Genomic DNA, 96,912 nt, shown 5'->3' with positions numbered 1-96,912 from the left:
CCCCCCCCCCCCCCCCCCCCCCCCCCCCCCCCCCCCCCCCCCCCCGCCCCCCCCCGCCCCCCCCCCGCCCCCGGGCCCCCCCCGGCGGTAGCGGGGGATGCCCGGTGGGTTCAGTGGCTACGGTCGGACCTCCGGCGGCGCAGGGCGAACACGGTGCCGCCCGCGGCCACGAGGAACAGGCCGACGCCGGCGCCGAATTCCACGGGATCCATGCCGGCCACACTGCCGCCCAGGCCGCCGCGCACACCGAGGGCGGAAGACGGGGTCGCAGCGGCGGCCGCGCCCGTGGCGGTTCGGGTGGAGCTTGTGGTCGGCGTGGTCGTGCCACCGGCGATCGTCAGATCGGCCGAGCCGGTCTCCCCGTTGCAGGTGAAGGAGACGGAGTAGACGGCGCCGCGCCGGGCGTCGCGGTCCACGGTGACCCGTACGGTCTGGCCCCGCGCGATGCTCACGGTGTCGAAGACCCCGGAGGAGGCGGTGGCGTAGGCGGCGTTGCACCGGCTGACCGCGAGGACCGTCTGCCCCCCGGGGGCGACGGTCGAAGGTGTGAGGGTGAAGCCGAACGAGGTGATGGTGGGCTGGGCCTCGGCCGCGGTCGCGGAGGGCACGGCGAGGGCGCCGAGCGCGAGTACGGCGCCCGTGGCGCCGGCGCTCAGCAGGGCGGTGGCGGAGGTACGTATCGCACCCATGGTTGTTCTCCGGATCCCCGAGGAGCAGCCGCGGAACGGTTTCCGCACGTGGGGGGTCGTGCGCCTCGATGTCCGACACGCTAGGTCCGGGTGCGGGGGCCCGCGATCAGGAACGGGCGAATGGGGCATGGCTCTGGGCCGAACCGGGGACGGGAGGCCCGTCCCCGGTTTGCGGGCGCCTGATCCGGAAGAGGCACCCCCTCCCTAGCCCCCGAGGTCCAGGTGGGGGAACTGGGCGAGGAACGGTTCGGCGGTGGCGGAGATGCCCCGCCCGAACGGTGCGTCGAAGTCCCAGATCAGGAACAGCAGGAACGCGATGAGGGCGCTGAACAGACCGGCCAGCAGCATCTCCCGGAACGACCGCCGGATCTGCAGGGTGAAGATCAGTCCCACGGTCACCAGGGCGCCGACGATCAGCCCGAACCACACCACCCCCGGCATGGTGGCCCCGGCACTCGCGCCGCGCGCACTGCGGGCGTCGTCGGCGACCGCGACCTGGTCGACCAGCGGCTGGTACGCCTGCCCCTCGTGGTCGGTCTGCGGCTCGTAGTCGGTGACGTCCCGGCGGATACGTTCCAGCAGCTCCCCGCCGTGCTCGGTCAGCTCGCCGTGGTCGGCCATCCGCTTCCACTCCGTGTCCACCACGTGGGTCACGTACGCGTCGACATCGGACCGGATCTTCTTGCGCACCTCGGCCGGGTAGACCTCGGAGCGCACGCTGATCTCGTGCAGGGCCTGCGCCTCCTGGCGCACGTATTCCTGGGCGGCCCCGCGGCCCTCCCAGACTCCGGCGATCGCGAGGCCCAGCACGATCGCGTAGATCACCCCGATCATCATCGTCATGTACTCGATGACGTCGGGGGTCTCGTTCGGATCGTCGTCGTCGCCGATCCTGCGGTGGTTGAAGAAGGCGATGGACAGCACCACGGCGCAAGCCGCGGCCATCGCGATGGACAGGACGAGCCATTCCGACAAGATGACTCCCAATCGGTTACTGGTGGGGCGGAAGAAGCGCTAGCGGGGGCGCAGCGCGACGATCGCGAGCACCGCGGGAGCGGCGGTCATCAGCGTGAATGTCACCGGCGAGATGTGGTGCTCGGCGGGTTTGCGGGCCGCGGCGTGATACGCGGGGCGGGCCACCGGTTTCCGCGGTGCGGGTTTCACCTCTGGGGCGGGTGGGGTCGGTGGTGCGGGTGGTGGCGGTGCGGGAGCCCTGACCACGCGGGCCGGCGGTGGTGCCGGCTTCGGCGGGGGCGGTTCGGGGAGGGCCGGCTTCGGCACGGGCTTCGGTACCGGCTTGGGCGGTGGCGGTGGTGGAGGCGTGGGTTTCGGGGGCGGTGTGGGCTTGGCCGGCGGCGGCGGCGGCGGAGGTGGCGTCGGCGGGGGCGGCGGTGTTGGCGGCGGCGGCTTCGGCGGGCACGGCGGAGGGGGCGGCGGCGGCGGGCAGTGGGGGTGGCCGTGATGACCCCCGCCATGGCCGCCGCCACGGCGTTTCCCGTGGTCGGAGCCCTGGTCGTCACCGTGATGTCCGCCACGCGGGCCGCGTCCGCGGTTGCTGCCGCCGGCCACCGCGGCGACCACGGTGGCGGCCGGGCCGTCGCCGGAGTCGGTCGTTGCGTAGGCGCGGCTATCAGCCACGGCCGGCGTGGCGGACAAGGCCGCCCACAGCAGGACCGGGACTGCCAGCAGGCGCCTGGCACAGGCTCTGTTCACCCCGGGAGCATGGGCCCGCGCGCGCCCGGGCACGCGAGGCTCGGCCCCGGTTCGCCTGAACGGGTGGACTGCCGACCGGAAGGGTTTGAGCCACTCTTGGGTCGGCGGCGTAGAGTGTCCGATCGCCCACCGATCAATTCCCATAAGGGACTTGTCGGTATCGCTCATTCCTCCGCGCGGTGTGGCGGCGCCTTTGGTGTGTGACGAAGAACGGATCGCCAATTTCCGCTTTTGCTCGCCCTGTTGGGAAATGATCAGTACATTCGGCTCGGACAGGAGTCCGACCTCGGACGGACGACCGCAGGACCAACGCTTGGAGACCCCGATGGAGCGCCCCGCCTGGGCCCCGCCAGGCATCGACATATCGGTGCCGAGCGTGTCCCGCATCTATGATTACTACCTGGGCGGGTCCCACAATTTCGAGGTCGACCGCCAGACGGCTCGCCGCGCCATGGAATTCATGCCGGGACTGCCCAAGATCATGCAGGCCAACCGGGCATTCATGCGCCGCGCCGTGCGGCACGCCGTCGCCGAGGGCGTCACGCAGTTCCTCGACATCGGCTCCGGCATCCCCACCTTCGGCAACGTCCACGAGATCGCCCAGGCAGCCAGCCCGCAGGCCCGCGTCGTCTACGTCGACCACGACCCGGTGGCCGTGGCGCACAGCCGCGCCGTCCTCACGGGGGACGACCACACCGGCATCGTCGCCGCCGACCTGCGCAAGCCCAAGGAGATCCTGGCCGCCCCCGAGGTGGGCCGGCTGCTCGACCTCGGCCGGCCGGTCGCCCTGCTGCTCGTTGCCGTCCTGCACTTCCTGGAGGACTCGGACGACCCGTACGCCGCGGTCGCCGAGCTGCGCGACGCGCTGGCGCCCGGCAGCCTGCTGATCCTCACGCACGCCTCGTACGAGGGGATCCCGCTCACCCAGGAGGTGGCGGGGGGCACCGTGGGCGTCTACCGGGAGATCCGCAACCCCCTCGTCATGCGCACCGGGGAACAGATCAGCGGCTTCTTCGAGGGGTTCGAGATGCTGGAGCCCGGCCTCGTGTCCATGCCCGACTGGCGGCCGGACCGGGCAGACCGTCCGGAGAACGCGCAGGACGCGGAGGACGCAGAGACGCCGGAGGACCCCTACGCCTTCTCGGGCTTCGGCGGCGTGGGACGCAAGGCGTGAGACTTCAGGCACAGACGGCGGGCGCGCCCAGCGCCCCGGCGGCGCCCGTCGCAGCGCCGGCCACCGCGCCCGCGGCGGCCCCGCACGGCGGCATCGAGGACCGGATCGCCCGCTTCGCGACGATCTGGGGACGGGCGATCTTCCCCGTCACGGCCACCTCGCTGACCCGCACCGAGTTCGAAAGGCACCTTCTGCCCCTCACCCGGACGCTCACCGATGCCCTGCGGGCCCGGCCCTTCGACGCCTCGGTCGCCCAGCAGGTGGGGGCGGAACTCGTCGCCGTGCACTGCACCGACCCCGAGGCCCTGGCCGGCACCCTCGGCGTGATCGAGTCGTACCTGGTGCTCTACTGCGGCCCGGACGGACCCGAGGGCTCCGGCGTGGGGGGCACCGAGGAGTACCGGTCCCGCTGCGCCCGGCTCCAGCACGGCATCGCGGCGGGATACGCCCGGGCCCTGCGCGAGCGCACCCTCAGGGAGCAGGAGGCCATCGCGCGCTCCGCTCTCACCGCCCGCACCGACGCACAGCAGGCCCTGCACGCGAGCGAGGAGCGCTTCCGGGCGGTCTTCGAGGGCGCGGCCGTCGGCATCGGCATCGCCGACCTCGACGGGAACGTCCTGGAGGTCAACGACACCCTGCTGCAGATGTTCGGCGGCCTGGAAGGGCACGTCCGCAGCCGCAACGTCAGCGAGTGGGGCCACCCCGACGACACACCGCACGTCTGGCGGATGTACGGCGAGCTGGTGCGCGGCGAGCGCGAGAGCTACCGCGTGGAGAAGCCGTACTACCGGCACGACGGCACCGTCCTGTGGACCAACCTGACGGTGTCGCTGCTGCGCGACGCCTCCGGCAAGCCGCAGTACCAGCTGGCGCTGATGGAGGACACCACCGAACGCCGGCTGCTGAACCTGCGCCTGCGCTACGAGGCCACCCACGACGCCCTGACCGGCCTGCCCAACCGGACGCTGTTCTTCGAACGGCTGGAGAAGGCCCTCAGCGGAGCCGGCGGCGACCGCTACGGCCTGTGCTACCTGGACCTCGACGGCTTCAAGGCGGTCAACGACAGCCTCGGCCACTCTGCGGGGGACCGGCTGCTGGTGGAAGTCGCCGACCGGCTGCAGAGCTGCGCGACCGGACCCGGCGAGGTCGTCGCCCGGCTCGGTGGTGACGAGTTCGTCGCCCTGACCACGGGCGCCGACACCGAGCAGAAGGTGACCGACCTCGCGGTCCGCATCCTGACCGCCCTGTCCACGCCGATCCGGCTCGAGGGCCGGGAACTGACGGTCCGGGGCAGCATCGGCATCGTCGAGGGCCGAGCCAAGGAGCGCACCGCGGCGGAGGTGCTGCGCAGCGCCGACATCACGATGTACCGGGCCAAGGCGGCCGGCGGCAACCGCTTCGAATTCGCCGACGCCGAGGCCGACGCCCGCGCGATCACCCGCCACGGCCTGACCAACGCCCTGCCGGCGGCACTGGAACGCGGCGAGTTCTTCATCGAGTACCAGCCGCTGGTCCACATGCGTGACGGCAGCGTGCACGGGGCCGAGGCGCTGGTGCGCTGGTCGCACCCGCAGTACGGGGTCCTGGGCCCGGACCGCTTCATCCCACTCGCCGAACGGACCGGGCTGATCGTGCCGCTCGGCCGCTGGGTCCTGGAGGAGGCCGTCCGCCAGGCCCGCATCTGGCAGCGTCAGCACGGAGGCTCGGCCCTGCGGATCAACGTCAACCTCTCGCCGACCCAGCTGCACCACCCCGGCCTGGTCGCCGACACCGTGGCGGTGCTGGAGAAGTCCGGCCTCGCCCCGGGAGCCCTCTGCCTGGAGGTCACCGAATCGGCCCTGATAGGGGCCGACGACGAACTCCTGGAGCCGCTGCGCCGGCTCGCCGCCCTCGGTGTGGACATCGCGCTCGACGACTTCGGCACCGGCTACTCGAACCTGGCCAACCTGCGGCGGCTGCCGGTCAGCGTCCTGAAGCTCGACCGCTCCTTCACCCAGGGGATGCAGCAGCAGCCCGCCAACCCGGTCGACGTCAAGATCGTGGAGGGGATCGTCGCCCTGGCCCACAGCCTCGAACTCGCCGTCACCGTCGAGGGCGTGGAGACCGGAGTCCAGGCCGCCCAGCTGCGCGCCCTCGGCTGCGACACCGCACAGGGCTGGTACTACGCGCGGCCGGGCGCCCCCGACCGCATCCACACCCTCTCCCTCTCGGACGCGGTGCCCACACCTTCCTGACCGCTGCCCCGTCCGGAGGCGGGAGACCGGAGCCGGGCCCGAGGCGGCCCGGCCTGCCTCAGGCGCGCTCCATGCCGACCTCCGTCCCCTGGCCGGGGGTCCGGACGGCCGCCCGGACCCGCTCGTACCGCTCCGCCGTGTCGGCCAGCACCTCGGCGGCCACAGGCAGTCGCTCCTGCTGGTACCGGTCGAGCACCTCCTCCCCGGCGGGCCCGGTGAGGGCGGCGGCCAGCGTCCGGCCTAGGGCGGCCGCGTCCTGGATCCCGGTGTTCATGCCCAGCCCGCCTGCTATGGGCTGCACGTGCGCGGCGTCTCCGGCGAGGAAGACCCGGCCCTCCCGTATCCGCGTGGCCATGCGGACGTTGACCCGCCAGGCCGAGATCCAGGTGGGATCGGTGAGCCGGATCCCCGGCACCCGGGCATGGCGGTCGAAGAGCCGCTGGAAGCTCTCCAGCGAGGGTGGCAGCGGCTCGCCCTGCTCGTCCCGCTCGGGCGAGGCCTGCAGCTGGAAGGAGTCCGTCCCCGGCATCGGGCAGAGCAGTATTCCGCTGCCCTCCGAGGTGAACCACTGGTGCCACACGTCCCGGCTGAGCCCGGGGGCGCCGACATCCCCGAGGACCATCGCGGGCTCCTCCTCACCACTGCCCTCGAAGGGGATGCCGAGCAGTTTGCGGGTGGTGCTGCGCCCGCCGTCGCACCCGGCGAGATAACGCGCCCCGATCACGGTGCCGTCCGCCAGCTCCGCCCGTACCCCGGCCTCGTTCTGGGTGATCGCGGCGAGCTCCGCTCCGTACTCGACCCGCACACCCAGCTCTGCGAGCCGGTCGCGCAGGGCCTCCTCGATCTGCCACTGCCCGATCAGCAGCCCTGCTGCGGTGGGGGTGTCGTTGATGTGTTCCCCGTCGAAGTACTTGCGCAGGACGACGCTCCCACTGCCGGTGGCGGCCAGGGTTTCGAGCACCCCGAGCTCCTGGAAGATCTCGAGGCTGCCCGGCAGCAGTCCCTTGCCCCGGGATTCGCGGTGCGGCTCCGTGCGCCGGTCGATGACCCGCACGGCGATTCCGCGCTGAGCGAGGTCGCAGGCGAGCGTCAGTCCGGTGGGGCCGGAGCCGGCGATCAGTACATCGGTCATCGGATGTCCTCTCTTCGTCGTTGCCTCAAGGAAAGCGGCTCCCCACCAAAAAAGCAACCCGGTTACAAAAATAACCCGGTCACGAATCCGTGCTACGCTCTGCGGTATGGAGAACACGACGGGACTGCGCGAGAACAAGAAGCTCCGTACGCGCCACCGGCTGGCGGCCACGGCGCTCGAGCTCTTTCTGGAACGGGGCTTCGACGCCGTATCGGTGGCTGACGTCGCCGCCGCGGCCGAGGTCTCCAAGCCCACCCTCTTCCGGTACTTCCCGAGCAAGGAGGACCTGCTGCTCGACCGGTTCGCCGACCATCAGGACGAGGCGGCGCGCATCGTGCGCGAGCGGCCCGCCGGCCGCACGCCGGTGGGCGCGGTGCACGAGCACTTCCTGGCGGCCCTGGCCGAGCGGGACCCCATCACCGGGCTGTGCGACCACCCGAACGTGAAAGCCTTCGCGAGGCTGCTCTACAGCACCGCCAGCCTGCAGACCCGGCTGGGCCACTACACCGACCGCGAGGTGGAGCTGCTCGCCGCCGTCTTCGAGGCGGAGGCGGTCACCCCGCTCGCCGCCCGCCTGGCGGCGATACATCTGGTGGCGGTCCGCCACGAGTTGGGCCGGGAGAACTGGCGCCGGATCGACTCCGGCCAGAGCGCCGACGAGGCCTACGAGGCCGCGGTGGCCGATGCCGACCAGGCCTTCGCGATGGTGGCCGACGGACTGGACAGGGCCCTGCCCGCGGCCCCGCCCGCGGGCAGGGCCCCGACCCCGGTCGCACCCTCCGCATGACCGCCGCTGCGCACGCGGTGCGGGCGGCCCCGCCGCTGCCCCGTCAGCCGATCAGTATCCGCTTCAGCTCGCGGGCCGCGCGCGGGGGAGCCACGTCGGTGCGGTGCGCCAGGGCGATCGTGCGGCGCAGCGGGGATCCCGCCAGCGGGGTCACCCGCAGGCCCGGGCCGGCGCGGTCCACCACCATCGCCGGGACCACCGCGATACCGAGCCCCGCCCGGACGAAGCCCAGGACCGCGTCCATCTCTCCGCCCTCCACGGTGAAGGCCGGCTCGAAGCCCTCCGCGCGGCAGGCCGCCACCGTGAGCTCGCGCAGGTCATAGCCGTGCCGGAACATCGCCATCGGCTCGTCCCGCAGCCCCGCGATGGTCAGCTCGCCGTCCCCGCCGGGCGCCGGGCGCTCGGCGGACGAGACCACCACGAGGTCTTCCGTCAGCAGTTCCACCGTGGTCAGGGCCGGGGCCGACGGCGGCAGCGGCAGCGCGATCAGCGCGAGGTCCAGGGCGCCGCGCGCGAGCTCCCGTACGAGGTCGAGCGATCCGCTCTCCTCGATCAGCAGCTCGATCCCCGGATGCGCGTCGTGGAAGGCCCGCAGTACATCCGGCAGCAGGCCCGTGCAGATGCTGGGCGTGGCACCCAGCCGGACGCGCCCGCGGCGCAGCTGCGCCAGTTCCTGCACCTCGAGCCGCGCGGTGTCCGCGTCCGCCAGGATCCGCCGGGCCAGCGGCAGCAGCGTCTCACCCGCGTCGGTGAGCGTGATGTTGCCCCGCGCCCGGCTGAACAGCTCGGCCCCGAGCTCCCGTTCGAGCGCCTTGATCTGCTGGGAAAGCGAGGGCTGGGCCACGTGCACCCGCTCCGCGGCCCGGGTGAAATGCCGGGTCTCGGCGACGGCCACGAAGTACAGGAGCTGCTGGAACTGCATCCGCCCAGGTTAACGCCCTCGATAGCCATTCTCTATCGATATCAGCTCCATCATGTCTTGGACCTTTCGGGACCTTCGTCCTTACCGTCGAGGACATGGCTCTGGCAACGCGGACGGATCGACGGCCGTCCACCACACGAACGATCTGGGACTCCTCCGTCGGTAAGAAGTCCGTGATGGCGGTATCCGGCCTGATCATGCTCGGCTACCTGGTCGTGCACATGCTCGGAAACCTCAAGATCTTCTTCGGGGCGGACGAGTTCAACGGCTACGCCCACTGGCTGCGCACCCTCGGCTCGCCCTTCCTGCACCACGAGTGGGCCCTGTGGATCGTCCGCGTGGGGCTGCTCGCCGCGGTCGTCGCCCACGCCGTGTCCGCGTACCAGCTCAGCCGCCGCGACATCAAGGCCCGCCCGGTGAAGTACGCCCACAAGCGCCGCCGCGCGAGCTACGCCACCCGCACCATGCGCTGGGGCGGGGTCATCCTCGGCCTGTTCATCGTCTGGCACCTGCTCGACCTCACCACGCTCACCGTCAACGAGCGCGCCTGGGCCGGCCACCCGTACGAGAACGTCCTGTCCACCTTCTCCACCTGGTACGGGAACACCGTCTACATCGTGGCGATGGCCGCCCTCGGCCTGCACGTCCGGCACGGCTTCTGGAGCGCGGCGCAGACCCTCGGCGCGGGCAACGCCCGCCGCGAGCGGACGCTGAAGTTCCTGGCCAACGGCCTGGCCCTCGTCCTCTTCACCGGCTTCGTGTCCGTCCCCCTAGCCGTCATGACCGGAGTGGTGAACTGACCATGAGCGCACACCAGCACGACCGCGGGCAGCACGACCGCGAGCAGCCCGCCCACAAGCAGCACCCCGGCTACGCCGGCTACACCACCGGCGATCCCGTCGCCGACACCAAGGCCCCCGAAGGACCGATCGCGGACCGCTGGGACCGCCGCCGCTTCGAGGCGAAGCTCGTCAACCCGGCCAACCGCCGCAAGCACACCGTCATCGTCGTCGGCACCGGCCTGGCGGGCGGGGCGGCCGGCGCGACACTCGCCGAACAGGGCTATCACGTCGTCCAGTTCTGCTTCTCCGACTCCCCGCGCCGGGCCCACTCCATCGCCGCCCAGGGCGGCATCAACGCCGCCAAGAACTACCGCAACGACGGCGACTCGGTGCACCGCCTCTTCTACGACACCGTCAAGGGCGGCGACTTCCGCGCCCGCGAGTCCAACGTCCACCGCCTCGCCCAGATCTCCGTCGAGATCATCGACCAGTGCGTGGCCCAGGGCGTCCCCTTCGCCCGCGAGTACGGCGGCCTCCTCGACACCCGCTCCTTCGGCGGCGTCCAGGTGTCCCGCACCTTCTACGCCCGCGGCCAGACGGGCCAGCAGCTCCTCCTCGGCGCCTACCAGGCACTCTCCCGGCAGATCGCCGCGGGCAACGTCGAGATGCACGCCCGCACCGAGATGCTCGACCTGATCGTCGTCGACGGAGTGGCCCGGGGCATCGTCGCGCGCGACCTGATCACCGGCGAGATCTCCACCCACTACGCCGACGCCGTGGTGCTGGCGAGCGGCGGCTACGGCAACGTCTTCTACCTCTCCACCAACGCCATGAACTCCAACGCGACCGCCGTCTGGCGGGCGCACCGGCGCGGAGCGTACTTCGCCAACCCCTGCTTCACCCAGATCCACCCCACCTGCATCCCGCGCACCGGCGACCACCAGTCCAAGCTCACCCTGATGAGCGAGTCCCTGCGCAACGACGGCCGCATCTGGGTCCCCAAGGCCAAGGGCGACACCCGCGCCGCGGCCGACATCCCCGAGGCGGAGCGCGATTACTACCTGGAGCGGATCTACCCCTCCTTCGGCAACCTCGTGCCCCGCGACATCGCCTCCCGCGCCGCGAAGAACGTCTGCGACGAGGGCCGCGGCGTCGGACCCGGCGGCCAGGGCGTCTACCTCGACTTCGCCGACGCCATCCGCCGCATGGGCCGGGACAAGGTCGCCGAGAAGTACGGCAACCTCTTCGACATGTACGAGCGGATCACCGCGGAGAACCCGTATGAGGTCCCCATGCGGATCTACCCCGCCGTGCACTACACGATGGGCGGCCTGTGGGTCGACTACGACCTCCAGACCACCGTCCCCGGCCTCTTCGCCATCGGCGAGGCCAACTTCTCCGACCACGGCGCCAACCGCCTCGGCGCCTCCGCCCTCATGCAGGGCCTCGCCGACGGCTACTTCGTGCTCCCCTCCACGATCAACGACTACCTGGCCCGCCACCCGCACCGGAACGCCGTCGACGACACCCACCCCGAGGCCGTGGCGGTCGTGCACGAGACCCGTGAACGCCTCACGCGACTGCTCGCCGTCGACGGCGACCGCACCCCCGACTCCTTCCACCGAGAGATCGGCGAACTCATGTGGGAGTACTGCGGAATGGCCCGCAGCGAGGAAGGGCTGCGCAAGGCGCTCGACCGCATCCCGGAGATCCGCGAGGAGTTCTGGCGCCGCATCAAGGTCCCCGGCCGGGGCGAGGAGTTCAACCAGTCGCTGGAGAAGGCCAACCGCATCGTCGACTACCTCGAACTCGCCGAGCTGATGTGCCTCGACGCGCTCCACCGCGCCGAATCCTGCGGCGGCCACTTCCGCGAGGAGTCCCAGACCCCCGACGGCGAGGCGGCCCGCCAGGACGAGGCCTTCTCCTACGCCGCCGCCTGGGAGTTCACCGCCACCGGCGCCGCCCCCGTCCTGCACAAGGAAGACCTCGTCTTCGAGTACGTCCACCCCACCCAGCGGAGCTACGCATGAAGCTCACCCTGCGCGTCTGGCGCCAGCGCGGCGCCGACGCCCCCGGCCACATGGCCTCGTACGAGGTCGACGGCATCTCGAAGGACATGTCCTTCCTGGAGATGCTCGACACCCTCAACGAGGACCTCATCCTGCGCGGTGAGGACCCGGTCGCCTTCGACCACGACTGCCGCGAGGGGATCTGCGGCGCCTGCAGCCTCGTCATCAACGGCGACGCGCACGGCCCGGAACGCACCACCACCTGCCAGCTCCACATGCGGTCCTTCGCCGACGGCGACACCATCGACGTCGAGCCCTGGCGGGCCGCCGCCTTCCCCGTGGTCAAGGACCTCGTCGTCGACCGCGGCGCCTTCGACCGGATCATCCAGGCCGGCGGCTACATCACCGCCCCCACCGGAGCCGCCCCCGAGGCGCACGCCACCGCCGTACCCAAGGCCGACGCCGACTTCGCCTTCGAGCACGCCGAGTGCATCGGCTGCGGCGCGTGCGTGGCGGCCTGCCCCAACGGCTCCGCGATGCTCTTCACCTCCGCCAAGGTCAACCACCTGAACGTCCTGCCGCAGGGCTCCCCGGAGCGCGAGACCCGGGTGCTGGACATGGTGGCCCGGATGGACGAGGAGGGCTTCGGCGGCTGCACCCTCACCGGCGAGTGCGCCACGGCCTGCCCGAAGGGCATCCCGCTGCCGTCGATCGCCGCGATGAACAAGGAGTGGCTGCGGGCGGTGCGCAAGGGTCCCCGCTGATCCCGGGTCCACGCCCTGCGCCGCCCGCACCTGCCCCCCGCCCCGCGCCCGCCCCGCCCCTGCGCCGATCGGCTGACCGGCGCGGCCCACACCGCGCCGCGCCCCGGCGGGACGGGGGCCATGGGGGACAGTGACCCCATGCCAGAAGCCCCCGCAGGGTCCGGACCGCGCCGCCGCACCGTACTGGCCGCCGCCCTCGCCCCGCTGGCCGTGGCCGGGTGCTCCGGCGAGGAGGCCCCCCGCACCCCGGCGCCCGGCGCACAGGCCGGGCCCAAGGACGCGTTGATCATGGTCATCCGGCACGCGGAGAAACCGTACGCCGGTGCCGTCGGCTGGGACGTGGAGGGCGAGGAGGATCCCGGCTCGCTGGCCGGCCGCGGCTGGCGCCGGGCCGAGGAGCTCCCGCGGCTCTTCCCGCCGGCCCCCCGTTCCACGCTGCCCCGCCCCGCCGCGGTCTTCGCGGCCGGCGGGAAGGCGGGCGCCCCCGCGCGGTGCAGGCAGACCGTGACGGCGCTGGCCGCCGCGCTGCGCACCCCCGTACGCGCCGAGTTCGCGGTCGGCGCCGAAGCCGCCCTCGCACAGGCCGCGTTGGCCGCGCCCATGCCCGTACTCGTCTGCTGGGAGCACATCGGGATCCCGCGCCTGATCCGGGCCCTCGGCGCCCACCAGGTCCCCGGCACCCCGGCCACCTGGCCCGACCGCCACGACCTCGTCTGGATGTTCACCCGCCGCCAGGGGCAGTGGAGCTTCCGCGAACTGCCGCAGCACCTGCTCCCCGGCGACGCCTGAGCCTCGTCGTCGGGTGCCCGGCAGCCTATGCCTTCCCGGCCGCCTTCCCATCCGCCTTCCCGGCCGCCGCCCCCTCGCGGCCGCCCCCGAGGGCCCGCGCCAGGTACGGAGCGGTACGGCTGCCCGCCGCGGCGGCCACCTGCGACGGAGTGCCCGCGGCGACCACCCGGCCGCCCGCCGTGCCGCCGCCCGGTCCCAGGTCGATGACCCAGTCCGCGCCCGCCACCACGTCCATGTCGTGCTCCACGACCACCACCGAGTGCCCGGCGTCCACCAGCCCGTGCAACTGCCGCAGCAGCACCCGTACATCGGCCGGATGCAGCCCGGTCGTCGGCTCGTCCAGCAGGTACAGCGTGTGGTCCCGGCGCAGCCGCTGCAGCTCCGTCGCCAGCTTGATCCGCTGAGCCTCGCCACCCGAGAGCTCCGTGGCCGGCTGACCCAGCCGCAGGTAGCCCAGCCCGATCTCCTCCAGTGCCCGCAGGCTGTGCGCCGCCGCCGGCACCTCCGCGAAGAATCCGGCCGCCGACTCCACCGTCAGGCCCAGCACCTCCGCGATGTTCAGCCCCGCGTACCGGACCGCCAGGGTCTCGGCGTTGTAGCGCGCCCCCGCGCACGTGGGGCACGGGGCGTACGTACTCGGCAGGAACAGCAGCTCCACCGAGACGAAACCCTCGCCCTGGCAGGTCTCGCACCGGCCGCCCGCCACGTTGAAGGAGAACCGGCCCGCCTTCCAGCCCCGCGCCCGCGCCTGCGGGGCCGCCGCGAACAGCTTGCGCACCACGTCGAACAGCCCGGTGTACGTGGCCAGGTTGGACCGTGGGGTCCGGCCGATCGGCTTCTGGTCCACCTCCACGAGCCGCCGTACGGGGAAGTCCGGGTCCGCGAGCCGCTCGCCGACCTCCCCGGCCAGCACCTGCCCCACGAGCGTGGACTTGCCCGACCCCGACACCCCGGTCACGGCCGTGAACACCCCGAGCGGGAACTCCGCCTCCAAGCCCCTCAGGTTGTGCCGGTCCACCCCGGCCAGGCGCACCGCCCCGGTCGCCCCGCGGACCGGCCGGGGCGCCCCGGCCGGTTCCCGCGCCGCGAACAGGTGCCGGGCCGTCGCCGACTCGGCCACAGCGGCCAGGGCCTGCGGCGGCCCGCTGTGGAGAACCTGCCCGCCGTGCTCCCCGGCCAGCGGCCCCACGTCCACCAGCCAGTCCGCGTGCCGCACCACATCGAGATCGTGTTCCACGACGAAGACCGTGTTCCCGGCCTCCTTCAGCCGGTCCAGTACGCCGAGCAGGGCCTCGGTGTCGGCCGGGTGCAGCCCCGCCGACGGCTCGTCCAGTACGTACACGACGCCGAACAGCCCCGACCGCAGTTGCGTCGCCAGCCGTAGCCGCTGCAGCTCGCCCGCGGACAGGGTCGGTGCGGTCCGGTCCAGACTCAGATAGCCGAGCCCCAGCTCCGTGACGGGCCCGATCCGGGAGCGCAGGTCCTCGGCGAGCACCCGGGCGGCCTCCCCGTCCAGGGACGCGGAGGCCAGTACGGCGTCCAGGTCGGTCAGCGCCAGAGCCGCCAGCTCCGCGATGCTCCGACCGGCGAAGGTGACGGCGAGGGCCTCGGGGCGCAGCCGTCGTCCCTCGCACACCGGACACGGCGAATCGGTGAGGAACTTCTCGGCGCGGGCCCGCAGGGTGGCGCTCTTGCTGTCGGCGAAGGTCCGCATGACGTAGCGGTGGGCGCTCATATAGGTGCCCTGGTAAGGCCGTTGGATCCGCTCGGCGTCCCGCACCGGGTGCACGGTCACCACCGGCTGATCCTCGGTGAACAGGATCCACGCGCGGTCCTTCGCGGGCAGTTCCCGCCACGGCCGGTCCACATCGTGGCCGAGCGCCTCCAGGATGTCCCGCAGGTTCTTGCCCTGCCAGGCCCCCGGCCAGGCGGCGATCGCCCCCTGACGGATCGACAGACCTGGTTCCGGCACCAGGAGTTCCTCGCTGGTGCGGTGGATTCGGCCGAGCCCGTGACAGGAAGGGCAGGCCCCGGCGGCGGTGTTGGGCGAGAAGGAGTCGGAGTCGAGCCGCTCGGCACCCGGCGGATAGGTCCCGGCCCGCGAGTAGAGCATCCGCAGGGAGTTGGACAGCAGGGTCACCGTGCCGACCGAGGAACGCGAGCCGGGGGAGGAGCGCCGCTGCTCCAGCGAGACGGCCGGCGGCAGCCCGGTGACGGAGTCCACCTTCGGCGCGCCGATCTGGTGGATCAGCCGGCGGGCGTACGGGGCCACGGACTCGAAGTACCGACGCTGGGCCTCGGCGTAGAGCGTGCCGAACGCGAGCGAGCTCTTGCCGGACCCGGAGACCCCGGTGAACACGGTCAGCGCGTCGCGCGGGATGTCCACGTCGACGCCGCGCAGATTGTGCTCCCGGGCGCCCCGGACCCGTACGTAGGGGTCGCCGTGGGCCTGAGGTGCAGTGGACTGGTGCATTCGTCCCAGTTTAGGGCCTCGGCGGCGGAGGGCCGGGCCCGGGGGCCCGGCCGGCACGCGATGCCGATCTCCGGCTTTCCCGACGCTCCGTCACGGCATGTCCGCCGAGCCCCGGAGTCCGGCGATCCGGGCCAGCCGCGCGTACGAGTCCAGCAGCGCCGTCCGGTCGTACGTCGAGGTGGTGACCAGCAGTTCGTCCGCGTCGGTCAGGTCGGCGATCTCCGAGAGCAGGTCCGCCACCTGGTCCTGCGTGCCGTGGACGTGGCCGGTGAGGGCGCCCTCGTACAGCTCGCGTTCCTTCGCGGTCATTTCCAGGGCCTCGATCTCCTCGGCCGGGCGCAGCGGGGGGAAGCTGCCCCGGGTGCGGGAGTGCGCGAGGGACCAGGCCTCCGGGACCAGGATGCGGCGGGCTTCCTCCTCGGTGGCGGCGACCGCCACCGTCCCGGAGACCACGACGTACGGTTCCGCGCCCCGGGCGGAGGGCCGGAACTCCTTGCGGTACCCCTGGACGATCCCGCTCACCCGGTCGCGGGCCCGCAGGTCGCCCACCACCAGCGGCAGCCCGGCCCGGGCGGCGATCGCGGCCCCCTCGCCGGTGGCCAGGACGTAGGCCGGGATCCGTAGCCCCTCGGCCGGCCGGGCGTGCACCTCGGGGTGGGCCCGCTGGGTGCCGTCGAGCCAGCCCAGCAGTTCGGTCAGCTGTTCCTCGAAGCGGTCGGCGTCGCCGGTGTCACGGCCCAGCGCCCGCCGGATGCCGTTGGTGAAGCCGACGGAACGGCCGAGCCCCATGTCGATCCGGCCGGGGAACAGCGACTCCAGAACCCCGAACTGCTCGGCGACCACCAGCGGCTGGTGGTTGGGCAGCATGACCCCGCCCGTGCCGACCCGGATCCGGTGCGTCGCTCCGGCGACGGCGGCCGCCAGCACGGTCGGCGCCGAGCCCGCGACGCCGGGCACGCTGTGGTGTTCCGACACCCAGAAGCGGTGGTACCCGAGATCCTCGGCCGCCCGGGCCAGTTCCACGGTGTCGCGCAGGGCCTGCGGGGCCGGGTGGCCCCGGCGGGTGCGCGACCGGTCGAGTATCGAGAGTTTTCGGATCACACAGGAGTCAACACCAGTCGGCCGTGAGGATTCCCCGTACGGCTCTCCTACGCTGGCGGAATGAGCGAGCACACCACTCGGCCGCTGGCCGTCTTCGACCTCGACAACACGCTGGCGGACACCGGTCACCGCCAGCACTTCCTGGAGCGCCGCCCGCGGGACTGGACGGGCTTCTTCGCCGCCGCCCCGGCCGATCCGCCGCTCGCGCGCGGGGTCGCGCTCGCGGTGGAGAACGCGGCCGACTGCGAGGTGGTGTACCTGACCGGGCGCCCGGAGCGGTGCCGGGCGGACACGCTCGACTGGCTCGCGCGGCACGGTCTGCCGGAGGGGCGGCTGTTCATGCGCGGCAACCAGGACCGCAGGCCGGCCCGCACGACCAAGGTGGAGGTCCTGCGGCGGATCTCCCGCGGCCGGGAGGTGCGGATGCTCGTCGACGACGACGAGCTCGTCTGCCAGGCAGCGCGCGCCGCCGGATTCCGGGTGGTGCTCGCCGACTGGGCCGCGGATGCGCCGGAGCTGGAGGCGGCCCAGGAGGTCGACGGCCGGACGTGATCCCGAGGCGGGCCCCGAGGCGGGCCCCGGGGCGGTGCCCGAGGCCCCGGCCCCGGACCGCGGCCCCCGGCCCCGGACCGCGGCCCCCGGCCCCGGCCCGCGGCCCCCGGCCCCGGCCCGCGGCCCCCGGCCCCGGACCCGGACGGGCCTCAGTCCTCGCCGTCGAGGCGGAAGCCGACCTTGAGCCCCACCTGGTAGTGGGCGATCTCCCCGTTCTCGATGTGGCCGCGTACCTGAACCACCTCGAACCAGTCCAGATTCCGCACGGTCTGGCCCGCCCGGGCGATCCCGTTGCGGATGGCCTGATCGATGCCCTCGTGGGAGGTGCCGACGATCTCGGTCACCCGGTACGTGTGATTGGACATGGAGGTCTCCCGACGGTGGGTGGCTCTTGCCTGGTTCCAAGGTGCCCCAGTAAGTCCCGCTCCGCGAACTTTGAGCGAACAATCCCGAGCGAAAGGCCCTTGACCGGCCTATTGGTCTATGCCAATTTCGAGCCATCTGAGATCGAGCCCAGAAGGTGACCCCCTTGAAGATGCGCTTCCTCGCCGTGTGCACCGCCCTCGCGGCCGCTGCCGCCCTCACGGGCTGCAGTCAGTCGGCCGACTCGGCCGGAGGGGCGCAGAAGGTCACGCTCTGGCTGATGAAGGGCAGCGCCTCGGAGGACTTCATCAGCCAGTTCACCGCCGCGTTCGAGAAGGAACACCCCGGCCTCGACCTGGACGTCAGGATCCAGGAGTGGACGGGCATCGGCGACAAGGTCAACGCCGTCCTCGACGGCACGGGCAAGGAGAGCGCCGACGTCATCGAGGTCGGCAACACCCAGGTCGCCAAGTACATCGAGACCGGCGGCCTCGAAGAGCTCACCCTCGAAGGCCTTCGCGAGTGGGGCAGCACGGACTGGCTCAAGGGCCTCGCCGACCCGGGAACCATCAACGGCGCCCAGTACGGAGTCCCCTGGTACGCGGCCAACCGGGTGGTCATCTACCACAAGGACCTCTTCGCGAGCGCCGGGATCAAGACCCCGCCCAAGAACCGCCAGGAGTGGATCCAGGCCACCCAGAAGCTCGACAAGGGCGACCAGCAGGGCATCTACCTCGCGGGCCAGAACTGGTACGTCCTCGCCGGCTTCATCTGGGACGAGGGCGGCGAACTCGCCGTCGAGACCGGCGGCAAGTGGGTCGGCGCCCTCGACGACGACAAGGCGCTGGCCGGCATGGACTTCTACAAGCAGCTCCAGGCCCTCGGCGACGGCCCCGAGGACGCCGACGAGGAGACGCCCCCGCAGTCGCAGGTCTTCGCCCGCGGCGGGGTCGCCCAGATCATCGCGCCGCCCGGCCAGGCCGCCGAGATCGAGGCGGCCAACTCCGCCCTGAAGGGCAAGCTCGGCTTCTTCCCGATCCCCGGCAAGACCTCCGACAAGGCCGGCGCCGTCTTCACCGGCGGCTCCGACCTGATCATCCCGGAGCGGACCAAGCAGCGGAAGGGCGCCGTGGACGTGATCACCGCCCTCGTCAGCGAGAGATGGCAGACCGAACTCGCCCGCACCATGAGCTACGTACCCAACAAGACCACCCTCGCGCACGTCGTCGAGGGCAACGAGGGCGCCGCCAACATGGCCCCCGGCGCCGCCCAGGGCCGGGCCACCCCCACCTCCGCCCGCTGGGCCGAGGTCGAGGCGAAGAACCCGATCAAGCCCTTCATGACGGCCGTGCTCACCGGCCGCGACCCCAAGCAGGCCGCCAGGACCGCCTCCGAGGAGATCGGCAAGGTGCTCAGCTCCGACCGCTGAGCCGGGGCACCGCCGAGTTCAGCGTCCGCACATCCGAGGGCCGCTGAGCGGTCATGTCGAATCCAGCCGGTCACGGAAGAAGTAAAGGAGCCAGGCCACGCACCTGCGGGCCCGGCCCTCCGTGTCCGGATCAGGAGCCGCCATGACCATCGCACCCCTGTCCCCGTCCCCCCTCCCCGCCCCGCCGCTGTCCCCCTCGGCCGCGCCCGCCACCCGCCTCGGCCCCGCCAGGGGCCTGGCCGCGGTGCCCGCCGCGCCTTCCGAAGGACCGCGCTACGCCGTCCGCCTCGCCCGCGACGAGGACGAGGTCCGCGCCGCCCAGCGGTTGCGCCACCAGGTCTTCGCCGGCGAGCTCGGCGCCCGCCTCGACGGGCCCGAGCCCGGCCTCGACACCGACGCCTTCGACGCCTACTGCGACCACCTCCTCGTCATCGACGAGGCGGCCGAACAGGTCGTCGGCACCTACCGGCTGCTTCCCCCGGAGCGCGCGGCCGTCGCCGGCCGCCTCTACTCCGAGGGGGAATTCGACCTCTCGGCCCTCGCCCCCATCCGCCCCGACCTGGTCGAGGTCGGCCGCTCCTGCGTCCACCCCGACCACCGCAACGGCGCCGTCATCGCCCTCATCTGGGCCGGCCTCGCCCACTACATGGACCGCTCCGGGCACAACTGGCTCGCCGGCTGCTGCTCCGTCCCGCTCGCCGACGGCGGGGTCCTGGCCGCCGCCACCCGGGAGACCGCCCTGAAGCGCAGCCTCGCCCCCGAGGAGTACCGAGTCACCCCCCACCTCCCCTGGAGCCCCGAGGGCATCACCTTCCCCGACCGGGTGGAGCTGCCCCCGCTGCTGCGCGGCTACCTCCGCCTCGGCGCCTGGGTGTGCGGCGAACCCGCCCTCGACGCCGAGTTCGGCTGCGCCGACCTCTACGTGCTGCTCTCCCTGCGCCGGACCAACCCGCGCTACCTGAAGCACTTCCGCTCGCTCGTCCCGGGCGCATGAGCGTCTGGCTGCCCACCTCACCCTGCACCCCCGAGGCCTGCGCGGGCCACGAGGGGAGCACGGCGAGCGTCCCGCACGCGGTGCTCAGACTCGCCGCCGCCGTCGCCCTGATCCTGCTGGGGATCCTGGGCGCCCCGCCGGCCCGGCTGCTGCCGGCCGACCCCCGGCACCGGGTGGTACGGGCCTGGTCGGCCGCGCTCCTGCGGGCCTTCGGCATACGGATCACCGTCCACGGCCGCCCGGGCCCGGGCGGCGGCCGGCTCCTGGTCGCCAACCACATCTCCTGGCTGGACATCCCGCTCGTCGCCGCCGCCCTGCCCTGCCGGATGCTGGCCAAGAGCGACATCCGCGCCTGGCCGGTCCTCGGCCGCCTCGCCCGAGGGGCCGGCACCCTGTTCATCGAGCGCGACCGGATCCGCGCCCTGCCCGCCACCATCGGGACGATCACCGGAGCGCTGCTGGCCGGCGACCGGGTCACCGTGTTCCCCGAGGGCTCCACCTGGTGCGGGCGCGCCCAGGGCGCCTTCCGCCGGGCCGCCTTCCAGTCGGCCCTGGACGCGCGGGTCCCCGTACAGCCCCTGCGGCTCACGTACCTGCGGTGCGACGGGAATCCGGCCGGGGCGCCCGCCTTCGTCGGGGACGACCCGCTCACCGCCTCGCTGTGGCGGATCGCCCGGGCCCGCGGGATACGGGCCGAGGTCAGGCTGCTGCCGCGGATCCCGCCGGGCCGGTACGCGCACCGGCGGGACCTCGCGGCGGCAGCTCAGCGGGCCGTCGTCGGAGCCTGGGCCGCCATCCCCGCACCGAACCCGCTACCGGGCATTCCCGCTCAGCCGGCCACGCCGTCGGCGACCGACAGGGACAGCGCGAAGCGGCCCGCGGCGTCCGTCCACCACTGGGTCAACTCCAGCCCGGCGGCCGCCAGTTCCTTGCGTACCCCCTCCTGACGGAACTTCGCGGAGACCTCCGTCAGGATCTCCTCACCCGCCGCGAACGGCACCACCAGATCCAGCGCCCGGATCTTCACCAGCAGGTCCGACCGGGCCCGCAGCCGCATCTCGATCCACTCCTGCTCCTTGTTCCACACCGCCACGTGCGCGAAGTCGGCCGTGTGGAAGTCCGCCCCCAGCTCCCGGTTGACGACCGCCAGCACGTTCTTGTTGAACTCGGCCGTCACCCCCCGGGCGTCGTCGTACGCCGCCACCAGCACGGCCTCGTCCTTCACCAGGTCCGTACCCATCAGCAGCGCGTCTCCGGGCGAGAGCATCGCCCGTACGGACGCCAGGAACACCGCCCGCTCGGGTGGCAGCAGGTTCCCGATCGTGCCGCCCAGGAACACCACCAGCCGGGGCCCGGGGGAGTCCGGCAACCGCAGCGCACGCGTGAAGTCGGCCAGCAGGGCGTGCACCCGCAGCCCCGGATGCTCCGCCAGCAGCGTCTCGGCCGCACCCCGCAGCGCGCTCTCGCTCACGTCCACCGGAACGTAGGTGTCCAGCGCGGGCATCGCCTCGATGAGGTGCCGGGTCTTCTCCGAGGACCCGGAACCCAGCTCCACCAGGGTGCGGGCGCCGCTCTCGGTGGCGATCTCCCGTGCCCGCTCCAGCAGGATCTCCCGCTCGGCGCGCGTCGGGTAGTACTCGGACAACCGGGTGATCTCCTCGAAGAGTTCACTGCCCCGCGCGTCGTAGAACCACTTGGGCGGCAGCGCCTTCGGCGTGTGCGTCAGCCCGTGCAGCACATCCGTACGCAGCGCCGTCTCCGCGGCGTGCTCGTCGAGTGTCCGGGTCAACTGAAAGTCGTTCACGGGGAGTTCTCCTTGAGCGGGGTCAGTTCGACCCGTGTACGGGTGGCGGTCAGCAGGGTCCGGTCGGGCACTTCGCGCCACCGGGTGTCGTCGTCGTACGGCTCGGAGGCCACCACGGTGCGCCGCCGCTCCGCGTCGGCCAGGTACCAGAGCGAATCGCCCCAGGCCGTCGCGGCGATGGTGACGCCGTCCGTGAGCAGCAGGTTCAGCCGGGAGCCCGGCGCTGCCGAAGCCAGTTCCCGGACCGGCTCGGCGAGGGCCGTGCCGAGGTCGTCCCCGGCCCGCAGCCGGTGCAGGACCAGCGCCCAGATCAGCGCCGAGTCCGTGCGCGCGGCCAGCCGGAGCAGTTCCGCGGGCGGCAGCCCGGCAGCGAGCGCGGCGGCGGAGTCCGGCCAGTGCCGCACCGAGCCGTTGTGGCTGAACAGCCACGGCCCGTCCGAGAACGGCGCGGCGGCCGCCTCCCCGTCGGCCCCGGGGTTCGTGGCGTCCCGTACGGCGGCCAGTGCGGCCCCGGTACGGACCACCCGGGCGAGATCGGTGAAGGTCAGGTCGCTCCAGATCGGCCCGGCCCGCCGGTAGCGGGCGGGGACCGGGTCGTCCTGCGCGTACCAGCCGATGCCGAAGCCGTCGGCGTTGACCGTCCCGGACCGCTGGTGGCGCGGCTCCCAGGACTGGCGCACCAGCGAGTGCTCCGGCTCGCTCAGCAGCCTTCCGAGCGTCACCACCGGGCCCACATAGGCAAGATGACGGCACATCAGACGTCCCTCGCGGTCCGGAACCCGGAGAAGATCTGCCGCCGCACCGGAAGGTCCCAGTTGCGGAACGTGCCCCGGCAGGCCACCGGGTCCACCGCGAAGGATCCGCCGCGCAGCACCTTGTGCTCCGGCCCGAAGAACACCTGCGAGTACTCCCGGTACGGGAAGGCGCGGAAGCCCGGGTACGGCAGGAAGTCGGAGGAGGTCCACTCCCACACGTCGCCGATGAGCTGGCGCACCCCGAGGGGGGAGGCCCCGGCCGGGTAGCTGCCCGCGCGCGCCGGGCGCAGGTGCCGCTGGCCGAGGTTGGCATGGGCGGGGGTCGGGTCGGCGTCGCCCCACGGGTAGCGGGTGGAGCGGCCGGTCGCCGGGTCGTGCCGGGCGGCCTTCTCCCACTCCGTCTCGGTGGGCAGCCGCCGCCCCGCCCAGCGGGCGTAGGCATCCGCCTCGTACCAGCTGACGTGCAGCACGGGCTCCTCCTCCGGCACCGGTTCGGTCACCCCGAAGCGGCGGCGCAGCCACTGGCCGGCCTCCTGGTGCCAGAACAGAGGGGCCTCGATGGAGTGCTCGCGGATCTGCTCCCAGCCCGGCGCCGCCCACCAGCGGGGATCGCGGTAGCCGCCGTCCGCGATGAACGCCAGGTACGCGGCGTTGGTCACCGGCAACGTGTCGATCCAGAAGGGCGCGCTGTCCCGGACGTGCGCCGGCCGTTCGTTGTCCAGCGACCACGGCTCCGCGGAGGTGCCCATCGTGAACGGGCCGCCGGGGACGAGGACTTCGGCGGCGAGCGGCGGATCGTAGGGGGCGTCCGGTTCCGGGGCGGTCAGCACGGCGGCGCCCCGTCGGAGCTGATGGGTGATCAGCATGGTCTCGTCGTGCTGCTGCTCGTGCTGGGCGATCATCCCGAAGGCGAAGCCGTCGTCGAGGAGCGTGCTGCCCTCCAGCGGGGTGCTCTCCAGCAGGTCGAAGACCCGGCCGCGCACCTCGGCCGCGTACCGGCGGGCCTCGGCGGGCCCGAGCAGCGGCAGCCTGGGCCGCTCGGCGCGCGGGTGCTCGAAGGCGTCGTAGAGGGGGTTGATCTCCGGACGCATCGACTCGCGCCCGGCGACGCGACGGAGCAGCCAGAGCTCCTCCTGGTTCCCGATGTGCGCCAGGTCCCAGACGAGCGGGGACATCAGCGGGGAGTGCTGGGCGGTCAGGTCCTCGTCGGTCACCGCGTCGGTGAGGCCGGCCGTACGTATGCGCGCCGCGGTGAGGGCGGCGGCCGCCCGCTCCCGCAGGTCGGCGGGGGGCCCGAGAGGTCCCGTGGATTCGATGGGTGCGGTGGTCATCGGCGGACCTCTTTCCCGGTGAGCACCTGTGCGGACTCGTCGTCGGCCGGACATCGGCCGCGCAGTACGTAGCGTTCGGTGAAGTCGCCCACCGCGTCCCGGACATGGGTGCCGGCACCCAGCCGGGGCAATGCCTCGGCTGCGGCCAGGAAACAGGCCTTCGCGGAAGCCCGCAGTTCGGGATCGGCCAGGGCGTGCCGGGCGGCCGACCGCCAGAGCGGATTGCGGGGCGCGGGCCGCGTGCCGTAGGAGTCGGCCAGTGCCTTGGCCACCCGGTACGCGGTCTCGGCGGCCTCCGGATCGTCGAACAGCGCGTGCACGACGGCCACCGGGACCAGCCAGCCGTCGTCGCCGGGCTGCGCGTCGATCATCCGCAGTTCCAGGTGGCCGCGCGGCCGAACCGGTGGGAAGAGGGTGGTCAGGTGGTAGTCCAGGTCCTCGGCGGTGGGCGCCCGCAGCCCGGGGTGCCCGCCCGTGCGCAGCCAGTCGCGGAAGGTCGTACCGCCCGGGGTCCGCCACGGGTCGCCGTCGTGGGACCGTACGCACATCACCTCGGTGTCCAGGGCCTGCCGCACCCACCCGGCCCGGGGATCCGCGTCGAGGGGCGGGGCGAGGGTGCGCCGGGTGTCCAGGTCGCTCCAGATCCCCTGGCGGGAGCAGCGCCATCCGGCGTACGGGCCCTCGTACGCGGGGGAGTTGGCGAAGGCGGCCACCATGACCGCACCCAGCAGGTGCGCCAGCCGCCAGCGGCGGCCGTGGCCGAGGATGCCCGGTTCCTCGTACCCGGCGTCCACGCAGACCTGCACGGAGGCGGAGGCGCACATCATGGCGCGCCCGGCCGGACCGGTGCGGTCGAAGTAGGCCTCCATCGCGTCGTACCGCGGGCTGTTCAGCAGCCGGCGGTACGGGCGGCGGGGGTCGCGGCCGAGGCCGCGCAGGACCATGCCCTGGCTCAGCAGGGCGGCGCGTACGGCGGTGAGGTCGGCCTGCAGGTCGTCCACGCAGCCGGTGAGGGAGGTGGCGGGGGCCGAGCTGAGTTCGAGCTGGCCGCCCGGCTCGACGGTCAGCCGGGAGTGCAGGGGCAGCGCGCGGGCCGCGGCGTGGGCGGCGCGCAGCCGGTCGGGGGGCAGGGGCTCATCGGGGCGCTCGGCGTCCAGGACGAGCCATTCGAGCTCGGCACCTAGGAGGCGGGGCGGGCCCGTCTTGAAGCAGATCCCGTGGAGCAGGTCCTCCGCCTGCGTCTCGCTGATCGAGGGCGGGGAGGTCGGGAAGGTCGCGGAGGGATCGGGCGCCGCATCGGGCGCGGGATCGGGCGCCGGGGCTGGGTCGGGCGCGGGTGGGGGAGCGGATGAGTCCTGGGGCATGACCGGGTCCTCGTCTCCTGTCGTCGGCCGTGACATCACCCGTGCCTACCCCTCCCTGGGGCACAAATTCCTTTGCCGCCGGGAACCGGAGTGCGGAGGATTGCGGCGTGAGCAGCAGATTGCGCGAGATCGCGCGGGAGAACGCGCAGATCCTGGCGGCCGGGGGGTACCGGACGCGGTCGGGACGGCAGGTTCCGCTTGCCGCCGCCCTGGCGGAAGCCAAGGCCGGAACCAGGATATATGGACCAAACCGAGTCATTCCAGATGAAAAGATCGCCTCAGGCGGCGGTACGACGGTCGTCGAGGTCACGGGAGAGAGCAGCACGGTCGCCGCGCGCAGGCTCGCGACCGCCACCCCGACCGACCCGGATCCCGCTCCCGTGGCGGTCCTGAACTTCGCCTCGGCCCGTAATCCCGGGGGCGGTTACGTCCGCGGAGCCAAGGCGCAGGAGGAAGCGCTGTGCCGCGCCTCGGCCCTGTACGAGACGCTGCTCGAAGCCCCGGAGTACTACGAGGTGCACCGCGCGGAGCGCAGCACCTTCTACACCGACCGGGTGATTCACTCGCCCGGGGTGCCCGTGTTCCGCGACGACCGCGGCGGGCTTCTGGAGACCCCGTTCCGGGTCGGATTCCTCACCTCTCCGGCGCCGAACGCGGGCACGATCCGGCGGCAGGAACCGGAGCGGATCGCCGAGATCCCGGGGGCACTGGTGCGGCGCGCGGGGCTCGTACTGGAGGTCGCGGCGGTGCACGGGTACCGGCGGCTGGTGCTGGGCGCCTGGGGCTGCGGGGTGTTCCGGAACGACCCGGAGCAGGTGGCCGAGGCCTTCCGGGGACTGCTGGCGGACCGGTTCGCCGGGGCCTTCGAACGGGTGGTGTTCGGCATCCTCGACCGCGACCCCACCACCCGCGAGGCCTTCGCCCGGGCCTTTCCGGCTCCCTAGAACGGGTTCGCCGCCCCCAGCAGGCCTTCCGGCAGATAGGGCGACGAGACGCGGATCCGCCAGCCGCGGCGGCGGGCGTGGCAGGCCAGGGCCAGGATGTCGAGGTTGACCGCGGCCGCTGCGCCGACCGCCCGGTCGGCCACCGAGTAGTGGTCTCGGTGGGCCTCCAGGGCGTCGGCCAGGGCCAGGTTGAAGCTCTCCTCGTCACCCTCCACCAGCTGGGAGAAGGCCACGGCGGGCGCCGGCGGGAAGCCCCAGTCGCGGGTCCGCCCGACGTCGGCGACGGCCCGGTCGGTGGCGGGCTCCGGATCTTCGCCCCGCAGGTAGTCGTGCAGGGCCTGCCGGTAGGAGGCGTAGGCGGAACGGTCCTCCTGTGGGGTGGGGCCGCTCACGACGAGCGGGGCGAGGTCCGCGCGGTTGCCGGTGATCAGCGCGCGGTTCAGGGCCGCGGCCCACGATCCGGGGTCGAGCGGGCGCTCCCGGTCGGCGGAGCCCCCGGCCGCGGCTCCCGCGCGCGTGGCCTCGTACAGCTCCTGCACCAGAGCGTGGGCGGCCGCCGTGCACCGCGGCAGCTCGGGGCGCTCGACGACCAGGGGGCCCTCGGCCAGCGCTGCGACGGCGTCCGCGCGCCGCTCGCGCCCGTACGCCCCCACGCGCGGCGCAGGGGCCTCGAAACCGGTGACCAGCGCCCGCGGCAGGTAGTCCGAGTCGACGGGCGGCTGCCAGCCTTCGCGGCGGTATCCGAGCGCGGCCAAGGCCAGCGGCAGCAGCGGCAGCAGGGTGCGCGGCTCGGCCCGGGGGTCCTCCAGGTGGGAGTACGGGAGCAGCAGCGCGGCCAGCTCGGCGCCGAACTCCTCCCGGTCCCGGGCGGCCAGCGCACGCAGTGCGCGCAGCGCGCCGGTGGCGGGGTCGGCCGAATCGGCGGCCTCGGCGGCTTCGGGTTCACGGGCTGCGGCCCGGGCTCCGGCCCGCCGGCCGGCGACCCGGGCCAGTGCGGCGTCCAGTGCGGCGAGCTTCTCCTGCGGGGAGGGCGGGAACGTCTGATCCTCGACCCCCAGATCCCCGCTGACGTACGCCAGCAGGCCGTTGATCAGCTCCACCGAAGGGAGGCCCGGCCCGCCGGCCCGCTGCGGGGCCCGGCGGGCGAAGTGGAAGGCCTCGCCGTGTCGTTCGGCCTTGTCGGCGAGGACCGCCACACAGAACGCGTCGATCCAGCGGGCGGCGCTGACCGGCTGCGGGTCGCCCCCCGATCCGGAGTCGTAGTCGCGCCCGTAGTCGACGTAGGTGAGGAAGACGTGGAAGGACACCTTCGGGTAGTAGGCGGCGAACGACACGACGCCGGCGGCCGCTTCGGCCGCGTCGCTCAGGATGGCCTTCGCCTCCGGGCTGTCGAGGTCGCGGGGCACCGCCGAGAGCGCGCCGAGACCGTCGAGGAACCCCAGCGTGATCTGCCACCAGTCGTAGGCGTCGATCAGGCCGGCCCTGGACCTGGAGTACACGTCCGAGATCATCCGGTTCGCGAAGTCCTCGCGCACCGCCGCCAGCGCGGCCTCGCTCACCCGGTGTCGTTCTATTCGCATGCCCGCTACTCCCTGTGTACGCCTACGGGCTCACCCTAAGGGGCTGCCGCGCAGGCGATCTCCGAGCCGGTCTCGGGCGGGGCCGGCCTCCCCGGTGGCGGCCTGCTCGTTCGCGCTCCCCCCGTGGGGGAGGCGGTCGGCCTCCCGGCCGATGTGGTCGGTACGGAACGCGCGGCAGCATCGTCTACACCATGACGACGCGAGCGAGCGAGGGTCACGTGACACGGCGGACCGTGACGGTGACGCCGCCGGGCTGGGCCGACGCGTGGGCCGGTGTCGGCCCGATGGTGGTCATCCTCGCCGGGGTGGCCGGGCTGGTACCGGCCACCTGGTCGTACCACGCGCGGACTTCACCGCGGCGGCCCCGCGCGGGCTACTGCCAGCCGTAGCGCTCCCGCAGACGGTCCACGACCAGGCCGAAGCGGCCGCGGTCGAGCGCGCAGGCCTCGCGCCGCATCCCCGACTCGTGCACCCGCAGCACCCGGTCCACGTCCACCCAGGACTCGCGCCCGGCGCTGTCCCACGGGCCCGTTCCGATCGGCACCCACTCCCGGTCGTGGTCGTGCCGCTTGCTCGACAGCTGTACGGCGAGCAGCGTGCGCCCGCCCGCCTCCCGGGCCACGACCAGCACGGGACGGTCCTTGCCGCGGCCGTCGTTCTCCTCGAAGGGCACCCAGGTCCACACGATCTCGCCGGGGTCGGGATCGCCGTCGGGGTCCGGGGCGTACTCGGTCCGCACGCGGCCGATCGCGCGCGGATCGGCTGCCGTGGTCGCGGTGGCCCCGTCGCGCCCGGGCTGCTCGGTGTGGCCGTTGCTGTGGTGGGAAAGTGCCGTCATCCGGGTGAGGGTACTGGGTGGCGCCGTTCCGGTGGAGGAGGTGGGCGCTCGCGCCCGTGCCACGGGTCAGTCGGTGACCAGGGCCAGGACGAGGCCGTCGTAGCCCTTGCTGCCGACCGTCTGCAGGGCGGTGGCGGTCAACCGCGGGTGCTCGGCGATGAGTTCGGTGAACCGCCGAACGCCCTGGACACGGGGGTCGGAACTGTCCGGGTCCGCCACGGCTCCGTCGCGGACGACGTTGTCGCCGATGATGATGCTGCCGGGGCGGGTGAGTTCGAGGGCCCACCGGAGGTACTCGGGGTTGGACGGCTTGTCGGCGTCGATGAAGACCAGGTCGAACGGCGCGTCGCCGGTGAGCCCGGGCAGCAGGTCCACGGCGCGTCCGCGCCGGATCTCGACGACGTCGTCCAGCCCGGCCCGGGCGATGTTGGCGGCAGCGACGTCCGCGCACCGCTCGTCGACCTCCAGAGTGACCACCCGCCCGCCGGCCGGGAGCGCGCGGGCCAGCCAGATGGTGCTGTAGCCGCCCAGAGTGCCGATCTCCAGGATGCGGCGGGCGCCGTGGATGCGGGCCAGGAGGTTCAGCAGCTTGCCCTGGTTGGGGGCCACTTGGTGGGCGGGCAGGCCGGCGGCCTCGGAATCCGCGGCCGCGGCGGCCAGGGCCTCGTCCTCCTCGACCAGGAGACCGTCGAAGTAGTGGTCAACGGCCGTCCACGTCTGCTGGGCCATGGGTCGCTCTTTCCGTGAAGTGCCGCTTGTTAGTTCCTTGTGGGAACTTACATGAAGGCGAGGGGGTTTCAACGGTGTGTTGAAGTCGGGTTCTCCGGCCCGGCCTCTGTCGGCTCTACCGGCCCGGCCGCAGCGCCGCCCAGTCCTCCACCGCCTCCACCTGCGCGGCCAGCCCCAGCAGCAGTGGTTCCGACTCCGCCGGGCCCAGGAGTTGGGCGCCCATCGGCAGTCCGTCGACCGTGAGGCCCGCCGGGATGTTCACCCCCGGCCAGCCCAGCACGTTCCACGTCCAGGCATACGGGCAGGCGGCGATCATCGCCCGGTCCGTGGCCATGGCCCCGAGTCCCGCCAGGGCGCCGATCCGCAACGGCGGTGTGGCCGTGGTCGGGGTCAGCACCACGTCGAAGCGGTGGAAGATCTCGCCGACCCGCTGCCGCAGGAACGTTTCCGCCCGGCGGGAGACCCGTAGGGCGCGTCCGCCCAGGACGCGGGCGGTCCGTACCGCCTCGTGCGTGCGCGGATCCAGCAGCGCGGGATCCGGCACCCGCGCCACCCAGTCCCGTACGCCACTGGTCGCGCGGGGTACGAAGGTCAGGCCGATCGGGCCGTAGCGGGGGTCCTCCGGGATCACCTCGTGGCCCAGCCCCTCCAGCCGGGCCGCCAGCCGCTCCACCGCGGAACGGACCTCCGGATCCAGGGACTTGGGCGTGGCCGTGAAGGCCATCCCGAAGGAGAGGGCGATCCGCAGCCTGCGGGGCGGGCGGCGGGTCGCCTCGAGCGCCGAGATGTGCGCCGGGCGGTGCAGGTCCTCGGGGTGCGGGCCGCTCGCGGCGTCCAGCAGGAGGGCCGCGTCGGCGACGGTGCGGGCCAGCACGCCGTTGACCGTGAGCCCGTGGAAGGACTCCGGCTCCGGCCAGGTGGAGATGCGCCCGCGCTGGGGTTTCACCCCCACCAGGTGGGTCCAGGCCGCGGGGATCCGGACCGATCCGGCCCCGTCCGAGCCGAGGGCGGCCGGGACCAGTCCCGCGGCCACGGCGGCCGCCGAGCCGCCCGAGGAGCCGCCGGGCGTGTAGGCCCGGTTCCACGGATTGCGGGTCTCGCCGAAGGCTCCGCCCTCGGTGAAGGGCCACTGTCCGAGCTCCGGCGTCTGGGTCTTGCCGACGATCACCGCGCCGGCCGCGCGCAGCCTCCGTACCGCCTCGCTGTCGGCGGTCTTCGGGGCGAAGGCCCCCGCGCAGCCGAAGGCGGTCGGCTCGCCGGTCACGTCCATGTCGTCCTTGACCGCGAGGGGCACGCCCAGCAGCGGCAGCCGCTCGCCCGCGGCCAGCCGCCGGTCCGCGGCGTCCGCCTCCGCGAGCGCGGCGTCGGTGCGTACGCTCCGGAAGGCGTTGAGCTCGGGCTGGGACGCGACGATCCGGCGCAGCGCGTCCTCGGTCAACTGCCGCGCCGACACCGTTCCTTCGGCGAGCGCCGCGACCATGTCCACCAGGCCGGGGACCGTCGAGAGAGCTGTATCCGACTTCATGGGAACCTCGCTACGGTAAGGCCGCTCCGTGCTCCGTGAGCGTGGCGACAACAGGGCTTGTGGGGTTGCGGGGCGAGGAAACGCTCCGTTCCGAGGCCCGGCCCCGGCGTCCCGTCACGAGCCGTTGGGCGCGCAGCGGTCGGTCGCGCTCGGCGACGGGGTCGGCGAGGGGGAAGGCGGCGGTGTGGGAGACGGTGTGGAATGTGTGCTCTGTGCCGGCGTCGGGTCCGGTGTGGGCGAGGTCCCTGTCCGCCGCGCTGGAGGTGGTGACGACGCGGACGAACTCGAGCAGTGAGTCGAGGGAGGTGAACCGCTTGCCCGCCAGCATCTCGTTGAGGCCGGCCTTCGTCAGGCGCGGCCGTGACGAGGCGGCGGCGGCCAGGCTCGCGTAGGTGGGGGAGCCACCGGCGATGTGGAGCAGGTTCAGCTCCTCGGTGAAGCCGGCCGGCGCGGCCTCGAACGCGGCGACCGCGTCGGCGTCCTGCGCGTTCACCCGAGTCCCTCGTCCATGACCGTTCCCCCTCGCCCGTCCGGGAAAGCCACGCTAGAGGGCGGTGACGCCGTACGTACGTGGATCGCGGGGAACGGTTCCGAACGCCTCGCCCCGTTCAATGCCGGGCCGAACACCGGCGGGCGCGGCGGGGATCCGTACGGGTCCGTACGGGTCCATACGGGTCCGTGCGGATCCGTATGGATCACTGGGAAGCAGCCCGGAAAGCCGGTCTCCTGAAGGCGTGGGCCACACCGATCGCGGAAACTCTGGGCGGCCTCACCGTGCTGACCACCGTGTTCGTGTGGCGCCGGCTCCGCCGAGGCCGAGCCCCCCGGCGCGCCGTCGCCGCCCCGGCCCCGACGACCGCGGGCGGCGTCCGCACCTACACCCTGCTCGGCGAACGGGCCGCCGACGGTCAGCCGTCCACCTCCCGCGCAGCCGTCCCGCCGGAACCCTCGTCACATGGCGCGGCCCGGCCGGACCGGAGAGGTTCGAGCTGGCCGACGCGGTGCTCCCGAACGGCACGTACGCGGCGGAGCCGGCCGCCCTGTACCGACACCCGTAACACGGCCTCCGCTTCCACAGCCGCAGGCCGGGCACCACCGCGGTACCGCCCTCCCACTGCGCGGGGCGATACGGCGTTTGGTCACCGCCGGCACCTGGCACACGAACGACCCGGACACCCTGCTCGTCAGCGGCGGAGGAGAAAGAGCTCCCGCCCGCGCGACATCCTGGCGTCCCACGTAGTCAAGAGAGGTATGCGCGGGGACCACGAAACAAGCGAACAGGCGGGGACCGAGTGAAATCAGCACAGGAGGACGAGTATCTGGAGTTCGTGGCCACGAGGGCGAAGGCGCTCTACCGCTCGGCGTACGCACTCGCGGCCGGCGACACGCATCTTGCCGAGGACCTGGTCCAGGAGACCCTCAGCCGGGTGTACGTGCACTGGAACCGGGTGGCACGTGCGGACAGCCCGGCGGCCTACGCCCGGACGGTTCTCGTCCGCACCTTCCTCAGCATGCGGCGTCGGCGCAGCACCGGCGAACGCCCGATCGAGAGGATGCCCGACAGCGCGGAGTCCGGCCCTGACGCCGCGCTGCGGATCACTCTGCTGGACGCACTCGGCCAACTGCCGCCCCGCGACCGGGCGGTGCTGCTGCTGCGCTACTGGGAGGGCCACAGCATCGAGGAGACGGCCCGGATGCTCAGGCTGAGCAGCAGCGCGGTCCGCTCGCAGGGCACCCGGGCACTCGCCAGGCTGCGTGCCCTGCTCGGTGACAGCCTGTCCGATCTGGTTCCGCATTGAGCACCGGTGCACGCAGGTCCATGCCGCCGGAACACCCCCATCAGCGACAGAGAAGTGATGACACCATGCCGTTCGAAGCAGACCTTGCAGATGCCCTGGACCGCACGACGAACTCCCTCGAACCCGATCTCCCCGCGCTCCTGAGCGGAGCCGTCCAGCGAGGCAGGAGCCGCCGGCGTCGGCGCAGCGCCGGCGTCATCGCCGGGGCCGGCGCCTGCGCCGTGATCGCGGGAGCCGCCGCCCTGGTGTTTCCCGGCGCGCTCGCAGGCAGCCGCCCCGCAGGCTCCGACATGGAGACGGTGGCGCTGGCGGTGCCCCGTTCCGCGATCACCGGCGATCAGATGATCCAGGCCCTGGAGCAGACGCTCCCCGGCGGGCGGTTCAGTCAGGTGACCGGACAGAGCAACAACCCCTCGGATCCGCACGGCGGGTACGTCGCCAACGGTGGACTGGTGGTCGACGACGGGCACGGCGCCTCCTTCGTCGGCGTCTCGGCCGTGCGGCTCAAGCTCCCGCTCAAGGACGGTGACGGGCTGAGCTGCGAGCGGACGCCCGCGCGTGCCGCAGGCGACACCTGCACGCTGAGCGAGCTGCCGAGCAGTGCCGCGATCCCCGGCGGGGCTGTGGTGATGTCGGAGCAGGACGCGGCCGAACAACCGGCCCGGGCGGACACCGCCCGCCGCTGGACGGTGACGGTGACCCTGAAGTCGACCGGCGCGCAGCTTCAGCTGGTGCAGTGGAACAGCACCGGCGGCGGCAGTGGCTCCGACACACCGAAGCCGACCCGTGCCGCCCCCCCGCTCTCCGAGCAGCAGGTGGTGGCCGCACTCACCGGTGCCGTCTGGGCGCCGATCCTCGGCGCCGTCGGCTGAGCCGTCGCGACGCCGAAAGGGGTCCTGGCCACCGTCCGGCCCCTGGTCCCCGTCCCCGGGGCCGGACACCACTGGGCTCGACCCTCGTGTCCCGGACTGTCACCGCACGGCTGGATCAACCCCCGCTCGGCATGGCCGAGTCCCTTGCCCGCATTCGCACGGTTCTCGGCTGGCAAGTCCTTGCCATGGCGAGGACTTGCCGTCGGCAGGCCTTCACGTCGGCGTTGCCGGGCCGATAGACCCATGGCATGTCCTCTCCCTCCCAAGTTCCCGCCTTCCGGCGCAGGCGCTGGCAGCTGCTCGCGGCCGCCACCGCGGTGCCGCTGCTGGCGTCCGGGGTCGCGGTCCTGCAAGCGCCCGCCCAAGCCGCTCCGAGCAAGCCCACCGTTCCCGCCAAACCCTCGGCGACCCACAAGGTCACTCTGGTCACCGGCGATGTCGTCACCGTCACCACGATGGCCGACGGCCGGCAGAGCGCCGACGTCCGCCGCCCGCAGAGCGCCGTCGGCGGGGTCAAGGTCCAGCAGATCAAAGGTGACCTGTTCGTCATCCCGGACGAGGCGGTGCCGCTGCTCGGCACCGACAAGCTGGACCGACGGCTGTTCAACGTGACCGACCTGATCGAGATGGGCTACGACGACGCGAAGTCGGCCGCGGTGCCGCTGATCGCGACGTACACCGAGGCGAATTCCCGCTCGGCCGGCCGGCCGACGGCCCCCCGGGGCAGCAAGCTGACCCGCGACCTCAAGGGCATCCGCGGCGCCGCACTCAGTACCGAGAAGCGGCAGGCCCGCACCTTCTGGACCGACGTCGCGCCGCAGGGCAGCGCGACGCTGGGCGCGGGAGTGGCGAAGCTGTGGCTCGACGGTCGCGTGAAGGCCAACCTGAAGGAGAGCGTGCCGCTGATCGGCGCACCCGAGGCCTGGGCGGCCGGGTACACCGGCAAGGGCGCCAAAGTCGCGGTGCTCGACACCGGCATCGACGTCAACCACCCCGACTTCGCCGGCCTGATCGACGGCACGGCCAGCTTCGTCCCGGGGGAGGCCGTCACCGACGTCAACGGGCACGGCACCCACGTGGCCGGCACGATCGTCGGCTCGGGCGCCGCCTCCGGTGGCGCCGGCAAGGGCGTCGCCCCCGGCGCCGACCTGTTCGTCGGCAAGGTGCTCGGCGGCCCGGAGGGCTCCGGCCAGGACTCCTGGGTCATGGCCGGCATGCAGTGGGCCGCCGAGTCCGGTGCGGACGTCGTCAACATGAGCCTCGGCGACTCCTTTGCGACGGACGGCAGCGACCCGATGTCGCAGACGGTCGACGCGCTGTCCGGGCAGTACGGCACGCTGTTCGTCATCGCGGCCGGCAACGCGGGCCCGGAGAGCATCTCCGCCCCGGGTGCGGCCGCCTCGGCGCTGACGGTGGCCGCCACGGACAAGCAGGACCGGCTCGCGTCCTTCTCCAGCACCGGCCCGCTGGCCCACTCCGGCGCCATGAAGCCGGACATCGCGGCGCCCGGCGTGGACATCACCGCGGCCCGCTCGCAGGAGATGAGCGGCGGCGAGGGCCTCTACCGCACCCTCAGCGGCACCTCCATGGCCACTCCACACGTGGCCGGCGCGGCGGCGATCCTGGCCCAGCAGCACCCGGACTGGACGGGCGCCCGGCTCAAGGAACACCTGATGAGCACCGCGAACGGGCTCGGCAACCAGTACTCGCCGTACGAGGTCGGCACCGGCCGTCTCGACGTGGCCGCCGCCCTGCGCACCACGGTCCGCGGCACCGGATCGCTCTTCTTCGGCAACTACACCTGGCCGCACGAGCCGGGCGACGCCGCCGTCACCAAGGACCTGACCTTCACCAACCCCGGCTCTTCCGACGTCAGGCTGAACCTGGCGCTGACCGGCGACGGCGGCCCGTTCCGTCTGGGCGCCACCACGGTGACCGTTCCGGCGGGCGGCGCCGCCGCCGTCCCGGTGACCGGTGACCCGCGAACCGCCCCGGCCGGCCGGGACGTCGCCTACGTGATAGGCACCGATGCGACGACCGGCAAGCCGGTGACCCGCACCTCCGTGGCGCTGCTCAAGGAGGAGGAGCGCTACGACCTGAACATCAAGCTGGTCGGCCGGGACGGCAAGCCCGCCGCCGGCTGGGCCACGATCAACCTGGCCGGCGACCTCTGGCCGTGGTCGGTGTACGTCGACGGCCAGACCACCATGCGCATGGCACCCGGTACGTACACCGTCGCGGCGTACCTCGACGTGGCCGGCGAGCACGCGGACCGGTCGGGCCTGGCCGTGATGGTCGACCCGGAGACCCTGCTCAAGGACCGCTCCGCGGACGTGGTGCTGGACGCCCGCAAGGCGCGTCTGCTGCGGACCGAGGCGCCGCAGCGTACCGAGGACCGCCAGCGCAAGGTCGACTTCAACGTCCACTACAAGGGCCTCGACGCGTTCACGGACTTCCGCAGCGGATACGTGGTGCCGCCGGCGTACGACGACGTCTACGTCTCACCGACGGAGCCGATGACGCAGGGCGAGTTCATGCTGATCACCCGCTGGCGCAAGGGCGAACCGCCGCTCACCCTGAGCGCGCTGGGCGGTCGGCTCCGCTTCGAGGCGCTGGTGCAGGCGGGCAGCGCGCTCGGCACGGCCACGGACAGGCTGGACGTGGTCTACGCGGGCAACGGCGCGTCGGCCGCGTACGCGAAGGTCAGGGCCAAGGGCAAGGCCGTCGTCGTCGAGCGCAGCGACGAGGTCTCGTCGCAGGCGCGCGCCGAGGCAGCGGTCGCGGCCGGTGCGAAGGCACTGATCGTGGTCAACGACGGCGTCGGCGCCCTGATGGAGTACGTCGGCGAGTCGGCCATCCCGGTCGCCACCGTGCACCGCGACGAGGGCAGGACCCTCATCGCCATGGCCAGGGCCGGCACCTTCAAGCTGACCGCGAAGCAGACCGAGTTCACGCCCTTCGTCTACGACCTGACCCGGGACTACCCCGGCCAGGTGCCGGACCGGGCCCTGGTCTACAAGCCGGCCCACGGCGATCTCGCCCGGATCGATGCCCGCTACTACTCGGCCACGGAGGGCGGGGCGGCGGAAGGCTACCGTTCCGACTTCACGCTCAACCCGTCGTTCAACCTCCCCGAGCGCGAGTGGCACCCGGGCACCCGTACCGAATGGGTGACCCCCGGCCAGGTCTGGCGGGAGTTCCACGCCCAGGGCGTCGAGGGTGCCATGCCGTGGGTGATGGTGTCGGGCGACAACACCTACGCCAAGGGCCGCACCACCCGCCTGGACTGGTTCGCTCCGGCGACCCGGCCCGGCCAGGGAGAGTCCTTCGGCGTGTACAACTCCCGCTGGCAGAACCACATGACCTGGAACGTGCAGGCATGGGCCTCCGCCAGCGACACCATGCGGCTGGGCGGCTACCTGCCGTGGGGAGAGACGCCGACCCACCTGCGGGTCTTCCAGGGCGACACGCTGATCCACGACAACCCGCACAGCACGGACATGCAGTGGATCGAGGTGCCGGAGGGCAACCTGCCCTATCGCGCCGTCCTCGACGCGGAACGGCCCGGGGACATCTTCCGGCTCTCGACGCGCACCCACACCGAGTGGACGTTCATGTCCGACACCGTCGACTCCGACTTCTTCGAGCGGTTCTCGGTACTGAACCTGGACTACGCGCTGGAGTCGGACCTGCACGGCGACGTCAAGGCCGACGCGCCCCAGCAGATCAGGCTCAAGCCGGTGTCGATGGGCGGCAGCACGCTGCCGGGCACCGTCAAGTCGGTCAAGCTGGACGTCTCGTACGACGACGGCGCCACCTGGCAGAAGGTGACGCTGGCCAAGGGCGCCGACGGCTACTGGAAGGGTTCGTTCAGGACGGCGAAGAAGCCCGGCGGTTTCCTCTCGGTCCGCGCGGGAGCCGAGACGAACAGCGGCTACAGCGTCAAGAGCGAGATCATCCGGGCGTACGGCCTGCGATGAACCGCACTTCCGGGCCCCGGGCAGGCGACTGCCCGGGGCCCCCCGCCCACCCGCTCCCCGCAGCGACTACACGGAATCCGCCACCATGGCGCATACTCTCCCCGCTGCGGCAAGCGGAACGGAGTCGGTCGCCGATGCTGGATGTCCTGGGCCTCGAACCCGACGACGAGCGCGTCTACCGGGCGCTCCTCGGACGGCCGAACGCCACCGCGACGCTGCTGTCGGACGTGCTCCTCGCATCGCGAGGCGACGTGGACGACGCCCTGTCCCGCCTGGTCGGATGGGGACTGGTGACCAGGTCGGCCGATGAGCGGTTCACGGCCGCGCCGCCGGCCATGGCGCTCGGCTCTCTCATCAGCCAGCGCCGGGACGGGCTGCGCATGGCCGAGCAGGCCCTGGTGACCTTCGCCGAGGAGCACCGGGCGGCGATGACCGGGGACAGCATCCACGACCTGATCGAGGTCGTCACCGGCGTCGACGCCATCCGGCACCGCTTCCTCCAGGTCCAGCACGCGGCCCGCACACAGGTCCGCACCTTCATCACCGCGCCGTTCGTCGCCGTGCCGCCCGACGAGAACACGGCCGAACCCGTGGCCATCGGCCGTGGCGTGCACTTCCGGGCGATACTGGACCGGGCCGCGCTGGCTGAGCCGGGCATCGTCACCGACGCGATCCGTTCCCTGCACAACGGCGTGCAACTGCGCGTCGCCGACCAGCTGCCGATGAAACTGGTACTGGCCGACGCCGACCTCGGCCTCGTCCCGCTCGCGACCACACCGGACGGAGAGCCCGGCGCCGTGCTGCTGCACCGCAGCGGCCTGCTGGACGCGTTGGACGCCCTGTTCGAGACGACATGGCGCACCGCCCACCCGCTCGAACTGTCGGGTACCGGCGCGGAAGCCGAGACCACCGCCGAGCGCAGCCCGGACGGCCCGACCGACCTCGACCGAAGGATCCTCGCGCTCCTTCTGGCCGGCCTGACCGACCAGGCGGTCGCGACACAGCTCGGCCTTTCACCGCGCACGCTGCACCGACGCCTGCGCCACCTCATGGAAGTCGCCGGAGTCCGGACCCGGATGCAGCTCGGCGCCCACGCCGTCCGGCACGGCTGGGTGGAGCCACACTGAACCTTTCTAGAGCCATCCCTCCAGGGAGGCCATGAATCCGTCGAAGTCGTCCCGGTGGATGGTGTGTCCGGCCCCCGGGACCGAACGCACCTCGAAACCACGGCTCTTGAGCAGCTGCGCCCGCTCCTCGGTGATCAGGGCGCTCGGGTCGGCGAGCTGCACGAGCGAGGGGACCACCGGCGCGGGCGGCATCAGGTCGGCGCCGAGCAGCGAGGCGAGGCTCAGCGCGGTCTGCTCGTCCCAGACCGCCAGGGTCTCCAGTTCAATGTCGACGTCCACCTCCTCCCAGCGCGGGCTCATCGCCCGTATCCGCTCCTTGGTTGCCGACTTGAACCGCGCGAACAGCTCGGGACCGAAGCCTGCGGCGGGGGCGGCCAGGTGCCACGCCGGGTCGGAGAACACCGCCCGGGCCGGGCGCAGCCGGTCCACCGCGAGCGACAGGGTCAGGCCGCCGAGGGAGTGGCCGATGGCGAGTTCGGCGCCGACCGGGAGGGTCTCGACCACGTCCTCCGCGTACAGGGCGGGGCTGTACTCGCCGCGGCCGCTGGCGCCGTGGCCCCGCAGGTCGACGGCGATGACGTGGTAGCCGCGGTCGGCGAGGGCGGGGCCGACCCGGCGCCAGGTCCGGTGGTCGGCCATCATGCCGTGGATCAGGAGGGCGACGCGGTCGCCCTCGCCCCAGGTCTGGGTGTGCAGGTGCACGGTGGTGTTGCCTTTCTTGATGGCTCCGACAGCTCTTGGCAGCGAAATTCGGTCGACGGTACGGACCAGGGATGTGCGGTGCGGGTCAGCGCACGCTGCGGATCGGCTTCAGGGCAAGCGCTCCCGCCACGGCCAGCACGGCCGCGACGACGAACAGCGCGGTGTACCCACCGCTGATCGAGACGATCACCGAGGCGATGAACGGCGCGATGATCTGCGGGCCGGCGTTGGCGATGTTGAGTACGCCCATGTCGCGGGCGGCGTCCTCGGCCCTGGGCAGCACCATCGTCACCAGCGCGGTGTCCACCGCCATGTAGCAGCCGAAGGCCAGCCCGTTGACCACGGCGAAGGCCAGCATCGCCGCCCAGCTGGTCGACACCGCCGGGATGACGAGCGCGACGGCCGACAGCAGTGCGGAGGCGCCGGCGAAGAGCTTGCGGCGGTCGAACCGGTCGGAGAGGTATCCGCCGACCAGGGTCGGGTTGAGGGGTGGGTGAGGGGGGAGTGGGAGGGGGAGGTGAGGGATGACGGGGTGCGCGCCGCCCCGTCGCGACGGCGGGGGTGCGTCGGAGCGCGACGGGGCGGCGGCACGACGGGACACGGCGTGGGCACATCGGTCATCGGTCGAAGAGCGATGTGACGCCGTGGTTACACGAGTCAATGACTCGTGTAACCACTGTGTAGCATTCGTTTCCGGCCATCCGCCAGCCCCCGGGCGTAATCGGTCTGGAAAGATGCCACGGCAATGTCTCAGTCATCGAAAGCACCGAAGCCGCCCTCCCCGGCCTCCGGATCGACCACCCCGCCGCCCCCCGTTCCGACGAGCGCCGACGTGGCCCGCCTCGCGGGCGTCTCGCGCGCGACGGTCTCGTACGTGCTGAACAACGCGGAAGCCGTACGCATCAGCGAACCGACCCGCCGCAAGGTCCGCGAGGCCGCCGAGGAACTCGGGTACGTCCCGCACGCCGCCGCCCGCAGCCTGCGCGCCGGACACACCAGGATCGTGCTGCTGCCCACCTCCCACGTACCGATCGGGCCGCTCTACAGCACCTTCCTCAACGAACTCCAGTGGGCGCTGCGCCGCCTCGACTACACCGTGGTGCAGTACGGCAGCCTCGGACTCAGCGGTGACGAGGCCGTACGCGCATGGGCGGAACTGCGTCCGGTCGCCGTGATCTCCCTCGGCGAGATCAACCTTTCCGCGCGCAACGTCGCCACCCTGAAGCGGGCCGGAGCCCGCGCGGTGATCACCATGGGGCCCGTCGGCGTGCCCGGGGCGCACGCGCTCGTCATGGACCAGCAGGAGGTCGGCGTCCGGGCCGCCGCCCATCTCGTCGAGCGCGGGCGCGGGCGGATCGGTGTGGTCGTCCCCGAGGAGGAGGGCCTGGAGCTGTTCTCCGTGCCCCGCCTCGCGGGAGCCCGCTCGGTGGCGGGCGCCGAGGTCTCGGCCCTCCCGATGGCCTACTCCGAGGAGTCGGCCGCGGCCCTCGCGGCCCGCTGGCGCGGGCTCGGGCTGGATGCGGCGTTCGCGTACAACGACGAGTACGCGATGCTGCTGATGCGGGCCCTCCAGGACGAGGGGCTCCGGGTTCCCGAGGACGTCGCCGTCATCGGCGCCGACGACCTGCTCATCGGGCGGCTGCTGCGTCCCCGGCTGAGCACGGTGAGACTGGAGATGCCGACCGGCGCCCATCTGGCCTCGCTGGTGGACCACGCCGTGCGCGAGCCGTCGGAGGTCACCGAGCGGCACGACCTGATGGCGGCCGCCGCCATCCAGCGGGAGTCGACCTGACGGTCTCCGCGCCCGTGCCGGGGCTCGGGCTCCCGTGCCCGGGCCACGCACCCGGGCACACGGGCCGGGCCACGCACCCGGGCACCCGGGGACCGGGCCACGCACCCGGGGTCACATGGGCCGGGTCGGGCCGGTCGGCCCCGGGGAGCCGTTGACAGGCGGTGACGTGCGGACGGAGACTGCGGGCGCGCCCCACCGGGCGTGCCCGGCGGCGTGCCCCGGCGCCCCACACCGGCGCCGACCCTCCACCGACGCGCCACCGCCCGTACGGATCCGCCCAGGAGAGACCCCATGAGCATCCGCACCGTCCGCGACGTCTACGTCGTCGACGCCGTCCGCACCCCGATCGGCAAGTTCGGCGGCGCCCTCGCCGGGGTCCGGCCGGACGACCTGGCCGCGCACGTCGTGCGCGCACTGGTGGACCGTACGCCCGACCTCGATCCGGCCCGTATCGACGACGTCGTCTTCGGTGACGCCAACGGTGCGGGCGAGGACAACCGGGACGTGGCCCGTATGGCGGTGCTGCTGGCGGGCCTGCCGGTGAGCGTCCCGGGGGTCACCGTCAACCGGCTGTGCGGGTCCGGCCTCGAGGCCGTGATCCAGGCCGCCCGGGCCATCGCGCTGGGTGACGCCTCCGTGGCCATCGCGGGCGGGGTCGAGTCGATGAGCCGTGCCCCCTGGGTCGTCCAGAAGCCCGAGCGCGCCTTCCCGGCCGGGCACCAGCAGATGTGGTCCACCACCCTCGGGTGGCGGATGACCAACCCGCGGATGCCCGAGGAGTGGACCGGTTCGCTCGGTGAGGGCGCCGAGCTCGTCGCGGACAAGCACGGCATCACCCGCGAGGCGCAGGACGCCTTCGCCCTGGACAGTCACCGCAAGGCGGCGGCCGCCTGGTCCGCGGGGCTGTACGACAACGAGGTCGTCCCGTACACCGGTGTCGACCTGGTGCGCGACGAGTGCATCCGGGAGGGTTCCACGCCGGAGGCGCTGGCCCGGCTGAAGCCGGCCTTCCGGGCGGACGGCACGGGCACGGTCACGGCCGGCAACGCCTCCCCGCTCAACGACGGCGCCGCGGCCCTGCTGTTGACCGACGAGGAGGGTCTGGCCGCCACCGGCCGGGAGCCGCTCGCCCGGATCAGCGCCTCCGCCGTCACCGGAATCGAACCCCAGCTCTTCGGCCTGGGCCCGGTCGACGCCGTCCAGCGGGCGCTCGCCAAGTCCGGCCGCGGCCTCGCCGATCTGGCCGCCTTCGAGCTCAACGAGGCTTTCGCGGCGCAGGCGCTGGGCTGCCTGGCCGCCTGGCCGGAGCTCGACCCGGCCGTGGTCAACCCGCGCGGCGGTGCCATCGCGATCGGCCACCCGCTCGGCGCCTCGGGCGCCCGGCTGGCCGGCTCGGTCGCGCACCAGCTGGCCGCGGCCGGCTCCGGTACCGGCATGGCGGCCCTGTGCATCGGGGTCGGGCAGGGCATCGCACTCGTGCTGGAACGCTGACCCCGGCGCCCCTGCCGCCTGCGCGTCGATCGTTTCCGGTCACTGCTCGGTGTCAACTGCCCAATAACTGAACAGAAGTGGAGCCTCCGGTCTGGCACGATGGCGCGTGCTGCCGCCCCCCCCCGCCCATCCCCACCCGGAGGCCCCGCGCCATGCCGCTCCTCGACCCGACGCTCTGGCAGGACGGACCCACCCTCACCGGCGGCGCCGCCCCGGTCGTCGAACCCGCCACCGGCCGCACCCTCGCCACCGTCGACCTCGCCGCGCCCGCCGATGTGGCGGAGGCCGCCGTACGGGCCCGCGCGGCGCAGCACGACTGGGCGCGCGCCATCCACCCGGAGCGGGCGGCCGTACTGCGCCGCGCCGGGGACCTGTTCACCGCCCACGCCGACGAGCTGCGGGAATGGCTGGTCCGCGAGTCCGGCTCGATTCCCGGCAAGGCCGACTTCGAGCTGCACGTCGCCGCGCAGGAGTGCTACGAGGCCGCCGCGCTGGCCTCGCGCCCCACCGGGCACGTACTGCCGAGCGAAGCACCCCGGCTGTCCTTCACCCGCCGGGTACCGGCCGGGGTGGTCGGGGTCGTGGCCCCCTTCAACGCCCCGCTGATCCTGGCCATCCGCTCGGTCGCTCCGGCGCTCGCGCTCGGCAACGCGGTGCTGCTCAAGCCGGACCGCCGCACCGCCGTCTGCGGCGGCCTCGCCCTCGCCGCGGTCCTCGCCGCCGCCGGGCTGCCGGGCGGGCTGCTCCAGGTCCTGCCCGGCGGCGCCGGGACGGGCGCCGCGGTGGTCGCCGACCCGCGGGTCCGGACGGTGTCCTTCACCGGATCCACCGCCGCGGGCCGCTCCGTCGGCGAACTGGCGGGCCGTCACCTCAAGCGTGTCCACCTGGAGTTGGGCGGGAACTCCGCGCTCGTCGTGCTCCGCGACGCCGACATCGAGGCCGCCGTCGCCCAGGCCTCCTGGGGCTCCTTCTTCCACCAGGGCCAGATCTGCATGACCGCCGGGCGGCACCTCGTCCACGCCTCGCTCTACGACGAGTACGTCGAGCGGCTCGCCGCGCGCGCCGAGGAACTGGCCGTGGGAGACCCGTACCGCGAACAGGTCCACCTGGGTCCGCTGATCGACCGCTCCCAGCTCGACCGCGTCCACGCCCTCGTGGAGGCGAGCACCACGCAGGGGGCCAAGCTCGTCGCCGGCGGCACGTACCGGGACCTCTTCTACCGGCCGACCGTGCTGGCGGGCGTCGCCGACGACACCCCCGCCTACGCCGAGGAGGTATTCGGCCCGGTCGCACCCGTACGGTCCTTCGCGACGGAGGAGGAAGCGGTGGCGCTGGCCTCGGCGGGCCCCTACGGCCTCTCCCTCGGGATCGTGACCCGGGACGCGGCGCGCGGGCTCGACCTGGCCGAGCGGATCCCGACCGGGATCGCGCACATCAACGACCAGACGGTCAACGACGAGGCCGTCGCCCCCTTCGGCGGAGTCGGCGCCTCCGGCACCGGCGCCCGCTTCGGCGGCGAGGCGAACCTGGACGCCTTCACGGAGCTCCGCTGGACCACGGCCCGCAGCACCCCCGCCGACCACCCCTTCTAAGGTGTCTTGCCGGTCAGGCCGGGCTCGCGTCACCTGGCACGCACGCACGCACGCACGCCGCGCGCTCTCGTCGGTCGGTCGTCAAAGCCCTGCCCGTTTCGGTGTGGAATGCGGAGGGCAGGCCGTTCGTTCAAGGAGCAGACGGCTCAATCAGGAGGTCAGGAAACCGTGGCTACAGTCGAGCTCACCAAGGAAAACTTCGACCAGACGGTCAGCGAGAACCCGTTCGTGCTGATCGACTTCTGGGCGGGCTGGTGCCGGCCGTGCCTGCAGTTCGCCCCCGTGTACGAGCGGGCCTCCGACGCCCACCCCGACCTGGTCTTCGCCAAGGTGGACACCGAGGCGCAGCAGGAGCTGGCCGGGGCCTTCCAGATCACCTCGATCCCCACGCTGATGATCGTCCGGGACCAGGTGGCCATCTTCGCGCAGCCCGGCGCCCTGCCCGAGGCGGCGCTGACGGACCTCATCCAGCAGGCCCGAGCCCTCGACATGGACGAGGTCCGCGCGAAGATCGCCGCGGAGCAGAAGGGCCCCCAGGGCGCCGCTCCGGAGGAACCCGGCACGCCGGAGGCCTGATGATCCGCCGCCGGGCCGGACCGGCGGAGACACTGGTCCGTATGACTGAAGCGGTGGAGTACGACGTAGTGGTCCTCGGCGGGGGCCCGGCCGGCGAGAACATCGTCGACCGGACCCGCGCCGCCGGACTGAGCACGGCGCTCGTCGAGAGCGAACTGGTGGGCGGCGAGTGCTCGTACTGGGCCTGCATTCCGAGCAAGGCGCTGCTGCGCCCCGCCCTGGCGCGGGCCGACGCCCGCCGGGTGCCGGGCCTTGCGGGGGCCGTCCAGGGCCCGCTGGACACGGCGGCGGTGCTGGCGCACCGCGACTACTGGACCGGTGACTGGAACGACCAGGGCCAGATCGACTGGATCGACTCGACCGGCGCCCACGTCTACCGCGGCCACGGCCGGCTCTACGGGGTCCGCAAGGTTGCCGTCACCAGCCCCGAGGGCGAGCACCACATCCTGTCGGCCCGGCACGCGGTGGTCGTCGCCACCGGCACCCGCGCGATGATCCCCGGCCTTCCCGGGATCGCCGGGGCCCGCCCGTGGACCAGCCGCGAGGCGACCTCCGCGAAGGAGGCTCCCGGCCGGCTGCTGATCGTGGGCGGCTCGGTGGTCGCCGTCGAGATGGCCACCGCGTGGCAGGCCCTCGGATCGCAGGTCACCGTCCTCGTACGGGGCCCCGGGCTGCTGCCGCGGATGGAGCCCTTCGCGGGGGAGCTGGTCGCCGACGCACTGCGCGAGGCCGGGGCGGTGGTCCGTACGGGGGTGGATGTCGAGGCGGTCGTACGGGACGGCTCGACCGGGCCCGTGAGCGTGGTCCTGGAGGGCGGCGAGACGCTGGAGGGCGACGAGCTGCTGATGGCGACGGGCCGGGTGCCGAGGACCGAGGACATCGGGCTGGACACCGTGGGCCTGCCGGCCGGGAAGTGGATCGAGGTCGACGAGACCTGCCGGGTGCCGGGGCACGACTGGCTGTACGCCGTCGGCGACGTCAACCACCGAGCGCTCCTCACCCACCAGGGCAAGTACCAGGCCCGGATCGTGGGCGCGGTGATCGCCGCGCGTGCGGCCGGTACCTCGCCGGACACCGAGCCGTGGGGTGCGCACACGCCGACCGCCGACACCCGCGCCCTCCCGCAGGCGGTCTTCACGGATCCGGAGGCCGCCGCGGTCGGCCTGACGCTGGCCGAGGCGGAGCGGGCCGGGCACCGGGTGCGGGCGGTCGACTACGACATGTCGAAGGTCTCGGGCGCCGGGCTGTACGCCGACGGGTACAAGGGCCGGGCCCGCATGGTCGTCGACCTCGACCGCGAGGTCCTCCTCGGGGTCACCTTCGTCGGCCCCGGCGCCGCCGAACTGATCCACGCGGCCACGATCGCGGTCGCGGGGGAGGTCCCGGTCCAGCGGCTGTGGCACGCGGTGCCGGCCTTCCCGACCATCAGCGAGATCTGGCTGCGGCTCCTGGAGACCTATCGGGGCTGAGGGCCGGGCCCCTCGGCCAAGGGCTGTCCCGTAATCCCCGGTGGATCAGCGCACGGCGTCAGATGCGGTGCATCGCAAGGCGGAGGAGCGTCCTCATACTGTGCGTGTTCGGGCGTTCCGGCAACGCAGCGAGGTGCCGTAGCTGTCGTCGTGCGCCCGCCGGGGATTACGGGACAGCCCTTAGGGGCTGAGGCCAGGGCCCTCTCGGCTGGGCCACGGGGGCAGTACGGACGCCGGCCGGACCTGGCGGGCCGTGGCGGGCGCGATCTCGCCGACCCACATCCTCACGGCGACGGCCGCCGACAACGGCCACCGCTACCGGGCGGAGTTCACCAACGACGCCGGGGTGAGCCACACCGTGACCGCCGCGGACACCACGACGGGCGGTGGTGGCGACGGCGGCTCCGCCACGACCGGAAGCACCGGGAGCACCGGAAGCGCCGGCGGTACGGGATCGGCCGGATCGGCCAGATCGGCCGGGAGCACGGCCGGAGGGTCCGACGCCGGCACCCCCGGTACCGTAGGCGGCGGTTCGGCCGGCGCCACGGTCGGCGGTGGTACGCACACCACCCCCACCGGCGGCGCGCTCGCCTCGACCGGAGTCGCCGTGGCCTCCCTCGCGGGGCGTGCCGTCGTGCTCACGGCAGCCGGGTGGGTGCTGCTGCGCCGCGCCCGGCGGCGCAGTGACCCCTGAGCCTCCGTGGCCCGCGTGTTGAATGTGTCCACCACATCTCTCGACCAGAGACGAAGGAGACACCGCACGTGATCGTGATCGCCCACCTCAGCGACGTCCATCTCGACGGTGACCGCCGCGCGGCCGATCGCACCCGCGCCGTCATGGAGTATCTCGACGCCCTGCCCCACGACTTGGACGCCGTACTCGTCAGCGGGGACATAGCCAATTACGCCGCGGAAGCCGAGTACGAGGAGGCCGCCAAGCTGCTGCGCTCGCGCCACCCGCTGGTGGTCTGCCCCGGCAACCACGACGAGCGCGCCGCGTTCCGCCGCGGCCTGCTGGGGGAGGAGTCCCCCTCCACCGAGCCCGTCGACCAGGTGCTGCGCGGCGAGGGCTTCGTCCTCGCCGTGTGCGACTCGTCCGTCCCCGGCGCGCACCACGGCTTCCTGGAGGAATCCACCCTGGGCTGGCTGGACGGCGTACTGACCGGCACCCCGCGGGAAACCCCGGTCCTGGTCGCCTTCCACCACCCGCCGGTCGCGCTGCACACCCCGTACGTGGACGAGATCCGCCAGTTCGGGGAGGAACGGCTCGCAGCCCTCGCCGAGCGCCATCCGCACCTGACCGCGTTCCTGTGCGGGCACGCCCACACCGCCGCGGCCACCACCTTCGCCGGCCGGCCGGTGCTGGTCGCGCCCGGGGTGGTCTCCACCCTCCGGCTGCCGTGGGAGGCGTCGACCGGGTCCTCCGAGCACGTCCACCTCGACGAGCCGCCGGCCGTCGCCTTCCACCTGATCGGTGACGACGGCCGGCTGACGACCCACTACCGGGTGGTCGTCGACCGCCGGTAGGCGCGGCCGTCACGGGTCCGTGTGAGCAGGCCCGAGGTGATCAGGTAGCGGCGCAGGGCGGAGCAGTCCTCGTGCACGGTGCGCAGCGCCTCGTTCACCTCGGGCTCGGAGTACTCCCGTCCCTCCGCGAAGAGGGTCTGCGCGAGATGGGCGAGCAACTGCTCGCGCCGCGCCGCCTTGCGGGGGATCACGGTGAGGCGCCCGCCGGAGAAGAGATCGCTGACGTCCCGGGGGCGGGCGGGCTGCTGTTCGGTGTTCTGTGCCATGGGAGGAAGATTCTCCCGGCACGGCGGTGCGGGCAACGCAATTTCCGCCAGACGCCGGGTGACTGCCTGGGCGGCTTCCGCGCAAAAAGCGCCGGCCGTTCATCCTGCTGATCGGTAGTCGCGCCAGTGCCTCCCCGCGACCGGTTCCTGCCCCCTACGGAGGAGAAACCATCCCGCAGGCCCGGGAGCCTGCGGGACCGGGTCAAGCTGGGATCCGGTGCAGACTCTGCTCCTGGCTGTCGTCGTCAGCTGGGGTCCTGGGCTCCGCCCTGTCGGTGGCGCCGTTGCACCCGGGGCCGGCCGAGCCGCTGTCGGCGGTGGGCGGGACCGCGGGGCCGGGTCCGGAACGGGGTTGCACTTGACTGCCGCCTCGCCCTGAAGGCCGCGCCCGCCCTGCCGGCAGTCGGCCGGGGCTGTCGTGCGTCTGCCCGCCACCGGTCGCCTCACTCGTAGCGGACCCTCCCCATCAGACCCACCCGGCCGACCGCCAGGACCGGCCGGAGTCACCGGGCTCCCGACGAGGGCGGTCTATCCGTGCCGTGCTGGTACACAGGCGTGCCTTGTCCACCACTTCCACCCCCTTGATCCGCCAAGGACCAGGGCATCACGGATGCCGGGTGCGAAAACAGATGGTCCACGGCCGCAGCACTACTGCAACTCAACCGGGGAGCCCGGTCAAGGCCGGTTGGAGCAGCACGCCCTGCAGGGTGACGCCGCCTGTGGTGGCATCACGCCATGAAAGACCCCTTCTCCTCCGCGGAGGTATCGACCCTTTTTGCCCCGGCAGGGTTCGTGGACCGGGACGCCGCGCGCCGCGCGGTCGCCCAGCGCGCCACGGATCGGGCAGATCTCGCACAGCTGCTCGACATGCTAGGGCTGCAGCCCGGCGACGATCCGCCCCTCCCAGGCATGGCCGGCACGCCGGCGGAGTCGGCTGGCCACGGCCGTGGGGCAGCCGACCGCTGAGGGCCGGGCGCGCGCCGTCGAGGCGTACCGGGACTCCCGGCACACCGCGGCCGGGGTCAGACTTTTCAGGGCCCTTACCATCCTGCGGGTAAGGGCCTTCAGCTCTTCCCAGGGTGTTTTGCCGGCCGTCAACCACGGCGCGGGCAGGCTGAACCCTTGGTGTTACAGACGCCCCGAGCCCTCACGCACTCCGGCCGGTGGTCACCGAAGGGCCAGAACTAGCCTGTGTCTGCGCCGGAACACACCGCTCCGGCATGTCGTACGAGACGGGGAACACATGGGCAGCACTGCAGGCGGCCGCCGCGGAGCGAAGTGGGCGGGGGTCGCGGCACTCGCGATCGCGGCCGTCGCCGGCGGGGTCGCACTGATGGCGGCCCCGGCCGAGGAGTACCCCGCCACCGACGGCTGGGTCCGGGAGCCAGAGGCGTCGAAGGCCCCGCCTCGCGCCGCGGGCGACCCCTCGCGCGCTGCGGTCTCAGCGGAACTCGCCGCCGCCGCAGCGGCGGCGGGGCTCACCGCAGGCCCGGTCCACCCCGTGGAGGAGGGCGGGACGGGCGACTGCATCGCGGACTGGACCGGCGACGGCCCCTCCGACGAGGCGCGACTGGCCGCCCTGGAGACCGCCTTGGAGGAACGCGGCTGGCAGGTCATGGCCCGCCGCGGGGGACATGCCCCAGAAATAGCCCTGAGCAGCGGCTCCTGGCGGCTGGAGCTGCACAACGGAGGGCTCCTGAACACCACCACCCTGGTCGCCAGGCGCTCCACGGAGCCCTGCGACAAGGCCTTCCGCCGCGAGGAGGAGACTCGGGGGCCGCGAGGCTGACCCGTGCAGTTCCGGCAGCGTTCGGCCTGTTGTGACGAGCGCCGGGGCGCGGCAGCTGGTGCCTCGGGCGGTCAGAACGTTCGGCAACCTCTCGCCCGACGCCACTCGGAGCAGGAAGCGCCGGTGTGGAGAAGCTGGAGCCGGCAGGTGCGGACGGCGCCGGGCCCCTCGAAGAGGTGTCGGGTGCCGGGTGCTGCCCGGTCACGGCAGCAGCCACCCCCTGGTAGGCCCGTCCGTGAGCGGCCTCGTCAGCATCGACGCCGATAGCGGTACAGCTGCTTGTCGAGCGGGTCTAGGCCCGGTCCGGCGGGTCGCTTCACTTACCCCGCACCCGACAGCGCTGTCACCCGAATGGCGCAACGTGACGCGCCACCCACATGGGTGAAGATCACACTGGCTAGTGCCCCAACCGAGGCAATCCGTGAAAGGGAAACCACATGCGCATTCGACGAATCCTCGCCGCCGTCATCGCCACGGCAGCCCTCGCCGGACTCGGCCTCACAGGCGCCGCCACCGCCGCCACCGCACAGGGTGCCCCGTCCTACGTCACCCCTTCTGAGTGCAAGCAGGGGGGCGGAACGCCCGCGATCAATGAGGAGGGCAACTACTGCAAGGGTGGTACGCGCAACGGCGAGCAGATCGACTAACGCCACAAGGCGCCCCGCAGCCACGCGCCGCGGGGCGCTCCCGCGCGAGCGTAGCCGGGAGGGGCGCCCTTTCATGGGGTGAGGCGGCGGTGGCAGATGAGGCTGCGGCTGCCACGACGCAGGCGGGGAAGTGTTCGGCCTTGCGCTCGTATCGGCGGTGTAGTCGGCGGCAGCCGGCGAGCCAGGACACGGTCCGTCGTACGACCCACCGGTGGCGGCCGAGCCGCCTGGAGGACTCCATGCCGCGGCGGGCGATGCGGTGGCGGATGCCGCGGTTGCGGAGCCACCGGCGCAGGTGGTCGCGCGCCGTAGCGGAAAGGCGGTAGGGCGCCCCGGGCACGTGCGACCCCAGGGCACCCTGCCGCACACCACACGTGAGGGGCCGTGCCCGGCGCGGCGAGATCCGCCTATGCTCCTTGGGGTTGTCGGCACGGTGAGACGAAGGGCACGGGGATGAGCGCAAGCGGGGGTGGCGGTGGGCCTTGGGATCCGTACGGAGCAGGACAACCCCCCGTTGCGGGCGGCCCGTCGGCCCCGGTACCGCCGGCCGCCGCGCGCCGGCTGACCTTCGGACGGCTCTTCAACCCCATCGCCGTGGGCCGCACGGTGTTCACGCCGTCCCGGCCGGACCGCGTGCACGATCCGGTGGTGAAGAGGGTGCAGATCCTGCGGACGGCCATCGGACTGGTCGCCATCACCTGGATGCTGCTGTCCTACGGACTGGCGGCGGATGCCGACGCCGTGGTCGACGACCGCTTCGGCCAGATCCGTACCGCCCTGATCGTGCTGGCGGTGACCTTCCCGGTCGCCGTCGCCGCCTTCATCGCGGCGGCCCGCCCGCCCCACCGGCGCCTGTTCCTGCGCCGCGCGGTCAAGCCGGCCGGGGCGCTGCTCGCGCTGGTCGTCACGCTCGCCGTGCCGCGCCTGATCACAGGGCTCGGCTATGTGGACGAGCACACGGACTGGACGGCGTCCGCAGGGCGGGTGGTGCTGCTGTTCGCCCTGGGCGCCTTCTTGTTGTGGCTCGCCCCCTTCGCCCTCTACGGCATCGGGCAATCGCTCGTCCACGTCTTCCGGACGGCGGACCTCCACGAGACGGTGCCACCGCTGCTCGCGACGCTCCTGGTATGGGAACTCGCCCTCTTCGACCTGTTCCGAGGTGCCTACGACGGCGTGTCCCCCGGGGTCCGGCTGGCCTTCCTGCTGGGAGCACCGCTGTCCGTCACCGCCGTGGCGCTGTGGGAGCTGCGGCGGCTGCGCACGCGCCACGGCATCACCCTGCGCGGAGCACTGCTGCGCTGAACCGTCGCGACCACCGCGCCGGCGGCGAAGTCCGTCGGGCCGGCGCACTGGGGCCACCGTGCACGCGGGCCGATGCCACCCGCGGCATGCCCGGCCAGCGCGTGACCACCGCCCGGACAGAAACGGCCCCCTCCCGATCGAGGCACTCGGCCCTCCGAAGGAGAACCACTTCTCGACCATTCGGCGCGGAGCCCTTGCGGGTGAGGCGTCTGGTCATGAGAGTGATGAGCGCCCAGGCCAGGTGGGCCTCTCCCGGCAGTACCGCCGGGCCGATCCACCGGACACCACAAGCCTCACGGTCCAGCCGCGCAGACCCCTGCCCAGAGATCTCGAACACTCACCCACGCCTGCGGCGTTGAAGATGAGCGAGGCCGGCCGGCCGACACCGGCCCGCCTGACCGAGGACGGCTCCTGGCGAGCAGCCCTCCCTCGGAACACATCCGCCGCCGCGCCCGGCCCGGCAGGTGAGGCCCCGGCCGAGCCGGCCGTCCCGGCCCATCGACACCAGGCCGCTCCCGGTAAGGGGCGGCACGCCGGCGGGGGCGGTGGTGCTTGCCCGCTCGTGGAGGCCGGGAGCCGGCGCGGGCCGCAAGCAGGTCCTGGACCGCAACTGGAAGGCGCGCGTACGGAAACCGAAGCCCGGCACGCACGACCTCACCACGCGCGCCACCTTCCACGGTCAAGGCCGAAGGGCCCTGCACCCTGCCCCTGATGCCGACCGGGCCCGGAAGGTGGCCGGCCGGGCGGCGGCCCCGCTGACACGGGGCCGGTCCGGCAGCGGTCCGGGCTCAGATGGGCCGGACCTGCTGGGCCTGGGGACCCTTTGGGCCCTGGCCGGTGGTGAACTCCACCCTCTGGTTCTCCTCCAACGACCGGAAGCCGGCCGCATCGATCTCAGAGAAATGCACGAACACGTCCGGAGTACCGTCATCCGGCGCAATGAAACCGAACCCCTTCTCCGCGTTGAACCACTTCACTGTCCCCTGAGCCATGACACGCCTTCCACATCAAGGAACCAGCACACGAACCCGCGGCCGGCAGCACACCGATACTCCCCTCTCCCCCTCACCACCCAAACAGCGCCCAGGAGTGAACCCGATGTCCTCGCCCCACAGAGCGGCACGGGACCGGGGACGAGCCGCGATCGCACCCGGCCCCAGGCGGGCAGCGGAGAGTGAGGCACCGAGCCGGACGGAGAGACCGCCTCCCCGAACGTGATGGCCGGATCGAACCAAGGTGTTCACCTGGCGGCCGACGGCCAGGCCCGCCTCCCTGGCCCTCACCCTCACCGCAGGCCAGGCGGTGACGCACCTGCCTTCGAGACGGTGACGGCCCTCATCCGTGTGCCCGCACCCGTCCGGGCAGCCCCGGGCCAAGCCCCCCCGCCCCGCTTCGACCGCCAGGCCTACAGGCAGCGGAACGCCGCCGAACGCTGCATCAACCGCCTCGAGCACAATGGCGCGGCCTGGCCATCCGAACCGACAAGAGACAGAAGCTAGGGGTGCTGTGGGCTTGGGCTCGGTTCCGTTTCCGTCTTCGGGGCCGCAGGAGGTGTGAGCATGGCGGTCGCGACGTGCGCGACCACAACCGAGACGATCACCAACGGCATGACGGTGAGCCCCTGTGCCCCGAGCAACAGGGTGGCGAGCAGGACCGAGATCAGCGGAAGTCTGAGCATCGCGGTACTCATCGCTCCGACGCCCATGGCGAAGCCCGCGACGAGGGACAGCCCGGGGACGTGGGAGAGCAGGATGCCGCCCGCCGCGCCCACGAACATCGCGGGGAAGACGGGACCTCCCCGGAAGCTGCTGAGCGAAGCGCAGTACGCCAGGCCCTTGCACAACACCAGCAGCAGCAGTGCTCCGATCGAATACGCGGTGCTCTGTGTGAGGAGTGGCCCCAGCGCCGACTGGCCCGAATACAACACGTCGGTCGCCGGCTTGCCGGTGCTCTGCGCATAGCCGATCGCCAGCCCCGCCACGACCAGGCCCATGACCACCGTGGCCGGCACCCGCCGACGTTCGACCTGACTCTTCAGGCGAACGGAGAGCCATCGGATGCCCACGCCCACGAAGGCGGCCGACAGCCCGACGACCACCGCCCAGCCGAATTCCGCCGCCGTCGGTGTCACGGCCTCGGGCAGGTCGCGTAGGGCCAGCGAGTAGGTGCCCAGCCCGGTCCAGGACCCCAGGCCGATGAAGATCAGCGCGCCGATGCCCGCGGCGAGCAGGCCGGGCACCAGTACCAGGGCCAGCATGGCCCCACCCAGCCCCGAAGCCTCCATCAGGAGGAAGGCGCCGAGCAGGGGTGATCCCAGCAGAGAGCTGATCGCCGCGAAACTTCCGGCCGCGCCCATCATCGCGATCACCTGCTCCGGGGCGTCACGTTTGACGAGGCGCACGGCGCCTGCGGCCAGTCCGCCACCGAGAGCGATGAGAGGCGCTTCCGGTCCGAGGACCGCACCGAAAGCCAGAGTCGCCAACGCGGCGAACAGGATGCCGGGAAGCTCGATGGGTGTGGGCGTGCCGGCGGCCTTGAACCCGCCCGACGGTTCGTGGCCTCCGCGCCCCGGCAGGTACTGCACCGTAAGCCCCACGAGCAGTCCCCCGACGGCGAGCAGGGGCAGCGGCCACCACGGCGGCGTGCCGCGGAATCCCAGCGCCCTGGGCAGATCGGTGTAGAGCATCGGCTGAAGTACGTCGACCAGCGCCAGGAAGCCGAACGCCACCGCGGACACCGGTACGCCGACCACCGCGGCCATCACCAGGAGCACCACATAGCCGCGGCTGCGGAGGATGGTGAGCGGATCCGGCGGTGACGCGTCCGTGGGCCCTGCCTTGGGGACCGGCATGCGCCTTGCCTCCTCGCGACCCGGACCGGATACGTGGTTTCACCGACGGCCCTCAGCGAACCCGGACCGCCCCCGTCACTCGCTCCGGGCGGCGTCTTCCCACCCTGGCAGACCTGCCTCACGGCAGCATTCCGCGGCCGTCCATGCGGGTAGCGCGGAGCCCGCCGGCCCGGCCCCGACGACCGCCGCCAGCACCGAGGCGGCCCCGCCCTGTAACAGCTGCCACCCACCCCGGCCGCCCTCCGCCTCGCTAAGGGCTGTCCCGTAATCCCCGGCGGGCGCACGACGACAGCTACGGCACCTCGCTGCGTTGTCGGAACGCCCGAATACGCACAGTATGAGGACGCCCCTCCGCCTTGCGATGCACCGCATCTGACGCCGTGCGCTGATCCACCGGGGATTACGGGACAGCCCTTAGGCAGGGGACAGCGATCCGTTACCGGAGTCGGCGTCCTGTGCGTCCTGTGCGCGGTGCTCGATGAGGCGGTGGAAGCCCGCCGGCGCGTACCGCTCTCCGGTGGAGGAGCCCGGGCCGGGGATGCCGGCCGATGGCCATGCCCCGCAGACCCACGCACTCCGCGTGCCGGTGCAGGTCCAGGAGGTGGAGCGGACCGGCGGAGTTCATGGACCTCGCGCCGTGCAGGTCGACCATGAGGTCTCGCGCGTCGACGACGATGTCGTCCAGCGCCTGCCGGAGCACCGGCCCCGCCTGCTCGTCGAGTTCCCCGCCCCTACTGACCAGGACCGAGCTGCCGCAGCGCCGGACGTCCGTGCTGATCATCCGGCTCCTTCCCCGAAGGCACCAAGCACCAAGGCCCGCGGGGCCACCATCCTGGCCCGCCGCTCACCGGCGGCGGTACGAGGCGCTGATGCCCGGCCTCGGCCGGTGGTGCGGGGCCGGGCAGGGGGTGCACCGGAGGGTGGCTGAACCGTTGGCTGGGCGGTTGCTTTCAGCGGGGGACCGACCGTGTGACCGGAGGTATGGACCCTCACGCATCGGACATGGTCTGTTGTTGCACGTCAGACCCGGTGGGCAAGCCTCCCGGCGAGGAGGACACGCGACGCGGACCTCACGATCGCCGCGATCCGCCTCGTGGCGGACCGGGCCGCCTCGGTCCAGCCGAGAGCGGCCGTGACTCCGTGATGAGCCTCAGGGGGCGAAGCGAGGCACCGGCCCACAGACCGCCGGCCCCCGCTCGGCTCCGCCCGGTTCAGGCCTGGGTCGGGTCCCCGGGGATCGGGTGCACTTCGACCGGGTCGTTGCCGGGCTTCCCGCCTGCCCCGGGGCACGCGGATGCCCGTGCGGCGATCTCCAGGGCCCGGTCCTCGCTCTTGACGTCGACCACCCAGTACCCGGCCAGGATGGGGCCCGCCTGGGCCGGCCCGTCGGTCACCTGAGGCCGCCCGTCGCTTCCAGCCCGCACCGTCTTGACCAGGGAAGGGCCGCCGAGGCCCTGCCCCTCCACCCACTCCCCGGCAGCGGTGAGGTCTTCGTTGAGGGCGTTCATGTGGGCGAACATGGCCTCCATGTCTTCCTTGGAGTACCCCGACATGATGGCGTCCCACTGATCGGCAGGCACGTTCATCTGGATCATGTACTTCATTTTCCTCACCCTTCCAGGGCGGCTGATGGGTTTCTCGGGCTTGCAGAGAGTGAGACAGCCGGACGCCGCAGAACTCATCGGTGTCCCCGGCACCAGATTGCCGCGGACCGGCATGTGCCGCTGCCGGACCAGGCCGCGGCGAGGCTGGGCGTACGCAGGACGGACATGACGACCACGTAGTGCGACGCGGTTCCCTCTCCCCGGTCGCCACGGCGGAGGTGGACTGGGGAAGGCGAACGGGTGTGTGGTCCTGAGGGGCCGAGGACGTCGCCCTGCTCCCGGTGGTGCCCCCTGCGCTGGACTGGCGGGCGGTCCGCCGGACCGGCTCGCATCGGCGATCGGCACGGGCATCGGTGGCATACGGACGCTGTTGAAGGAAGACGACGCACTGGAGGCGGCCGGGACTCGGCGCGTCTCGCCACGCACGGTCCCGATGCTCATGCCCAATGCAGCGGCGGTGCTGATCAGCATCGAGTACGGCGCACGGGCCGGTGTCTACACGCCCGTCTCGGCGTGTTCTTCCGGTGCCGAGGCGATCGCCCTGGGGGCCAGGCTCATCCGCGCCGGCGAAGCGGACGTGGTCATCGCGGGCGGGACCGAGGCCGCGATCACCCCGATCACCGTCGCCGGCTTCGCCCAGGCACAAGCACTGTCGCGGCACACCGCCGAACCCGCGTCAGCGTCACGGCCGTTCGCCGCGGACCGCAGCGGATTCGTCCTCAGTGAAGGCGCGGCCGTCGTGGTGCTCGAAAGCGCCGAGCATGCCAACGCCCGGAGCGCGCGCGTCCACGCAGTGCTCGCGGGAGCCGGCATCGCCGCCGACGCTCACCACATCACCGCACCCGCTCCCGACGGCTCCGGTCAGATCTCCGCGATGCGGAAGGCCCTCGCGCAAGCCGGCCTGGCTCCCGAGCAGATCAGCCACATCAACGCCCACGCCACCGGAACTCCGGTCGGCGACGTCGCCGAGGCGCATGCGATCGGGGAGGTCTTCGGCCGCGCCACCGTGACAGCCCCCAAGGCGGCGCTCGGCCATCTCTTTGGCGCAGCCGGCGCGATCGAAGCGCTCATCGCCGTCCTCAGCGTGGAACACGGCGTCATCCCGCCGACCCGCAACCTCACCGAGGCCGGCGTCGGTCCCGACATCGACCTCGATGTCGTGGCAGAGCGACGAGACGTCCTCCAGGAGGCCGTGCTCAGCAACTCCTTCGGCTTCGGTGGGCAGAACGTCTCACTCGTCTTCACCGGCGCACGGCACCACGCGTCCCGTACAGCAGCATCGACTACACCATGATCCACGCGAACGCACCGTTGTCCGTGGAGGGGCGCCGCCGGTTGCCCAGCGGCCCGCCCGGCACCGGATTGCACCGGGGCCGGGCGGGCGTGGGCGTTCGGTCGGCGAGCGGTGGGTCAGGGACCGACGGTGATCTGCTGCGCCGGGTCGGTGGTGTCGGTCACCTTGTAGACCGCGTTGAAGGTGGACGTGGTCGCGCTCGTCGGGCAGCCGAACCCGCCGGTGACCGTGACCGGTACGGAGGCGTTCGTGAAGGTCAGGGTCGACGGGGCCCCGTTGGTCCAGGTGCCGCCGACGTTCGCGGGGGCGGTGGGGGCGGCGGTGACCGTACAGGAGGCGAGCCCGCTCGTCTGGACCACCAGACCGCCGACCGGCAGACCCATGGTGGCGGTGACCGGGGCGCCGTTCTGCATCGACACCGACCAGGCGCCGCTGGTGGTGACCGTGGGGGTGACTCCCCACATGCTCGAGGTGCAGGAGCTGTACGTGGGCGCCGAGATCGGCGAGGACACGGGCCCGGCGGGGTTGCTGTTGCCGGGGGCTCCCGGCACGCTGCCGGTGGCGACGGAGACCGTACAGGTCACGGTGACCGAACCGGCCTTGAAGGTGGCCTTCCCGCTGAGGGTGGCTTGGAAGGCGTGCCCGGCCGGGGTGACGGTGGTCGACCCGGCCAGGGGTAAGGGTGCGGCGGATGCGGTGACCGAGGCGAGCGCGATGGCTCCGGCAGCGGCCGTCCCTAGGGCGAGCGCGGTGCGCGTACGGCTCATGGCTGTGCTCCTTGGGGATCGTGGTGCGGGGTGGGGGGAGGGGGCGCGGCCGTGGCGGACTCCGCGTTCCCGCCGCGCTGGGCGGCGTACGGCTGCCAGGCGAACATCAGGCCGCCGCCGAGAATGCCGAGCAGGGTGCCGATCAGGAACCCGCCGAGGTTCGACAGGACCAGTGCGGCGGTGGCGATCAGGGTGGTGAGGACACCCGCGAGGGAGCGCTGAGGGGGAGAGAACCAGGCGGTGAGCCCGAGGACGATCATCACGATGCCCATCAGGACGGACGGGATTCCCGCCACCCCCTGCTGGAGCATGATCTTCAGCGGTGCCAGCGGCAGGACGCAGATCCACGACCCGGCCAGGATCGCGAACAGCCCGCCCCAGAAGGGTCTGCTGCGCCGCCACCGCCGCCACCGCCGGGACCCGGACCATCGGGGACGGCGGCTCAGAAGCATTCCTTCTTGCCCTTGCTGATGTTCATGCTGAGCCCGGAGAGCTTGAAGGTGCCGGCGTTCGTCGCCCACGCCGTCTGCTGGAGATCGGTGATGCGGACCGTGTCGGCCTGCTGGGCGAAGAGGTCCTGCATCCCCTGGGCCTCGGCCGGACCCTTGTCGAGGGTGGAGGCGTCCCGCCCGATCTCGATGTTGCTGAAGACGGCGTCGCCCGAGAGCTGGGTCGCGTCGACGAAGAGGTTGCTGGCCTCCACCGGGGTCTTGCGGCCGGCGGTGAGGTTGAGCGAGATGTCCCCGATCACCGGGAGCGAGGTGACCACGGACTGGCAGAGGCTGTGGAGCTTGGCCTCCCTGATGGCGGTGACGGCCACCGGGATGAGCTCCTCGCGGGCGTTGACGTCCACGCTGCCGTACTGGGCGAAGCCCTCGCCCTCCAGGCTGCTCGCCGACACCTTGAACTGCTGTCCCGACACGGCGAACGAGGCGGCCAGCGCGCCTTGCGCGAGGGCGATGCCGAGGCCTGCGGTCACGGCGACGGCGGGGAGGGTCAGGACGGCGAACCGGCGCCAGCGGACGCGGCCGGAGTCACCGTCGGAAGGGTCGGATAAATGGGGGGAACCGGTCATGAGGTCGTCCCTTATTTCGGCTGTGCACCGTTGTTACCGACGAGTTGAATGTAAGAGTGCCAATGAAGGTTGGCAAGGTTGTGCGAGCGCACCCTTTGAGCCGACTCCTACTGCTCCGTACGCAGCATTTCGGCGACCTCCGCGTCCACCCGCCGGGCCATCGCCCGCGCGAACTCCGAGGTCACCACCTCGCCGGCCACCGGCCGCAGGGCCGCCACCGCCGCCGTGATGTGCCGAAGCTGCGTGGCTGAAAGCCGTTCCAGGCCCTCCAGGCCGTCCCCACCCGCCGCGTCGACCACATAGCGCCGGAACAGTCCCACGAACCGGTCCGCGACCGCCGCGGCCTGCGCCTGTACGAACTCCCCGGCATCCAGGATCTCCGTGAGCGGCACGCCCTGCCGCACCAGCGTCAGCGTCGCCTCGAGCAGTCGGCGGTTCGGGTACGTGACCAGGTCCCCGTCGACCGTCACGTAGCCGAGCTCGGCGGCCCGCCGGGTGTCAGCGGCGGTCGCCGTCGGGCCGAACAGCTCCCGCAGCTCGCGCCGGGTCATCGTCACCGGCTCCTCCTGCACCCAGTCCCGGGTCATCTCCCGTTCCAGGCCCAGTAGTTGGGGCAGACCGCCGCCTTCCTCCCACGCGTGCAGCAGCTCGGCGATGCCGTTGACCGTGTAGCCGCGGCCCAGCAGATCGCTGATCAGGCGCAGCCGGGTCAGGTGATCGTCGGAGTACCAGGCGATCCGGCCCTCCCGGCGCGGCGGCGGCAGCAGCCCGCGCTCCTGGTAGTAGCGCAGGTTGCGCACCTTGACGCCGGCCGCCCGGGCCACGTCCTCCCGACGGTAGCGCCCGCCACCGCTTCTGCCGGCGCTGCCTTCACCGCTGCCGTCACTGCTTCCGTCACTGCTTCCGTCCCCCACCTGGCTGCTCACGCGCCAGAGTGTAGGACGTACCGGCAGGTCACATGGGCCGCGGACGATCCTGCTTGACCGCGCGCAGGACCACGAACTTCGGCTCGCTCGCGACGACTTCGCTGTTGCCGAAGAGCCGGCGCAGGTGGGTGTGGTAGCCCATGTGCCGGTTGGCGACGATCCACAACTCGCCGCCCGGCCGCAGCACCTTGCGCGACTGCGCGAACATCCGCAGGGCGGTCGCGTCGGTCGTGGCCTGGTGGGAGTGGAAGGGCGGGTTGCTCAGCACCAGGTCCACGGAGGCGGGGGAGAGCATCGCGACGCCGTCGCCGACGTGGAACTCGGCGGTCCGCCGGCCCTCGCGGACGTTCGCCCGGTAGGTGGCCCGCGCCGAGGCGACCGCCTGGTAGGACTCGTCGGTGAACACGACCTCGGCATCCGGGTCGTGGACCTGGACGGCCGTGCCGACGACGCCGTTCCCGCAGCCCAGGTCCACGACCCGGGCGCCGTCGGTGTTGGTCGGCAGGTTCTGCAGGAAGAAACGGGTGCCGACGTCGAGCCGGTCGGCGCAGAAGATCCCGGCGTGGTTGACGACGGACAGGCCGGAGGCCGAGCCGGCGTCCTCGTCCACCGTGTACGTCAGGGGCCACGGCCCGGCGGACGTCGGGCGGGTCGCCCCGGGGGTGCCCGGCGTACAGAAGATCAGCCGGGCCTTCTTCTCCGCGAGCGAGGTCTTCGTAGGGCCGAGGATCTTCTCGAAGAGGCGCAGCGTGGAGGTGTGGATCTCCTTGACCATGCCGGTGCCGACCACGACGGTGCCCGCGTGCACGTGCGGGGCCAGCCGGTACAGCTGGTCCTCGAGCAGCGCCAGGCTCTTGGGTACGCGTACCAGCAGGACGTCGATCCGCTCGGGCGGCGGGTCCTGGGTGGTCAGCAGGGTCACCGTCGACTTGGACGTCCCGATACCGGCCCGGTCCAGGTTCCCGGCGGTCGCGGCGCGGGTCAGGGCCGAGTCGGTGATCTGCGTGGGGCGGTAGCCGGCGAGCGCCGTCGTCAGCGTCCCCCAGCGGTCCCCGAGCACGGTGATCCGGCCGGCGGCCGCGGCCAGGTCCACCGGACCGCGCTCGCCGGTACCGGACTCGAGGTGGCGCAGCAGGTACTCGTCGGCGGCGTCCCACGCACGGAGCCGGTCGCGCGGGTCCTCGGGGAAGCGGGTGAGCTCGTACGAGCCGAAGGGTGTGGTCAGGCGGTTCATATGGGCCCCAGGCTATCCGAGCCGGAGGCCCGACCCCGCATGCGCGGGGCCGGGCGGCGCGCTACTCGGGGAACTCGCCCGCCATGGCGGCCGCCATCCGCAGGTGGGGGCGGGCCTCGGCGGCCCGGCCGAGGCGCTCCAGGGTGCGACCGAGCATCAGCTGGGCGTAGTCCTCCACCGGCCAGCGCTCCAGGATGGCGCGGAGCTCGTGCTCGGCGCGGGAGAGCTGGGCGGAGTGGTAGCAGGCGCGGGCCAGGAGCAGCCGCAGGGCCAGCTGCTCGGGGGCCTCGCCCGCCAGCGATTCCAGGATGCGGGCGGCCGTCGCGTACTCCTTCGCGTCGAAGAAGAGTCGGGCGCGCGCCCAGCGCTCGGCTGCCGTCCCGTGCTCGAAGTACGTCGTCGGCGCGTTCATCGCGTCCCTTCCGCCGTTCAGGGGGTCTGTCCGCTGCCTCCAACACGCCCTGGCCGTGGAACATTCCGCTCTCCGGCGCCACCGCCCCGGCGCTAGGTTGTCCACATGAGCAATCTCGATCGCCAGCCCGCTCTCTCCACCTGCGGCGGCCGCGGGTTCGTCGTGGCCGAACCGGTGCGCGAGCTCCTCAGCCCGCGCACGGTCAAGCTCGGGGAGTCCTCCGAGGTCCGCCGGCTCCTGCCGAACCTGGGCCGCCGCATGGTGGGCGCCTGGTGCTTCGTGGACCACTACGGTCCGGACGACATCGCCGACGAGCCCGGCATGCAGGTCGCACCGCATCCGCACTCCGGGCTCCAGACGGTGAGCTGGCTGCACGAGGGCGAGGTGCTGCACCGCGACAGCGTGGGCAGCCTGGAGACGATCCGGCCGCGCGAACTGGGCCTGATGACCTCCGGCCGCGGCATCAGCCACTCGGAGGAGAGCCCGCGTCCGCACGCCCGCTTCCTGCACGGCGCCCAGCTGTGGGTGGCCCTGCCGGACGCCCACCGCAACGTGGAACCGCACTTCCAGCACCACGCCGACCTCCCGCGGGTGACGGCCCCGGGCCTGACGGCGACGGTCATCCTGGGCACCCTGGACACGGCGGCTTCGCCGGGCACGGCGTACACCCCGATCGTGGGCGCGGACCTGACCCTCGCGTCGGGCACCGAGACCCGCCTCCCGCTGGACCCGGACTTCGAGTACGCGGTCCTGTCGATGTCGGGCGAGGCCCACGTCGACGACGTCCCGGTCCTCCCGGGCTCGATGCTCTACCTCGGCTGCGGCCGCACGGACCTCCCCCTGCGGGCGACGTCGGACGCGAGCCTGATGCTCCTGGGCGGCGAGCCGTTCGAGGAGGAGATCGTGATGTTCTGGAACTGGATCGGCCGCAGCCAGGCGGACATCGAGGAGTTCCGCGAAGCCTGGATGACAGGCACCCACTACGGCGAGGTCAAAGGCTACGGCGGCCCCCCGATCCCTGCCCCTGAACTCCCCGCGACCCGCTTGAAGCCCAGGGGAAGGGTGCGCTGAACTGTGGTTGTGTCATGAGGGGAGTCGGGTGCCGGAGGTCGTGCACTCGTTCGGGCGTGCCTGGGGTGGCGATGCGGGCGACCCCGAACGTCGCGACGACCGTCATCGGGAAGATCGCGGCGTTCGTGCCGATCATCGTGCCGACCACCCCGCGCGTGACCGGGGCGAGGGCGACGATCGCGATGATGAACGGCACGGGCCGGATGATGTTGATGAGCAGGCCCGGGACCGTGTGGACGATCCGGTTCGGCAGGACACCGCCCTTGCGCGTGGCGGAGAGGGCGAGTCCCACCGCCAGTCCACTGACGGTCGACAGCGCCAGGGTGATCAGCACCATGTAGACGGTCTCGCCCGTGGCGTCGAGGACCTTGGGCCAGAACGTGCTCCAGTCCGCCTTCACCGGACACCCGCCTCCGTGCGGTCGGGGACGCCCAGCCCGGCGACGACGGCCTCGACCGCGCCGGCCTCGCCGCGCAGTTCCAGCGTCACACTGCCCAGGGGGCGTCCGCGTACCTCGGCGACGCCGCCGTGGACGAAGGTGAAGTCGACGCCGTGGACGCGCAGGAGCTCCGAGAGGCCGTCCAGGGCGGGGTTGCCGTCGACGACGGGCAGGGTGACCAGGCGGCCGGGGTGGCGGGTGCCAAACTGTTCCAGGAGTCCGGCGTCCGGCTCGCCGTGCTGTGCGGAGCGGACGAAGGCGGCAGTGGTCGCGTGGCGGGGCCGCGCGAAGACCTCGTAGACTTCGCCGCTCTCGACCACCTTGCCGTCCTCCATGACCGCGACGCGGTCGCACAGGGTACGGACGACCTCCATCTCGTGGGTGATGAGGAGGATGGTGACGCCCAGCTCGCGGTTGACGCGGCGCAGCAGGGCCAGTACCTCGCCGGTGGTATGCGGGTCGAGGGCGGAGGTCGCCTCGTCGCACAGCAGGACCTTCGGGCGGGTGGCGAGCGCGCGGGCGATGCCGACGCGCTGGCGCTGGCCGCCCGAGAGCTGTTCGGGGTAGCGCTTCCCGTGGCCGGCGAGACCTACGAAGTCCAGCGTCTCCTCGGCGCGGGCCCGGGCCGCGGTGCGGTCCATCCCGGCGAGGCGCAGCGGGTAGAGCACGTTGCCCAGGACAGTGCGCGAGCGGAAGAGGTTGAACTGCCCACGAACTCCTCGTCCCCGTGGCGCACTTCCACGGCGTCGGTGTCCGGCGAGCTCCGCGGCAGGCAGCGGAACGTCACCACCGACTCCTGGTGGTACTGCGTGCGGATGACGTCGGCGACGTGGCGCAGCCCCTCGGGGCCGACGCCGACGAGGACCCGCCAGTACTGCTGCCTCGTGCTCCAACTCCCGTGCCAGGCAGCCGTGATGGATGCCGGTGTCGGACGGAGGTCCACGTCACCTCGGGCAAGGAGAGCCCGATCGGTCCCACATGGGTCAGGAAGATCGTGAACGTTCACGTGGTCGCCCAGAAGCGCCCGCCGGTACCGGACCGGGACCGCCGCGCGGGCGGTCCCGGCCGGGCAGGTAGCAGCAGGAGGTCGAGCGCCGCGTCGGCTACCGCCAGATGACGGCGCGCCAGCGGACCGGCCAGCTCCTCGAACTGCCCACGTCGCCCGCGACGCTCCCGGTCGCGTTGATCGCGACCGGCTGGGTCGTGTCGACACCGGGGGGAAGGGGAAGGGCGGTGACCCGCCCCAGTGGGTCCCATGTCACGGCACGCTCGTCGGAGGTGCCGACGCCGGTCCCCGCGTCGTTGATCCCGTTGACGAAGGCCCGGCCCGTGCCGGGCAGCACGTCGAGTTCGGTGGTGTCGTTTCCGTCCCACCTCACGGCGTGGTCCTTGACGTTCCCGACGACGACGTCGGCGTTGTTGACGCTCACGGACCGCGCGCCGATCCCCTGCGACGGCAGGGCCTTCAACTTCTTCCCGCGCGGGGCACGGACGGCCTTCCACTCCCCGGCCCCGTCGGTCGCCCGGCCGATCACCGTGCCGCGGTCGTTGATCGCGGCCGGCTCGCTGTACGCGCCCCCGAGCGAGCCGAGATCGTGGACACGGCCCGCAGTGTCCCAGCGTACGGCCCGGGTCTTCTCGCCCGGCACGAACACGTGGCCGGCGATCTCTCCGCGCTTGTTGATCCCGGTGGCCACGCCCCCCTCCGCCTTCGGGGGCAGGCGCAGTACGGTCGCCCGGCCGTCCGGGCCCCAGCGCACCGGGTGCGTGCGACCGGCCGTCGACAGACGCCCCACGGCGACTTGGGAGTCGTTGATGTCCTGGGCTTCGCCGTCGACGTAGCCCGGTGGTTCCGCGAGCCGGGTGAGAGCACCTGACGCGTCCCATCGGGCGGCATGCCGCACGCCGTCCGGTGTGGCGGTGAAGCCGGCCACGGTGCCGTCCTCGACGATCTTGACCGCCTGCCCGCCCGAACCTCCGGAGACGGCCTGCAGACGGGTGAGGGAGCCGTCGGCGCCCCACCGCACGAGGTAACCGTCTTCGTTCTCGTCCAGCGAGAGCCCCACGACGTCCCCGGCGTCGTTCATTGCCTGGGCCGAACTACTGGAATGGCCTGCCAGGAGCGGCAGTTCGTACATCGAGACGGTGACGCCGGAGGGCGCGGAAGGCGCCACCATCACGGATAACATCGCGGAAACCACCACGGGTATCAAGAAGATCTCCCCTGTCTTCTCGGACTGATACGGCGCCGGACGCACCCGCTCACCCCTGTTGATCCCCCGGGCGGCGAGAACGGCACGACGCCCGAGCCCTCCCCCGACTGCGACGCGAAGAAACGTGCCCGAAGGACTCGGCGCGCGGCGAGGCCGGGCCGGGGACGGGACGATCCGCGGCGGGCCGCTTGGCGGCCGTTCTCCTTCAAACTCGTCGCCGAGGACGACCAGGCGCCCCGTGGTCGGCGCCTCCGACTCCCCGGTGTCCGCGGCGATGCAGTCCAGCATTCACGACGCCCACATGGTCCGGATATCCGGCGCCGACACCAACCCGTAGCCGACCCGGGGCCCCGGCTACAAGACCGCGCACATCCCGTCGCCGCCACGCACCGGACCTCCACCGCTGGGCCCTGGTCACGGCGTCACGGCGACGCGGGCCGGGTTCAGGTCGAGACGGGAGTACGGGACAGCGCGGTGTGCATCGCGAAGGCACCGAGCAGGCCGCCCGCCGTGAATCGCTGGGCAGTCATGGCACGAGGCCGGGCGGTCAGGAATCCCGACACCCGCGCTGCGCCCAACATGATCAGAGCGTTCACCGAGATCCCCACGATGATCTGCACCCCACCGAGCTGGAGCAGTTGTCCCCAGGCCGGACCTGCCTGGGGGTCCAGGAACTGGGGCAGTAGGGCGGCATACATAAGAGCGATCTTGGGGTTGAGCAGGTTCGTCAGCAGCCCCATCGAGAACAGGCGGGCGTCAGAGACCGGAGTCAGATCCTGGGCCGGGGCGAAGGGCGAGCTCCCGCCGGGCTTGAGCATGTCCCAAGCGAGGTAGGCCAAGTAGGCGGCTCCGGCAAGTTTGACCGCCATGAACGCCACCGGCACGGCAGCGAACAACGCCGACAGGCCCGCAGCCGCGGCCAGCAGATAGCACACGAATCCCACGGCGGTTCCACTGAGGCTGACCAGGCCCGCCCTGCGGCCTTGGGTGATCGCGCGAGAGGCGAGGTGAATCATGTTCGGTCCCGGAGTCAGGGCCATGCCCAGTTCGACCAGGGCCACTCCTGCGACTGCGGTCAGAGCGATCACCGGTCAACCTCCTGGTCGTTCGTCGGGCACATGATGCGAACCGGTCACCGACTTGCAACGGACGGCTACGTCGCATCAGCAGCGCCAGTCTTGCCGTCAGCAGACTACGGCCCTGCCGCTCGCTGTCTTCATGCACCCCCGGCCCCCACCCCGGCCCGCCGACGACAGCCCGTGACCGTCTGAAATGCGCGGCAAGGGCGCGCGGCTGCCCTTGGAAGCGCGTTGGGGGCGTGCGGACATGCGTGCGCGCCCTGCGTTCGGCTACCGCCGGCTCTTGGAGAAACCGTAGGCGGCGTCCGCGGTCAACCCACCCGAACGGAATCTTCTCCGCGATCGCCCCGCGGACCATGGCCTTGGCGATGACCACTGTCGTCCCGAAGGGCGTCCATGTGCTCGTCGATGCCCGCGGATATGCGGCCGCGTTCGCCGATCCAGGCGAGGAAGACACCGACCCGGCAGTCCGCCGCCCGGCGGTGCCTGAGTCCTCGGTAGCCATCGGAGGCCGGGGCGCCAGAGCCGGTCCTGGTAGGCGGCCTCGGCCACGACGGTGACGCCGGCCTGGAGGAGCGCGCCGAGGGTGTCGAAGAAGACGTGCATGGCCGGGATGTCGAGGGGGTCGTCGCCGCCGGGCTGGTGGGTCCCGGTGCTCGTGACCATGCCCTGTTTGATCTCGTCGCGGATGATCGCGGGGCGTCCGAGTTCGCGGGCGAGGCTGTGGGCGAGGGCGGTCCTTCCGGTGGCGGGTGGACCGCTGGCCCCCTCGAGGGGTCGGCAGCCCCGGGGCAGTGATGTCACACCCATCATGACAGGTCAAAGGGCGTTTTCGTAGGATGAACGGCACAGGTTGCCGGCCTTGTTCAGCCCTCTGCGGGGAACCCAGAATCTCCGTTATGAATCACTCGGGGAAAGTCGATCAGGACGACATCGTGCGGGCACGGAATGTGCTGCTCGCGTCGGGACGCCGCACTCCGCGCGAGGAAGTCGACGCCTACCGGGTGCTCGCCCAGGTCAGCCCCGCCTCGTACCTGCCGCTCCTGGCCAGGGCGCTGCAACGTCTGACTTACGACACCGGCTCCGGCAAGAAGCATCCATCCTGTCTCGCGCTGTGCGAGGAGGCGGTGGCGGTGGCCCGGTCCATCGATCCGGCCGAAACTGCCCGTGCAGATGTTCTGTACGGGGCACTCGACACGTGCCAAAGAGAGCTGTACACCCTGGGTCGCCGCGCCGAAGGGCTCGCCATGCGCGCCGAGATGCTCGCCATCGGCCGTGCGCAGGCCGAACAGTCCGGAGCCCCCGTGGCCAGAGGGCTCCGTGACTGGGCTGCCGGTCTCTCCGAGGAAGGCCGGTATGCCGAGGCTGCCGATGCCATGACCGAATATGCCGCGGCGATCCTGCCCCACGGGCCCGGCAGCGGGTCTCTCGCCTGGTCCCTCCTGGAGTGGATCGCCGCTCTCCACGACGCCGGCCGGTCCGGCGAAGCACTCGCCGCGTTCGAGACACTCGTCAGCATGGAGGCGGCCGAAGCCGCGAACGACCACGGCTCGATGGCCTGCCATCTCTACTCGCTCATCGGGTACGCGCACATGCTCGACTCTTACGGCCGAAAGGAGCAGGCCGCCCTCGTACGGCAAGAGGCGCTCGCTTTGCTGACGGAGCTGGCCGATACCGGTGAGCGGCCGTCCTGGAGTGGCTATCAGGCGTCGTTCTGGGCGGTGCTGCTGACCTTCTTCGGCGCCGAAGGCGATCGGCCCGAGTCCGGTATACCGCGTCCGCCTTCGGGGGCGGCCCCCGTACAGTGGTCGCCCGATGCCAAGCGGCGCTACTTCGACAGCCGCCATGCCCTCCGTGAAGAGGTGGACACCCTCGCTCCGCGAGCCACTGAGGATCCGGGCCAGCACCTGGCCGAACTGGTCCGCCTGCAGCGGGTCCTCACCGTCCGCTCCGCCGTCTACTGGGAGAACCGCACCCAACTGTTCGCGGAGCGAGTGCGTTCCCTGTTCGACGACGGAGTGGGCCTGGCCCGTCGGCTGTCTCAGCACGACCCGGTAGACGGAACGCGAACACTGGCCGGGATCCTGATCGAACGATCGACCTTCCACACCACCGCCCGCGAGTTCGGGCCCGCCCTCGATGACTTCCGCCAAGCCCTGAGCTACCTGGGGGAGGGGCCAACTGACCCGAGCGGGGCCGATGTCCGCCCCCGGACTCGTACACACGAGCAGCTCGCTGGAAGGCGATGAATCCGGGCTACTGGCTCAGTCCTTGAGCAGCTGGTCGCGCACCGGAATCCAGTCCAGGGCCGACCGGATGCCATCCTCCAGGGACAGGTTCGGCGTCCACCCCAGCAGCTCGGCCGCCCGGTCGCTCTTGGTGTAGCCACCGGCCACGTCGCCGGGCCGCGGGTCGGCGTCGATGGTCTGAAGGGGCCTGCTGACGACGTTGTTGAAGGCGTCGCACAGCTCCCGGACAGTGGTGCCGGAGCCGGTGCCCAGGTTGATGGCGATCGAGCGCTTCTTGTCCGTGAGGATGGAGTCGAAGCGCTCGATCGCGGCGATGTGTGCCGCGGCGAGGTCCCAGACGTGCACGTAGTCCCGGATGCCCGTGCCGTCGCGGGTCGGGTAGTTCGTTCCCGTGATCGGGAACGGGCGGCGCTCCTGGTGTGCCTGGATGAGCACCCCCAGCGCGTGGCTGGGCCGCTTGAGCTGGAGACCGGTGCGCAGCTCGGGATCGGCGCCGACGGGGTTGAAGTACCGCAGCGAGAGCACGCGGGGCCCGGCGACGGCGATGTCGGCGACCATCTGCTCGCAGTGCGCCTTGGTCCGCGCGTAGGGACTCTGTGGGGCCAGTGGCGAATCCTCGTTGACGGGGGAGCCGTCCTCGGCCCGGTAGATGGAAGCCGAGGAACTGAAGACGATCCGGTCGCAGCCGTTGCGGTGCAAGTGGTTGACGAAGGCCAGGCTCTTGGCCACGTTCGCGTCGTAGTAGCCGATCGGGTCGGCGACGGACTCCGGTACGACGATCAGCGCCGCGCAGTGGACCACGGCGGAGATGTCCGGATGCTCCGAGAAGATGCGGTCGACCAGTGCGCCGTCCGCGATGTCGCCCTCGTAGAAGGTGCGGCCCTTGGTGAACTCGCGGCGGCCCCGGACGAGGTTGTCGAGGATCACGGGGGTGATCCCGGCATCCAGGCAGGCCGAGGCGACGGTGCTGCCGATGTAGCCGGCTCCTCCGGCGATGAGGACGGTTGTCACATGGACCTCTTCCTGGTCGATTCAGCCCAGTGGGCAACCGGCACCCAGGCTAACCTCGCTGTTTCGCTTGGGGTGACGAGGTGTCGCTGTGGGGTCGATCGAGGCGGCACCGGGCGGTGGGCGTCGGGGATCTGCGCGAGGGCCTGGTCGAGCACGGTGATGTGATCGGCGGCGGTGTTGGCTCCGGCGTTGCCGGGCCGCAGCAGCCCGGACATCGCCTCGCCGGTGTTGGCCAGGGAACACAGCAACGGGTGGAACCCGAAGCCGCCTCTGTAGGTGGGTGCGGCCTGGTATTCCTCGGAGTGGCAGGTGATCAGGGTCGCGTCGAGGTACAGGACCAGGCCGGGTAGTTCGCGTCCGCCGGCCTTCACTGCGGGTATCGCGGTGCGGGTCTCGGCGGCCTGCGACCAGGCTACCTCCCGGGCTGCGGCGCGGGCCGACCGCAGGCGGTCCAGTACGCGTTCGTCGACGGCGGCCGTCAGCCGCCAAGCCGTCGGGGTGGAGACCACCGGGCCGAACACCTCGCGCTGGTCCCGCAGAACGGCCGGATCCGCGATCGCCTCGCCGCCGTCGGCGAGCATCACTGCGAGATCGGTGGCGATCCGGCCTGGGTCATGGCCGGTGCCGCGCGGCCGAAGCGGCCGGAGCACGGTGGAATACGCCACCGTCAGCCCGGTCGCTTCGGCGAGGTCCGCCAGCAAACGTGCTCCGGCGTGCCCGACCCCCCCCCGCCCCGTCAGTGGACACCACAAGCCGGGACCGCGAACCGATGTCCTTCACGCAGAAAGTGCCTTGCTCTGGCGACGACAGAACCCCTGGACAAGGTCCATCGTCCCAGCTCGGGAAGGCACTTTTGCGTTTCTACCCGACCCTCAGCCGCACCCCGACCGAAACGGCGAGGCTAGGTACTGCGCTACCGATAGCAGCCGGTCACGTTCAGCACCGGCACGGCTGCGTGGATACACGACGTCAGCAACTCTCCGTACGATTGAACCTGCCGAAGGAGACGGACGGGTCGAACCTCAGGGTGGTCCCTGAGGCGATCGTTTTGCAGGAAGAGTCGTGTGCCCAATCCCAGATCACGCGAACGTTGACGGGACCGATGCAGCGGTTGTTGACGTCGACGTACTGGCGGCCTCCGTCCTTCCAGCCGGTCGTCTCGACCGTGCAAGGAGTGCCTGCGGCCGCTGGAGTCGCGGTGATCGCGACGCCGCCCGTCGCGAGCGCCAGCGCGGCCAGGGCTGTGCCCAACTTCTTACCCAACACGTTGGATTCCTCTCCGAGAGCCGGATCGGCCCCCGTGGCCGGCCTGGCAGGTCGATCATGCGAGTTCCCGGTTGCTGAACGGAACCTCTCACCTCATAGGTTGACCAGCGGTCCGGACCCTGCACGCAGAAAGTGCCCTTCCGCTTGGACCGGCAGAACCCCTCGACAAGGTTCATCGTCCCAGCTCAGAAGAGACTTTCGCGTTCTGCACAGAACCCGCTGCCCACACCAGTGAAACGGCGAGGCCAAGGCCTGTCCCGTGATCCCGGGCGGGCGCGCGACACCGGTTACGGCACCTCGCCGCGTGGTCGGCAACATCCGGATACGCCCGGTATGAGGATGTGCCTCCGCCTTGCGATGCACCGCATCTGACGCCGCGCGCTGATCCACCCGGGCGGTGCCAACCCGGGCGGCACGGTCTGAGAGCCTTCCCTATACCGCCAGCTGTGTGAGCCCGCCGGGCGACTTCTCAGAGTGGAGGCGGGAGAAGTGTTCCGTGCCGATGATCCTGTTCCGGGTCGTTTCAGGGAGGCGGGACAGGAGTGCGGGGAGCGGGCGGTGCTTCGCGACCTCGCTGCGGTGCGCGAGGATTGCCCGCCACTTCCTGTCGAGCCACGGCCGGACGTCGACCGTCGCGGTGATCATCTCGTCCGGCACGCTCAGGACCGACTTGTCCACTCCGGCGAGCAAGGGCCCCAGGTCGTCGAGGGCGGAGTGAGGGTGGGTTGCGGTGTACAGAGCCGCGGGCTGCCAGGGTTCCCCGGCATCGGGATAGAGGTGCTCCAGCCCGGCGGCGGTGAACGCCAAGGTGGTGACGCGGTGGGTGTGGCGGTGGTCGGGATGGCCGGTGAGCTGGCCGTAGGCGTCGTGGGTGACCACGATCTCGGGCCGGAACTGCCTGAAGTGCCCTACGAGGTCCTCGATCACCTCGTCGAGCGGTGCGTCGCACAAGCGCGGGCGGCCGGGGGCGGAGCGGGGAATGCGGTGGTCGGCGTACCCCAGCATGCGCGGTTCGCCTGCGCCCAGGACCGATGTGGCGTCGACCAGTTCGGTGGCGCGGTGGCTGTCGGGGGCCCAGGTGGCGGTGACGACGGTCGTCCGGGCCCCGGAGTCGCCGTGTGCGGCGAGAACTCCGCCGGCGACGAGGGCTTCGTCGTCGGGGTGGGCTTGTAGCCGGGGTTGTGAACTGACCGTTGACCGTCTTGATGCTCTGGCACCGATGGAGCTGGTGCCTAGCACAGAGCCGTGCTCTTCACCGTTCAACGAGGTCTCGTCCTGCTGCTGATGTTCGTCACCTTCGAGGCGGATTCAAGGGCTGTCTGAAGTCGTTGGGTGCGGAGGGCAAGGTGCTGGGCTAGGCTCGTAGGCATGGGAATCGACTGGGAGAACATGCTCGGCACAAGCGGCAACGGCCTCAACGACGCCTACGACAGCGCAGTCTCCGCGGTCATCTACAGCGATGACCCGGGGGAGGACCGCCGGCCACTCCCAGTCGGCGAAGAGCACGACGACACCGACGGCCTGCGCTGACCTGAGCGCACACACGAAAACGCCCCGGTGAGCCGGGGCGTTTTCGTTAGGGGTGCTACCAGAGGGTGGGGCCGACGAATCTGGCAGTAAGGCGGTCTCAGAACGCTGTGCGGACATCGCTGCGGGGTCTCCCACGGGGGTCCGTTCGTCGTAGAGTCCGGCTCGGGCAGAGCGCCTCCAGGGGCGGGCGCGGCGAACGGCCATGGTGATGTCTTCGTCCTGCGAGTCGAGGTCGATGTCCGCGATCGCCAGGGCGGGATGTCCGTTCGCGGGGCAGCGCTCAGCCACCGGCCGCCGGGTGCCACGATCCCGGACGGCGCTGTAGCGCTGAACTGTGCCGGGATGGAGTAGCCGAGCCAGTAGTTGTAGAGCGTTCCGTACGCCTGAGCGACACGGGCCCGGGGCGCGTCGTCGACCATCACCGACAGCAGGGCGCTTCTCTGGGGTGCGATTCCGTGTGGTGTGACGTGGTGTGAGAGGGCCTCGTTGATGCCCTGGGACTCGTTCTCAGGGTGTGTGGCTCTGTGGCGGGTTGTTGCATCAGCATTCGGATCACGGAGTTGCATATGCGGACCTTTCCTGTGGATCTGCGTCGAGCTGACCGCCGCTCTGGAGGAAGCTCGGGCGGACCTCGGCGCAGCACGAGCAGCAAACCGGGACCTGACCCGAGCCCTCAACCAACGCAACTGATTCGGCCTCAGGGACGCTTCGCCGGCCTGCCTCTGCTGTTGCGGGTCGGCTGCCAGATGAGTGGCTCCGGCCGATAGCCGGAGCCAACTCTCATACACCAGCTGCGAGTTCCCGATGGCTTCATCTCGCGGGGCGAAGGATGCCTTCGGGATCGGCGAGCGCCTCCTCGGCAAACTCCTCGAAATCCATATTCCCGATCGAGAGATTCGCGTGCACGTCATGCACAGCAGCCGGAGCAGTCCGGAACTCGCGGGCCGGCGGAGAGTCGATGAGCTCCTGGTAGTACATCGGATCGAGATCCTCGTCCTCATGGCGAAGGTTGAGGGCGAGAAGAGCGTGGTGGGCGGACTGCATCGTGGTGCTGTCGGCGACGAAGACCACGCTGAGCTCCTCGTCCGGCCTCAGCGCAGTAAGGACTGCTTCAGGCGTCGCCGCGGCCCAGGCCGGGTCGTCGACCAGGTGGACGTCGGCCTCATACTCGCCGCCGGACCCCCATGGCCGAGAAGCCTCCGCCACCATCGCCCGCCATGCCGCCTCGTCGTCGTAGTCGGTTCTGATGATCAGAGCAGCGAATTCATTGCGTCCGACGATCTCCGGCAACACGTGCTCGTCCCTCCTTCCCTCGACCCCTGTGGTCAGGGGCCTGACTGTTTCACGTGGCTCAGACACCGCCTGCGCCCACCCCCAAGGGCAGACGCGCCGCACCTGGTCCGAAGACAGTCCACCACCTCGGCCGGCCCATCACTCCGGCGAGGGATGGCGCAACACCTGTTGCACCGGATAGCGTCCTCAGCACTGCTGCTGAGCTGCATCGATTCACCTCGAATCCTCACGCAACGCGGATCTGCCCTAGAGAAGGACACAGTCGACGTCCAGGCGTTCGTACTCGGCGAACACCTCCGGGAAGTTGGCTTCGATGCACAGCGCGAAGCCGAGCCGAATGCCGTCCACCTCGATGACGAGCGGCTGGTGTCCTGGGGAATACAGGTAGGACACCTCGGTGTGTGACAGGAACCTCTTGTCGTACCGTGCGACCAGCTGGCCGTGGTCGGAGACGACGTAGAGGCTGTTGTGCGGTCGGTTCGGCGGTGTGAGCGGGTGGATCGATCCGAACACCGTCCACAGGCCGAGCTTTCCCGCCAGCGCGGTGATCGACTCCGCTTCCTCGCGCATCACATCCCACGCGGCACGGCTCCAATCAGCAGGCACCAGCTCGCCGGCCGGGCCCGCCGCCATTACGTGCTTGCTCGGGTAGGTGATCGCCCCCTCGGGGAACTGCACCAACCGCGCACCAGCCTCGGCGGCCTCGACCGTCAGGGCCCGGATCTCTTGCCCGGCTGCCCGCAGTGCGCCTCGATCAGTGGGATCTTCCGGCACCGTGCTCTGCGCGACCGCCAGCCGCAATGTCCTGGCCACACTGAGGGGTTCGTCGGGGGCAGAAGTCGTAGTCATCGCTCTCCGATGGGTAGGTGCTTGCTCGTGGGCGCGGTGAAAGGGCGGTCGGCACGCGGCCGAGGTGTCAGTGGGTCAGCTGGACTGGGTCGCCCTTTGCGGGGCCGGGGGTGAGGCGGGTGAAGTGCTCGGTCTGGATGATCCGGTTCCGGTCGGCTTCGGGAAGGCGGGCGAGGATGCCGGGCAGGGGTCGCTCGCGTGCGACTTCGCCGCGGTGCGCGAGGATCGCCGCCCATTTCATGTCGGCCCACGGTGTGACGTCGACGCTGGTGGTCACGTACGAGTCAGGTACCGCGAGGATGGTCTTGCCGACGGCCTCCAGAAGCGGCCCGAGTGGGTTGTGAACTGACCGTTGACCGTCTTGATGCTCTGGCACCGATGGAGCTGGTGCCTAGCACAGAGCCGTGCTCTTCACCGTTCAACGAGGGCTCGTCCTGCTGCTGATGTTCGTCACCTTCGAGGCGGATTCAAGGGCTGTCTGAAGTCGTTGGGTGCGGAGGGCAAGGTGCTGGATCTGAGCTGCGGCGAGGGCAAGCTGAGTGACCAGGTCTCGGTTCTGTCGCCGGAGCTTCGCATTGCGGGCGATGAGCTTGTCGTGCTCAGTTGGCCCGCGGCGAGGAGTGGCGGGTGCGGCCCGCTGTTCGGAGATCTCTTGTGCGATCTCGGGGTAGCGGCGACGGAAGGTTGTGTTGGTCGGGTTGAGGCGTCGGGCCAGCGTGAGGACGCTGGGTCTGGCGTTGGTTGCCCGGCAGGCGTCCAGCATCTCCTGGAGGTGCTTGCGGACCAACGCTTCGGGCAGATCGGGGACTGGGCGGGTCATGTCGGGAGGATCTCCTGCCCGTTGGCCACCAGGAAGGCCACAACCTCAGCCCGCCGGTTTTGATGGAGTTGCTTCAGGCGGGGCGCCAGTGTCGGCCGTGAGTCGAGCCGCTTGTCGATGCGGGCGATCTCGCGTTGCCAGGCGGCGACATTTTCCGGCGTGAGCGTGACATTGCGGCAGGCCAGAGGCAGGCAGCCGCCGTGGGCAGGCAGACCCTCGCTGTTCCCGCGGCGCGCTTTCTCGCAGAGGGCCTTGGCTGGGTCGTTCACACAGGTGATGTACTCGCCGGGGTAGATCGCCGGATCGTTGCGCTTCGTGATCCTTCTCAGGCGGTGCTTGTCCAGGGCGAGCTGGCCCTGGAACTGAACTCGATCTCCGAAGTCCGTCAGGCGCCGGGTGGCCTCTTCGGCTGATGGGCCGACGAGGTCGAGGTGCTGGTGGGCTTCGATCATTTCCATGTAGACCTCGCCGCGGGCGATGGCCTGCTCGCTTTCGACCTCGGCTCGGAAGCCGGAGTCGCTGGTGCCGGCGTAACCCTCGAACATCCGGATCGACCGGTGCCGGTATTGCAGGGCGCCGGCGATGACTCCGCCTGGGTGCCGCGCGATGAACCAGGCCAGGGTCCGTCGGAAGTAGCTGGTCTTGAGCTTGAAGGGCCGGCCAGCACTGTCCAAGATGAGGTCGCTGCGGCCCCGGTCTGCGCAGAGCTGGTTCACGAACACCACGAGCTCGTTGAGGTGTGTGTTGGTCGCTCTATTGCCCACCACCTCGTTCGATGACTTCTTGGTGCCGTTGCCGTGAAGGAGCCCCGCGAAGAGGTAGTCGCAGGTCGTGGGCTGGAGCTTCTCGAGCATCTCAACTGCGCGGACGACAGTTGCGCAGACCGTCCATGTCGCCGGGACGCCCTCCACCTCGTCCTCCCCCTTGAACGCGAGGCTGCTGAGTTTCCAGCGGTAGGGACGGCCGTCTTCGTCGTACTTGATCTCGATGCAGTCCCGCTTGATGTGCTTGACCTCGCTTTCTCGCATGCCACTGAGAAAGGCGATCACCACGTAGCAGGAAGCCTGGAGAATGCGGCCGAGCCGGGCCAGGCCGTTCGCTGTCTCGTGACTGGTAGCGATCGAGTCAACCCACGGTGCTCCGTCCAGACGCCCTTGGATGGTTCCGTTGAGGAATGCGCTGTCGACCACGCCGACGACAGCGGCCGCGGTCGTGAGGGCATCGAGGTGAGGACGGATGCTTCCCTGCCGGCAGCCAAGGAGACGGCCGAATTGGCTGAGGCTCGGCTGTCCGCGCCAGCCGGGCAGCGGACGTCCGGCGTCGACGTGTTCGTCAAGGATCGCCTGCAGACGTGGTCCGACATCGGCTCGGTCCCGGTTTGGGCCAACGCGGATGTCGCGAGTTGCCCGCCATTCCCGATCCGCTTCCAGGATGTCGGGGGCGAAGTCGTCGATGAAACGCAGTGCCCAGACCAACAAGGGCCCCATGACTTCCTCGGGCAGCCGATCAGTCTTGTTCTCGCCCCGCGCGGTATGAGTCGACTCCCTCCATCCGTCGAGGTGGAGCGGGTCGAACCGCAGCGCATGTTCCCCCATCTGCAAGCGCCAACGCCAGAGCACCCGCACTCCGCCTCGAGAGGACTCTCGCTGAGAGCGATTGTTCGGGAAACGGGCCAGGAGGTGTTTGCCGTAGTCCTCGAGATCGCCTGACGACAGCAGGGACAGTTCGTTCTGCTCCGGTGGCCACCGTTTGTCGAGCCACATCACGAACCGTCGAATCTCAGTGAACATGCCTCGGATGGTGGCGACGGTTGGGAGTACTTCGCCGTCCGGAGGCTCCAGAGAGAGCAAGGTGTAGAACAGCTGCTTGGCCGCCGGCCGAAACCGCTGAGGCAGGGACAAGAAGTTGATGATCAACGCGTACTCGTGGATCTTGAGGCGCGCGGGCGTCAGATGCCAGACGTCGTGGCTGTAGCGGGAGGTGTCCTCCAGCCGGGTTCCCGGCCGCAGCGGGCGGCCGTGGAGAACGTATGGGTCTTCGAGCGTGACGGCGGTGGGGTTGGAGGCGAAGATCGCAATGCTCACGGCTGTTCCCAGGGTGGTTCGACCAGGTCGAGAAGGGCGTCGGGCAAGGACTGCTCTCGTGCTTTGCTGACCTCGGCCGGGGAGAACTTGGCGAGGATGTCTCGCCGGACTGCGACCCATGCAGGGCCGTAGCGTCTCCACCAGTCGTCCTCGCACACGCGTTGGCGTAGGACGACCAGGGCTTCCAGCAGGGCCAGGAGCCGGGGGAGATGATCTCGGGTGACTAGGCAGTTTCCGCAGTGGAAGCAGGCGAGGAACGAATCGTCGCAGGGTGCTCCAGTCTCCGGGTTGTGATCGTGGTCCTCGCAGGCCGTCCAGGCGGTGTCCAGGTGCCCGTTGGAGAGATCGCGGGCGGTCTGCAGGGCGAGTCCTGCTTCCTCGAGCTGCTGGGCGGAGGAGTCGTCGGTGATCACCTTGGGGCCGCCGCCGCGGCGTCCGGTCACCGCCGCGTGAGCGTCCATGGCAGCTTGCTCCGCATCCCTGAGAGCCTCGGTGATCACTTCCTCCGCCCACTCGCGGGTGGATTCATCGGGCTTGAGGTAGTTGGTGAACAAGACCTGGGCGGTGTTGCTCTTCGCGGAGGAGGGCAGGTGACCACCCAGCTGACGAGTCCGACGGGCATCCACACTCGTTTTGATCTTGTTGAACGTCACTGTGAGCGGGACCGGAGGTTCTTTCGCCGGGCCATCTTCCGGCGCCTTCGCTTTCGGGGAAGGCCGCGGATCAGCGAGTACCGGTTTGGTCCTCGTGGCTGCCCAAGTAGACATTTCGATCCCAGAACCGAGTGCGAGGTCCATCTCAAACGGAGCGAAATGCTCCGCCCGGCCGCGTCTTGCGACGGCCCAGTTGTTGCGCCAGAAACAGATGGCCGAGGAGGAGCCGCAGATCTCCCGGCTGCGGCTCGTCAGCTCGAGCAGGAGGAGGTAGAGGCCGCCAGGGGTATGCAGCTCACGCGATTTGGGACCGATTTCCCAGGTCACCGTCTCGAACCACCGCTGGACTCCATGGCGCCGTTTCACCAGCACGACCTCGACCGCCCGGTCCTCCAGCAGTCGGTGCCTGACCGGAAGCTCCTTGAGGCTTTCCCCGTTGCGTTCAGTGACCACGGCGAGAAGAGCCATCACGGGTGCCAGGTCCGCCCATGTCATGAACAGATGTCCCGCTAGATCGGCTCTCCGCCGAAGCCAGTTTCGGTCGCCCTCCAGCAGAGGGATCACGCCGGTCTCCGCGATCCGGACGAGAGTCGCCCCTAACTCCCGCTGCTGAGCATCCAAGCCTCCCGGGTCGTCCCGCGCCTGGCGAAGGAGCTGTTCGCCGGCGCGGATGCGCCGGGCGATCCGGGACACGTCTGCTCGGGCCGCAGCCGTCAGCCGCTCCAACTCACCATGCGAGTAGCCTCCGACTCCCGCCTGCTTGGGCCTGTTCAGCCTGCGCTTGAAAGCATCCCAGGCGTCAGCGGGAAGGCGGCGGGAAATCCGCTGGTTCTCGAACTGCTTGCACATCTCGCGCATCTGGATATGCCGCGTACTTTCGGCAAAGCCGGGGCGAGTGTAGAGGGCATCCACGTGTTCGCGAGTCAGTTCGTCTACGGCTTCCGGCGGCCGCTCCAGCGAGGCCAGGAATTGGATCCAGGCTTTGGCCGAGGACCAACTGGTCCGGCTTCCCGACAGAGTTCGGATCCCGCCGCTGTGCCCGACCCTCAATGCCAGGGCCTCGGCCAGAACCGGATGCCAGCCTGGCATCGCCAACGGTCCGAAGTCGTAACTCGCCCGGCGGTCGTCATCACCATGGAACTCGACGACCAGACTGCCCGCGTTCCCTTCCCGGACCGGCGGCGGAGCTTCGTAACCACCGGGCGGAAGGGCGGACGGGCGTCCTGGACCAGTGCTGCCACGGCCGCGGCTTGTCATGCCGATGCCTTCATGGGCAGATCCTGCGGCGGCGTCTCGTGCCCGAGATCCATCAGCGGCGTGTCCCGGGGGTCCTCCCAGGCGTCAGGGACCAGGGCCATGCGTGTCTCCATCTCCAGTTCCTGCAGGGCATGCAGATAGATCAGGGTCGAAAGCTGCGAAGCGTGGCCGAGCCTGCGACGGATCCAGTCCATGGGATCGCCGAAGATCCGCTGGTAGTGGAGGCGCTGGGCCTGATTCATGTCGGCGAGCTGGGCGATGTGGCCACGCTGGAGTTGCTCGAGTGTGATGACTGCGAACGTGTGACGCAGGAGGTGGGCATGAGCTCATAGAGCCAGGCCGGCCTCCTCGCACCGGCGGTTGGCGTCGGTGAACACGTCCTTCCATGTCGACAAGGACAACGGCAGCCCGCTCTCGCCGAGCCAGAACATCGCGGGCTCAAGGCCGTCCTCGGTATCCACCAGCAGTCGGCGTCGCTCACGCGGGTCGAGGAGCCTGACGTTGACCTTCTCGCCGCGGTTGACGCCGCTCGTGTACCGAGCCATGTGCGGAGTTCTCGGATCATCGATCACGAGAGGGCGCCGGATCTTCCCGTAGCGGCCTGCGTCACGGGCCTCCTCGACGACCCACCGTCGGTCCGCGGCCTCGTAGGCGGTCAGATCGCGTCGGACCGACGCAGGCTCATAGACCCAGCGTCCCGAGTTCCGCTTGGCGATCGCCCCAGGCAGCCAGAACTTGCTGTAACCCGCCGGGCCGGGCCCCGTCGGGACTTCCAAGGTGATGCGACTGGCCTGCTCCTCCAGCCTCATCCCCGTGCGGACCAACGAGTCAGTGAAGGCGCCATTGCGCGGTGCCCACCGTCCGCGGAAGTTGTCCCGGGGCAGGCCCTCACGGTCGTAGCCGAGGACGCCGATGTCCCGCCACCGGCGGTACGCCGGCGCAGGCAGCCACTCGAAGGCTTCCTTGCCACCTTGGTCGTGGGAGTACGTCGCCGGCACCGTGTCCACGACGTCGTCCGGCGCCGGGCGCCGTCGGCCCTTCTTCTCCTCGTCCCTCGCATCGCGTCGGGGGCGCTGTGGGATCGGGACTGACGGGACCCAGGATTCGGACTTGGCGAAAACGTAGAACTGCTGAATGTGAGAGATCTCCTGGCTCCACGTGTCGCCATCCACGCGTGGCCCCCTCGGATCACGGCGGCGCCAGTGATGGTAGGCCGCGTGATCTTCCTCGGTAGCGTCCCGCCAATCCTTCCCGCCCCGGCTCTTGTGGGAGAAGTTCAGGTTCCGGCAGAGGGCCGACGCCCGGTTGAGCTGACTGTTCAGCGGTCCTGCCATCAGGTTCACCCGATGGAAGTACGAGTTCAGGTCCGTGTCGTAGACGAAGCACGGTGACAGGAGGTAGGGAGTCCCATCAGGAATACCCAGGTCATCGAGCCAAAGCTCCCACTCATCCGACGAAACCTGCAGGTGCCAGGGCCGCAGCTCAGCCTGCGGCAGGTCCCGCGAGCTGTAGTGCACTGACCAGGCGTCTCGTCTCAACACCCGCGGACCGTACATCCAACCGGTCAGTGACCGAACGTGCACAAGTGGGCGAAGACGCCGAGCAGACTGGGCAGCGGCACGGTGGGCTCCTGGCTGGTCGGGTCGACGGCGGGCACGTCGGTGCTCGCCGGCTGGGCTGAGGGATCAGGCTGCGGGTGCGGGTACGGGCGTCCCGGTGAGGTGGTAGGCGCGGCGGGCGAGGTGCGGCACGAGCTCGGAGTGTCTGCCGCGGCCCGCGGCCCGCGACCTGCAGGAGCTGCGCCAGTTCACCGAGCCGGCCCTCGGGGGTGTCGAGGACGTGGGTGAACTCGGCGCGGATACGGGCGGCGGTGGCCGGCTGCGCGAGGGCGCCACCTCGGACTCCGTGCTCATCGTGGCATCCCGGATGGGATCAGGCGGTCTTCGCGCCGCTGCGGGCCTGGGGACAGCCTGGGGCCTGGGGTGGTGGGCGTGGTCACCACCCCATTTCCGTGTAGAGGCGGCCTGCCCGCATGCCGTCGATCGCGGCGCGGGCGTACGGGACGATCGGGTCGGGGAGGGCGTCGGCGGACCACCAGCCCCAGGACACGCAGCAGTCCGGCTCGCGCACTTGTGGCGTGCCGATCCACTGTCGGGCGCGGAACACGAGCTGCATGCGGGGCTGCCCGCCGGGATGGTCCATGACGTGCACGACGTGCGCGAGCTCCACGTCCGCCGGGTCGACGGTGATGCCCGCCTCCTCCTGCGCCTCGCGGACCAGGCAGGCGACGGCGGACTCCTGCTCGCAGTGCCCGGCGAGGAAGTGGTGGGTCATGGCCGCGTACGAGGAGTCGGGGTGCCGGAGACCGAGCAGTACCTTGCCGTCCTGCTCCAGATGGAGGTGGACGCCCACGACGTTGAGGCGCGCCTGCCCTCCGGCGCAGGCCTGTACCGGTACCGGGGCGAGGGCGAGGGCGAGGGCGAGGGCGGGGGCCTGTGCCCGGTGGAGGTCGATGACCTCCTTCGTCCACGGGCACATCGTCAGATACGGGATGGTGCCGGCATCGAAGTGGCGGAACATGATGCCTTCGGTGCACGGCAGGTGGTCGGCGTCGCCGTCCCAGGTTCCGAGGTAGACGCGGATCCGGCCCTTGACCCCGTCGGGGCCCCGGCTGTCGACAACCGTGAACTCCTCCAGCGGGACCACCAGGCCGGTTTCTTCGAGCAGTTCGCGCTCCACCGCTTCCCGGGAGGACTCCGCTCCTTCACGGTTGCCGCCCGGAATGCTCCACGTCCCCGGGTCGCAGATCCTCTTGTTGGCGTCCCGCAGGTGCAGCAGATAGCGGCCTCGGGAGTCAACGAGCAGCGCGGCCGTTCCGCGGGGGTCGTCCGACACGGTCATCACAAGCTCCTTGAGGTGGGGGTGCGAAGGATGCGCCGGTAGAGCGGCGAGCGGCCGGTGGCAGACGAGAGATGACGGGCCCGTGCTCACGACCGGTCCCTTGCGGTCAGTGCGTCGTGGTCGCCGGCGGGCTGCGCCGGCACAGAGGCGTCGAAGGCGGCGGCCTGGACGAGGTAGGCACAACGGAATTCCCCGGTGCCGGTCTTCTCGTTCATCAGCTCGGCGAAGCTCCCCGACTCCACGACCCGGCCGTCCTTGAGGACGTGGATGAGGTTGGCGTGGCGCACGGAGTGCAGGCGGTGGGTGATGAGCACGATGGTCTGCCCCGTTGTCGCGGCGAGCGCCCGGATCTGGTCGAAGACCCGCTGCTCGGCGACCGCGTCGAGGGCGCTGGTGGGCTCGTCCACGATGAGGATGTCCGCTTGCCGGTACTTGGCGCGGGCGATCCCGATGCGCTGCCACTGGCCACCGGAAATCTGGTGGCCGCCGCGGTAGCCGCGCGCCAGGAGGGTGCCGAGCCCGCGCGGCAGCCCCACGAGTACCTCGTCGGCTCCGGAGAAGGCGGAGGCCTTCTCCACCGCAGGGTCGTCGATGGCCTGGCCGGGCTGGCCGATGCCGACGTTCACGCGGAAGGTGAACGGCCAGTGGTAGAAGTCCTGCGACATCAGGGCGACGCGGCCGAAGACCTGGTCGCGGTCCGCGGTGGCGGCGTCGACGTCGTCCCACCAGATCGTCCCGCTTCCCTCGTCGGGCAGGTACAGGCCGGCGAGCAGTTTGACCAGGGTGGACTTGCCGGAGCCGTTCTCGCCCACCAGCGCGGTGATCTTTCCCGTCGGGAACGCCAGACTGACGTCGCGCAGTGTAGGTTCCGGCTTCGCGGCGTCGCTGCTGGGATAGGTGAAGGTGACCTTTTCGAATCGGACCTCCCGCAGCCGCTCGGGCAGCGGCTGCCCGCCCACGGGGATGGCCCGCGTCCTCGCCTCCCGGCACAGCCGCTCGAAGTCGGCAACGAACAGCGACTCCTGGTGCAACTCGGTGATCTGCAAAACCAGTGTGTCCAGGCTGGCGGCGCCGGTCCGGATGGCCAGGACGGCCGTGCCCGCGACGGCGAGTTCCATCGCCCCGCCCCACAGCAGCAGACCCAGCGCGCCGTAGGCGAGGAGGGTGGCGATTCCGCCGGCGCCGTCGGCGACGAGGCCGATGCGCGCGGCCCGGCGGGCCAGCCGGGTCTGCTCGCGTTCGCCGGTCTCGGCCATGGTCCGGAAGTGGCCCAGCAGGAACGGGCCGACGCCGTGGACGCGGACCTCTGCCGCCGCCTCCTTCTGGGCCAGCAGCTGACCGAGCAGATGCCCGGCCCGGGCGTGCTGGACGAAGGTGTGGAAGGAGACGTACCGCTGCTTGGCGATCGTCAGCGAACTCCAGGCGCTGGGCATGGTCATCAGGACCAGCAGCGGCAGCAGCACGGGGTGCAGAACGATCAGCACACCGGCCGCGGCGATGAGCGACACCGCGGAGTTCAGGGTGTTGGTGCAGTAGCGGATCATGCGCCGTGCGGAGTCCGCCCCGTACCGGGCGGCGTCCAGGAGCCGGTGGAACTCATCGTCCTCGATCGCGGAGAGCTCCACCCGGTGCACCAGCCCCAGGTACTGCTCGGTCGCCACCCGCTGCACCTTCGGCTCCAGCGCCCCCGTTGCGGCCGTCGACGCAGACCGTAGCAGGGACCCGAGTAACGCCGTGATGGCCACGACCACGAGTGCGGGCACCGCCCGGGTGAGCCGCTCGTTGGTGCTGCCGGTGCCGAGGATGTGGGCGAGGATGCTGTTGACCGCGACCAGCCCCACAGCCTGGGCGATGCCCCGGCCGGCCTCGGAGGCCAGGACGATGCGCAGGGCTCGGGCGTCGGCCAGGTGCGCGAGCCGCAGGCCGGTCCCGGCCAGGCGCGGCAGTTGCTTCGCCATGGTCCACAGCCCGAGCTTCAGCCAGGCACCCTCGTGCCGCTCCCAGCCGATGTCGTAGGCGAGCTCGCCGCCGAAGAGGAGCCGCTCGGACTCCGACACCTCCGCGGCGCCGGATCCGGTCTTCTCGTCCTTGCTCATGCGGCCCTCCCGGCAGCCGGTCGTGACGCACGGGAGCGGGTGACGGGCGCGTCAACCTGGCGCCCGTGCGCCGGGCGAGGGCAGAGGGCGGCCTTGGGATGTTCGATTGAGGCAGGCGTTGCGAGGTGGGGCGGCGGCGGGTTCACGGGGTCCTCCGGATGGGCGCATGGCTGGTACTGGTGCTCTAGGAACGGCTCCCGATCGGGTGCGTCACGGTCGAATCGGGGGCGAATGGTGAACGAATGTTCTGGTCGGTCCTGGTGGGCTTGGCGTGCCTGTGGTGGTGGCGCTGAAACTCGCTCGAACAGGGTCGTGTCGCCCGGCCGGGGGATTGTCGGCTCTGGTTCGGCAGCCGGGTTCCGGTGCTGCGGGTTCGGCGGGTGGCTTGTGGTGAGGGGTGTGGGGGAGGCTTCCGGGACACTTTCGGCGCGGTAAGGGCTGGTGGGGTGCGGCGGTTGCATGCGGATGTGGCGGTGGCGGGTAACGGGGTGCCCGGGTTGTCGGTCGCGGTGGAGCTTGCACGTCGTTCCCCGGAGCTTCGGGTGGTGGTGGTCGGGCCGGTTTCCAGGCCTGGTGCGGCGACGGTCGCGGCCGGCGCGATGCTCAACTGCTTCGGGAGGTCACCGATACGACGTCCCACCATCCGGCGTCCGTAGCGAAGTTCGCGCTCGCCCGAGCGGCTTTGGACGCCTGGCCCGACTGGCTCGAAGGCTTGCGTGACGCAGGCGGGCATGCGCCGTCTTTGGTGTCGCCGGGCACGTTTGTCGTCCTGGGCGCCCAGGCCACCCCCACACCCTCCAGCGACTCGACCGTCCGATCGCGCTCCAGCCCGAGATCCTCGCCGCCGTCCGTGAGGCCTCACCGACCCGCATCCACCACCTGAACACCTACCTCCGTACCGCGTCCACGGGCCGGCCGTCCTCGTCCGCCACCGATCGCGGACGCCGTGGCTAGCGCGTTCTGCCTGGTGAAGGACGGCGACTCGGTCATCGAGGTCCTCGTGAAGCATTGCCGAGGACTAAGCCCTGCACCCCTGCGAGGGGCCGATGGGCCCTGCCCCCGTCGCTGGGAAAGCCGCGGTCCGCCGCGCCCGCCCTCGGTCTGCCCGCGAGGGCGGGCGCGGCGAGGGGTTGCGCGCCAACCGCAGGGGTAACGTGGGCGAGGTCGGGTCAGCGGAGGGCGCCGAAGCCCAAAGCGCCCAGCCGGCTGCCCCGCCACGGGGCAGCCCCCCTGTACGCCCTGCCCGGCACCCCCCCCGCCGGGCCGGGCCCGGGCCCCGACCAGCCGCTCCCCCCCTGGCTGGTCGGGGCCCCCTTGTGTCGCGTCCCCAGCGCCGCATCCCGGGCTTGTTCCCAGGGCCGACGGGGTCGGCGCGTACATCGACCGGCAGCCGGCCCGGGCAGCGGCCGGCCGGCTCGCTCCCTACGCGCAGCTCGACGCGGCCTCGGGGCGGGTGGTGGGGGCGACCGGCTTCTGGGGACCCGCGGTGGTGGGACGAGCGGGAGGGACCGCTGCGCGCGGTCGAGATCGGCTTCGCCTGGCTCGCCGCGTCCGCGCAGCGCACCGGTGGCAACCGTGAGGCGAAACTGCTCCTGTTCCGGCACGCGTTCGAGGTCTGGGGTGGGGCGCGTGTCGATCTGAAGACGGACGCGCGCAACCGGCGCTCGTGGGCGGCGATCGAGGGTCTGGGCGCACGCTTCGAGGGGGTCCTGCGGAGCTGGTCCCCCTCGCGGGCGCCGGGGGAGGAGGGTCTGCTGCGGGACTCGGCGATGTCCTCCGTCACCGCCCGGGGGTGGCCGGCCTGCAGGGCCGGGCTGGAGGAGCGGCCGGCCGTCTTCGCGGACGGGAGCCTGCGGTCCCCCACCTGAGCAGCGGCCGGTGGCGTCGCACTGCCTCCGGCCGCCCGGCCGGTACGAGCTCACTCCCGGCCGGGAACGTGCAGAGCGTGATCAGGTGCTCCGCCGTTCCCGGCTCGGGAGCCGGAAGGAGCGGGCGCACGGGCCATCCTGTCCCTGGCCGTGCCCATCGCCCCGTTCTTCACCCACGGATCCCGTCGGCCCAGCCCCGCTCGCCGGAGCCGTCGCCGTAGCCGCTGCGCGCATGCGGACGCCGGGCCGGGCGCGCAGCATGGAGTCATGGCTGTCCTCCCGCCGACGGGGAGCCGTACGCAGCCGCCTGCGCCCCCTGCGCCGCGGCCATGGACCCGGATCCCCGTCGAACGCTCCCTGCACGGGCGAGGGCGCGGCGTACCCCGGGCCGCCTCCGCGGCCGTCGCAGCCCTCCTGGCGGCGGCCCTGACCGCCGTGCCCGGCGGCCACGCCCATGCCTTCACCGGCGACAACCACGAGGACATCACCCGGGCCGCGCTGCCCTGGGAGCCCGTCACGCTGACCGCGATGGCCGATCCACGTGCCGGGGCGATCAATGCCGATGACAAACGCCCGTACTTCGACATCGGCCCCCTGCACTGTGACAACGCCGACTACCTCGCCCCCCGCTACGCCGCCGACTACCCGCGCACCCGGGACGAGGCCACCACCGAGCTCCTGGCATGCGTCCGCACTGCCGTCACCCGCTTCCGCAACGCCGTCCGGGCCGCCGACGGACTTGTCGACGCCGGCGGGAAGGTGCGCGCCGACCAGAGCGACCTGTCCTCGCCCTGCACGTGGGAGGAGAAACCCGGGCGGGCCAAATGCGCCGTTCTGGAGCAGCTCGGTCGCGGCTGGCATCCGATCGAGGACTTCTACTCGCACTCCAACTGGGCCGACCGGCCCGCCCCCGGCCCGATCGGCCTCGACAACCCGCCCGGACTGGGGCGGACGGACGTCGCGCCCTTCCTCGACATCCGCCGCTACAGCACGATGAAGGACGCCGACTGGACCCGGGAGGCGCGCGCACGCATCCCGGCGGACCTCGCCACCGGCTGCTACACCGACTTCGACTCCACCGGCGTCAAACCGGCCGACTGCGACGGCCGCGTCGCCCACAACCGCGTGCTGAACAAGGACACCGCCGGATCCGCCCGCTCGAAGACGGACGAGAACTTCGGGCACGCCACGGCCGGAGCCAAGGCCGAGATCATCCGTCAGTGGACCGACTTCAAGGCCGAGCTGCTCGCGGCGTACCCCGACCACCGGCGCGGCGCACAGATGGTCTGCGCGCTCATCCACGACGATCCGGCCACCGCCTGCCCCTGACGTCCACCGCGCCCGTCGCGTGGCGGCCGGGCTCAGGACGTGGGCTCGTAGAGGCAGGGATGTGCGACCGCGGGCGGCCGGGACGGGCGAACTCCATGGCATGAGAGCCTCCGGCACGACGGCAACGACGCATGTCAGGCTTCCTGACATGCGTGGCCGGGCGTCTCCGTACGGTCGCTCTCCTCGAATCCCCGTCCCGTGAGGAGCCATGACCGCCCCCGCACCCCGGTGGTGCAGTGCCGGGCCCTCACTGGCTCCCGGGGCTCCCGGGGCCGGCGACGACAGGGAACACGGCTGAGGTGTCAGTCCGCTGAAGTATCCTTCCCGCCACCGCACACCGACTCGGAGGACCAAGAGAATTGACCGGCCTGTCTGCTTTCCCGCTGCCTTTTCATGCTTCCCGTTCCATATCGTTCGCGACGCCCCGAACGCTGCGGGAACTTCAGATGATGCAGTGCAGCTCACACATTCGGGCAAAGCCCGGGTGGTTCGACAAGATGAACGATGCCGACATCGTCGCCAGGTGGACGCAAGAGGCGCTCGCCCAGGGCCTCAGCGAAGCGCAGGTTCGTTACGTGCTCGCCGAACTCCTGCATTACGCCGCGCTGCGGGACGGGCGGACCGGCGTCGAGGTGTCCGCCGTCGACGGGGTGTGGCAGTCGGACACGCTGGTCGACGACAAGCTCAGATCCCGGCTGCGCGAGGCGGTCCGGGTTCTGGAACAGGTCCCCGAAGCAGAACAGGACTGGCATCCCGGATCCGACGGCCAGGTGCTGGATCTGGTTCATCCCTCACTTTTCTGCCTGGTGAGAGAGGTGAGCGGTGCGCCCGAGCGGGCTTGGCGGAACCCGACGGACCGTTACTCAAGGTACGAATTCTCGGAGAGGTTCCAGTGGCTCCCCACGGACGTCGACGTCAGTGACGACGGCGATATCGTCTTCCGTTCGTACGTCAACAACATCCACCCCGAGGCTCATCACGAACTGGCCTCCGTGCTACCGGACTTGTTCGCGTGCATGCTCCCGCTGCTGGAGAACGTGCTCACCGACCTGCGCCATCCGCGGCCCCTGCGGATCGAGGCCGATCCTTACGGGTGGTACGACTCGGAGCCGGAGCATCCGGACAAATCCTCCTACAGTGATGAGGGGGCCTACGCAGAAGCCCTGCGTGCATGGGAAGAGGCCCAGGACGACTGGTGGGAAAACCGCCGTCCGGTCATCCCCGACGCCCCGGCCTTCACCCCGCCCGAGTTGCCCGCCGAATCCGCCCGAGTAGACCTGCGCGGCCGCCGTCTCCAGGTCATCGTCAAGCTTGCCACGATCCATCTCACCCCGGACAAGCCCGAGTACCCCGGCGGTTCCTGGCATGTCGAGGGGATGGTGAACGAGCGGATTGTCTCGACCGGCATTTACTACTGGGATAGCGAGAACATCACCGACAGCGAGCTGAGTTTCCGGGCGGCACTCGACGACCCGCACTACGAACAGAACGACGACAACGGCCTGCGTGATGTCTACGGCCTGGAGGACGAAGACGCACTGAACCAGGTGCTGGGATCGGCATCGACCCCAGCGGGCCGCTGTCTGGCGTTCCCGAACGTCCTGCAACACCGCGTCGGCTCATTCCGCCTCACGGACCCCACCCGCCCGGGATATCGCAAGATTCTCGCGTTCTTCCTGGTTGATCCGTCGGAAAAGATCGTCTCGACATCCGATGTGCCACCGCAACAACCATGGTCCGACACCTCGACCATGACGCTTGAACAGGCCAAGGAACACCGCGAACAACTCATGCAGGAACGCAAGTTCTTCGTCAACGAACACAATGAGCAGCTCTATGAACGAGAATTCTCCCTCTGTGAGCACTGACCTCCTGTTGCTCTGATGGCAGGAGGAACAGGGACATCAGCTTGCCGTCCCGGCTCTCCAAGTCCGCGATCGCTTCCTGCTGGCCGGCCGGATCCGTCACCTTGATGCCCTTGGCCTCCAGCAGATCCTGGTAGTCGCTTATGCCGCTGGTGTGACGCATCATGTCGCCCAGGGTGATGTCCCGGGTCCAGACGGGCGGGTTGTCGAGGTCTGCGGTGCATTGCTTGGAGTTGGATGCCATGTCGAAGACCGTCTTCGGGGTGATGGCGCGCCCGGTCGTCAGATCGGCCTTTCCCCTCCCCGCCTCCCGGACAACGCTTCCCTGAACGCAGACAGCCGCCGCACAGCCCGGGCTGTCAGGAGAGGGCACCAGCCCCTGGAGAACATCTGCTGCGCTTCTCGCGGTCATCGCCGGTCGCGTATGCCTGCGGCCCTGCGACACCAGCCAATACCACCACGAACGAGGTCGCCCAGGGGGTCCTCGAACTTCGGGGGCCCCGGACCGAGCCGGCGGCGCGGGCCCGGGCGACGAGCTTCGGACGTCCGCGGCCGGGTCAGCGCGCTGCGGCGGCGGCCGAGCGTTCAGCGCCGAGCGGGTGGGCCGCCGGCTTGCGCCCCTCCTCGTTCAGGGTGCGCTCGATGTCCTGGCTGCCCCGCTGGGCGATGTCGCGGCGGTGCGGGCGGCCGCGGCCGCTTGGCCGGAGACGGGACAGGACGACGAGGGACAGGTCTGCGGACGGCAGGCACCGCAGGGGCCCGGGAAACAGCGCCTGGTCCCAGAACCACCCGGTGGGCGGCGCCGGGTACGCCCCCGGCCACGGGGCGTGACCGCTCCGCGAGCGCACGAGCGCCCCGCCGGGTAGCGTTGAAGCGCGCGTTCCGCCCAAACCGCTGCGGCCTGGCCCGGCAGGGCTGTCGCCTCTGTCGGCAGAGGAACGAGATCACATGCCAAAGCACAGCATCCACGCGGCTGCCGCCGCGACCGCTCTGGTCTGCCTGGCAGCCTTCGGCTCCGTACCGAGCAGCGCAGCTGCAGCGGGTCCGCCGTCAGCCGGGCAGCCCAGCCCGGCAGGCTCGCCCCGGTTCGTGCCCGGCCCCTGTCCGAAGCCGCCCGAGCCCATCGAAGCGCTGAGTAACGCAAAGTGCGGCTTCATCGAGGTCCCCGAGAACCGCTCCCGCCCGGGCAGCCGGACCATCAAGCTGGCCGTGGCGAGGATCCCGGCCGCCTCGGACAAACCCGCCGCGGACCCCGTGGTGTTCATGGCGGGCGGCCCCGGCGCCGACACGTTCGACGACATTCCGTTCCTCGTCGACTCCGGCCTGAACAAGGACCGCGAACTGATCATCATGGCCCAGCGCGGCAACCTCTACGACCAGCCGAACCTCGCCTGCCCGGAGGTCGACCGGTTCAACGCGCAGGCCGTGGGCCTGGGCTATGACGCACAGCAGGCGGAACGCATCATGCTGAAGGCGGTGACGGACTGCCGGGCCCGCCTCACGGCCGACGGAGTCGACCTGAGCGCCTACAACAGCACCGAGAACGCCGCGGACTTCGCCGATCTGCGCAACGCGCTGGGCATCCCCCAGTGGAACGTCTACGGGTACTCCTACGGCAGCAACCTGGCCCTCACGTACCTGCGCCTGCACCCCGAGGGAATCCGCGCGGTGGCGATCGACTCGATCGCACCGTCCCAGTTCGTGACCCTGCCGTGGACATGGGGCAGCACCGCCGAGGGGATCCACAACATCTTCGAGGCGTGCGCGGCGCAGCCGGCCTGCAAGGAGCGCTACCCGGATCTTCCCCAACTGCTGACGGAGCAGGTCCGCAAGCTGGAGGCGCAGCCCCTGACGCTGAACGTTGCGCCGCCGGACGGCGGGAAGCCGGTCAAGACCGTCCTTGATGGGGGCGCGCTGCTGAATCTGATCGTCGCCTTCACTCCCCGGCCCAAGGACATGCCCGCAGCGCTCGAGGAACTCAGCAAGGGGAACCCGGAGCGCTTCGCACAGGCCCGCGCGGCCGGCTCGGTCCAGAAGGTCGGCGAGTTCGCGCACGGCCTGACGAACTCGATCGCGTGCAGTGAATGGGCGCCGGGGTACTCGGAATCCGACGTGCTGAAGGCGGGGCAGAAGGCCTTCCCCGGGTGGCCGGACACGGTCCTGGCCCAGCCTCCGCAGCTGCCCTTCCAGTACCCGGTGTGCGGGATCTGGAACGTTCCGGACCGCGCGTCCGTCCAACGGGTGCCCACGTTCAGCTCGGTGCCGGCACTCGTCGTCTCCGGCACGTTCGACGTGAAGACCGGGGCGAGTTGGGCGAAGGGCGTGGCCCGCAACCTGTCCAACTCGACCTCCGTGCAGGTCCCCGGAATCGGCCACTGGGTCGTCCCGCAGTCGCCCTGCGCGCAAAGCGTGCTGGCCTCGTTCCTCGCTCGCCCGACCGCGCCCGACACCAGTTGCGTGGACGACCTCAAGCCCCAGCCGTTCACGATCATCCCGAAATAGCCGGGAGTGCAGATGACTCTTCACCCAGCGCCCCGTCGTCCGCGCACCGCACGACGACTCCTGGCAACGTCGGCCGGCCTGGCGACCGGTCTCCTCGTCACCGGCCTGCTCACAGCCCCTGCCCAGGCACAGTCCCGCACCGAGACCAGCCCCGGACCGCCGATCGGCACGGTCGCCCGGACGGTGGGCGACGCCGGCTTCGAACCGGGTCCCTGCCCGAAGACGACGGACCCGATCGAGGAGCTGGAAGGGGCCCGTTGCGGAACGCTCACCGTCCCCGAGAACCGCGCCAAACCAACCGGCAAGACGATCAGACTCGGTGTCGCGATCGTGCCCGCCGTGGCCGACACACCGAAACCCGACCCCATCGTGTGGCTCGCGGGCGGACCCGGGGACGACGCCGTGGGAGAGGCGAAGATGGCCGTCGACGGCGGCCTGAACCGCGACCGTGACCTGATCCTCATGTCCCAACGCGGGACGTACTCGGCCGACCCGGAGCTCCTCTGTCCCAACGTCGACGAGTTCAACGCACGCGTGGTCGGCCTGGTCTACGACGCTCCGTCCACCGAACGTCTGCACGTCGGGGCGACGAAGGCCTGCCGCGACAAGCTGGCGGCCCGCGGGATAGACCTCAGTGCCTACAACGACACCGAGAGCGCCGCCGATTACGCGGACCTGCGCACCGCGCTGGGCGTCGAGCAGTGGAACCTGTACGGCATCTCCTACGGCACCCACCTGGCGCTGGTTTCCATGCGACTGCACCCCGAGGGAATCCGCTCGGTGGGCATCGACGGCATCCTGCCGCCGTCCAGGTCCGGGTCGGCCTCGACCTGGAGCAGCTTCCGGCAGGGCGTCGACGGCCTGTTCCAGGCCTGCGCGGACCAGCCGGCCTGCAACAAGCGCTATCCGAACCTGTCGGCCACCTTCGAGAAGCTCGTCAGCGACCTCGAAGCCAAGCCGGTCACCACCACCGTCACGGTCCCCGGCAGCGAGAAGCCGGTGAAGGTCGTGCTGGACGGCGGGACCCTGGTGAACTGGCTGACCTCCGCCACCCACACGGCGGAGGCCGTACCCCTCTCCATCGACGAGTTGGCGAACGGCAACCCGCAGCGGATCGCCCAGCAGTGGGCGGCCTGGAGGACCAATCCCAAGGGCATCGGCGTGGTTTCGCACGGTCTCGCTTACGGCATCTTCTGCAGTGCGTGGACGCCGTACGAGAGCAAGGACGCGGCGCTCCAGGGCGGACAGCAAGAGTTCCCGTCGTTCCCCCGCTCGGTGCAGGCCCAGGCTCCGCTGCTCACCTTCCTCCATCCGGACTGCGACGCCTGGAACATCCCCGCGGCCGCGCGCTCGATCCGGGACGTCACGACCAGCGACATCCCCACCCTCGCCCTGTCGGGTGCGTTCGATGCCCAGACCGGGGCGGACAACGGGGCGTACGTGGCCCGCACGCTGAGCAAGGCCAAGGTCGTCACGATTCCCTACGAGCCGCACGTGGTGATCGCTACCTCGAAGTGCGCCCAGCACATCGCCGTCTCGTTCTTCGAGAACCCGGACGCGCCGAAGACCGAATGCCTGAAGAGCCTTGAGGCGCCGGAGTTCAAGACCGCGCCCTGAAAGCGCTCGTGCTCCGCCCCCGAGTGACCGTCCTGGAGCCACCGTCCTGGAGCCACCGTCCTGGCCGCCGCTATCGGCGACCTGGACGGACGTCGGGCCGGACGAGTCAGTTTCCCTTCCCGCCCCGTCGGAGTCGCCATGGCCCCCACCTGGGAATCACGTCCTCCGCGTCGCTCGGGAGCCTCGCTGCTGCCGGTCCTGCTTCCCCTCGCGGTCCTGATCGTGGTGGCGGTGGCCCTGGGGTCGTGGCTGCAGTTCACCGAGCGCCAGACGCTCGACACGGTCCACGCGGTCGGATCCCAGGCCGCCGACCGGGTGGACGTGGAGGCCGACGTCCAAAGCGTCGACGCCGCGGCCAGAGAGCTGGCACTGCGGGTCCGGGTCACTGCGCGCGGGACCCTCGGTGAGGACGGCGGGACCGCCCCGGTGTCCGATCTCAGTCTCCAGACCTCCGCGCAGACCCTCGGCGATCTGGAGTTCAAGGCGCACGAGCGGCTCACGATCAGGGATGTGCAGGTCGCGATCACGGATGGATCGATCAGCGACTACCCGTTCGACACCTACGAGACCGACATCGAGTTCTGGGCACAGCTGGACGGCAAGCAGGTGCCGGTGCGGATGCTGTTCTCCAACAACGACACACTCTTCTCGATCTCAGCGACCCCCACCCCGTCCGAGGAAGAGGCTGCCGGCGTGGGGCTGGGGCTGGGGCTGGCCCGATCGGGCAGCCTGCTCGTCTTCGCGGTCTTCATGATGATCGTGATGTGGGCGCTGGCGGCATCCGTGCTCATCGGGGCCTGGTACATGACGACCCGCAGAGAGGGCCTGGTCTGGGCCGCCCTCGGCTGGATGGCCGCCACCCTGTTCGCCCTCTCGGCGTTCCGCAACAACGCTCCCGGCACGCCCCCGATCGGCTGCGTGATGGACTGGTTCGCCTTCCTGTGGGCCGAGACCGTCATCGCCCTCTGCCTGATCGCCGTGGTCATCACCGGCGTCCGCACCGCCCTCCAACACGACGAAACCCATCCCACCTGAAGGCTGTTGCAGAAGGGCTGCCTACTCTCTTCGCCGGGAGGTCCGGGAATGACGGCCCTCCGCTTCCGGCTCCCGACTGCCCCGACCCCACCTCAAACCGTGCTGACGGGCAGGGAGGATCAGTCCGGGAAAACAACCGAGTCCTTGTCGAGGGACAGCCGGAGGGTTTTGCCAGGGGCTTCGATCTCGATCGAGGACAGGCCCTCAGGGGCGGCCTGCTTCAACTGCAGGAAGCCGTCTTGCAGTTCCAACCGGGCCGTCCCGTCTGCGATCTGCACCCGGTCCTCGGGGATTCCGTACACCATCCGGTAGTGCCTGACAGCCGTGGTGAGGTCGGACACCTGGATGGTGGCTGAGCGTAGCCGCATGTCGATGGCTATGTCAGGAAGCTCGGAATGGTACTCGATGACCCACGGCATCAGGTGGTACTGGCCGAAGAACAGTGAGGAGAAGTGGATTTTGGAGCCGTCGGGCTGGGGCACCCAAGTGGAAATAGGGCCACAGTTCTTGACGCCCTCCGGAAGGTTCTCCTGGAGCCCGGCGAGATCGTTGGTGCACAGCGTGGCCGAGAAGATGCCGGAGCCTCGTTCTTCGAGGTACTGGACAAATTTCTGACCGAACGGGGAAAGCGATGCCTGTTCGGGATCCGACACGGCCATGACTTCCAGGAAAGTGCCGTTCAGCGCAACAACTCGGCCCGTGATTCCCGGAATGGTGTGAGTCGGGGCCTCAAAGGTGGCACCCAGTTTTCCTTCTATCTGTGCAACTATTTCGTCCAGATCGCGTACAGCGAAAGTGACATGGTCCAGGAACACTGCGGTTTTCCCCTCGCCTGGCTCCGATGCGGCCACCGCATCCATTCCACTATCGGTTCCGCCGGCCGCTCGTCCCCATGCTCAGTGTCGAAGTGGAGTGGTGGGGCCTGCACACGTGGGAAGCCCTGGGGTGGGCCGGATCCCTGGTCGCTGCCTTCACGAATGGTGGTACAAGGTGTCGCCCGTGCGGGCTCGATGGCCAAGCTTATTCCTGAGTTCGGTAAAGAGAATCCCAAGAGATGCGGGGGAGCGGGTGTGTGATGTACGTCATGTAGATCACGGTGAGGTGGTTCGGAAATCTTCTGGAGCTGGGCTCGCGTGTATGCGAAGTTAGCGTTGTTTCGAATCGGCGCTCCGCACCCAACCCTGCATCCAGCAGGGGTGTCGTGCCGGAGTGTGCTACATGCAACGGGGGATGTTGATGGGCACGCTTGAGCTGTCTCGTGATGACGTACTGAACAGGCTCGTCGGGCGTACGGAGGAAATCGCCCAGGAGATTTGGCTGAAAATTCAACTTTATGTCGAGTGTGGCGACTCTCTCGCCTTCCCTGAAAACCATATGGAGCCTCTCCGTGCGGTCGTCGCCCGGGGGTTGGATCTTTACCGCGAGGGCGGCCGCCTGTCGTCGGAGGATCTCGCACGGTGCGCCGCCGCCGCGGTGCAACTGGCTGAGCGCGGTGAGCGCATCACACCCCTGCTGCACGCCTGGGAGGTGGGCTGCTCCGTAGCCGTCGCGGCGTGCTGGGTTTCGGCACGGCCGGGCGAACAGAGCGACCTGGTGTCGCTGACGCAGTGGGCGTCCACCGCGGTGAAAGAGATCATCGCGGCGATCAGTCTCGCCTATGTGCACGCTCAGAAGCAGGCAGGCCTGGACACCTCGCGCCGGGTCCTCGCGGACCTCATGCTCAACGGCTCCGCAACCGACGAACTCGCGGCCACCGCACACCACGTACTTGCGGAGGAGTACGCAGTGGTCGTCGGCAGCGTCCTCGGCGAGGCCGTACCCGGCGCCGCGACCGTCGCGCGGGCATCGGCGGCGCTGACCAACGGAGACCTCGGGTTAAGCTGCCAAGTGGGCAACCATCTGTGCATCCTCGCCCCGATCCGTTCCCGCCAGAGCACGGTCGAGCGGGCAGCCCAGATCGTGGGGGCGCTCAACGGTGTGGGCATCTCGTTCGCCGCACCCGCAGGCGCGGTTA

86 protein-coding genes and 4 pseudogenes (1 of these 90 only partly in view) are annotated in these 96,912 nt (G+C 71.2%); 38 read left to right on the top strand and 52 right to left on the bottom strand.

Going from position 1 to position 96,912, the window contains the following annotated elements; translation table 11 throughout:
• Positions 1–110: 110 nt before the first annotated feature.
• The 3 genes from ACGFZK_RS04080 to ACGFZK_RS04070 all read right to left on the bottom strand — a co-directional run bounded on the left by ACGFZK_RS04080 (position 111) and on the right by ACGFZK_RS04070 (position 1,853).
• A complete protein-coding gene (locus ACGFZK_RS04080; RefSeq protein WP_393847245.1) occupies positions 111–689 on the bottom strand; it encodes a hypothetical protein in 579 nt (192 codons plus the stop codon).
• A 204-nt stretch (positions 690–893) separates the two neighbouring features.
• Entirely contained in the window at positions 894–1,664 is a 771-nt protein-coding gene (locus ACGFZK_RS04075) for a hypothetical protein (protein ID WP_393847244.1), read from the bottom strand.
• Positions 1,665–1,703: 39 nt separating this feature from the next.
• The gene (locus tag ACGFZK_RS04070) at positions 1,704–1,853 is read right to left on the bottom strand and encodes a hypothetical protein (protein ID WP_393847243.1); all 150 of its coding nucleotides are present in this window, start codon (positions 1,851–1,853) and stop codon (positions 1,704–1,706) included.
• Between the two features lie 874 nt (positions 1,854–2,727).
• Here ACGFZK_RS04070 and ACGFZK_RS04065 point away from each other — a divergent pair.
• Both ACGFZK_RS04065 and ACGFZK_RS04060 read left to right on the top strand, forming a co-directional pair.
• Positions 2,728–3,576 carry an SAM-dependent methyltransferase gene (locus ACGFZK_RS04065; protein WP_393847273.1) on the top strand — a complete coding sequence of 283 codons (849 nt, stop codon included), beginning with the start codon at positions 2,728–2,730 and terminating at the stop codon, positions 3,574–3,576.
• Positions 3,573–5,810 carry a putative bifunctional diguanylate cyclase/phosphodiesterase gene (locus tag ACGFZK_RS04060; protein WP_393847242.1) on the top strand — a complete coding sequence of 746 codons (2,238 nt, stop codon included), beginning with the start codon at positions 3,573–3,575 and terminating at the stop codon, positions 5,808–5,810. The genes ACGFZK_RS04065 and ACGFZK_RS04060 overlap by 4 nt, the downstream gene beginning before the upstream one ends.
• Positions 5,811–5,868: 58 nt before the next feature.
• Here the strand turns inward: ACGFZK_RS04060 and ACGFZK_RS04055 are convergent, their stop codons facing one another.
• Positions 5,869–6,942 carry an FAD-dependent monooxygenase gene (locus ACGFZK_RS04055; protein ID WP_393847241.1) on the bottom strand — a complete coding sequence of 358 codons (1,074 nt, stop codon included), beginning with the start codon at positions 6,940–6,942 and terminating at the stop codon, positions 5,869–5,871.
• Between the two features lie 106 nt (positions 6,943–7,048).
• Between ACGFZK_RS04055 and ACGFZK_RS04050 the strand changes: the two genes are divergently transcribed.
• The gene (locus ACGFZK_RS04050; RefSeq protein WP_393847240.1) at positions 7,049–7,729 is read left to right on the top strand and encodes a TetR/AcrR family transcriptional regulator; all 681 of its coding nucleotides are present in this window, start codon (positions 7,049–7,051) and stop codon (positions 7,727–7,729) included.
• A 43-nt stretch (positions 7,730–7,772) separates the two neighbouring features.
• On the opposite strand, the gene ACGFZK_RS04045 is transcribed toward ACGFZK_RS04050, so the two are convergent.
• Positions 7,773–8,651: a LysR family transcriptional regulator gene (locus tag ACGFZK_RS04045; RefSeq protein WP_393847239.1), complete on the bottom strand. Its 879-nt coding sequence runs from the start codon at positions 8,649–8,651 to the stop codon at positions 7,773–7,775.
• Positions 8,652–8,746: 95 nt separating this feature from the next.
• Here ACGFZK_RS04045 and ACGFZK_RS04040 point away from each other — a divergent pair, with 95 nt between their 5' ends.
• The 4 genes from ACGFZK_RS04040 (at position 8,747) to ACGFZK_RS04025 (ending at position 12,995) form a co-directional block, all read left to right on the top strand.
• The gene (locus ACGFZK_RS04040; protein ID WP_393847238.1) at positions 8,747–9,451 is read left to right on the top strand and encodes a succinate dehydrogenase; all 705 of its coding nucleotides are present in this window, start codon (positions 8,747–8,749) and stop codon (positions 9,449–9,451) included.
• A gap of 2 nt (positions 9,452–9,453) precedes the next feature.
• The gene (locus ACGFZK_RS04035) at positions 9,454–11,463 is read left to right on the top strand and encodes a fumarate reductase/succinate dehydrogenase flavoprotein subunit (RefSeq protein WP_393847237.1); all 2,010 of its coding nucleotides are present in this window, start codon (positions 9,454–9,456) and stop codon (positions 11,461–11,463) included.
• Positions 11,460–12,206 carry a succinate dehydrogenase/fumarate reductase iron-sulfur subunit gene (locus ACGFZK_RS04030; RefSeq protein WP_030011685.1) on the top strand — a complete coding sequence of 249 codons (747 nt, stop codon included), beginning with the start codon at positions 11,460–11,462 and terminating at the stop codon, positions 12,204–12,206. Before ACGFZK_RS04035 ends, ACGFZK_RS04030 begins: the two co-directional genes overlap by 4 nt.
• Positions 12,207–12,344: 138 nt before the next feature.
• Complete coding sequence (locus ACGFZK_RS04025; protein ID WP_393847236.1) at positions 12,345–12,995, top strand: hypothetical protein; 651 nt, start codon at positions 12,345–12,347, stop codon at positions 12,993–12,995.
• A 25-nt stretch (positions 12,996–13,020) separates the two neighbouring features.
• On the opposite strand, the gene ACGFZK_RS04020 is transcribed toward ACGFZK_RS04025, so the two are convergent.
• The gene (locus tag ACGFZK_RS04020; RefSeq protein ID WP_393847235.1) at positions 13,021–15,468 is read right to left on the bottom strand and encodes an ABC transporter; all 2,448 of its coding nucleotides are present in this window, start codon (positions 15,466–15,468) and stop codon (positions 13,021–13,023) included.
• Positions 15,469–15,558: 90 nt separating this feature from the next.
• Positions 15,559–16,569 carry an LLM class flavin-dependent oxidoreductase gene (locus ACGFZK_RS04015; RefSeq protein WP_393847234.1) on the bottom strand — a complete coding sequence of 337 codons (1,011 nt, stop codon included), beginning with the start codon at positions 16,567–16,569 and terminating at the stop codon, positions 15,559–15,561.
• A gap of 60 nt (positions 16,570–16,629) precedes the next feature.
• Here ACGFZK_RS04015 and ACGFZK_RS04010 point away from each other — a divergent pair, with 60 nt between their 5' ends.
• A complete protein-coding gene (locus ACGFZK_RS04010; protein WP_393847233.1) occupies positions 16,630–17,121 on the top strand; it encodes a hypothetical protein in 492 nt (163 codons plus the stop codon).
• A gap of 149 nt (positions 17,122–17,270) precedes the next feature.
• Here ACGFZK_RS04010 and ACGFZK_RS04005 read toward each other — a convergent pair whose 3' ends face one another.
• Complete coding sequence (locus tag ACGFZK_RS04005) at positions 17,271–17,486, bottom strand: dodecin (protein WP_030012846.1); 216 nt, start codon at positions 17,484–17,486, stop codon at positions 17,271–17,273.
• A gap of 164 nt (positions 17,487–17,650) precedes the next feature.
• On the opposite strand from ACGFZK_RS04005, the gene ACGFZK_RS04000 reads away from it, so the two are divergent.
• The 3 genes from ACGFZK_RS04000 (at position 17,651) to ACGFZK_RS03990 (ending at position 20,854) form a co-directional block, all read left to right on the top strand.
• The gene (locus ACGFZK_RS04000; protein ID WP_393847232.1) at positions 17,651–18,913 is read left to right on the top strand and encodes an extracellular solute-binding protein; all 1,263 of its coding nucleotides are present in this window, start codon (positions 17,651–17,653) and stop codon (positions 18,911–18,913) included.
• Between the two features lie 142 nt (positions 18,914–19,055).
• Positions 19,056–19,907, top strand: coding sequence for a GNAT family N-acetyltransferase (locus ACGFZK_RS03995; protein ID WP_393847231.1), 852 nt, complete (start codon positions 19,056–19,058; stop codon positions 19,905–19,907).
• Complete coding sequence (locus ACGFZK_RS03990) at positions 19,904–20,854, top strand: lysophospholipid acyltransferase family protein (RefSeq protein ID WP_393847230.1); 951 nt, start codon at positions 19,904–19,906, stop codon at positions 20,852–20,854. The genes ACGFZK_RS03995 and ACGFZK_RS03990 overlap by 4 nt, the downstream gene beginning before the upstream one ends.
• Here ACGFZK_RS03990 and egtD read toward each other — a convergent pair.
• Genes egtD through egtA form a run of 4 tightly spaced genes read right to left on the bottom strand, consistent with a single transcriptional unit; the run spans position 20,737 to position 25,161 of the window.
• Positions 20,737–21,711: an L-histidine N(alpha)-methyltransferase gene (gene egtD, locus ACGFZK_RS03985; RefSeq protein ID WP_393847229.1), complete on the bottom strand. Its 975-nt coding sequence runs from the start codon at positions 21,709–21,711 to the stop codon at positions 20,737–20,739. The genes ACGFZK_RS03990 and egtD overlap by 118 nt on opposite strands.
• Positions 21,708–22,466, bottom strand: coding sequence for an ergothioneine biosynthesis protein EgtC (egtC, locus tag ACGFZK_RS03980; protein ID WP_393847228.1), 759 nt, complete (start codon positions 22,464–22,466; stop codon positions 21,708–21,710). The genes egtD and egtC overlap by 4 nt, the downstream gene beginning before the upstream one ends.
• Entirely contained in the window at positions 22,466–23,797 is a 1,332-nt protein-coding gene (egtB, locus tag ACGFZK_RS03975) for an ergothioneine biosynthesis protein EgtB (RefSeq protein ID WP_393847227.1), read from the bottom strand. Before egtB ends, egtC begins: the two co-directional genes overlap by 1 nt.
• Positions 23,794–25,161 carry an ergothioneine biosynthesis glutamate--cysteine ligase EgtA gene (gene egtA / locus ACGFZK_RS03970; protein ID WP_393847226.1) on the bottom strand — a complete coding sequence of 456 codons (1,368 nt, stop codon included), beginning with the start codon at positions 25,159–25,161 and terminating at the stop codon, positions 23,794–23,796. Before egtA ends, egtB begins: the two co-directional genes overlap by 4 nt.
• A gap of 107 nt (positions 25,162–25,268) precedes the next feature.
• Here egtA and ACGFZK_RS03965 point away from each other — a divergent pair, with 107 nt between their 5' ends.
• On the top strand, positions 25,269–26,105 hold the full coding sequence (locus ACGFZK_RS03965; protein WP_393847225.1) for a TIGR02452 family protein: 837 nt from the start codon (positions 25,269–25,271) through the stop codon (positions 26,103–26,105).
• Here ACGFZK_RS03965 and ACGFZK_RS03960 read toward each other — a convergent pair.
• The gene (locus ACGFZK_RS03960; RefSeq protein WP_393847224.1) at positions 26,102–27,685 is read right to left on the bottom strand and encodes an immunity 49 family protein; all 1,584 of its coding nucleotides are present in this window, start codon (positions 27,683–27,685) and stop codon (positions 26,102–26,104) included. The genes ACGFZK_RS03965 and ACGFZK_RS03960 overlap by 4 nt on opposite strands.
• A 191-nt stretch (positions 27,686–27,876) precedes the next feature.
• Here ACGFZK_RS03960 and ACGFZK_RS03955 point away from each other — a divergent pair, with 191 nt between their 5' ends.
• Positions 27,877–28,074 carry a hypothetical protein gene (locus ACGFZK_RS03955; protein ID WP_393847223.1) on the top strand — a complete coding sequence of 66 codons (198 nt, stop codon included), beginning with the start codon at positions 27,877–27,879 and terminating at the stop codon, positions 28,072–28,074.
• Here ACGFZK_RS03955 and ACGFZK_RS03950 read toward each other — a convergent pair.
• From ACGFZK_RS03950 to ACGFZK_RS03935, 4 genes are all read right to left on the bottom strand, one after another.
• Positions 28,059–28,523: a type II toxin-antitoxin system PemK/MazF family toxin gene (locus ACGFZK_RS03950; RefSeq protein WP_393847222.1), complete on the bottom strand. Its 465-nt coding sequence runs from the start codon at positions 28,521–28,523 to the stop codon at positions 28,059–28,061. The two genes, ACGFZK_RS03955 and ACGFZK_RS03950, sit on opposite strands and share 16 nt — an antisense overlap.
• 66 nt (positions 28,524–28,589) lie before the next feature.
• Complete coding sequence (locus ACGFZK_RS03945; RefSeq protein ID WP_393847221.1) at positions 28,590–29,252, bottom strand: O-methyltransferase; 663 nt, start codon at positions 29,250–29,252, stop codon at positions 28,590–28,592.
• A gap of 115 nt (positions 29,253–29,367) precedes the next feature.
• A complete protein-coding gene (locus ACGFZK_RS03940; RefSeq protein ID WP_393847220.1) occupies positions 29,368–30,777 on the bottom strand; it encodes an amidase in 1,410 nt (469 codons plus the stop codon).
• Positions 30,778–30,787: 10 nt separating this feature from the next.
• Entirely contained in the window at positions 30,788–31,270 is a 483-nt protein-coding gene (locus ACGFZK_RS03935; RefSeq protein ID WP_393847219.1) for a hypothetical protein, read from the bottom strand.
• 799 nt (positions 31,271–32,069) lie between these two features.
• Between ACGFZK_RS03935 and ACGFZK_RS03930 the strand changes: the two genes are divergently transcribed.
• The 4 genes from ACGFZK_RS03930 to ACGFZK_RS03915 all read left to right on the top strand — a co-directional run bounded on the left by ACGFZK_RS03930 (position 32,070) and on the right by ACGFZK_RS03915 (position 38,555).
• Entirely contained in the window at positions 32,070–32,576 is a 507-nt protein-coding gene (locus tag ACGFZK_RS03930; RefSeq protein WP_393847218.1) for a SigE family RNA polymerase sigma factor, read from the top strand.
• A 65-nt stretch (positions 32,577–32,641) separates the two neighbouring features.
• Positions 32,642–33,448 (top strand): hypothetical protein, encoded by an 807-nt coding sequence (locus ACGFZK_RS03925; RefSeq protein WP_393847217.1) that lies wholly within the window; start codon positions 32,642–32,644, stop codon positions 33,446–33,448.
• A 248-nt stretch (positions 33,449–33,696) separates the two neighbouring features.
• Positions 33,697–37,428: a S8 family serine peptidase gene (locus ACGFZK_RS03920; RefSeq protein WP_393847216.1), complete on the top strand. Its 3,732-nt coding sequence runs from the start codon at positions 33,697–33,699 to the stop codon at positions 37,426–37,428.
• Between the two features lie 134 nt (positions 37,429–37,562).
• Positions 37,563–38,555 carry a helix-turn-helix domain-containing protein gene (locus tag ACGFZK_RS03915; RefSeq protein WP_393847215.1) on the top strand — a complete coding sequence of 331 codons (993 nt, stop codon included), beginning with the start codon at positions 37,563–37,565 and terminating at the stop codon, positions 38,553–38,555.
• Positions 38,556–38,561: 6 nt separating this feature from the next.
• On the opposite strand, the gene ACGFZK_RS03910 is transcribed toward ACGFZK_RS03915, so the two are convergent.
• The gene (locus ACGFZK_RS03910; RefSeq protein WP_393847214.1) at positions 38,562–39,257 is read right to left on the bottom strand and encodes an alpha/beta fold hydrolase; all 696 of its coding nucleotides are present in this window, start codon (positions 39,255–39,257) and stop codon (positions 38,562–38,564) included.
• An 85-nt stretch (positions 39,258–39,342) separates the two neighbouring features.
• The gene (locus tag ACGFZK_RS03905; protein WP_393847213.1) at positions 39,343–39,858 is read right to left on the bottom strand and encodes an MFS transporter; all 516 of its coding nucleotides are present in this window, start codon (positions 39,856–39,858) and stop codon (positions 39,343–39,345) included.
• A 144-nt stretch (positions 39,859–40,002) separates the two neighbouring features.
• Here ACGFZK_RS03905 and ACGFZK_RS03900 point away from each other — a divergent pair, with 144 nt between their 5' ends.
• From ACGFZK_RS03900 to ACGFZK_RS03870, 7 genes are all read left to right on the top strand, one after another.
• Positions 40,003–41,049 carry a LacI family DNA-binding transcriptional regulator gene (locus ACGFZK_RS03900; protein WP_393847212.1) on the top strand — a complete coding sequence of 349 codons (1,047 nt, stop codon included), beginning with the start codon at positions 40,003–40,005 and terminating at the stop codon, positions 41,047–41,049.
• Between the two features lie 291 nt (positions 41,050–41,340).
• On the top strand, positions 41,341–42,540 hold the full coding sequence (locus ACGFZK_RS03895) for a thiolase family protein (RefSeq protein ID WP_393847211.1): 1,200 nt from the start codon (positions 41,341–41,343) through the stop codon (positions 42,538–42,540).
• A 152-nt stretch (positions 42,541–42,692) separates the two neighbouring features.
• Positions 42,693–44,132, top strand: a complete 1,440-nt coding sequence (locus ACGFZK_RS03890; RefSeq protein ID WP_393847210.1) for an aldehyde dehydrogenase family protein — start codon at positions 42,693–42,695, stop codon at positions 44,130–44,132.
• A 168-nt stretch (positions 44,133–44,300) separates the two neighbouring features.
• The gene (locus tag ACGFZK_RS03885) at positions 44,301–44,708 is read left to right on the top strand and encodes a thioredoxin family protein (RefSeq protein WP_393847209.1); all 408 of its coding nucleotides are present in this window, start codon (positions 44,301–44,303) and stop codon (positions 44,706–44,708) included.
• Between the two features lie 41 nt (positions 44,709–44,749).
• Entirely contained in the window at positions 44,750–46,177 is a 1,428-nt protein-coding gene (locus ACGFZK_RS03880; RefSeq protein WP_393847208.1) for a dihydrolipoyl dehydrogenase family protein, read from the top strand.
• Between the two features lie 253 nt (positions 46,178–46,430).
• On the top strand, positions 46,431–46,871 hold the full coding sequence (locus ACGFZK_RS03875) for a hypothetical protein (protein WP_393847207.1): 441 nt from the start codon (positions 46,431–46,433) through the stop codon (positions 46,869–46,871).
• A gap of 68 nt (positions 46,872–46,939) precedes the next feature.
• Entirely contained in the window at positions 46,940–47,704 is a 765-nt protein-coding gene (locus ACGFZK_RS03870; RefSeq protein ID WP_393847206.1) for a metallophosphoesterase, read from the top strand.
• Here the strand turns inward: ACGFZK_RS03870 and ACGFZK_RS03865 are convergent.
• Positions 47,677–47,970 (bottom strand): DUF2087 domain-containing protein, encoded by a 294-nt coding sequence (locus ACGFZK_RS03865; protein WP_393847205.1) that lies wholly within the window; start codon positions 47,968–47,970, stop codon positions 47,677–47,679. The two genes, ACGFZK_RS03870 and ACGFZK_RS03865, sit on opposite strands and share 28 nt — an antisense overlap.
• A 1,243-nt stretch (positions 47,971–49,213) precedes the next feature.
• On the opposite strand from ACGFZK_RS03865, the gene ACGFZK_RS03860 reads away from it, so the two are divergent.
• On the top strand, positions 49,214–49,759 hold the full coding sequence (locus ACGFZK_RS03860) for a hypothetical protein (RefSeq protein WP_393847204.1): 546 nt from the start codon (positions 49,214–49,216) through the stop codon (positions 49,757–49,759).
• 437 nt (positions 49,760–50,196) lie between these two features.
• Positions 50,197–50,406 (top strand): hypothetical protein, encoded by a 210-nt coding sequence (locus tag ACGFZK_RS03855; RefSeq protein WP_393847203.1) that lies wholly within the window; start codon positions 50,197–50,199, stop codon positions 50,404–50,406.
• A gap of 71 nt (positions 50,407–50,477) precedes the next feature.
• Here ACGFZK_RS03855 and ACGFZK_RS03850 read toward each other — a convergent pair.
• Positions 50,478–50,704, bottom strand: a pseudogene (locus tag ACGFZK_RS03850) (IS5/IS1182 family transposase); the annotation flags it as partial.
• A 350-nt stretch (positions 50,705–51,054) separates the two neighbouring features.
• Here ACGFZK_RS03850 and ACGFZK_RS03845 point away from each other — a divergent pair.
• Positions 51,055–51,708, top strand: a complete 654-nt coding sequence (locus ACGFZK_RS03845; protein WP_393847202.1) for a hypothetical protein — start codon at positions 51,055–51,057, stop codon at positions 51,706–51,708.
• Between the two features lie 788 nt (positions 51,709–52,496).
• Here ACGFZK_RS03845 and ACGFZK_RS03840 read toward each other — a convergent pair.
• From ACGFZK_RS03840 to ACGFZK_RS03825, 4 genes are all read right to left on the bottom strand, one after another.
• Positions 52,497–52,700 carry a cold-shock protein gene (locus ACGFZK_RS03840; protein ID WP_031157242.1) on the bottom strand — a complete coding sequence of 68 codons (204 nt, stop codon included), beginning with the start codon at positions 52,698–52,700 and terminating at the stop codon, positions 52,497–52,499.
• Between the two features lie 503 nt (positions 52,701–53,203).
• Positions 53,204–54,559 carry a chloride channel protein gene (locus ACGFZK_RS03835; RefSeq protein ID WP_393847201.1) on the bottom strand — a complete coding sequence of 452 codons (1,356 nt, stop codon included), beginning with the start codon at positions 54,557–54,559 and terminating at the stop codon, positions 53,204–53,206.
• A gap of 436 nt (positions 54,560–54,995) precedes the next feature.
• Positions 54,996–55,340: an STAS domain-containing protein gene (locus ACGFZK_RS03830; protein WP_393847200.1), complete on the bottom strand. Its 345-nt coding sequence runs from the start codon at positions 55,338–55,340 to the stop codon at positions 54,996–54,998.
• Between the two features lie 430 nt (positions 55,341–55,770).
• Positions 55,771–56,163 carry a YciI family protein gene (locus tag ACGFZK_RS03825; protein WP_393847199.1) on the bottom strand — a complete coding sequence of 131 codons (393 nt, stop codon included), beginning with the start codon at positions 56,161–56,163 and terminating at the stop codon, positions 55,771–55,773.
• Positions 56,164–56,476: 313 nt separating this feature from the next.
• On the opposite strand from ACGFZK_RS03825, the pseudogene ACGFZK_RS03820 reads away from it, so the two are divergent.
• A pseudogene (locus ACGFZK_RS03820) lies at positions 56,477–57,457 on the top strand (beta-ketoacyl-[acyl-carrier-protein] synthase family protein); the annotation flags it as partial.
• 116 nt (positions 57,458–57,573) lie between these two features.
• Here ACGFZK_RS03820 and ACGFZK_RS03815 read toward each other — a convergent pair.
• The 6 genes from ACGFZK_RS03815 to ACGFZK_RS03790 all read right to left on the bottom strand — a co-directional run bounded on the left by ACGFZK_RS03815 (position 57,574) and on the right by ACGFZK_RS03790 (position 61,871).
• Positions 57,574–58,224 carry a hypothetical protein gene (locus tag ACGFZK_RS03815; protein ID WP_393847198.1) on the bottom strand — a complete coding sequence of 217 codons (651 nt, stop codon included), beginning with the start codon at positions 58,222–58,224 and terminating at the stop codon, positions 57,574–57,576.
• The gene (locus tag ACGFZK_RS03810; RefSeq protein WP_393847197.1) at positions 58,221–58,676 is read right to left on the bottom strand and encodes a DUF6114 domain-containing protein; all 456 of its coding nucleotides are present in this window, start codon (positions 58,674–58,676) and stop codon (positions 58,221–58,223) included. Before ACGFZK_RS03810 ends, ACGFZK_RS03815 begins: the two co-directional genes overlap by 4 nt.
• The gene (locus tag ACGFZK_RS03805; protein WP_393847196.1) at positions 58,667–59,299 is read right to left on the bottom strand and encodes a DUF6230 family protein; all 633 of its coding nucleotides are present in this window, start codon (positions 59,297–59,299) and stop codon (positions 58,667–58,669) included. The genes ACGFZK_RS03810 and ACGFZK_RS03805 overlap by 10 nt, the downstream gene beginning before the upstream one ends.
• A 107-nt stretch (positions 59,300–59,406) precedes the next feature.
• Positions 59,407–60,225 carry a MerR family transcriptional regulator gene (locus ACGFZK_RS03800; RefSeq protein WP_393847195.1) on the bottom strand — a complete coding sequence of 273 codons (819 nt, stop codon included), beginning with the start codon at positions 60,223–60,225 and terminating at the stop codon, positions 59,407–59,409.
• Positions 60,226–60,253: 28 nt separating this feature from the next.
• A complete protein-coding gene (locus ACGFZK_RS03795) occupies positions 60,254–61,450 on the bottom strand; it encodes a methyltransferase (protein ID WP_393847272.1) in 1,197 nt (398 codons plus the stop codon).
• Positions 61,451–61,520: 70 nt separating this feature from the next.
• Positions 61,521–61,871 (bottom strand): tetratricopeptide repeat protein, encoded by a 351-nt coding sequence (locus ACGFZK_RS03790; protein WP_393847194.1) that lies wholly within the window; start codon positions 61,869–61,871, stop codon positions 61,521–61,523.
• Positions 61,872–61,976: 105 nt separating this feature from the next.
• Between ACGFZK_RS03790 and ACGFZK_RS03785 the strand changes: the two genes are divergently transcribed.
• Entirely contained in the window at positions 61,977–62,942 is a 966-nt protein-coding gene (locus tag ACGFZK_RS03785) for a pirin family protein (protein ID WP_393847193.1), read from the top strand.
• On the opposite strand, the gene ACGFZK_RS03780 is transcribed toward ACGFZK_RS03785, so the two are convergent.
• The 4 genes from ACGFZK_RS03780 to ACGFZK_RS03765 form a co-directional block, all read right to left on the bottom strand.
• Positions 62,863–63,342, bottom strand: a complete 480-nt coding sequence (locus tag ACGFZK_RS03780; RefSeq protein ID WP_393847192.1) for a hypothetical protein — start codon at positions 63,340–63,342, stop codon at positions 62,863–62,865. The two genes, ACGFZK_RS03785 and ACGFZK_RS03780, sit on opposite strands and share 80 nt — an antisense overlap.
• Positions 63,339–64,049, bottom strand: a complete 711-nt coding sequence (locus tag ACGFZK_RS03775) for a methionine ABC transporter ATP-binding protein (RefSeq protein ID WP_393847191.1) — start codon at positions 64,047–64,049, stop codon at positions 63,339–63,341. The genes ACGFZK_RS03780 and ACGFZK_RS03775 overlap by 4 nt, the downstream gene beginning before the upstream one ends.
• A 435-nt stretch (positions 64,050–64,484) precedes the next feature.
• On the bottom strand, positions 64,485–65,558 hold the full coding sequence (locus ACGFZK_RS03770) for a hypothetical protein (RefSeq protein ID WP_393847190.1): 1,074 nt from the start codon (positions 65,556–65,558) through the stop codon (positions 64,485–64,487).
• Positions 65,559–66,037: 479 nt separating this feature from the next.
• A complete protein-coding gene (locus ACGFZK_RS03765) occupies positions 66,038–66,682 on the bottom strand; it encodes a LysE family translocator (RefSeq protein ID WP_393847189.1) in 645 nt (214 codons plus the stop codon).
• A gap of 890 nt (positions 66,683–67,572) precedes the next feature.
• On the opposite strand from ACGFZK_RS03765, the gene ACGFZK_RS03760 reads away from it, so the two are divergent.
• Positions 67,573–68,922 carry a hypothetical protein gene (locus tag ACGFZK_RS03760; RefSeq protein ID WP_393847188.1) on the top strand — a complete coding sequence of 450 codons (1,350 nt, stop codon included), beginning with the start codon at positions 67,573–67,575 and terminating at the stop codon, positions 68,920–68,922.
• 15 nt (positions 68,923–68,937) lie between these two features.
• Here the strand turns inward: ACGFZK_RS03760 and galE are convergent, their stop codons facing one another.
• From galE to ACGFZK_RS03740, 4 genes and pseudogenes are all read right to left on the bottom strand, one after another.
• On the bottom strand, positions 68,938–69,933 hold the full coding sequence (gene galE / locus ACGFZK_RS03755) for a UDP-glucose 4-epimerase GalE (protein WP_393847187.1): 996 nt from the start codon (positions 69,931–69,933) through the stop codon (positions 68,938–68,940).
• A 101-nt stretch (positions 69,934–70,034) separates the two neighbouring features.
• Positions 70,035–70,743, bottom strand: a pseudogene (locus ACGFZK_RS03750) (transposase); the annotation flags it as partial.
• Positions 70,744–70,902: 159 nt separating this feature from the next.
• Complete coding sequence (locus ACGFZK_RS03745; RefSeq protein ID WP_393847186.1) at positions 70,903–71,199, bottom strand: hypothetical protein; 297 nt, start codon at positions 71,197–71,199, stop codon at positions 70,903–70,905.
• Between the two features lie 432 nt (positions 71,200–71,631).
• Positions 71,632–72,420, bottom strand: a complete 789-nt coding sequence (locus ACGFZK_RS03740; RefSeq protein WP_393847271.1) for a PIG-L deacetylase family protein — start codon at positions 72,418–72,420, stop codon at positions 71,632–71,634.
• 147 nt (positions 72,421–72,567) lie between these two features.
• Here ACGFZK_RS03740 and ACGFZK_RS03735 point away from each other — a divergent pair, with 147 nt between their 5' ends.
• Positions 72,568–72,729 carry a hypothetical protein gene (locus ACGFZK_RS03735; RefSeq protein ID WP_267720267.1) on the top strand — a complete coding sequence of 54 codons (162 nt, stop codon included), beginning with the start codon at positions 72,568–72,570 and terminating at the stop codon, positions 72,727–72,729.
• A gap of 810 nt (positions 72,730–73,539) precedes the next feature.
• Here the strand turns inward: ACGFZK_RS03735 and ACGFZK_RS03730 are convergent.
• The 10 genes from ACGFZK_RS03730 to ACGFZK_RS03685 form a co-directional block, all read right to left on the bottom strand.
• The gene (locus ACGFZK_RS03730; protein WP_393847185.1) at positions 73,540–74,022 is read right to left on the bottom strand and encodes a DUF6924 domain-containing protein; all 483 of its coding nucleotides are present in this window, start codon (positions 74,020–74,022) and stop codon (positions 73,540–73,542) included.
• A gap of 246 nt (positions 74,023–74,268) precedes the next feature.
• The gene (locus ACGFZK_RS03725; RefSeq protein WP_393847184.1) at positions 74,269–74,835 is read right to left on the bottom strand and encodes a carbon-nitrogen hydrolase family protein; all 567 of its coding nucleotides are present in this window, start codon (positions 74,833–74,835) and stop codon (positions 74,269–74,271) included.
• 103 nt (positions 74,836–74,938) lie between these two features.
• A complete protein-coding gene (locus ACGFZK_RS03720; RefSeq protein ID WP_393847183.1) occupies positions 74,939–75,148 on the bottom strand; it encodes a hypothetical protein in 210 nt (69 codons plus the stop codon).
• 141 nt (positions 75,149–75,289) lie between these two features.
• On the bottom strand, positions 75,290–75,691 hold the full coding sequence (locus ACGFZK_RS03715) for a hypothetical protein (RefSeq protein WP_393847182.1): 402 nt from the start codon (positions 75,689–75,691) through the stop codon (positions 75,290–75,292).
• Positions 75,688–77,775, bottom strand: coding sequence for a hypothetical protein (locus ACGFZK_RS03710; protein WP_393847181.1), 2,088 nt, complete (start codon positions 77,773–77,775; stop codon positions 75,688–75,690). Before ACGFZK_RS03710 ends, ACGFZK_RS03715 begins: the two co-directional genes overlap by 4 nt.
• Positions 77,772–79,685: a hypothetical protein gene (locus tag ACGFZK_RS03705; protein WP_393847180.1), complete on the bottom strand. Its 1,914-nt coding sequence runs from the start codon at positions 79,683–79,685 to the stop codon at positions 77,772–77,774. The genes ACGFZK_RS03710 and ACGFZK_RS03705 overlap by 4 nt, the downstream gene beginning before the upstream one ends.
• Positions 79,682–79,927, bottom strand: a complete 246-nt coding sequence (locus ACGFZK_RS03700) for a hypothetical protein (RefSeq protein ID WP_393847179.1) — start codon at positions 79,925–79,927, stop codon at positions 79,682–79,684. The genes ACGFZK_RS03705 and ACGFZK_RS03700 overlap by 4 nt, the downstream gene beginning before the upstream one ends.
• Before the next feature lie 84 nt (positions 79,928–80,011).
• Entirely contained in the window at positions 80,012–81,202 is a 1,191-nt protein-coding gene (locus ACGFZK_RS03695; RefSeq protein WP_393847178.1) for an integrase, read from the bottom strand.
• Between the two features lie 478 nt (positions 81,203–81,680).
• Positions 81,681–82,586, bottom strand: coding sequence for an NUDIX domain-containing protein (locus ACGFZK_RS03690; RefSeq protein WP_393847177.1), 906 nt, complete (start codon positions 82,584–82,586; stop codon positions 81,681–81,683).
• 86 nt (positions 82,587–82,672) lie between these two features.
• Complete coding sequence (locus tag ACGFZK_RS03685; protein WP_393847176.1) at positions 82,673–84,682, bottom strand: ATP-binding cassette domain-containing protein; 2,010 nt, start codon at positions 84,680–84,682, stop codon at positions 82,673–82,675.
• Between the two features lie 1,348 nt (positions 84,683–86,030).
• Between ACGFZK_RS03685 and ACGFZK_RS03680 the strand changes: the two are divergent.
• The 3 genes and pseudogenes from ACGFZK_RS03680 to ACGFZK_RS03670 all read left to right on the top strand — a co-directional run.
• Positions 86,031–86,550: pseudogene (locus ACGFZK_RS03680) on the top strand (GNAT family N-acetyltransferase); the annotation flags it as partial.
• 267 nt (positions 86,551–86,817) lie between these two features.
• Positions 86,818–87,879, top strand: a complete 1,062-nt coding sequence (locus ACGFZK_RS03675) for a hypothetical protein (RefSeq protein ID WP_393847175.1) — start codon at positions 86,818–86,820, stop codon at positions 87,877–87,879.
• A 359-nt stretch (positions 87,880–88,238) separates the two neighbouring features.
• Positions 88,239–89,747 carry a DUF4246 domain-containing protein gene (locus ACGFZK_RS03670; protein WP_393847174.1) on the top strand — a complete coding sequence of 503 codons (1,509 nt, stop codon included), beginning with the start codon at positions 88,239–88,241 and terminating at the stop codon, positions 89,745–89,747.
• Here ACGFZK_RS03670 and ACGFZK_RS03665 read toward each other — a convergent pair.
• On the bottom strand, positions 89,692–90,156 hold the full coding sequence (locus tag ACGFZK_RS03665; protein ID WP_393847173.1) for a serine hydrolase: 465 nt from the start codon (positions 90,154–90,156) through the stop codon (positions 89,692–89,694). The two genes, ACGFZK_RS03670 and ACGFZK_RS03665, sit on opposite strands and share 56 nt — an antisense overlap.
• Positions 90,157–90,301: 145 nt before the next feature.
• Positions 90,302–90,592 carry a hypothetical protein gene (locus tag ACGFZK_RS03660; protein ID WP_393847172.1) on the bottom strand — a complete coding sequence of 97 codons (291 nt, stop codon included), beginning with the start codon at positions 90,590–90,592 and terminating at the stop codon, positions 90,302–90,304.
• 100 nt (positions 90,593–90,692) lie between these two features.
• On the opposite strand from ACGFZK_RS03660, the gene ACGFZK_RS03655 reads away from it, so the two are divergent.
• The 3 genes from ACGFZK_RS03655 (at position 90,693) to ACGFZK_RS03645 (ending at position 94,898) form a co-directional block, all read left to right on the top strand.
• Positions 90,693–92,246 carry an alpha/beta fold hydrolase gene (locus ACGFZK_RS03655; protein ID WP_393847171.1) on the top strand — a complete coding sequence of 518 codons (1,554 nt, stop codon included), beginning with the start codon at positions 90,693–90,695 and terminating at the stop codon, positions 92,244–92,246.
• A 12-nt stretch (positions 92,247–92,258) separates the two neighbouring features.
• The gene (locus ACGFZK_RS03650) at positions 92,259–93,863 is read left to right on the top strand and encodes an alpha/beta fold hydrolase (protein WP_393847170.1); all 1,605 of its coding nucleotides are present in this window, start codon (positions 92,259–92,261) and stop codon (positions 93,861–93,863) included.
• Positions 93,864–94,001: 138 nt separating this feature from the next.
• Positions 94,002–94,898: a DUF4436 family protein gene (locus tag ACGFZK_RS03645; protein WP_393847169.1), complete on the top strand. Its 897-nt coding sequence runs from the start codon at positions 94,002–94,004 to the stop codon at positions 94,896–94,898.
• A 119-nt stretch (positions 94,899–95,017) separates the two neighbouring features.
• On the opposite strand, the gene ACGFZK_RS03640 is transcribed toward ACGFZK_RS03645, so the two are convergent.
• Positions 95,018–95,749, bottom strand: a complete 732-nt coding sequence (locus tag ACGFZK_RS03640; RefSeq protein ID WP_393847168.1) for a VOC family protein — start codon at positions 95,747–95,749, stop codon at positions 95,018–95,020.
• Between the two features lie 385 nt (positions 95,750–96,134).
• Here ACGFZK_RS03640 and ACGFZK_RS03635 point away from each other — a divergent pair, with 385 nt between their 5' ends.
• Positions 96,135–96,912, top strand: the 5' portion of a protein-coding gene (locus ACGFZK_RS03635; protein WP_393847167.1) for a PucR family transcriptional regulator. 401 nt of this gene lie beyond the right edge of the window; the window shows 778 of its 1,179 coding nt (coding positions 1–778); its start codon is at positions 96,135–96,137; its stop codon lies off the right edge, out of view.

It is taken from the genome of Streptomyces sp. NPDC048257 (genome assembly GCF_043201855.1).
Classification (GTDB): Bacteria; Actinomycetota; Actinomycetes; order Streptomycetales; family Streptomycetaceae; genus Streptomyces.
This window is presented reverse-complemented; position numbering and strand designations above follow the sequence as displayed.

Coding starts and splice junctions, on each gene's coding strand:
- ACGFZK_RS03920 (WP_393847216.1), top strand. CDS start 33,697: ATGTCCTCTCCCTCCCAAGTTCCCGCCTTCCGGCGCAGGCGCTGGCAG.
- ACGFZK_RS03790 (WP_393847194.1), bottom strand. CDS start 61,871: ATGAACGCGCCGACGACGTACTTCGAGCACGGGACGGCAGCCGAGCGC.
- ACGFZK_RS04025 (WP_393847236.1), top strand. CDS start 12,345: ATGCCAGAAGCCCCCGCAGGGTCCGGACCGCGCCGCCGCACCGTACTG.
- ACGFZK_RS03945 (WP_393847221.1), bottom strand. CDS start 29,252: ATGGCCCAGCAGACGTGGACGGCCGTTGACCACTACTTCGACGGTCTC.
- ACGFZK_RS03840 (WP_031157242.1), bottom strand. CDS start 52,700: ATGGCTCAGGGGACAGTGAAGTGGTTCAACGCGGAGAAGGGGTTCGGT.
- ACGFZK_RS03645 (WP_393847169.1), top strand. CDS start 94,002: ATGGCCCCCACCTGGGAATCACGTCCTCCGCGTCGCTCGGGAGCCTCG.
- ACGFZK_RS03815 (WP_393847198.1), bottom strand. CDS start 58,224: ATGAGCCGTACGCGCACCGCGCTCGCCCTAGGGACGGCCGCTGCCGGA.
- ACGFZK_RS03675 (WP_393847175.1), top strand. CDS start 86,818: ATGGCTGTCCTCCCGCCGACGGGGAGCCGTACGCAGCCGCCTGCGCCC.
- ACGFZK_RS04045 (WP_393847239.1), bottom strand. CDS start 8,651: ATGCAGTTCCAGCAGCTCCTGTACTTCGTGGCCGTCGCCGAGACCCGG.
- ACGFZK_RS03685 (WP_393847176.1), bottom strand. CDS start 84,682: ATGAGCAAGGACGAGAAGACCGGATCCGGCGCCGCGGAGGTGTCGGAG.
- ACGFZK_RS03995 (WP_393847231.1), top strand. CDS start 19,056: ATGACCATCGCACCCCTGTCCCCGTCCCCCCTCCCCGCCCCGCCGCTG.
- ACGFZK_RS03960 (WP_393847224.1), bottom strand. CDS start 27,685: ATGCGAATAGAACGACACCGGGTGAGCGAGGCCGCGCTGGCGGCGGTG.
- egtC (WP_393847228.1), bottom strand. CDS start 22,466: ATGTGCCGTCATCTTGCCTATGTGGGCCCGGTGGTGACGCTCGGAAGG.
- ACGFZK_RS04005 (WP_030012846.1), bottom strand. CDS start 17,486: ATGTCCAATCACACGTACCGGGTGACCGAGATCGTCGGCACCTCCCAC.
- ACGFZK_RS03880 (WP_393847208.1), top strand. CDS start 44,750: ATGACTGAAGCGGTGGAGTACGACGTAGTGGTCCTCGGCGGGGGCCCG.
- ACGFZK_RS03890 (WP_393847210.1), top strand. CDS start 42,693: ATGCCGCTCCTCGACCCGACGCTCTGGCAGGACGGACCCACCCTCACC.
- ACGFZK_RS03705 (WP_393847180.1), bottom strand. CDS start 79,685: ATGACAAGCCGCGGCCGTGGCAGCACTGGTCCAGGACGCCCGTCCGCC.
- ACGFZK_RS03915 (WP_393847215.1), top strand. CDS start 37,563: ATGCTGGATGTCCTGGGCCTCGAACCCGACGACGAGCGCGTCTACCGG.
- ACGFZK_RS03950 (WP_393847222.1), bottom strand. CDS start 28,523: ATGACGGCACTTTCCCACCACAGCAACGGCCACACCGAGCAGCCCGGG.
- ACGFZK_RS03650 (WP_393847170.1), top strand. CDS start 92,259: ATGACTCTTCACCCAGCGCCCCGTCGTCCGCGCACCGCACGACGACTC.
- ACGFZK_RS03665 (WP_393847173.1), bottom strand. CDS start 90,156: ATGACCGCGAGAAGCGCAGCAGATGTTCTCCAGGGGCTGGTGCCCTCT.
- ACGFZK_RS03770 (WP_393847190.1), bottom strand. CDS start 65,558: ATGGTGGCGCCTTCCGCGCCCTCCGGCGTCACCGTCTCGATGTACGAA.
- ACGFZK_RS03990 (WP_393847230.1), top strand. CDS start 19,904: ATGAGCGTCTGGCTGCCCACCTCACCCTGCACCCCCGAGGCCTGCGCG.
- ACGFZK_RS03830 (WP_393847200.1), bottom strand. CDS start 55,340: ATGATCAGCACGGACGTCCGGCGCTGCGGCAGCTCGGTCCTGGTCAGT.
- ACGFZK_RS03655 (WP_393847171.1), top strand. CDS start 90,693: ATGCCAAAGCACAGCATCCACGCGGCTGCCGCCGCGACCGCTCTGGTC.
- egtA (WP_393847226.1), bottom strand. CDS start 25,161: ATGCCCCAGGACTCATCCGCTCCCCCACCCGCGCCCGACCCAGCCCCG.
- ACGFZK_RS03860 (WP_393847204.1), top strand. CDS start 49,214: ATGGGCAGCACTGCAGGCGGCCGCCGCGGAGCGAAGTGGGCGGGGGTC.
- ACGFZK_RS03895 (WP_393847211.1), top strand. CDS start 41,341: ATGAGCATCCGCACCGTCCGCGACGTCTACGTCGTCGACGCCGTCCGC.
- ACGFZK_RS04040 (WP_393847238.1), top strand. CDS start 8,747: ATGGCTCTGGCAACGCGGACGGATCGACGGCCGTCCACCACACGAACG.
- ACGFZK_RS03955 (WP_393847223.1), top strand. CDS start 27,877: ATGACGACGCGAGCGAGCGAGGGTCACGTGACACGGCGGACCGTGACG.
- ACGFZK_RS04065 (WP_393847273.1), top strand. CDS start 2,728: ATGGAGCGCCCCGCCTGGGCCCCGCCAGGCATCGACATATCGGTGCCG.
- ACGFZK_RS04020 (WP_393847235.1), bottom strand. CDS start 15,468: ATGCACCAGTCCACTGCACCTCAGGCCCACGGCGACCCCTACGTACGG.
- ACGFZK_RS04080 (WP_393847245.1), bottom strand. CDS start 689: ATGGGTGCGATACGTACCTCCGCCACCGCCCTGCTGAGCGCCGGCGCC.
- ACGFZK_RS03690 (WP_393847177.1), bottom strand. CDS start 82,586: ATGACCGTGTCGGACGACCCCCGCGGAACGGCCGCGCTGCTCGTTGAC.
- ACGFZK_RS03900 (WP_393847212.1), top strand. CDS start 40,003: ATGTCTCAGTCATCGAAAGCACCGAAGCCGCCCTCCCCGGCCTCCGGA.
- ACGFZK_RS04010 (WP_393847233.1), top strand. CDS start 16,630: ATGAGCGAGCACACCACTCGGCCGCTGGCCGTCTTCGACCTCGACAAC.
- ACGFZK_RS03805 (WP_393847196.1), bottom strand. CDS start 59,299: ATGACCGGTTCCCCCCATTTATCCGACCCTTCCGACGGTGACTCCGGC.
- ACGFZK_RS03940 (WP_393847220.1), bottom strand. CDS start 30,777: ATGAAGTCGGATACAGCTCTCTCGACGGTCCCCGGCCTGGTGGACATG.
- ACGFZK_RS03715 (WP_393847182.1), bottom strand. CDS start 75,691: ATGACCCGCCCAGTCCCCGATCTGCCCGAAGCGTTGGTCCGCAAGCAC.
- ACGFZK_RS03835 (WP_393847201.1), bottom strand. CDS start 54,559: ATGCCGGTCCCCAAGGCAGGGCCCACGGACGCGTCACCGCCGGATCCG.
- egtB (WP_393847227.1), bottom strand. CDS start 23,797: ATGACCACCGCACCCATCGAATCCACGGGACCTCTCGGGCCCCCCGCC.
- ACGFZK_RS03700 (WP_393847179.1), bottom strand. CDS start 79,927: ATGAATCAGGCCCAGCGCCTCCACTACCAGCGGATCTTCGGCGATCCC.
- ACGFZK_RS03865 (WP_393847205.1), bottom strand. CDS start 47,970: ATGGCACAGAACACCGAACAGCAGCCCGCCCGCCCCCGGGACGTCAGC.
- ACGFZK_RS03810 (WP_393847197.1), bottom strand. CDS start 58,676: ATGCTTCTGAGCCGCCGTCCCCGATGGTCCGGGTCCCGGCGGTGGCGG.
- ACGFZK_RS03855 (WP_393847203.1), top strand. CDS start 50,197: ATGCGCATTCGACGAATCCTCGCCGCCGTCATCGCCACGGCAGCCCTC.
- ACGFZK_RS03735 (WP_267720267.1), top strand. CDS start 72,568: ATGGGAATCGACTGGGAGAACATGCTCGGCACAAGCGGCAACGGCCTC.
- ACGFZK_RS04035 (WP_393847237.1), top strand. CDS start 9,454: ATGAGCGCACACCAGCACGACCGCGGGCAGCACGACCGCGAGCAGCCC.
- ACGFZK_RS04030 (WP_030011685.1), top strand. CDS start 11,460: ATGAAGCTCACCCTGCGCGTCTGGCGCCAGCGCGGCGCCGACGCCCCC.
- ACGFZK_RS03925 (WP_393847217.1), top strand. CDS start 32,642: ATGCCGTTCGAAGCAGACCTTGCAGATGCCCTGGACCGCACGACGAAC.
- ACGFZK_RS03785 (WP_393847193.1), top strand. CDS start 61,977: ATGAGCAATCTCGATCGCCAGCCCGCTCTCTCCACCTGCGGCGGCCGC.
- ACGFZK_RS04055 (WP_393847241.1), bottom strand. CDS start 6,942: ATGACCGATGTACTGATCGCCGGCTCCGGCCCCACCGGACTGACGCTC.
- ACGFZK_RS03760 (WP_393847188.1), top strand. CDS start 67,573: ATGAATCACTCGGGGAAAGTCGATCAGGACGACATCGTGCGGGCACGG.
- ACGFZK_RS03825 (WP_393847199.1), bottom strand. CDS start 56,163: ATGAAGTACATGATCCAGATGAACGTGCCTGCCGATCAGTGGGACGCC.
- ACGFZK_RS04050 (WP_393847240.1), top strand. CDS start 7,049: ATGGAGAACACGACGGGACTGCGCGAGAACAAGAAGCTCCGTACGCGC.